We start from the raw sequence: 115,343 nt of genomic DNA, 5'->3' as shown, positions 1-115,343 counted from the left end.
TATCTATCATCGCCCCGACCAAAAAGAATGGGGTTTCAGCGGTGGCGTCACCGAGGATGGGCATTACCTAATTATCAGCGTGTGGCGAGGAAGCGATCCTAAGAATTTGGTGTTTTATAAGGATTTAACCAATCCAGATGCACCCGTGATTGAACTAATTAGCGAGTTTGAAGCTAGCTATAGTTTTATCGACAATGATGGCTCAATTTTCTGGTTTCGTACTGACTTAGATGCGCCTCGCGGTCGGGCGATCGCGATTGACATCAGCAATCTCTCCTCGTCTCCGGGAAGTAAGGAGGGATGGCAAGAAATCATCCCTCAGGCAGAAGAAGTCCTCGAAGGCGTGGGTCTACTCAATAATCAGTTTGTGGCTGAATATCTCAAAGACGCCCGAACACAGATTAAAATCTTTGATCTGAACGGCTCCTTTGTGCGGGAAGTTGAGTTACCGGGAATTGGTTCGGCTGGAGGTTTTGGTGGTAAGCGCTACGATACGGAAACCTTCTACAGCTTCACCAGTTTTACGACACCTGCCACTATTTACCGCTACGACATGGTCAGTGGGGAAAGTACAATTTTCCGTCAGCCGAAAGTTGATTTCAACCCTGCCGATTACAAGACAAAGCAGATATTCTATCGCAGCAAAGATGGCACCCACCTGCCCATGTTTATCACCTACAAAAAAGGGCTGCAACTAGATGGGAGTAACCCCACTTATCTCTATGGCTACGGCGGTTTTAACGTCTCTCTGACGCCTAGCTTCTCAGTTGGCAGTCTGGTGTGGATGGAGATGGGTGGTGTCTATGCCGTCCCTAATTTGCGCGGCGGCGGCGAGTACGGTGAGGAGTGGCACCAGGCAGGAACGAAGCTGAATAAGCAAAATGTCTTTGATGATTTCATTGCGGCGGCGGAGTGGCTGATTGCCAACGGCTACACAACGCCAGCCAAACTTGCGATCGGCGGCGGCAGTAATGGGGGATTGTTGGTAGGTGCGTGTATGACTCAGCGCCCGGATTTATTCGGTGCGGCGCTACCCGCGGTAGGAGTGATGGATATGCTGCGCTTCCATAAGTTCACAATTGGCTGGGCTTGGACTTCCGATTATGGTTCTCCAGAAAACCCGGAGGAGTTCAAAGCGCTTTATGCCTATTCGCCCCTGCACAACCTCAAACCTGGGACATCTTATCCAGCCACGATGATTACAACAGCGGATCATGACGATCGGGTGGTGCCTGCCCACAGTTTCAAGTTTGCTGCCGCTTTGCAAGCAGCTCATGCGGGTGTTGCACCTGTATTAATTAGAATTGAGACTAAAGCGGGACATGGGGCTGGGAAGCCAACGACTAAAATTATTGAGGAAGTTGCGGATCGGTGGGCTTTCCTGGTGCGGGAAACAAAGGTATCGCTTTAGTAGTATCGTACTCAGCAATTAGCAACAGGTAGGGTGACATTACCCGCCCTACCATTTGTCCGCCGTACCACTTGTCCGCCCTACCACTGGAACTTAATTCTTGAAAGTGTAATTTCTCAAGATTAAATATGGAACTTATAATCTCATTACTTGTTCCTCTTGTACCGATTATAGTTGTATTTATCTTGGTTCTTCGTAGTGGCTCTAATCAGCAGCAGCGAATGAAGCAAATGACTGATGAAGGCTTTAATTTACAAAATAGAATTATTCAGAATACAGAGGAGATGGTTGCTTTACAGAAAGAGACAAATCGTTTATTGAATCTGCTCATTTCTGGAAAAGATGAGGTTTAGTTCCCATCTCCATCTCTACTAAAGCTATGGAGTGCGATCGCTCTACTTGAATCGATTGCTATCTCACTCAATATCTGTCCGGCTTAAAAAGCAAATTTCAGGGTAAGAATTCAGGTGTTTAAAAGCCAGCCACAGAGACACTTTCAGGCTTGCCTTCATCGTATGTAAAGAACTTAATTTGCAATAATGCACAAAAAAACAGGCTTTTCCGGATTCTTATTGAGAAAATAAATTTGCAGCTAATCGGCGGAAATGCTTATGAATCAACAGTTTTAGCAATTATGGTATGACCTGAATCCTTACATTTCAGGAGCAATCCCTATCAAACATTTCCAAAAAATATTAAGTTCCATGAATCTAAAATCAGCCCAGCGTTATCAGCAATCGGCGGTCATCCCCTATCGCATCAAAAACGGAAAAATCGAAGTTTTGTTGATCACTTCCTCAACAGGCAAACGCTGGGTGATTCCTAAAGGAATGATTGAGCCGTTTATGACTCCGCAAGCTTCGGCAGCCAAGGAAGCCTGGGAAGAGGCGGGGATCGTCGGTCAGGTGTTGCCGACTTTGGTGGGTACATACGAGTATCAAAAATGGGGGGGCACCTGTCGGGTTGAGGTATTTTTGATGCAGGTACAAACGGTATTGGAAGTTTGGCCCGAAGCTAGCGTTAGAAAGCGACAGTGGGTAAGTATAAAACAAGCGGTTAAGCGCGTTGAAGAAGCCGAACTGAAACACATTTTCGTCACTTTCCCTGATACCTTATTAACTCTACAGCCGCCTCTCGAATAGCTTAAACAGTTGACGGGAGTGGGGGTGGAGGCATTTTTCAGGAATCTTTGACAATCGCTGCTTCTGCTAAAACTGAGTAGAGAGGAGAGCGATCTCTCCTCCCCTCGCTCAATATTCCGTAGCTAGACGAGAAGTAAGCGAAGTATGCCAGAGCGAAAACAACCCAATGGTTGCCGTAAAATGCTGCGGCGCACTTTTTTATTTTTAGTAGGTTTGGCACTTGCTCAAGTTTTAACCGAATTCTTCTCAATTGGGCAAAACCGCTCCAATTTTGCCAATCTTGTTCGCCAATTATGGGAGAAAGCAATCGCTTTATGGGAGTCTCAAAACGGAGTCGCTGAAAAACCTCTACCCAGTAGTACGCCAACACCAATCAGCAGCGTTTCTCCTCAGCCTTTACCCACGCCAACTCCAAAAACCAGCGCCACGCCTAAACCATCTCAACCGTCTTCCAAAACCAAAGTCAATCCCTCTGTTGCCAAAGGAAAACCTGTACAAGTTACCCAAAAAACAGTGGCTGGGGTGTCTTTCTATCAAACCACAATTGACCTCTCAGACCCCGAAACTTTTATCACTCTGGGATTAGCAAATAATGCAACTTATGCCAACGGGCCAACGGTGAGCAACGGCGATGAACCTTTTGCCAAGCTGGTAGCGCGTCAGAAGGCTGCTGTGGTAGCCAATGGCACTTTTTTTGATAAAAGTAACCAGAAGTGGGTAATGGGTAACATGGTGGCTGCTGGGAGATTTCTGAAATACAGCCGCTGGGAAAATTATGGTACTACCTTGGGGATTAAAGCAGGTAATCAGTTAGAAATGATTACCGCACGAACAGAAGGACAGCCAAATTGGGATCAACACTGGTTTTCAATTACTTGCGGGCCAAGACTGATTAAACAAGGAAAAATTTCCATCTCGCCGCAATCAGAAGGCTTCGCAGATCCTCATGTTCTCGGTGTAGGATATCGGACTGCGATTGGGTTTCCAGCGAATCGAAAACAGTTATTTTTAATTTCTTTTCTTGCTAGTCTATCTTTACAACAAGAAGCCAACATTATGAAAGCGATTGGCTGTATTGAAGCAATGAATTTGGATGGTGGAGCTTCAGAAGCTTTAGCCCATAATGGAAGAATTTTACTTCCCGCAGGACGGAACCTGACGAATGTAATTGTTGTTTATGACACTAATTATCCTGCTCCTTCAGCTTTGAAAACATCTTGGCAACGCTTTCAAGCAGGCGATCGCCCCTCAATTCCTTTATAAGCTTCCTCCCTACATTCATCTCTTGAACAGCGTTAAGTATTCGCTGAGAGAAAAGAGATGCTTTCAGCAAGCGGATCGTTAACGCTCATCCCCTGTTTATTTGCCCAATACTCACTTAAAAAGTGAATTTGTCTCAAGCCAACGATTAAATTCAAACCTGGTACAAACATCCACCAGACAACCAGTGGTTCTTTCATCTCCGCTTGGCTGTAGAGTTCGTTTACAGTTTTATACAGTCTAAACTGCACAATGTAAATCCAGGCAATTCCCAGCAAGGAAAACCAACCAAACCAGCCAGGGACATCAGGATCGAATATACGCAACAGTTGGGGAACTGCTACCCCTAAGACAAAAGGTGCTAAGCACAAGGTTCCTGACCAACCATAACCTTTATAGCGACGTAATTCTTCTTGAATTATCCACTTATACCAGCCGTAATACAGCATCAGGGTGGCAATCGACAAAAGAATCACTTGCCAGAGGGGGCGGGATTTTCCTAGAGGCTTGCTGGACATATTGACGGCTGAGCTACTAAAGTTTTGCTTGATTAATTTACATTTATTAATATACAGCAAACACCTCGTTAACGCCGCCTCGAATCTCACCCGTTTGTTCCACCTATCTGCAATCCATAGAGAGCCTTTTTGGTTTGCTCTAACCTGTTGCTACTTTTTACTAGCAGTTTATTATCTAATTGGCGCTTGTTATCAGCTTTTATTAAAGCATCCATCGCTTCGTAATATAAATCGTTATCGTAAGCAATCAATATCATATCGGCTCCGGCATTCAGCGCCTTGACGGTAGCATTTCTCAAACCATCTTTACTGTTATAAACTGCATACATACAAAAATCGTCAGTGATTAAAACCCCATCCTGTTGCCAATTATTTCTAATAATACTAATTACTTTCTGAGAAAAGGAGGCTGGATGTTCAGTATCTACCGCCATTAATTTAGCGTGACCCAACATTGTAAACGCCTGAGAATTACTCATTAATGTCCGGAAAGGTACCCAGTCATCCTGCGCTAATTCATCCACGGAAGTATGCAATTCTGCACTTTCGAGATGGGTGTCGGTATCTACTCTTCCTAATCCCGGAAAATGCTTGATAGTACATCTAACCCCATTTGCTTCTAACGTCTGACAATATAACAAAGCAAATTTTTTAACGACTTCTTTATCAGATGAAATAGCTCGCTTATAAATCTTAGAAAATTTATCGTTTGGATTAATTAGTCCCTTGTTTAAATCCACCACGGGGGCAAAATTTAGATTAATTCCAATGCTAGATAGCTCACTTGCCTGAGTTTTGGCATACTTGAGGACTTTATCTTTTGCTTGTTCTATATTTGCCGACTCAGAAATAACTTTTGATAATTGAGGTAATCGGGTTAGAGGGGGAGATAAGCGAGATACTACACCCCCTTCTTGATCGGTCGCTATCCACAAAGGAGATAAACCTTGAGTGCGGCGAATATCCTGCAAAGCACTAATTTCTTGCTTTATCTCTTGTTTAGTTTTATTTTTAGTATTTCTGGTTGTGAGAAATATACCGCCTATCGCTTTTTTAGAAACTAGTTTCTTGACTTCATTCAAGTCTCGGTAGCCAATAATAAAGTGCTGACCCAGCTTTTCTATTTGGGATGGTTTGGCGTGGAATACACTTTGTTTCAGTAAGTTAAATCTTATTTCAACTGTTAAAGCCGTAAAAAGACTTAGGCAAGCAATCACTAGGATTATTTTATTCAGGAATTTTTTTTTAAGCTTCGAGGGAGTAAAGGCTTTGATTTCAGTAAAAATTAAAGCTAAATTGATTGCGGTTAAACATAAAAAGAAATAAAATTTTATGCTTGGGAGGAAAGGCGCTCTTAAATTAAAGGCAACGAATAAAAGGGCGATCGCTAAAAATAATTTAAGTATTTTCAGTAAAATAACCATTTGAATAAAATAGCAAAATCAGACATCTCACGATTATTTATCTTGATTGCGCGATCGCATAATCAGTTCCCGAATCGCTTGGGCGGTGGCGGGTGCGAGTAAAACGCCGTTGCGATAGTGACCTGTGGCGAGGAGAACATTGCTATAACCGGGCAGAAGACCGATAACAGGGGCGGGGCGTCCTTCGGGGCGGGGACGCAACCCCGACCAAGTTTTAAGGATTGTGGCTTGGGCTAAGCTGGGGCAAAAAGCGATCGCTTGCACCATAACTGCATCCAGATGGGCGGCATCTGCCACTATCTCATCCCCATTATTGGGAAACTCCACCGTCGCACCAACCCAGTATTCTGTGTCCGTTACGGGCACAATGTGGACATCATTGCCTGTAATTGTCGGCTGGAAATCTGCACGCCCCATTGGCTGCGCTAGGCGCAAGTGCAACGCTTGTCCCAATACCGGGCGAATATCAATCGGTTGTTTTAAAGACGCTGTGAGTGGGGTGGAACCTAGCCCTGCTGCCACAATTAACCAATCAACATCAACTTGCCCTGCGGTTGTTTGAATGTGGCGAATGTCCGCATTTGTTGCTTCCTCTTCTAAGACGGTGACGCCAAATTTAAAGGTAACGCCGTTGCGTTGAGCAGCATCAACCAGCGCTAAAGTCAGAGCAACCGGGTCGAGTTGCCGATCTTGGGGAGAATAAATCGCGCCGATGATCTCATGACTCAACTGAGGACAGCGAGACTGGACTTGGGGGGCGTCCCAAATTTCCAGGTGCCAGCCTTGAGTTTGGCGAATTTCTACCAGTTTTTCCCAACGAGATAAATCTTCACCGGCAAAGCAGAGCATCAGAATTCCCTGCCGGTTGAAGGGGATCTGACGCTCTAAAAGCGCTTCTAGCTCTGGAATCAGGGTTTCATAGCGCTGGATACTAGCCTGCCGCATTTTCCAGGCATTGCCCTTGATTTTGTGACTGATCGCGCCCATCAAGACGCCCAATGCAGCGCCAGTGGCGGCTTGTGCGGGTGGTTGCTTGTCCAAGACTGTGATTGTTAGCCCTGGAATTAGACTGAGTTCATAAGCGATCGCAGCCCCAACAACGCCGCATCCAATAATCACAACCTGACTCATTTGAGAGCGCATCAGAAAGAGCGCATGAGAAATGGGTAATTGGTAATGGGGTAATCGGTAATGATGATTAGCCCTGAATTCTGAGTCAGTAGCAACAAACTAATGACAACTGACCCAGGACTAATGACTTTTTCCCAATTACCCCTTAATTGGCTATGCCTTCGGAATTAAGTTCAAGAAGGCGTCGAACTCTTGCAATGCAGAGCGGAAATTTGTCACCGCTTGCTGATAATCTGCCTCTTTCGCAGCCTGATCAATTCTGACCAGATCGCTGAACAAATCTTTTCCTGCTTGACGCGCCGCCTGTTGGTCCTTGGGAACCAAGCTATCCGCCACACGGTTCATATTCCGTCGCAAATCTCCCAGTGGCCCGTGAATAAATGTACCCACATCTACCCACCGCCGTTGTTGGATTAGGGTTTGCAATGTGTTAAGGCGATCGCGCTGTTCTTGAATTCCCGGAAGCGATTGCTGAATCTGCTCAATCTGAGTCGCCGTGTAGCTAGGAGCCGATTTCGTTGCCGCAGTCCCACTACCGCAACTAACCAGAAATGTGGCTACCATTGCCAAAATCAAACCCAAAATAGACCGATAACGTGCCATCATGCTATTTTTTGAAACCATGAATCAAATTTCCCCTGTTATTTTAGAGAAAAATCGGGAAAACGCGAGAGGAGAAGAGAAAAAGAGATGATATCCACCCATTACTTAATTGCCTGACGACGCAAAAACCCTTGAATCGCATCGCTGACCTTGTCCGACCAATGGTCTTGAGGATAATGCCCGACTTCTTCCATCTTCATGATTTCTGCCTTCTGGATGGAACTCCCTAGCTGTTGCGCTTGAGTGAAGGGAAGCCAGGGGTCTTTCATCCCCCAGGCAATTAAAGTTGGCTGCGTCCAGTTTTGAAAACCGGATTCTATTTCTGCCATCGACTGCTGAAGCTGGAGATTCCGTACTGTGTACAGGAGACTTCGCCCCGCATCCGAACTTTTGAGGTAGGGACGGCGGTAAACATCTAAGTCCTTATCTGGGATGACGTAACGGCTACCACCTTCTAAAGTTCTGTCCACCAAGAGCGGGTCTTGCGTCATCATATCGCCGACAAAAGGCAGACCTAGTTGTTGAATTTTCCAAGGCAGCTTGGCAGTCGTTGACACAGGTGTATTGAGGATAACCAACCGCTCGATTTTGTCTGGATGACGCAGGGCGTACTGGAGTCCCACAGAACCCAAAAATCCCTGAACGACCAGATAGAATCGCTCGATTTCCAGGTGTTGGATGAATTCTGCTAGCGCGTTAATGAAGGTATCGGGTGTATACGCAAAGTCTCGCCGGTCGGGTTTCGCCGAGAAGCCAAAACCAATCCAGTCAGGCGCGATCGCTCTATACCCTTTCTCTGCTAATCCGGGCATTACCCCGCTCCAGCTATAACTCTGCGACGGCAACCCGTGCAGCAGCAGAACTGGCAGGTTATCACTTCTACCAATCGGATTCTCTTCCCGGTAAAACCATTCCAAGGAACCGATCTTGATTAATTGCTCATTGGTTGACACTATCTTTGCCTGCACATCTCCCGGTTGCTTGAGCTTACCGCAAAAGCGGGAATCTCCGGCAAAGCAAGTCAAGTTTCAATTTTAGTATTCTGGTTAAAATTGCATCTAAAATTCTGCTGTTGAAATATTAGAAGTTCAATGATTTCATGATGATTTAGCAGTTTTTTCTGGTATATTATTAGTAATTTAAATTTATTTTATAATGATTCTTTACAATGAAAATATAACCGAAATTTTTAAAAATGCACATATTTCCATTATTTAAATATACCTTAAAAAATGGCACTTGTATAGTATCCAGAATTACCATTCTTATCGCGTCAATGAATAAACTTAAAGAAGGATGCTCTACCAAGTTGCGAAATAGAGAACATCCTGTTATATTTAAACGCCAAAACAACTGAAAAAGCGTAAGTTTAGGGGAACCCAAGCGAAGTGAATGCAGCTGAACAGGCCATAAACATAGAAGTCGCTACTAAGATTGCTGCTGTTGTCAATCTCTACAAATCTGAGTTTCCTGATGCAAAAGCAGATTTAAAACCTTGGGCAAACGACCCGGATACTAGAGAGTTAGTCGATCCGGATTCAATTGATATCGGCTTCCATTTTCCTGGCAGAAGTCGCTTATTTCAAAGCCGCAGCATTTTGGTACAGATTCGCTTTCACGAAGACCCCGTGACCGGGATTCGCCGCGCCATCGGTGTCGAATTGGCAGGTTTTGACCATAAAGGCAAACAGTGGCTACTCTCGACCGTAGAGGAGTGGCAGTTTGTCGGCGAATCCCAGCCAGTGGCTGAAGTGGGGGAAAAGCTGAAGCACTTTTGTCGGCAAATATTTGAACTATTCAACAGCGAAGAAATCGCTTAAGTCGAATGGGTAATCCCTAGTGAATTACTCGATGACTTGGGTTGTCTGAGCAATAATTACCGGCTTGCCTTCAAATTCGGCTGTCATTTTCTTCTTGACATTTAAATCGTTCGTTAAGTTGTACTCTTTCTCGAAATCAGCCAGGACGAATTTACGAACTTGCCCTGTCACCGTAACATTCTTACCTTCAGCGATCGCAACTGCGGCAGGAACTGCATTCAAAACCAACACTTTTTCGCCACTGAATATTTTGTCGTCTTCTAACTGAAACGCTTTGGGACCAACAATTTCTTCAACTTCGCCACTGACCGTCACCGTCTGACCGATCAGTTGATCCGTGTTTTGAGAAACTTTTTCAACGGCTGTGGTAGGTTCAGGGGCAGCCGCTTCTTTCTCGACAGCTACACAAGCGGGAAGAAGCATGGCAAGCAGCACTAATGCGATCGCGCCGCCACTGTTCCAAAATCCTTCGGAAAATCTCTTAGTTCTATCGGCAACCCGATTATTCGTAAATCTATTGTTCATTGCCCGAATCTCCTAAATCTACTTCGCAGCTAGTCGCTACAGCAGTAGATAACCCCCCGATCAAACCTTGATAAAGTTTTTTCTCGCCCTTTTTAAATGACCGCCCCAAGGCAGCAATTGCAAAACCAAGTCGCCGCTTAAAAGATGGCGACTTGTCGCAACAGGACAGCGACAGCTAACTATTATTTTAAAAACGAAAACTACTGCCTAGCGTCTACCTGGGGAAGGAAAGCTTTGGCGAGAGTATCCCAATGCTGCACCTCTACTTTTAGGATGTTGCCTTGTTTGGGCGATCGCTTTCAGTTTTCTACCAAATGTTTTGGTGAGTTCTTATTCCGTAACGCATCCTGTAGAACAAAAACTCGCTGGGTAAGTAGATTGATAAGTAGAAGAACGTTTGCCAAAGATGGTGTAACGGTTATCGCGGATTTGTTCGTAAGTGCGATCGCCCATCCACTTCACCCCCGGTAAAGCTCGATATGCATCCACAAATACGCTGCCCATTGGCAATAATCGCCCAATTTCTTCTGCCGCATCACTTCCCTGCCAACGTTTCTCAGGCGTATCGGCATTAATCAAAATCATTCCCATTTCACAATCTTGGGAGGTAATTCCAAAGTGTTTGAGAGCTTCTGGATCTTGCATCGGGATGTACTGAAACATCTGTCCCCGATCTAAATTTTCCAGCAGTTGCACGAGAGAGACGCAGAGATTACAGTTGCCGTCGTAAATTACATGGTAATTCATTGATTTAACAGATTTTTTTATAATTGATTTTAAACATATTTTTGGAAGCTAGACTCAGGCTTTAAAGTCTATTTAATTTTAATGACTCAATATCTAAATAGGGAAGATACACCCTTTGATACCCACTAATTAGAGGACCTTGACTCCGACGCAACGAGCCAAGTGTGGATGACTAACATGATAACCTAATCAACCTGTTTGCTAATTCTCCCAAAGGGCAGACCTGTTCTTGAAACTAACCCACAAGTAGCCACAAGCTCTAAAGTTTCCAAGGAGAAGCCGAAAAAAACACGTAGCAGCACCTAGCAATCCGCACACGCAACAACGCAAAAAAGAAGTGAGTTTGACATCTTGCACTATTCTCAATTAGCCTCAAAACCTACTAAGAAATCGATTTTTGGGTGGATTTTCTAGGGGAGTTATCGTAATTTGGTGCAAAATCTAAAGGATTTTACCGCGCGATCGCCTGCATGGTGTATTCAGCGATCGTTCCGACCGCCTGAAGACAAGCAATGTCTTGGCGGTGTATATGGCTACAGTCCTTGGAGCGGAACTCAGTAAGAATATTCAATTGCACGAATATTTAGGCAGTGATTAGGCGGGATGAAACCCAAAATTATTGTCTGTGGCTTAGGTCTGACTGGGTATAAAATATTTTGCTTGCTAAGACAGCAGGGAGCCAGCGTGATTGGCATCCATGCCGAATCGATTCCGGGTGAAGATTATGATGTCGTAATTGGAGAATTACGGGCAGCTTCTACCCTAAAAGCAGCGGGGATTCAGGAAGCCCAAACGTTAGTGCTGGCTGGGGAAGACGAGGCGCTGAACTTAGCGATTCTCACCCAGGCACGAGTTCTCAATCCTCGGATTCGGATTATCAATCGGTTGTTTAATACGAGCTTGGGCGATCGCCTCAACCAGACGCTTGCCGATCACGTCACCATGAGCGTTGCTGCCCTAGCAGCACCCGTATTTGCCTTTGCCGCCTTGGGAAGTCGAGCGATCGGACAGTTGCGGCTGTTTAACCAAACTTGGCCGATCCACGAAGAATATATCCATGAAATGCATCCTTGGATCGGTTGCCAGTTAAGTGATATGTGGGAAGACCGTTCTCGGATGCTGATTTACTATTTGCCGGTGGACGGTCAGATAGATCTCATTTCTGCCGTCGTGTATGGGAAAAAGTTGCAAATAGGCGATCGCTTAATTGTTGGCACCCAACCCAGCGTCCGCACCTCCCGCAAACCCGTACTTCCGAAACTATTTAAAGTCCTGACCAACTTCCAACAGTTTCCGCAATACGGTCAACCGATAGCAGTTGTTACCCTAGTCCTCCTGATCACTATTTTTATTGCCACCCTGACTTATGTGTGTGTCGATGCAAAGATTTCTGTCGTTGACTCCCTTTATTTTTCGGTTGGCATGATTACGGGTGCCGGTGGTAATGAGAAAGTCGCAGAACACGCACCCAACAGCATTAAAATCTTTACCGCAATGATGATGCTCGTCGGTGCCGGTGTAATTGGGATTTGCTATGCTCTCCTCAACGATTTTGTTTTAGGCACCCGATTCAAACAATTTTGGGACGCTGCACGGGTTCCAGCGCGAAATCACTACATTGTGTGCGGACTTGGTGGTATCGGAGTTCAAATCGTCAACCAACTCCATACCCACGGACATGAGGTAGTTGTCATCGAACGCGACGCTAACAATCGCTTTCTCAACACCGTCCGCGCTTTGAAAGTGCCAATCATTCAAGGAGATGCCAGTTTATCTGCCACCCTAAAAGCTGCCAATGTGGAAAAAGCAGATGCCCTCTTAGCTGTCACCAGCGACGATATGGCGAATTTAGAGATTGCCCTCAGTGCCAAAGGGACTGCACCAAAGTTAGCCGTCGTAGTGCGAAATCAAGACCCCCACTTTGCGTCCCAAGCGCAAAAGGTATTTGAATTTGATGCCGTGCTGAGTCCGACTGAATTAGCCGCACCTTCCTTCGCAGCAGCAGCTTTAGGAGGACGAATTTTAGGCAATGGGATAACCGGCGACAGTCTCTGGATCGCCTTAGCCACCATGATTACACCAGGGCATCCATTTTGTGGCAAGCGCGTTCAAGAATCGGCAATGGACGCCGACTTTGTACCTTTGTATATCGAAACCCATTGCCAAACAATCCATGGCTGGGATGTTTTGGAAACTTACCTCAGTGCTGGCGATATTTTGTATTTGACGATGCCAGCAAATCGCCTAGAGCAATTGTGGCGCGTGACGCCTTCTCCACTTCTAGCCAATTGATGAGTCTGTACTGGCTAGAAGCATTTAGTCAATTATGTTTTAACGCTTTGTAGGTTAGCTGTGAACCTACTCCTCAACTTAACCTTGACAGACCCTCCGGATCGTGGATTGATTAAAACCTCCTATTTTTGCGTAGGGGCTTTTTGATTGCCATGCCCCTACAGAACGTGAATGAATATAAGTTATTTAATCTACGTTCCTTTTTTAACGCAGCAGCACTCGACTCCGAGGTCCAATGGGTTGCTCAGATGTCGTCAACTCGGCGCATTCTGCCGTCTGTTCGTTGACAGAAGATGAGACATTTGTTGAGTTGCTGTCTGACTTGGGCGTACAACTGGTTGCAGCTGCCGTGGAATCTAAGACCACATGATTGACTACAGTAGAGTCATTGCGGCTGAAGAGTGAGGGTGGCACATTTGTCCCGGATGGGGATGGGGTTCCTCCACTCGCTGGACTACTTGCTGGACTACCGCCACTGCTGATGGGTGCTGGGGCGGGTGCTGGCGCTGGCGTTGGTGTTGAGGAAGATGTAGGTGCGGGTGCGGGTGTTGGTGCTGGCGCTGGCGCTGGTGCTGGCGCTGGCGCTGGTGTTGGACTAACCAAGACGGCATCCGCAGGCACTTTTACCTGTAATTTCACCGGCATACCACCGGCAGGGATAGTAAAACTAGGAAGGGGTTTTGGTACAGTAGGGGGCAAGTTGTTGCCGAAATTGTATTCAGATCCAAAATCAAATACCGTGGGACTGGTGCCTCCATTGGCATCACTATATCTAGGCCCTTGACCCCTAATTTCAAATACACCTTGATACTGTTGCCCGGTTTTTGGATCGGTGACAACGCCTTCCCAGAAGCCTCTGGCGACAAATTCATCCTGAATTGTTCCAAATAAGGTGGTTCCTTCTTGGCCAGTTTGCTTTTTGGGTTGAAGGTTACCGCTAGTCAGAACCGGAGAGGTAATGGTTCCATTCGTAGAGACAACGGGAATACCGCGAAAGTCTACATAATGAGTGCCATCCGCTTTGGTTCCCACATAGCCAGGGTTGGGTGCAGTGTAGACGAGGACGCCGTTGCGGAAATATTGCCCTGCGGCATTAGTATCAACTCTCGTCGTGCTTTGGTTGAAATTTGGGTTGGCAGGGGGAAGGGTAAAGGTACCCGTGACTGTGCCAGTACTGTTAATGGTTACTTGGGCAAAAGCACCATTTGCTCCCAAGCCAACGATCGTAGCGGTTAAACTACTGCTAATCAGTAAGCTCAAGCTCAGCTGAGTTTTTGAAGATAGCGATCGCATAAATATTCTTTCCCATCAGTGTGAACCAAAAAATAGAGCGATCGCATCAATGGTAAAGCAAAGCTTCCGCCAGTTTGTGCCTCACTCAATCACATATACTGGCGAAATTTGCCGAAACCGCAACGGGTTAATTCATTTATCAGAGCTTTTTCGCTCTTATACCAATTCTCTATGAAGTTGTACTTAATAAAGCGGAGATGATGTAATCCCATCCACAAATAGAAGCAAGCACTGCTGCTTTTCGGGAACCCTTGAACAGGTTTTAACTTTCGTCTTAATTCATCTCAAGTTGTGCAATGTTTCCAAGCTAATTTGTACTTGATGTGTTCTCACAAGCATTCGATAGGATGAAGCTATCGCTCAGAGTAAAGCTGTTTTTTGGCAGGAATCGGTATGAGACGATACAGTTTTTCTTCAGTCATATTGATAAAAATGTTGCTACTTTAGCAGCTAGCATGGCTCAACAATAACCTTTGATTAAGGTGCAGGGCAGTAATAAGTAATATATTAAAGACCATAAATTGAGGAATTTAAGTAATGAAATGGTCTAATCTAAGCCAGATAGCATTCTGCACGTTGACAGGGGTGGTAGCACTTCAACCAATTGAGCCATCCGCGCAAGCTATAGTGATCAATGACACCGCTGGAGCGGAGACGGCTCGGATGCTAGGTGCACCGTTTACATCGGTCACTGAGATTTTCATCGGCGGCGGTCTTTGTAGCGGCGCACTGATGGCGGAATTTTATGTAATCACTGCACAGCATTGCATTTTTGGTGAAGAGGCGGGTAATGTGGCGGTTCGGTTCCGCGATAGCAACCCACTAAACACTTTAATCGAAGAGATTTCAGTCACTAACATTTTTGAAATCGATGCGACCAACGACCTGTTGGATGGTACAGATGTTGCGATACTAGAACTTTCCTCTGCCTCTCCGGAGTTCATCACCCCGTTGCGGTTTCTTGATGATGTCAGCAGTTTAGTTGGCTCGATGGCGACTACAGTGGGTTTTGGGTTGAACGGTGTGGGGAGTGTCGGGCATCAATTTACAAGAGATGGCTTACGCTGGGGAGCGGAGAATGTGATCGATCTGTTTAATGGTGCTGCACTTAATGACGCGGCAGACGAAGTTGGGTTTTCTAGCTTTTATGCCAGAGATGACAATGCTGCTAGTCAAGATGGAATTATCATTCCGGATACTTCTAACATCTTCTCCACAGATTTTGACAATGGAACAGCTGAGAATAATACTATGGTCGCCTTCGGCAGTAGCGCTTTGCCCCTAACAAACGAAGGAACTACAGCCCCCGGTGACAGTGGCAGTCCGCTTTTGGTGAACTTCAATGATGAATGGCTGATTGCCGGAGTCCTCTCTGGTGGAACGACTTTAACCAGCGAATATGGCGACATCTCTTGGTGGACGGGAACTCAAGAGCATCGTCCATTTATCGAACAGCTGGGCGGTGAATTCGCTAGTGTCCCGGAACCTTCGTCAGGGTTGGCATTAATAACACTAGGTGCGCTCGGCGCTACTATGGGTTGGACTCGCAAAAGGCAGGACAACAGCTAAAAGATGCGCTATCAGTAGCCTAGATATCCGGTAGGCAGGGTTCAAACCAGGATTAGACTTTCCGTAAGTTGCCAAAGGCTCAACCCTCATGAATCCCGGGTTTGAGCCTCTTGATATCTGAAAAAAGTGTTACCTTGCTCTGAGTTGAAGTTTTGAGGGTGATGGATGCTTGTCGCCTAACCGCACTTTCGCGGCAACAATTACCAATTCCCTAAAAATTTGGGTTTTTCTGGTATGTATTAATGTACGCTAAACGAACATTTAGCGTACATTTATGTACCTCCACGTACCGGAATGTACATGAGTGTCTCCCTAGAAAAAGTCCCTGATTCTCCAATAGTTCTCTCAACTGAGGATGGAAAGCTGCTTGCTATGTGGGTTCACGGCTTATCCCCCCACACAAGGCGCTATTATTTGCGGGACGCGATGCTGTTTCTTGAATGCTTGAATGTACGAGTACATCTTTGGCGAATGTCACCTTGGCAGATGTACAACAATTCGCCACCAAGTTAGCTAATAGTCGGTTAGCCCAGTCTTTTCAGGCGAAGATGCTCTCTGCTATCAAATCTCTATTCTCGTTTGCCTATAAGCTGGGAATAACGGCTGTCAATGTGGGAGCTGCACTCAAATCCCCTTCACCCAAGAACGCCCTGGGGGAACGAATTCTGCCGGAGGTGGAAGTGCAGCAGCTTATGGTTTCAGCAACGAACGAACGCGATCGCTTTTCTTTCGGTGATTCTACGGCTTGGAACGGGCTAACGACCCAATCATCCGGCAATAATTTGAATTTAATTCAAATGGAAAATGCAGCTTTCACAAGTCTTTGAATTTGAAATGGCCTGAGAATGTTATCCCAATTTTCCCACCCCCCAATCGTCCTGCGCTTAATCCTATCGGTTTTCCCTAAAACCGGAAAGTTGCTCTCATCGTTCCCACGACTAACGTGTCATTTGCCGCATTGTGGTCGGGGTTGAAAACCACCAATACCCCTGGAGTCAGGAAAATATTATCCGTCAATCTGGCTCGATAAAACAGTTCTAGGTGCAAAGCCGTGTCGCGACGCCCTCCCGGCGTTCCACTCAAATTGGTCAAAAAGTTGGGAAGATTGAAGCCATCTGGCAAGGTACTCGAAGTAATTTTCGGCGGCTGTCCCAACAAGATTCCCCCCAAATTTCCCCGCCGTAATAAGTCAGGAAACGCAGAGAATAACATCCAATTCGTAGTTTCAACAGAACCCGAAAGATTCACCGGATCTGAAGAAGTCCAACCGCCCCAAGTTCCCAAAGTCAATCTAGGATTGACTCGCCAAGCCAAAGTCGCTCCCACGGCGTGAGTATTAAAAGCAAAAGAAGTCGATGGCGAAATAATCGGTGCCAGGGGCGAGATTAATTGATTGTCCCCGGTGCCGATACCCAGCAAACCATCGGGGGAGTGTGAATAAATATAGTGCAACCCGATATCTAGATTATTCGTAGGTGCAATTGTTAACTGCACACCGGCACTGGTTCTGCCACCAAAAAGTCCCCCTTGGCTGCTATTACTGGTAAAGCTAGGAAGTTCAGCACTGTAGACGGCTTGTAAACTCAGGCGCTTGTTAATTTGCCAGTCAAATCCAATGCCGCCCGTGCCGTTGCCAATTGACAGAATGGGGTTGCGCTGACCTAATAAGGAAATCGAACCATCTCCCGACCCTTCCAGAGGATTGATACCGCGAAATGTATTGGCAGGGTTAACACCAGCCGGGCCAACAATAATGCCGAAGTTATCCGTAACGGGAAACCGATAAGAAAGGTCGCTCAAAACCAGGTCGTTGTTGGTTTCTAACTCAGTCGATAACCGACCCATATTCGTGAAAACATAGGGTGCAGAAGAGGCGAGATTTCCACCCTGAAGACCCGTCAGCAGTAAATCCTGCCCTGTAAATGAGGTTGCCAGAGACAGTTGAATGTTACCTGCCAGAGTCAACTGAGCCTGACCAGAACGTTCCGGCACCCCATCTCTGGGGAACAAATCCACATCTACTTGATTGCTTCCCTGCAAGCCAATAATTGCTTGCCCGAATAGTTGAGTATTGGTAGAAAATTGATGATTTTCGAGCTGTGCTGTGCGACTTTCTAAGTTATCAACTCGACTTTTAAATTCTGCTAGTTCGGGGGCATAATCTTGTTGAAGCCGTTGCAGGGTTGCTAAATCATCTTTAGGAATGCCTTGGGTTTGCGTGAAAATTGCTTCCAGAGCAGCATTGAGGGCGGCGGCAAATTCGTAGCGACTGAGGGCACGGTTGCCGCGAAAGCTGCCATCCGGGTAGCCGGAGATGACTCCATATCGTTCTGTCAGGTTTTTTAGGGCTTGGTAACTCCAATCGGCGGGAGTAACATCTGTCAGTTGATCGACTGAGGTTAATTGACTCATCGGATCGTCTGATTCATCGCCGTCAACGAGATTTTCTAAGCCCGGATCGTTCGGCTGAGTTACTGTGGGTATCTCTTGGGAGGCATTCGGAGAACTCATTTGTGCCACCAAACCTCTCTCCCGACTTCTCTCCTGCAAGGCGAGGGGAGTCATATTCCCCGTTCCCTTACCCCCATCATTCCCCCCGCTTGCGGCTACTGTGTACGATTTTTGGTTAAGTGGCAAAACGTTGATCGAGTCCCCTAAATCCCCGCGCATCCGCGCCGCTACGCTAGTAAAAAGGGGGACTTTGACTGAATTCTCCCCCTTTTTAAGGGAGGTTAGGTTCTCCAAGCGACTGGTTTGAGAAGTCAAGCGATTGGAGGTTGAGAATTCTGGCTGCGTGACTTCAACCGTGACGGAATGCTTTAAAACGGGTTGAGGCTCAGTTGATTCGAGCGATCGCGATCGCTCGGATGGCTGAGGCATTACGGCTGAGGATGGCAAGGTTGAGTTTTTCCCAGCAGTCAACAGTCCCACAACTACCAGGCTGAAGTCGCTCATGAGATTCTAGTCATTCTGGATACATAGCCGTTACCTTTGACAGCCAAAATTACTAACTTCAGGAAATCAAGTTAAAAAAAACGGCACCCCAGTGAGGAATGCCGTTGCCATATCAGTTTTTCGCGTCACAAGTTACGCATTGAGGCGCTATCCTTCCTACGCGGTGTGCTTTTAACCTCCTTGTTCAAGAGGCGTTGGGGAAATCAAAAAGACCTTAATGCGCTTCCATCCAGGCAATACACTGCTGCATCTGCTGGCGCATCGTCTCATTGTCAGCATGGTATCGGCGTCCATGACCGGGTAGCACCCACTCGAAGGAGTAATTCGCCAGCTTTCGCATTGATTTGAGCAATTCAGGCCAAGAGTACCAACAGGCATTGCGGAAGGCATACAGGTGGTTTAGACTCTGCGACCAAGCGAGATGATCTCCTGTGAAAAGAAATTTATTTTTGTACAGTAAAACTGTGTGACCTTTTGTATGACCGGGCACTGGGATAATTAACAAATCTGGCTCCAACTGTACTGGTTCTAAGCCAGTTAGCTGAATTTCCACATTGCGAGTACCCGAAGAAATTTCGTCGGTGTGGAGAATTCGCTGACATCCAAAATGCTCGGCATACTTTTGATGATCCACTACATCATCTCGGTGTGTCAGATACATATAGCGAATCTCTCCCATTTCCTCTAGTCGCTTTACCAGAGGAGGCGTATAGCGGGGAGAATCAACTAACACATTGCCTTCCGGTCGCACAATTAAATAGCTGGCAGCGCCATAGGAATTTTCTGCATGATAGCCACAATGATAGATATTTTCAGCGACTAAAATTGGAAAACTGTGCTGAGCATCTTTAACGTCTTTTGGCTTTTCTACAGTTCCAATCGAAGCCGTAGGACAAGACAAAAGAGCCTGCATTGCTCTTAATCTTTCAGCCTCATTCTCTGGCTGATGATAAACTGCTGACTGCTCATCGGTGCGATAAAATACCTCTGGAGTCATCCAACGACAAGTATCGCAATCAATACAAGTCGTATCGACGTAAAAATCGCCACTAACATTTTCGGGGTGGCGCTGAGTTAAATGAGCCATAATTCAACCTGATGATATCGCGATATAGTTTATTTAATTTTTTTGTAGAGACGCCGATTTATAGCGCCTCCCTAATTTCTATGTTACACAAACAATCCAATATCTAAAGATGATTGTTTTGAGCGAATCACCAAAACAAGTAAATTCCTCGGCTAGCGCCAAAGAAAATAAATTATTAACTCAGACGGCTCAACTTTTGGGGTACAAAGTTTACTATATTCCACCAAATTTTGAACAATGCTGTACTGCTGAAAATGCCCTATACCATATTCCTCAATACGCTAGAGAGACTGCCGGTATCTGGATAGGATATATTCCTGAGCTTGAACGCTACGAGGCTATCTATAATGCAGCTTTGACTAAGGGGATAAAACTGCTTAATACACTATTGCAACATCAAACGGCAATGGAATTCGATTTGTTTTATCCTCGCTTGCAGGACTTAACCACTGAAGGTATTGTAATCAAATCGATTGATGAATGCGTTGAAGCTGGCAAAATATTGGGATTTCCTGTATTTATAAAAGGGGCAGTCCAGTCTAGAAAGATACAGGGTTGGAAGTCATGCGTAGCAAACACTCAGGAGGAGTTAGTCAAGCTTAAAAAATGGTTATTAACACTCAAATATGGAGCGAGAGGCAGAGTCATTGTCAGAAAATTAGTGAACTTTCGGCACCAGCGCCTAGCGCCAAACGGATTCCCGATGGGAAGGGAGTTTAGAGTTTTTATTTACGATAGGCAAGTCTTAAAATATGGATATTATTGGGATAGGCAAGATGATTTAAGCAAGTTAGCGCCCCAGGAAGAAAAAGAAGTATTAAACTTGGCAGTGCTAGCATCTAAACGCTTAGGTGTGCCTTATGTAGCCATCGATATTGGTCAATTAGACAGTGGAGAATGGATAGTGATAGAAACAGGAGATGCCCAATTTGCAGGGATTAGTCACATCCCTGTGCTTGAGCTTTTATACCAGTTAAAAAATGTAACCTTAGGCGGATGACAGACATTTAAACTATCACCTTTATTGGGTTATGCCGCTTACCAAGGGATAGGTTGGCGATCGCGGAAAAAACCACTCGTGGGGCCATCATCAGGAAGGGTCGCCAGCCACACAATCGTATCAACCCCTTGCTCCACAGACCTGGTAGCATTTGAACCACCCATATCAGTTCTTACCCAGCCAGGACACACAGAATTCACTAAAATATTGGTGCCTTCCAACTCATTGGCAAAAATCCGTGTCAGGGCATTTAATCCGGTTTTAGACATTCGATAAGCGGGAAATCCCGTGTTCATGTCGGATAACTGTCCTGCTCCCGATGATACATTCACAACGCGCCCATAGTGATGCTCTTTCATCAGCGGAATTAACGCTTAGCAAAGGAGTAATGGGCCGTGTAAATTTGTCTCCATCGTTTCGTGGATGGTACTCAGCTTAGTGTTGAAGATACTACCCTCTGGATCTCCTAAAGGATCTCTCGCAATCCCAGCATTGTTCACCAGAATATCTAATCGCCCAAATTGATTGCCGATGAACTGAGCAAGATGCTCAATACTCTCTGCACTGGTAACATCAAGCGGATGAAAAACTACATCTAAGCCTTCAGCTTGCAATTTCTCAACGGCTGCTTTTCCCTTTGCTTCATCACGACTGGTCAGAATAACTTGGATATCTCTCTTTGCTAGTTGTCGGCAAGTTTCAAACCCCAGTCCCCGATTGGCACCCGTAACAATTGCGACTTTCTTCATCAAATTTCCTATGCTCCCACTGATTCCTCTGTTTCTACCCTAGACTTTTTTGCTTTGATTGAGGCAAGTATTAGCCCCTCCGGGCTAAAGACGATTGTTGCCAAGTTTGATGAACTACTACAGCAGGTGTTGAGAATTTTGGATTCAGTGTTATCTGTTATGTAGAGGGTATTGTTCCTAAACCCGTCCCTATATTAAATCCCAACAAATTCAACCAATCCTGTACAGACTGGGGGCGATACTTTGGATTCAGCACTATTCCCCGCATAATTGCCTGATTGTTAGATCGCTTCTATAGCGTTTTTCATTTGGGTGGAATATATCGCAGTTCTGACATTACCGCCACCAAGGTTAGGGACATGGCAATGCCATGTCCCTACGGATGTATCACACCCAACCTTGAATATATGCGATATAGCACTTCTAAATAATTCGTGAAGGTGAGATACTTAACTTCTTAGAGAAGTCGGGTATCTGAAGGGGTGGCTCACAACACAAATAGGATTGCTATACCTTCTTCGTAGCATAAAATTTTCCTCGCCACTCAGCACACTCAGCATTAAAGGGAAAGTTACGCCTAAACCCTGTTCGCTGTAATTGAGCAGGAAATGTTGTACCGCCTTCAACAGTGGCAATAACTTCTGCCTCAGTTGCACCACGCTCAATTAATCTTGCTTGAACATGAAGATGTAGCTTAACGCTCACCTTTGTTAATTCCTGGAGATTCTATAAATTAAACTGTCCTTTTTTAAAAAGATAACTGCCAAATCTTGATAGTCTTGTCATCACTGCCACTAACTAAAGTTTGTCCATCCGGGCTAAAAGCGACGGAATAAACTCCCCATGAATGCCCCGTTAGAGTACAAATTTTCTCTCTGGTATCAAGATTCCACAGTTCGATGATTCCGTCTTCTTTACCATCTTCTAGGCTTTCAGAATCAATACCACCACTGGCTAAAATCTTCCCGTCTGGGCTAAAAGCTAAGCAATTTGACGAGTTAGGGTTCTGTGTAAAAGTATAGATTTTTTCGCCAGTTTTGATATTCCACAGCATAATGTTTGGGGGATTAAAAGTCGCAAAAGTTTCTCCATCTGGGCTGGGGGCGATGGAAAAAATGCAATCCATACCCTGTTTCCAACTCATTGCCCAGATTTCCTCACCAGTGGTTAAATTCCACGCTACGGCGTTTAAGAATACAGCATCATCCCCACTACCACTGATGAGAGTATGTCCATCTGGACTGAAGATAAGAGAAAAACCGTAATATACTTCTACTTGCCACTTCAGAGTGCGGATTTCCTTCCCAGTTCTAATATCCCAAAGTTTGATAGTTGTGTCTTCACTCGCAGTTGCTAGAGTCTTCCCATCGGGGCTGAGAGCGACGGAAGTAATGGAGCCTGAATGACCAGTGAGGGTATAAATTTCTTCTCTAGTGCTGAGGTTCCATAACTTAATAGTTGTGTCGCGACTACCACTTGCTAGAATCTTCCCATCAGGGCTGATAGCAACGGAAGTAATGGAGCCTGAATGCCCCGCGAGGGTGTAGAGTTCCCTCCCAGTGCTGAGGTTCCATAGCTTGATGGTTTCGTCACTACTGCCACTAGCTAAAGTCTGTCCATCCGGGGTAATGGCAACGGAAATAACGGAGTTAGAATGTCCGGTGAGGGTGTGTATACATTGCCAAGTGGGAGTGTGAGACATAAATAGGACTTGGGATAGGGGGGAGAATGCGATCGCATTCCCCTCCATCTAACAACAAAAAAAGCCTGCATAGGCAGGCTTCGTTCGCGTAGCCGCACCCTTCGAGGGTGCAGGCATAATTAATTAAATTAAACTTTAGCCAACTCAGGAGCCGGACGCTTACTATTACGAATCCCTTCAATTGCTTCAGCGTAATCCTTCGCCTTAAACACAGCAGAACCAGCAACAATTGCATTAGCGCCAGCTTCCAAAACCTGCCAAGTATTGTTACCTTTCAAACCCCCATCCACTTCAATCCAGGGATCTAAACCGCGTTCATCGCACATTTGACGCAACTTCCGGATTTTCGGCACCATCTCTGGGATAAAACTTTGACCGCCGAAACCAGGGTTAACGCTCATAATCAGTACCAGATCGCAAATCTCCAGCACATACTCAATCAAATCCAAGGGAGTAGAAGGATTGAGAACGACACCCGCCTTTTTACCCAGTTCCTTGATTTGCCCTAGAGTCCGGTGCAGATGCGGTGAAGCGTTGTGTTCCGCATGAACGTAAATATGATCTGCCCCCGCCTTCGCAAAATCTGCTACATACTTTTCTGGTTCCACAATCATCAAGTGGACATCCAGGGGCTTTTGGGTAACCGGGCGAATCGCTTCTACAATCAGCGGACCAATGGTGATATTCGGGACAAAGCGACCATCCATCACATCAATGTGAATCCAATCGGCACCGGCGGCATCCACCGCCCGAATTTCCTCTCCCAATCGACTGAAGTCAGCTGATAGGATTGATGGAGCGATAACAATCGGCTTCTGGGATGGCGTTTGGGTCATGGTTATTTATACTCTCTTGCGTCCTCGTCTGGTATTCAGTTTAACAAAAGACGCGGCAAGCCTTAAAAAAGTATGAAGCAAGTAGATGGACATCCATAAACTGCAATATTCACCTAGTCCTTAACTCCTTTTTATCCTAAGAAAGGGGGCTATTTCCCCGCCCTTTGTAGGGAAAGGGTTGGGAGAGAGGATGTAGGGTTTAAATTTGACTGAACTTTCTCCCCAACGATGAAGTGTGAATTCACCTTTCAACCTTCAAAACTTCAATCTACAACCTTCAAAACTTCAGTGGAGAAGCTTGCGTGGCTCACCAGCAGATTTTCAAAAAACTGACATGGCTTGTTTGGGGGCTGGGAATTACCGCCTTAACAGCTCCTTCCTCTCTGGCGAAAGACCCCTCATCACTGGGAGAAGCTGGCATTGATGCCCAAAGGCTACACGCGCCTCCTTATAACTTATTGGGTCGTAAGATTGCGATTGGTCAGGTAGAGATTGGAAGACCAGGACAATTTGGTTTGGATAAAGCCGTTTCCCGGAATCGAATCTTCGCCTTAATGCGAGTCTTTTATCGAAATGCTCCAGCCAAAGCGGATAGCAATGTCGATGGGCACGCAGCAATGGTAGCAAGCGTGATGATTAGCTCGGATAAAGGTTTTCCGGGAGTGGCACCAGAGGCACGACTTTATGCTTCTGCGGTTGGCGCACCGCAAAAAACAGGTCAACCGGAAGAGTGCTTATCCACGCAGTATGTAGCAATGCAAAATGGGGACGATGTTCGGGCAATTAACTTTAGTTTTGGAGAGTCTCTGGAGCGAGATTCTCGACCAAACCCGATTTTGGATGGTAATGCTCTGCTAACACAGTGTATTGACTGGTCTGCCCGCGTCCACGACTCGCTTTATGTGGTGGCGGGGAATCAAGGGACTGGCGGGATTCCGATTCCCACCGATAACTATAATGGCGTCAATGTTGCTTATACAACGCGCCGCGAGGGAATTTTTACGAAAGTAGATTTTGCCAACTTGAGCGCTGCACCCATCGGGATTGCGAAGCGTCTGCTTGACCGAGAAATTAATGTTGGCCCGCGTCGCTCGATTAATTTGGTGGCACCCGGTAGCCATATCGAGGTATTAGATATTAAGGGTAAGGAAAGTCGAGTGACGGGGACGAGTTTTGCGGCTCCCCATGTCACCGCATCTGTGGCGTTGTTACAAGAATATAGCGATCGCCAGCTGCGAACACAACAGCCCAACTGGACTCTAGACGCCCGACGTCATGAAGTCATGAAAGCCGTCCTGCTGAACTCCGCCGAAAAAATCAAAGACAGTGGTGATGGACTGCGCCAAGCCATGAGTCGCACAATTTTGACCAAAGATAACCGCGACTGGTTAGCCTCCGATGCTTACAAAGACCAAAAAATCCCACTAGACTTCCAAATGGGTACCGGACAGATGAACACTTTTCGGGCTTACCAGCAATTTAGTCCCGGTCAGTGGAACTCTGAAAAGCCGGTGCCGTTGGTCGGTTGGGATTACCGCACGGTGAAGGAGTCTGCATTTCAGGATTATGTGTTGAATCAACCATTGCAGCAAGGGAGTTTTGCCTCCATTACGCTTGCCTGGGACAGGCGGGTGGAGTTGCAAGATCTAAATAACAACAAGCAGTTTGATGTCGGGGAAAGTTTTAGCGATCGCGGCTTAAACAATCTCGATATCTACCTGATGCGAGCCGAAGATAATGATATCAGCAAGAGTATCTGGTCTTCTCAAAGCGATGTTGATAGTGTAGAACACATTTTTCATGAAATTCCTGCCACAGGTCGCTACAAAATCCGCGTCCAATATCGTCAGAAATTCAATGAAAATACTCAAGCCTATGCTTTAGCTTGGTGGACGGTACCCGCGAAAGAGCTACTCAAACGGAACAATTAAACAGAGAATCGCGATTTGAGATTGCAGAATATACGGGTGCGTTTAACAAAATATCGCACCTTGTATAGACACACTCCTTAAACCTTCACCGATCCGGTTCAGTTGCCAAAACCGTAACCACTGGAACGTCCCTGGCTGTTAGCCGTCATTCTAGAAAAGGAATGTTCCGGCAATATAAACAGCTATATGAAGCGACCAACGTTCAGTCTAATGGTAGCGATCGCATCAATCAGTTTCCTCCTACTCGGTTTCTTGGGATGCTCGATGGTCAAAAATCCGCAGGCTGCAATCGGTGAAACCAGGCAGCCTGAGACATCTCCTACCATCAGTCAGCGCCAGAAAAAAACCGTAGATTCGAGACTGGTTGCAGCGAACACAAAATTTGGGTTCAAACTATTCAAGGAAATTTTAAAAGAGGACAGCGGCAAGAATATTTTTGTTTCACCTTCTAGTGTAGCGATCGCGCTCTCGATGACCTACAACGGTGCTAGCGGCGATACTCAACAAGCAATGACAAAAACGCTGGAATTGCAAGGATTAAGTCTACAGGAAGTCAATCAAGCCAATGACGCCTTAAAAACGCTCTTAGAAAATCCAGATCCCCAAGTGCAACTGACCATTGCTAACTCTCTTTGGGCAAAGAAGGGCGTCTCATTTAACCCGGAATTTCTTCAAAAAAACCGCCAATTTTACCAGGCAAAAATCGCAGGATTAGACTTTACAAACCCCAGCGCTCCATCTGACATCAATAACTGGGTTAAACAAAATACCGGCGGCAAAATTAAGTCGATTATCAACGAAATTCCATCCGATCAAGTGCTATTTTTAATCAACGCTCTTTACTTCAAAGGGACTTGGACAAAGAAATTTGACCAGAAGCAAACAACAACTGAACCGTTCTATCTTGCCGATGGAACTCAGAAACAACATCCCATGATGTCTCAAAGGGATAAATATAAATACTATGAAAACGACCAGTTTCAAGCCGTTAGCTTACCCTACGGAAAAGGAAAACTTAGTTTGTATATTTTCCTGCCGAAAGAAAATTTTAAACTAACAAATTTTTACCAGCAGCTAAATACTGAAAACTGGGAGCAATGGATGACCCAGTTCAAAAAGAAACCGGGATTTATCCAGATGCCTCGTTTCAAAATGGACTACGACATAGAACTCAACGACGCTCTCACCGCACTGGGCATGGAAGTAGCTTTCGACTCAAAGGCTAATTTTACTCAGATGAGTTCTATCCCACTCCAGCTCAATCAAGTCAAGCACAAAACCTTTGTGGAAGTAAACGAAGCAGGAACCGAAGCAGCCGCAGTCACTGCCGTCGGAGTAGTGACAACATCTGCACCGATGGCAGAGGAACCCTTCGAGATGATTGTTAACCGCCCGTTTTTCGCTTGCATTCGAGATAATCAAACTGGAACCGTTCTATTTATGGGGTCTATTGTGGAACCAAAATGAAAGACATTGACCCGTTTGAAAATCAAGACATCCAGAGGAACGAGTTGGAAACCCCACTTTACCAGCTGTTTATCTACTTGATTCCTGTGGTTGGTTTTTTCCCCGCCCTCTGGACACTGTATCGAGGTAATAGCAACCGGCAACAACAAACCGTAAGCAGACTTTCAGTGACGCTGGCTCTCGGTTGGCTCGTGGCATACGGTTTATTAGGGGCTGGAGTTGCACAAGCTTCGGAAACTTTAACCCTGCGTTTGTTATTTATCAATGGTCTGCTGACATCAGGTTATTTTTTGGTCAGCTTATGGTTGATGGTGCGTCTGTGGCAACGGAAATCTGTACGTCTTCCGGGTGTTAGCCAGCTGGCAGAGGGAGTCGTTCGCAAACACTTGTCCTAAAGAGTGTTTTATTGCTTAGCCTCAGTTTGGGATGAGGCACAGAGGTTGTAGGCGCAAAGTATTTTTTCAAGCAAAGCAACCGAAGTTACGAGTCCAAGCCATTTGTATCCGGATGCTTTGCTTGAACAAAAGTAAGGAATGGGGAGGTCTCATTAAGATTCGACCGATGCACTTGATAGCTGGCTCTGCCTCCTGGTTCTGCCTCTAGCCTACGCATCTCTACCCAAATGAGGTTAAACTCTTGCCAGTGTTTGCCTGTTTTTGCACAAAATCGGTAGAAAAACTGCTATGAGTGTTCTAGTGCAATCTCTCTTAAGGACGGATTTTGTTAGAGATAAACGTCCCAGCTCCAGATTGCCAGATTCCACGCCCCTACCTTGAACACAAATTCGTGCTATCTTTTTTGCGTGTGTGAGGAAGCCAGTGTCAGCCCGAAAAATTCCTGAAAAACGCCCGTGGGGGCAAACATCCAATCAACCCATCAAGAAAAGACCTGTTAAAAAACGAAACCAGGTAAACTGGCTTTGGCTTGGGTTGGGCTTGACTGGGGTGGCAATGCTGTCAGCAACTGCGGGAGCTTTGTTAGCCGTGTCTTTTTCCAGTACGCCCTTGCTGCAAAGCCAGCTAAGTCCTGAAGAAGCAGCGGTGTTTGATGGCGATCGCATCTCCCGTACCAGTATGCGGTTGCCAGAACTGACCCGCCCCGTCAATATCTTAGTTATGGGAATCAAGGTTATCTCCTCCGACCTGGATAACCCTCCTGCTGAAACAAAAAATCTGGGATACCACGCGCTGGTGAACTCCTTCGAGGGTCTATCAGATACCATGCTTTTGCTGCGGTTTGACCCGGAGGCGCAAAAAATCGCAGCTTTATCCATCCCACGAGATACCCGCACCTTTGTGGAGGGAGTCGGCGTTACCAAGATTAATGCCGCGAATCTTGAGGGGGGGCCAGCCCTTAGTGCTAAGACAACCAGCGACCTTCTCAGCGGAGTCGGAATCGATCGCTACATCCGAATTAACGTTCAGGGGGTAGAGAAGCTGGTGGACGCCTTGGGTGGCGTTACCGTCTATGTCCCCAGGGATATGAAATATCGAGATGAGAGCCAGCACCTGTACATCAACCTGAAAGCAGGAAAACAACATCTCAATGGCAATCAAGTGCTGCAATTGCTGCGCTTCCGCTATGACAAGTATGGCGATATTGGGCGGATTCAGCGGCAGCAAATGGTCATGCGGGCACTGATGGAACAAGCACTGAATCCAACCACTTTGGCGAGAATGCCGAAGATTCTCTCGGTTATCCAATCGCATATTGACACCAACTTAACGGTTGAGGAGTTGTTAGCCCTAGTTGGTTATGGCGTCAAGACAGACCGTTCCCAAGTGCAAATGCTCATGGTACCGGGTGACTTTAGTGGCAACGGGAATCATGAGGTGAGTTATTGGGTGCCAAATCGCCGCCGCATCCGGACAATGATGGCACAGCATTTTGACCAGGGAATGGACGGTGGCGAAGCAAGCGACCCAGCCTATATCCGGGTAGCGATTCAAGATAGTACGGGCGATCGCAAGGCTGTGCAATCCTTAATCAACACGCTCAATAATGCTGGCTACCGAAATGTCTACGTTGACGACCCGTGGCCCGAACCGTTGCGGGTAACGCACGTAGTGGCTCAACAGGGAGATGGAAATAGTGCCAAAGCTATCTACCGTTCGTTGGGATTTGGGGAAGTGCGGATTGAAAGCACTGGCCACCTGGTCTCGGATGTGACGATTCAGCTAGGTCAAGATTGGCTGAAGAGGAGTACGAATCAAGACTCATTTTAAATGGGTAATTGGTCATGAGAGTTTTAAGTTTTGAGTTGAAGAGAGTTCTTCAACTCAAAACTTAAAACCTTTTCTTAGCGACCAATTACCAAACAGGTGATTGTTCTAGTGTGGGTGACTACTTGGAAGCGCTGGGGGGCGGCTTAAAATGTCTGTTGACTTCCTCAGATTGATTCCAACAGCTCCACAGCTTGTACCTGATACCGCAGCTCAACAGATGACCTTGCAATTGTTCAAGTCTTTTGTCCCGCAGGCAGATCGGGTGTATCTCAGAGTTACAGATGACGTGGAATTTGTTGACCCAGGTAGCAACTTGGAACAAATCTTCTGTCCTGTCTGTTTATCCTACCTGGAAACTCGGTGGTGGCAACAAGCTATGGACACCGCATACTGCACAAGATTTAACGAGCTGATGGTTATCGTGCCTTGTTGCGGTGCTGTCTGTTCGCTAAATGACCTGCGGTATGAGTGTCCCGCTGGTTTCGCTCGTTTTATTCTAGAAGCACGCCAACCCAACACAGAGCTTGATAATAGCCAGATTCACTTGCTAGAGCAAATGCTGGGATGTCCATTGCGAAAAATATGGGCGCACTACTAAGGCGCACTATCTATTAAGTTGATAAAGGTGCAGCACTGAAGCATAGATGCCACAATTCCAGCACTTCTAAGGATTTTCAGCTAAAACTTGATTGTCCGAGTACAGCTGCAATATCCACTCCTGCAAAATTGGGTTAACTAACTCAGGCGCTTCATCCTGAGGACAATGCCCCACACCTTCGATGGGAATAAACTTCTCAATTTTCGGGTAATTGGCAAACTCTCGCCCCAGCTCGATGGGTTCCCAAGGATCTTCCGTTCCCCAGAGGATGATTGTCGGGCAGGGCAGCAGAGGCAGCAGGTCTTCCGGCAGTGGCCCTTGAGAATAGCGTGTAAAGGCGACAAAAACGTCCACAGCACCCTCATCAAAGGCGGGTGCCATGAGCATATCCACCAGTTCATCAGTCACCGCTTCTGGGTGCTTGTAGGCTTGCAGGAGAACCTTCCGTACTACCTTTGGCTTGGCAAGTTGGCTAAAGAAGAATTTGCCAATCCACTTGACTGCCAGCAGTCGTTGAACAATAGGTGCCCCAAAGCTGCGATACCAAGGCAATTGGGCGCGTTTGCGGTCGTGCAGCAGCCGCAGAGAACAGTTAATTAGGGCAGTTCCCAAGATAATATCTGGATGATCGACTGCTGCTTGCATTGCCACAATACAGCCGATGGAATTTCCGACTAAAAAAACGGGGCTTCCCACCACCTCGCGGCAAAAATCAGCGAGTTGCTGTCCCCAAGTTTCAAAGGTGTAGGAAATCTTGCCCCCTGGAGTGGGTTTTGCGGAACCACCAAAGCCAATTAAGTCAATGGCATAGACGCGGCAATGTTGAGCCAGCACCGGGATGTTTTTGCGCCAGTGCCCCCAAGATGCCCCAAATCCATGTACCAGCACCACCGCTGGCCCTTGAGTTCCTTGAGTCTGGTAGCAGATGGGAAAACCTTGCCAAGTCCAAGTTTTCGTGACGATATGGGCAGCGGTAGGTGCGGTTGGAGTGGTGGAGGAGGATGGAGTCATGGGATAGATAGCGATCACATCTCTTTGATTTCTATCCCGTCGCACCTTGAGTGCGCTCTCAACGCCACGGGTAGACTTAGCTTTTCTAATTTTACAATTCTTCAACTCTAGAAAACACGGATTCCAGTAATTTTGAGCCACTGAATCGAAAATCCCGTAAAAACTCTGATGCCAAGTGTAGATAAGCCTGGTACACAGGTGAAGAATCTAAAAGCTAGCGGAAAGTGGCACGGAGAATTCGTATTTTCAATTTCCAATTTCAAAACCTTAGCTTTTCACCTGTGCGTAGCACTCAAAGCGAGGAGTGTGTCAGTATCTAGATTGGTGAGTCCCTAATGAAATTTAGTTGGTGATGACTACGGTGCAAACTTCTACTTCTGTTGCTTCGGTTGTACCATTCCTTAGCTCTGATTTAGCTTCTACCTACGATGCCACGCGGGTGGGGATTTTGCCGATTCCTTACGAGGCGACAACGTATCGAAATGGCTGCGAAAAAGGGCCAGATGCGATTCTAGAAGCCTCTGGGCAGGTGGAATATTATGATGAAGAGCTAGATTGGGAAACTGGCAAAGACATTGGAATTTATACGGCTGAATCGATTGCAGATACCCGCAACGGTCGTTCAGTTTCATCTGAGGAAATGCTGCAAGTTACCCGCGAAACGGTATCCCAGATGATAGCTGACGGCAAGTTTGTCATTGGTCTGGGTGGCGAACACAGCATTACGACTGGTCTTGTGGAGGCATACCGAGAAGCCTCCCCCAATGAACCCTTTACGGTCGTGCAAATAGATGCTCATGGCGATTTGCGCTATGAGTACGAAGGCTCGATTCACAACCATGCTTGCGTGATGCGGCGGATTGTGGAGATGGGATTGCCAGCCGTCCAAATCGGTATCCGCGCCATTTGCAAAGAAGAAGCCGATCTGATCAAAGAGAAAAATCTGACGGTGTTTCGGGCCAGAGAAATTGCGACACAACCGGATTGGATGGAAAGAGCGATCGCTAGTATCCCTACCAAACGAGTTTTCCTCACCATTGACCGCGACGGGATTGACCCCACCTTAATACCTTGTGTCGGCACCCCAGAACCCGGTGGATTAAATTGGTACTCCCTACTCTCTTTTTTGCGGCAAGTGTTTCAAAATCACGAGGTGATTGGTTGTGATGTCATGGAATTGGCACCAATTGTAGATTCCGTGGTATCCGAATTTACCGCTGCCAAATTAGTCTATAAACTAATCGGTTATCAGGCGTTCTCCCAAAGCAAATAGACGCCCAAATTACCTTGTCCCTTACTCCTGTAGCCTCATCAAACTTTGTTGTAATTACCCAAGGATAAGTAAATGAGTGTAATGGAAAAGACCGGCACTCCTATTGGTAGTTATGCCCCAGATTTTGAATTACCGGGAAGCGATAATCAAGTCCACCACTTGGCTCGGTATTTAGAAAAGTATCGAGCGGTGGGCGTTGTTTTCATGTGCAATCATTGCCCATACGTGCAGTCCTATCTGGGTAGGCTAATTCAGATTCAAACCGAGTTCCAAAGCCAGGGATTTACCCTAATTGGCATCAACGCCAATGATGCTGTCCAGTCGCCTGAAGACAGCTTCGAGAAGATGCAAACTTTGGTAGCAACTCACGGTCTAAATTTTCCTTATCTGCGAGATACCACTCAGGATGTGGCTCGTTGCTTCGGGGGACAGACAACGCCGGAGGTTTTCTTATTAGATAATTCTGGAATACTCCGCTACAGCGGACGGATTGATGATAATTCCCAAGATCCAGCAGCGGTGAAGGTGCATTATTTACGGGATGCGATCGCTTCTTTGCTGCAAGGAAAAACGGCGATTCCGACCGCCTCAACCAAGGCAGTCGGCAGCCCGATCGGGTGGCGTCATTAACCCCTAGTCTCAAGCCTCCCCATACTTTAGTCACTAAATTTGGGGATAATATCACAAAACTTACTCCTCTACTGTTATCTTATGGTGGAGGTATTTTGAGTGAGACAATAGTCTGGGCATGGGGATAACTTATCGGCGGGTTTTACTAAAGCTGAGCGGTGAAGCTTTAATGGGCAACCTGGGCTATGGAATCGATCCAATTGTGGTTCAGGAAATCGCTCAGGAAGTCGCAGAGGTCGTGGCAAGTGGCATTCAGATAGCAATTGTCGTCGGTGGCGGCAATATCTTTCGCGGTGTCAAGGCAGCTTCGGCGGGCATGGATCGGGCGACAGCCGACTACATCGGGATGATTGCAACGGTGATGAATGCGATGACCTTGCAAGACTCCTTGGAGCAAATCGGAGTACCGACACGAGTGCAAACAGCGATCGCAATGCAGGAAGTGGCAGAGCCTTATATCCGGCGTCGCGCCATTCGCCACTTGGAAAAAGGACGGGTCGTGATTTTTGGGGCTGGATCGGGAAACCCCTTCTTCACCACTGATACGACTGCTGCCTTGCGAGCGGCGGAAATTGATGCGAATGTAATTTTTAAAGCAACCAAAGTAGACGGGATCTATGATTCAGACCCCCATCTCAACCCAGGCGCACGTCGCTATCAAAGCTTGACCTACGGGCACGTCCTCACTCACGATCTGCGGGTGATGGATAGTACCGCGATCGCCCTGTGCAAAGAAAACAACATCCCCATCGTTGTGTTCGACCTCTCGGTGCGGGGCAATATCCACCGCGCCGTTACGGGAGAAGCTGTGGGAACAATTGTAGGAGGATCTTGTGAAATTAGCTGATGTTGAAAGTCATATGCAAAAGACAATTGAGGCAACTCAACGGTCTTTTAATACAATTCGGACGGGACGGGCGAACGCCTCCCTCCTCGACCGGGTGTCGGTGGAATACTATGGTGCCCCCACCCCTCTGAAGTCTCTGGCAAGTATCAATACACCAGATTCTAGTACGATTACCATTCAGCCGTTTGATCGCGGCAGCATGAATCTGATCGAAAAAGCGATTTCTTTATCAGATGTCGGTTTAACTCCGAGCAATGATGGCTCAGTCATTCGCTTGAATATTCCCCCCCTAACCACCGAGCGTCGTAAAGAACTGGCGAAAATCGCTGCCAAGTATGCTGAAGAAGGTAGAGTTTCTGTTCGCAATATCCGCCGCGACGCCGTAGACTCAATTCGCAAGCAAGAAAAAAATAGTGAAGTCTCTGAGGATGAAGCGCGAGACTTGCAGGAAAAAGTTCAAAAGCTAACTGACAAGTACATTGCCAAGGTTGATGAGCTGTTAGCCGAGAAAGAGAAAGATATCACGACCGTTTAAAGTCATTAGTCACTCGTCATGGGTCGTTCGTCAACAGCGATCGCGCTTCAGCTAAGGACTCAGGACGAAGGGCTAAAAACTGAGACTAGGCAGGTTGGAGCGCTTGTGCCTCGAAGGCAGGGCGAACCAGGAACGCCACGTGCATAGGATAGCCCTGGGAGTAGATTGCATCGATGTACCGCAGGGCTGTTTCTCGATTTTTGCAGGTGCGTAGAACTTTCTCGTTGCCGTTGGCGTATTGGATGCGTAATTCCCAGAACATCGCTTTTCCCCTTATGAAAATAGTAGAAGCACCAAATAGTCGGTCAGCGACTTTATAAAGCTTTCATGAACTTATCTTATAAGCTTTATGTAAACTTTGCACTCAGTAAAATTGAGGAATTGAATAAATATTGCGATCGCGCCTCTAGCTGTCTGGAAGAAAAAGCTGAACAACTACGTACTGGAAAACACGGTTTGTCTTCTAGAATTCAAGAGAAAATCTAAATAAAGGCGAATAATATTTATCTTATAAAATCCTGAAGCACTGAATTTGTATACGTTTTACTGAAATAAGCATAATTACGCAAATACCCATCTGGTAGGGAAAACAATTAAGCTTAATTCCCAGTGAGTGTCAAGGGTGAGAATGTAGATTCTTCACTTGACAAGCTTAAATTGTAAGTGTCTCCAGGAGCAAAAATTAACACAATGTTTGACTGCATTATTGTCGGTGCTGGCCCAGCAGGTGGAACCGCAGCCTATCATCTAGCTAAGGGAGGACGTTCGGTTTTAGTCTTAGAAAAAGACACAATGCCGCGTTACAAACCCTGTGGGGGTGGAGTATCACCGGCGGTACAAGAGTGGTTTGATTTTGATTTTTCTCCAGCGATTTCCTTAAAACTAAAATCACTCCGTTATACCTGGAAAATGGGCGATCCAGTAGAAGTAGAGCTGGAAACAGGACAACCGATTTGGATGGTACGGCGAGACGTTTTCGACAACTTCCTGATGCAGCAGGCGCAGCAAAAAGGCGCAGAACTACGAGACAACACGGAAGTAACAGGGATTGAGTTTAAGAGCGATCGCTGGCAAGTCAACACCGCTAATGGACCCGTGGAAGGTCGCTATCTGATTGCCGCAGACGGAGCCAAAGGGCCAATGGCTAAGTGGCTGGGTTTTAAAGAGCGCAAACGGCGTCTGGCTGGAGCCTTAGAAGCAGAAGTACCCGCCCAAAATGCCAACCAGCAAAAGATTCATTTTGAATTTGGGATGGTCAAAAATGGCTATATTTGGAACTTTCCTAAAGCCGACGGGTATTCTATCGGCGTTGGCACGTTCATCGGCGGTGAACCCCAAGACTTTAAGAAAATTGTGGCTGAGTACGCCAAATCTTTCGGCGTAGAGGTTAATCAGAGCCAGCAACATGGTCATCCCCTTTGTTTGTGGGATGGCAATCAAACCCTGCATACACAAAATGCAGTTTTAGCCGGAGAAGCCGCCTGTGTTGTCGATCCATTTACGGCTGAAGGAATTCGTCCCTCAATGTTTAGCGGCTTGAAAGCAGCCCAAGCGATTGACAAATCCCTCTTTGGGGATGGCAATGCGCTGGAAGGATATACCAGCGCGATCGCCGAAGAATGGGGATCGGATATGCAGTGGGCGCAACGCTTAGCAGGAGTGTTCTACAGAGTTCCTGGGATTGCTTATCGAGTCGGTGTTAAGCGCCCTAGTGCCACTGAGCGCATGGGCAAGATTCTGTGCGGAGAAAGCCGTTACTCTGAAGTGGCAGAGAGCGCTATCAAACGCCTCAGCAAGAGCATGATACCGGGAATGGGTGGATAAAACGATTAGAGCATTTAGTTAGTAAAGGTTGACTTTTTTTGGGTGGGCTTTGCCCACCCAGATAAGATTTGGGAGGCATTGCCCACTCCACAAAATCAAATTTTTGAGCGGGTAACGCCCTTTTAAATCGTCAGTGATGAAATTTGCTCATGTGTTATATTGGGGCTTTCATCCAGAAACTTGCTAGGTTATGTCTTCTAGGACTGTAAAGTTATCCAGGTTCGGGCTGATGATTGTAGTAGCGGGATGCTTAAGCTTCCTGACACTAAGTTGTCAAAAATCAGAGGCTGACGCTAAAAAGTATGTTGACTCAGGAAATGCTTTAGCTCAGCAAGGCAAATTAAACGAAGCGATCGCTGATTACAACAAAGCCGTTGAGATTAATCCCAAGGATGCAGAAAGTTACAATAAATTAGGAACTATTCTGGTCAATCAAAAGAAATTCTCTGAAGCAAGTGATGCTTTTCAAAAGGCAATTGCAAGTAATCCTAAAAATATCGAACTATATCATAAATTAGGATTTGTTCAGGTTCAAGAAAAGAAACTGGAAGAAGCATCTGCCACTTTTAAAAAGGCAATTGAAATTGACCCGAAAAATGCCAAATCCTATAATGACTTAGGATTTATTCAGGTCAATCAAAACAAATTACCTGAAGCCGCTGCAAACTTCAAAAAATCAATTGAAATTGACCCGAAAAATGCAAGGTCATACAATGATTTGGGAGTTGCTTTAGGTGCCCAAGGTGAAAGTAAATTACCCGAAGCAACCGAGGCTTTCAAGAAAGCAATTGAAATCGACCCAAAAAGTGCAGATTCACACTATTTCTTAGGGGTTGCCTTGGTCAAACAAGGAAAGTTAAATGAGGGAGTCGCAGCTCTCAAAAAGACAACCGAAATTGCTCCGAAAGCAGCACCTGCTTACTTTGGTCTAGGGGTAGCTCTAAATCAACAAGGTAAGAAGTCTGAGTCAATCGCAGCCATGAAAAAAGCCAGAGACTTGTTTAAAGAGGCAGGTCAAACTCAGCAAGCTGAGCAAATTGACCAGGGATTGAAGGCTTTAGAAAAACAGTAACCAGTTTTGGCACTCCCATTCCTTGAAAAGAGGATAGAATTTTAAATTCAAGGAGTAGGGGCACGATTTTTGATTCAAGCAGTAGGGGTACGGCATTGCCGTACCCCTACAATAGTGTATGGATAAGTTTTTCTGGAAGTTCTGTAACTAGGCACCTAGCCGCAGGGAGATACTGAATACGGTTTAGTTAGAGGAAAAACTAACAAACAATTATTTTTAACTGAAGTGTATTCGGGAGGCACTCCCAAAGCTGGATTAGGATGTTGGCAACAGGCGCTTACCATCCTCAATTTTGATGACGGTGAATACCCAATCGGCTTAAAGTCGCCTTCCACACTGCATCTCTTGGAGCAACAAGCATGGTAGAACTGGGACAAGCACTCTTATTATTTCGACCTATTGTTTCGACATGACGATTTACTTTTATAAAGCTGACGATCCCTACGGATGTTTTTCCAACTTTTCTCCTCATGGAATTTATCTATTGGGTCAAGATTGGATGACGGTGGAGCATTATTATCAAGCACAAAAATTTGTTGGCACCGAGGATGAAGTGTTAATCCCAGCGATCGCTAGCGCGAAAACGCCAATGGAAGCCGCGACACTGGGACGCGATCGCACTCGCCACATCCGTCCGGACTGGGAACAAGTAAAAACCCAAATTATGCGCGAAGCTGTGCTAACCAAGTTTCTGACTCACCTAGAAATTCAATCCATTTTGCTTTCTACCGGCGATCGTCCAATCGTGGAGAATTCTCCCACCGATTATTACTGGGGTTGCGGTGTAGAAAAAACTGGACAAAATCATTTGGGAAAAATTCTGATGAGTGTCCGTCAAGAAATCCGACAACGGTTAGGAAAAATGTAGTGTTACTCCTTTCTAAATTTACAGATTTGGCTAACCTCAATTAGTAATTTTTTAAAACAAAATATTTTTTGGGTTTTACTAACATGACTTCAACGGGCTGTCAATACCTTGAAGTTATTTTTTTAAATAAAATGAAAGTTAATATTAAGTTTAGAAGTTTTATAAAATCAATAGTTTTACGAATACCCAGCATGACTTTTCAGTTACAAAATAGAACTATAGAAAAACATTCATGCCTGAATTTATAGACTTGGTGGATAAAAGGAATGAGCTTAAGTGATAATACGCAAACAATGCCGCAAGAAATAGACCAAGCAAGCTTATTACACGGAATCACGAATCGGATTCGACGATCGCTGGAATTGCCTGAAATTTTGTCATCAACAGTCACTGAAATTCGCTCATTGCTTGCAACCGACCGCGTGATGATTTATCGGTTTCATGCTGATGGCAGTGGAGAAGTGATTGCTGAAGCAATTGATAACAATCGCCTCCCATCCTTAATCGGGCTAAATTTTCCGGCTGATGACATTCCTCCCCACGCCCGTGAGATGTTTCTGAAGGCTCGTCAGCGCTCAATTGTCGATGTTTACCAAGGCTTAATTGGTCTGAGTTCCTTGGATTGCGCCGAGACGGGTGCTGCTTTGAACGTGGAAGATGTTCGCTATCGCCCAGTCGATTCCTGCCATATTGAATATCTCACGGCAATGGGAGTCAAATCTTCCCTAGTGGTGCCGATTCTGTATCATGATGCTCGCACGCAGGAGACACAGCCGGAACTATGGGGTTTATTAGTCTCTCATCATGCTGAATCGCGTTCGGTTTCGGAACAAGAACTGCAAATCGTGCAGTTAGTAGCGGATCAAGTTTCAATTGCGATCGCTCAATCCACCTTGCTGGAACTCGCCTGCGCCCAAGCAACGCGGGAAGCTCGGATTAACCGAGTCGCCACCCTGCTCCATGCGCTGCCTACGATTCAGCTTTCTGAAGCCCTTGCGGAAACGGTTGCCGCCTTTCAAGGTTCTGGTGGCAGAATTTACATCGCAGCTGAAAACCTACGTCAGGCAAGCCTATTTGTCTGCGGCGATCAACCCATGCTAGGAGCCATCGGCAAAGATCGTCCCCTTGAAGAGCATCCCGTTTGGCAAGAATATGTAAAGTTACAAGATCCTGCCTGCAATCCCATCAAGGCAGTGACGGATCTCTATAAACAACCTCATCTGCGAGTCATCGCGCCAGCATTCCGCACGACTCAGATTCGTGGCATCCTGATTGTGCCCCTTCAGTATCGACAACAGGGTCTGGGATACTTGTGCATTTTCCGCAATGAAATTGACACGGAAACTTTGTGGGCTGGAAATTTTGACTCGGATCAGCGACAACTGCAACCCCGTAACTCCTTTGAGGCATGGAGGGAACTGAAACGAGGCCAAGCACAAGCGTGGACACCGGAAGAAATTGAACTCGCTCAAGCCTTGGGTCATCACTTCTCAATGGCGATTGAGCAGTATCTACTGTACTTGCAAGTGCAGTCTCTAAATACCAACCTCGAACATCAAATTCAAGAGCGAACCGCTCAGCTGCAACAGTCCTTAGATTTTGCAAAAGTCCTCAAGGAAGTCACAGACCAAATTCGCAGCACTCTGGATTTAGAGAAGATCCTCCAAAGCATTGTGCAAGAAGTCAGGAAACTGCTAAGCACAGACCGAGTGGTAATTTACCAGTTCACCAGAAGTTTGCAAGGGGAGGTGGTTGTAGAAGCGGTGACAGGCAGTTGGAACTCAATTCTGGGAGAGATATATGAAGATAAATGCTTTCCTCAGGAGTACGCCTCTGCTTACCAGCAGGGAAGGGTTCGAGCAATTGATAACGTAGCTGAATCAGATTTGCATCCCTGTCATATAGAGTTTTTACTAAAAATTCAGGTTCAAGCCAACTTAGTTGTCCCAATTAAAATGGGAGAACAGCTATGGGGGCTACTCGTTGCCCATGAGTGCCAAGCTCCTAGGGAATGGAAGACTGCTGAAATTGATTTGCTGCAACAGCTGGCAAATGAAGCCGCGATCGCAATTCAACAAGCCGAACTCTACCAAAAAAGTCGCACTGCTGCTGTCACCGCCACCGCCCAAACTCGTCGCATCGAGCAAGCAGCGGAACAACAAAAAGCACTATTTAGAGTAGTTACTAAAATTCGAGACTCTCTGAACCTCGACACCATCCTCAAAGCAACCGTGACTGAAGTTCGGCAACTGCTTAACACCGATCGAGTCGGCATTTTTCGGTTCGATCCGGAGTCGAACTGGGAAGCTGGAGAGTTTGTCTCTGAGGATGTTCGAGATGGTTTTGTCTCGGCTTTAACCCTGAAAATCTGCGATCGCTGCTTTGGAGAACAATACGCTCAGCAGTATCATCAAGGTCGGATTCAGGTGGTTGCTGACATTTACGATGCAGGCTTAACAGATTGTCACCTCCAACTTCTCTCCCTATTTCAAATTCGAGCTAACTTAGTGGTGCCACTGCTCAAAGGAGACGTTCTTTGGGGATTGCTTTGTATTCATCAATGCTCCCAAACGCGACACTGGGAAGCCCCGTCTATTGATTTTGCTACCCAGGTTGCCGCTCAACTCGGCGTCGCGCTACAGCAAGCCGAATTACTCACTCAAACCCAACACCAAGCAGAACAACTCGCTTTTGCCCTCCAAGAATTACAGCAAACCCAAACCCAACTGATTCAGACAGAAAAAATGTCGAGTTTGGGACAACTAGTGGCAGGCGTGGCTCACGAAGTCAACAATCCGGTTAATTTTATTTACGGTAATCTCATTCACGTTGGCGACTACGTAAAAGATTTGCTCGATCTGTTACATCTCTACCAGGAGCGTTATCCCCAGATCGATCCGGAGGTTGCTAAGCAGGCAGAAGCAATCGATTTGGAATTCATTGCTGAAGACTTGCCCAAAATGCTGTCGTCGATGAAGGTGGGGGCTGACAGAATCCGTCAACTGGTACTGTCTCTGCGGAATTTCTCTCGCCTTGACCAAGCCGAGATGAAACGGGTGGATATCCATGAGGGTTTAGACAGCACGCTGTTAATCTTGCAACATCGACTCAAAGGGAAGGGCAAGGCTCCCAGTATTGAAGTTGTCAAGGCTTATGGCGATCTGCCCTTAGTTGAGTGCTATGCCGGTCAGCTCAATCAAGTGTTTATGAATGTCCTTAGCAATGCGATTGACGCGCTGGAGCAGCAAAACGACTGGGATCAAACTTCCTTCCTGATGGCAACTGGAGAAGCTGCTGGTTCTGTGCAGCACACCAGTGGGACAGATGCCGTCCTCACCCAATCGGAAGTTAATACTTCACCCAGTCAGATTACTATCCGCACCTTTTTGAAAGAGGAAGCAAAAAGAATAAAAGATGAAAAAATTAACGATGAAAAAGACACGATAAAGCAGGAAACAGATTCTTCCATTCAGCCTTTTATCGATCATCCTGCTCATGTGGTAATTCAAATTATTGACAATGGCCCTGGTATGCCAGAGGCGGTGCAGGCGCAAATCTTCAATCCTTTTTTCACAACCAAGCCGGTTGGTAAAGGCACTGGTTTAGGACTGTCAATTAGCTATCAAATTGTGGTGGAAAAACATGGCGGCGTCTTTAAGTGTTCTTGTCAACCAGAGAAGGGTACTGAGTTTTGGATTGAAATTCCCGTTCACCCACAAAGTTGAAAGAAGCAAAAGTTGAAACAAGCAATTGATGCTAGGGCAAAAAGCGAACAAGAGCAATCAAGCGATCGCTCTTGTGTCAAGCACTAGACTCCGCTGAAGACAGCATCAACTAGAACTTGCGATCGCTAGAAAAAGTTTTCCGGGCAAATTTTCTAGAGAGCGAGCGCTGCCATTTTAGTACCTGCTTGCTGACTGGGAACTGGTGCAGCAGCACATAGAAGCAGGGAATAATAAACAAGGTTAGCAGCGTTGCCAGAGATAGACCGGAAAACACCACAACGCCTAGCGGTTGCAGAAATTCTGAGCCTTCCCCGATTCCTAGCGCCAACGGAAACAAGCCGAGAACCGTGGTGATGGTGGTCATCATAATCGCTCTCAGGCGCATGGGAGCCGCTTTTAAAATCGCCGCTTGTCGGTCGATGCCTTCCTGTTCGTGAATCTGGTTAGCCAACTCCACCATGATGATGGCGTTGTTCACCACAATCCCCACCAGCAGCACCGCACCGACTAGCACCGTAGCACCGATAGGGGTTTGGGTGATATAAAGCCCCAGAATGCCCCCCGCTAAAGCCAGCGGCACCGTGAGCATAATGACCAAGGGGTCAATCAAGGAGTTGTATTGCACCGCCATAACCACGAAAACCAAGAAAGCAGCTAAACCTCCTAAAATTGTCAAGGAGTTTTGCAACTGCTGATTCGTTTCCGCTGTCGAACTGGGAATCACGCTCACGCCTTCGGGTAATCGCAAATTCCCTAGTACCTCATCTACCTCTGTCAGGGCGTCGCTGAGGTTAGCTCCTTCACTCAGACTACCCGCAATGATAAAAACCTGTCGTTGGTTAATCCGCTGAACTTCACCGGGGGCTTGACCTTCGGAAATTGTAGCGACATCACCCAACCGAACTAAGCTGTTGCTATTGACAAATAAGGGTATTTGTGCAAGTTGCGAAGCGCGTTGCACGGATTGCTCATTGAATTGGACGCGGACATCAACTAAGCGATCGCCTCTTTGCAACTGAGTTGGGACTGACCCCTCGATTGCTGTCTGAATCGTTTGCCCAATGTCTTGCGTCGTCAAACCCAACTCTTCTGCACGCTCCCAATCTGGTCGAATCTGCACTTCTGGTTGTCGAGAGTCAGCATCAGGTCGGAAAGTTGCACTTTTTACCTGCTCATCCAAGGCTTGCAGCGCTTGCCGCCCCGCTTGTTGCAACCGCTGCTCATCGTTTCCCTGGAGGATGATATCCACATCCGCCCCCCGCACTGGCGAGTTACTGAGGATAATCCCCCGTACCTGACCGGGATTCAGTCGCAGACGAATCCCCGCCAAATTAAGCTTGTTAAACTCCTGATTGACTTTTTCGACAAACTTCTCGACATCGGTACCTGATTTGAGAGTAATTGAGCTGGAAGCTCGTAGGGGATTGGCATTGGTGTTGCTGCCGAACAGAGAACCTCCGGCTGTACTAAATACATAGTCGCTTTCTGGCTGTTTAACCAAAATTTCGTCCACCAGTTTCATCACTTTTTGGTTAGTTTCCACGCTAGTTCCGGGAGGAAACTGGGCAAACAAATTGGCTTGCCCCGTATTAATCCGAGGCAAAATTTCTTGGGGAATTTGACCGACCATCCACAAACTACTGCCGCCGAAAAGCAGAATAATAGCGGCGATTACTAATAACCGATAACGCACGACTCCAGTCAGAAAGCGAGTATAGCTGCCAGTCGCTGCCTCAAATCGGCGGTTAAATTCCCGCAAAGGCCAAAACTGACCCACTCCACTCGACCACTGGATTGCCAACAACCGAGAACTGAGTGCTGGCACCACTGTCAGCGCCACCAATAGAGAGGCAGCTACAGAAAAACTAATGGTAAGAATTAATTCATTAAATAGCAGGGAGAAAAAGCCACCAATCAGCAAAAACGGCAGCACAGACACCAAGTTAGTAGTGGTAGAGGCAATTAGCGCCGATTCCACCTCGCGACCGCTACGTTCTGCTTGATCGATTACTTGCTGGCTATTCATCCGGGCTTTGCTATCCTGACCCGGAGTCATGCCAGCACCTTCGGCAATTGTCTCCATCATTACGATAGAGTTGTCTACGACAATCCCCACACCCAGAGCCAAACCACCTAAGCTGAAAATGTTGATGGAGAGTCCAAATAGCTGCATTAAGATAATCGCCGCAATGGTCGCGAGGGGAATGGCGATGATAATAATTAAAGTTTGACGGGCGCTACCGAGAAATAGCATCACCGCCACCGCTGCCAACCCTGCACCGAGCAATCCGGAACTGGTCACGTTGGAGATCGAGTTGCTGATAAATTTCGACTCATCCAGCGTTGCCAGCAGTTTCATGTCTTCGGGAATTACCCCAGCTTGCCGCAGTTCTTCGATCCGTTTTTTAACTCCATCCACAACCTCGATAGTATTGGCATCTGGCTGCTTTTGGATGCTGAGTTTTACCGCTGGTTGCCCATTCAGATAGACAAATACCCGCTGGTCTTCTGTCCCATCAATGACTTCGGCAAAATCTCTTAGATAAACGCGAGATTGTGGTAAAAGCGCGGGGCTTTGTCCTCCTACTGCGCTGGCGGTTGGGGAACCAACTTCAAAGGAGAGATTGCTAATTTCTTGGGCATTCTGAAAGCGTCCAACAGTACGGGTAAGCGGTTCGGAGTCAGCGCCTTGCAAGCGACCGCCAGAGACATCCTGGTTGCGATCGCCTAAAGCATTTAACACGTCTACCAAACTCACCCCTAGCGCCTGTAAGCGATTCAGGTCAATTTGCACCCGGACTTGTTCTTCCACCCCACCTGCAACATCGACAGCAGCGACACCATTGACGACACCGAGTTCGCGGGATAATTCTTCATCGGCAAGGACTCGCAACTCCGCATCCCCCAGCGAAGCAGATTGTAGCGCCACTTCGTAAACGGGCAGCTGGGAGGGGTCAACTTTAAATAAGCGGGCATCTTCGATGGTACTGGGGAGTCTACTGCGACCCCGGTTAAAGGCAGCCGTGGCATCGTTTAGTGCCTGGTCAATGTTCCCTCCCGGTTCAAAATACAAGTCTAAACTTACCTGCCCTTCGCGGGTTTGGGAGTAAACTTGTACCACTCCTTGTGTGGCGCTTAATGCTTCTTCTAGCGGTTTGGTGACTTCATCAACTGCCACTTCTGGGGAGATTCCAGGGGCGTCTACCCGCACGCCAATCCGGGGATAGGTGATAGACGGCAACAAATCAACTTGGAGTCGGGAGAGAAAGAAGACTCCAAGCACCAACGTAGCGATGGTGAGCATGAGTGTGCCGATGTGACGGCGGATAGCGATCGCGCTTAGGCTAAATCCAGACATAATTATTTTGAATTTTGAGTTCTGAATTTTGAGTGAATTCGGAATTTTGAGTGAATGCGTGAGTTTTGAATTAAGAAGTCAAAACTCAAAACTCTAAGGCTTTGGAGTTTCTGATAAAACACTTAAGCTTACAAGTTCGCCATCCTTGAGCGGCTTACCAGCGCGGCTGACAAATCGCTCTCCCGGCTTTAATCCCGACAGAATTTCTACTTTTCCATTTACGCGATCGCCTACTGTCACCGATCGAGCTTGCACTTTTGGTTGTTGCCCTTCACGAGTCACAACAAACACCGTCGCCTTGCTAGGTTTTGCATTTTCTTTGGAGTTGGAAGCGCTCTCTCCCTCGCTTCTTGCCTGTCCCCCTTGTGCCTGCCCCCCCTGTGCCTGTCTCCCTCTCCCTCCTGCTTCTTGCAGCGCCGTCTGCGGCACCACGACCCGTGGGGACGTATTTGAGGCAAAGCTGACCCGTGCCAACAGCCCACTGCCGATCTCACCATTAGGGTTGGCAATCGTGACTTCTACCGGCACTTGACGAGCCGCTACATTCGCAGCCGGAGAAATGCGAGCCACTTGTCCAAGAAACTCCCTGTTCTTGAAGGCGTCTAATTGCACCCGCACCGATTGTCCAGCCCGGATATTTGACAATTCCAATTCTGAAACTGGCACCACCACTGTGACGCGGCTGAAATCTCCAATTTTCAAGATTTCACTCCCTGGGTTTGCTAAATCGCCCGGTTCTAACCCTTTAGAAACGACAACCCCGCTAATGGGGGAAGTTAATACTGAATAGGATTGCCGTTCGCGATTTTGAGCCAGTACAGATTGTTGCGCCTTGACTCTGCCTTGAGCCGCTACAACTGCTTGCTGTTCTGTCGTCACCTGTGCCTGAGCAGAGAGCAAAGCTTGTTGAGCCGTTTGAGCTTCGGTTTGAGCTAATTCTGCTTGTTGCTGAGCGATCGCACCCTGTCTCGCCAAGCCTGCCAGTCGAGCCGCATCCCGCTGTGTTTGCTGCAATGCAACTTTTGCCTGTTCCACCTGTGTCCGTGCATTAGCTACCTGAGTTCGGGCGCGGGCAACTTCCGCTTGAAGCGTTGCGAGTTCTGCTTGCGCCTGATTCACGCTAGTCAATAAGGTGGTGTCATCTAACTGGGCAACAATTTGACCCTGCGCGACCCGATCTCCCACATCTGCTTTAAGAGATAGCAGCCGTCCTTCCACTTGGGGTTGCACCGAGACTTCTCTGAGTGGGCGAGTGGTGCCGATGAATTTTACATCTTCTTGGAGCGATTCGCTGCGAGCGATCGCCACATCCACTGGCGTAGGTTTTCCTTGCCCCCCTTGTTGCCCTCTGGGAGATTGAGCCTCCGCTTCTGCTTTCGGCAGAATGCCACAACTGGTCAATCCAGGTATCCCTAAAACAGCAAATATCAATATAAATAGGGGAATTTTTTGATTTTGCCGTTGCCTTGTTAATTTTTGACTCGGTTGCTGCCGAGAGGCTGGAGCAGCAGATATATCAGGAGACATACGCTTAAGTTGCACTTGGGTGTTTCACTCAGGAGACGGTTCGGACTTGCATTCGGCGGGGCAGTCCAGCGGTGAGATGCACGGGCAACAGGTTAGCTCTGTGCCTGCCTGTCTATTTAGACTGCTGATAGTTTACAAACGTTCACTTTACAAATCATAAAGTGCAAAGACCTTTCTATAGGTCAGTCTTAAGGGCGGATCTTGAGAATCTGCTTTCTGGTGTTGGGCGAGCGATCGCCCTGAGCCGCATTCCAGCTGCTATGCTTTTTTTTAAACCCTTGACAAAATCTCGAATCCTTGCATTACAAATTCTTGCGGGTTAAAAAACTATATCTGTCAGTCGTTCTGGCAGTGGCTGGGAGTGTAGTAATTAGGGTATCTGAGAACGTGCCCGTACAGGCTCGTCCCGCTCCTGTATTTACTCCCCATTTAGAGACTATTCAAAGCAGCATCCCGCCTGGGTTGATCATGCGCTTGCCGTCCCAAATTCTACTCAGTGGTTTCGCCGATGTAGATCCTTCCGAGTTGGTTGTCCGTGTCTTCCCGTCAGAAACCCCATTAATTTATACTGTTAGCCTTTTTACCTGCTACAGTAACCCTCAACCGTGCTTAGTCGGCAGTTTTTCGGTTGAGAGAAAGGCCTCGCCCAATGCAATAAGAGAATTAGAAAAACATAAAACAGCAGGCGATCCCATCACCTTAAGGAAAGATATTAGAGGATATCTATTAGAAGGGCAGAAACAAAAGCCATCCTATGAGTTTTCCTCAGTAATGTGGCAGCAGGATAACTTTATTTATCGCATTAGTTTTCCCACGATAGAACGGTCAAATATCCTACTGATGGCGAATTTAATGGCTAACGATGTGCCGCTTTTCCGCAGGTTTTCTCGTCCACTTCCCTGATGCTAATTCCCAGTTGCGTTCAGACAGAGTAGGGTCTGAACGCAACTTGTTGGCATGATTCGAGGAATCTACAATCCGCTGAGCGTCTCTAGCAGCTTCTCCACTTCAGCATTATGGTCGAGGAAGGAGAACAAATGTTTATAGCGCAGAATTCCCTGTTTATCCAGTACGAATTGGGCTGGCAGAGGCGCACCCAAAGCTTGACCCGTACAGTAAGCTCGAAACGTCCGACAACTGGGGTCGCTGAGCAAGGGAATCTTTAAACCCAGGTCTTTGACAACCGTTTTACTCTGCGGTTGGTCGGTACTGGTAATCATCAACACCTCGACGCCCAAGCTGGTAAAGCGCTCGTAGTTTTCATTCAGCGCTTTGATGTGAGGAAAGCAGAACGGACAATACTGCTTTTCGGTGAAGATGCGGGTGAAGGCAAGGATTACAGGTTGCTTTCCCCTGTAATCCGATAACTTAACTTTCCCTCCGTTAGTAATATCCGGCAGTTCAAATGCTGGAGTCGTTTCTCCCAGGTTTAAACGGCTGGTTGCCGGTATCGGCAAGAAATTTTCAAAGAAGCGTTGATTTAACAGTCCGCTAAAGTCAGTAGATGTCAGCATCGGTATATCATTTTGGTCTTATTGCTGTAATTGTAATAGTTCTTTACTTTTTTGCGAACCGGGGCGAATCGTGGACGAGAAAGCGATCGCATCCTTCATCCCCAACAAAAATCGCATCCCTGAGTGACTAACTTAAGCTCTTGGCGTATCCCCGTTATCAACTGAGAGTTTTTCCAACTACTAAACTAACTTTGATGTTGTATCTGCTTGCGCCTTCCGGAAAATTTGTAGCGATGGAACTTAAGTGAAGGAAACAATCATAAAAAAATAAACCCCGATACATCTAACAAGAAAAATCTCATTAGATGTATCGGGATTTTGATTTATTCACGACTAAATCAGTCCTAAAACTGACTCGCCACCAGCAATTTTTTAGACGGCAGAAAAGAAGACCTTTGACTTGACGGGGTCGGGAACCATTGTCTTGTCACCCGGTTGCCAACCAGCGGGGCAAACTTCATCGGGGTTAGTCTGGACGTACTGGATTGCTTGCAGCGTCCGCAGAGTCTCATCGACGTTGCGACCAAAAGCGAGGTTGTTAATCGTAGCGTGCTGAATCACGCCTTCTTTATCGATGATGAACAGCCCCCGGAGTGCAATGCCTGCCTCTGGATCGAGGACATTGAAAGCAGCACTAATCTCTTTCTTAATATCAGAAACGAGGGGATAGTTTAGGTCGCCGACGCCGCCGGATTTGCGGTCTGTTTGAATCCATGCCAAGTGGGAAAATTCACTGTCAACAGAGACCCCAAGGATTTCAGTGTTGAGATCCTGAAATTTTGAATAAGCGTCACTAAAAGCTGTAATCTCTGTTGGACAAACGAATGTAAAGTCAAGGGGATAGAAGAACAAGACTACATACTTGTCACGATAGTCAGACAGTTTGACCGTCTTGAATTCCTGATCGACCACAGCGGTTGCGGTAAAGTCTGGGGCGGTTTGTCCAACCCGAAGACAGCCTTCTGTGTGGTGGGTCATGAATAGATTCTCCTTAAATGGAATAGATTTTGCATTGACTCGTGCTGAGTCAAGGGTAATCTAGTTGAGGTCTACCCTAGACGCAACGACGGCTTATTTACGAACTGTAACAACTATATCATACTCATAACGAGTTTGAGTAGGAATGAAGAATTTGGATACGCGCGAGTGGCTACTCACCAACGGGTTAGGAAGTTTTGCTAGTGGAACGGTTTGTGATGCTCGGACTCGGACTTATCACGGTTGGTTAATTGCCGCCCTCGAGCCGCCGAGTCAGCGAACTTTATTACTGTCTCACCTGGATGCCAGTTTGGATGTAGGAGGACGGATATTTGCACTGGGGACGAATTTCTGGATAGACGGAAAAATTGACCCTTTGGGCTACCAGCTACTGCGTTCTTTTGATATTGACCCGTTTCCCCGTTGGGTTTGGGGTGAGGATAACTGGCAGCTAAGCAGGCAGATGGTGATGCCCTATGGCCTAGTAGAAAGCGGGTCAGAGATGGTAGGGAGCGGGAAAGAAACTGAGCCATCAGCCACTCCCCACTTTTGTAACCGGATTTTGATCCAGTACCGCTATGAAGGCTCTGAGTTGGCTACGCTGAGGTTACGCCCGGTGATTGGCGATCGCGACTTTCACCACCAGCAATCCGCAGCCTCAGGATTGTCCTTCTCGCAATTAGTTGGTCAAAAGCAAATTTGCTTGCAGGGGATGCGTCCTGACTGGACTGGGACTCCCTGGCAATTGCGCTGGAGTAAGGGTCGCTATCAACCAGACACCGTTTGGTATTGGCATTATTACTATCCAGAAGAGAACCGGCGGGGATTGGGCGACAAGGAAGACCTCTTCAGCCCTGGATACCTGACAGTGCCCCTACAACCGGGAGACTCCCTCACTCTAGAAGCGAAAGTGGGATTGTGTAACTCCAAACAACCACACCTCAGTTCCCTAGACTTTGAGCAAGCAGTGCAGGTAGAGCAACAGCGACTGAAAGCGGTTCAGAGTTCCGTGTTGCGGCTTCATAGCAACGAACCATCAACCAGTGACAATGGTATTTTGCAGCACCTGTTGCGAGCAGGCGATCAATTTATTGTCTACCGCGCTTCTATTGCTGGCCCGACTGTGATTGCTGGCTACCCCTGGTTTAATGACTGGGGACGCGATACGCTAATTGCTCTACCAGGACTGGCTTTAGCGACTGGGCGCTATGAGTTGGCGAAGGGACTGCTGGAAACTTTTGGGCGCTATTGTCGGAATGGTTTGATTCCCAATGCGTTTCCAGATACTGGAGCTGAGCCATTTTACAACAGTATTGATGCCGCGCTGTGGTGGGTTGAAACTTTGGGTCTTTACCTGGAAGCAACGCAGGATTGGGATTTTCTGGTTCAGCAATATCCTGTGGTGCGGCAGATTTACAAAAGCTTTATGGCTGGTACCCTCTACAATGTCCGGATTGATGCCACCGATGGCCTAGTCACCTGGGATGCTCCAGGAGTGGCGCTTACCTGGATGGATGCGGTGGTTGATGGTCAGCCAGTAACGCCTCGTCGGGGTAAACCTATAGAAATTAATGCTCTCTGGTACTCTGCTTTATGTTGGGCGAGCCGGTGGGCAGAATTGTTAGTCAGGGAAGGGGGAGCAAATTCACAGAAGCGGATTAACCAGCGAGAACGCTATATTCAGCAGGCGCAACAGGTGAAGAGATCGCTGCAAAAGTTCTGGAATCCGACTCGGGGATATTTCTACGATACGATCGCACCGGATGACGTGCGAGACCCCACAATTCGTCCGAATGCAGTTTTGGCTCTCTCACTTTCTCATTGCGGGTTTCCTGCCGAGCAAGGGCAGTCTGTCCTCAAGGTAGCAAGCGATCGCTTACTAACACCCTACGGTCTCCGCAGTCTCGATCCCGCCGATCCCAACTATGTGGGGACGTATGCTGGGAATCCTCAATATCGCGATCGCGCCTACCACCAAGGCACGGTTTGGAGCTGGCTGATTGGCCCCTTTATTCGAGCTAGGAGGCGCTTCTACGCTTCAGAACCCGTCCCTTTTGATTGGCAGCCGATGATTGAACACTTGCAGTCCTCAGCCTGCCTAGGTTCGGTCTCGGAAATTTTTGATGGCGATCCGCCTCATGCCGTTCAAGGAGCGATCGCTCAAGCTTGGTCTATTGCCGAACTCATCCGACACTATTCCGATTAATGACCAGCGAGGAATGAGTACAATCACCAGACTACTCATTCTTCAGACTTCAGACCTGGCTTTTTATAACTTTATAAAATGGCTCTGGCGGGATTTGAACCTGCGACCTTGGGCTTATGAGTCCCCTGCTCTAACCACTGAGCTACAGAGCCAAGTTTTCTTAAACAACCTTATCATCCTAGCATACCAGCAAGATTATTGCTACCCTGGCTTAAAAAAGAGAAAAGACAAAAGAAATATATTTTCTTTTGCCTTTTCCTTTGCTTTTGCCTCTTTCTTAGCGTCGGGGTAGCAAAGCTATCGGGTTGATAGCTCCTTTTCCAGCCGAATGCAACTCAAAGTGAAGGTGAGGCCCCGTGCTGCGTCCGGTGCTGCCCATCTCAGAAATCTGCTGACCTTGCTCAACTGCTTCGCCTTCTCGAACCAGAAGCCGGTTGTTGTGGGCATAGCGAGTTAGGGTGCCATCAGCGTGTTTAATGTCCACCAGATTTCCATAACCACCAGAATTCCAGCGTGCATACACCACGACACCAGGAGCTGCCGCCACTACAGGCGTGCCGACCGGAGCCGCGATATCAATCCCCTTGTGCATCCGTCCCCAGCGCCGACCATAACCTGAGGTCAAAACGCCCTTTGAGGGCCAGATGTAGCCATTAAATTGACCTGGGCTATCCGGCAGGTAGGGATTTGGACCAGGGAGGGGTGGTAAATCTGGAGCAACTTGTTGCCCGAAGGGGGGGCGGAGTGTCGGGTTATAAGTGTCCGCTGCGGAGGGCGCTGCCGCCACCAGTGACTGCTGGGTTCTAGCCCGTGGTGCAGCAGGTGGGGGCACCTTGATTTCAATTGCAGCCTGCGATCGCTGTTGTTGCCGTTGCCGCTTTTGCATTTCTGCTTGTACGGCTTCGTTATAACGATTTGGGCTGAATTCTGGATTGATCGGAGTCGAGTATTCAGAACGTTGCAACGGTTTGTTGACGACAGGTGCAACCGGCACGAATGCAGGAGTCACTGGCACCGAGATGTTAGCAACCGGAACGTTCTGTGAGTCAGCGGTATCTCCGTTTTGCTGGGTACGATACTGCTGCCGGAGTTTGATGATGTCTTCCCGTAGTTTCTCAATCTGGGTGCTGTACTCGGAGTTTTGCTTCAAGCCAGCAGACTGAGTTTGTGTCCTCTCGGCAACGGGTGTGCTAGTGGGTAACGGATTATCCGCTAACATCACTGGTTTGACGGTAGGGACATTCGCATTCCTTTGCACTCGTACCTGTGTTGCTGCGACGGGTACGGGAACAGTAGTTGGCAAAGTAGGAACGGAGAGATTTGGCACAGCAACATTAGACTTGGATTGTCTAAGTGCAGCGTTAAGACCAGGGATTACAGTTACAGTCTGTTTTTTCGGGATCTTCAGTGGTTGATTAACGCGAATCATGTTCGGGTTATTCAACTGATTTATCCGGAGCAGCTCCGATCTAGAAACGCCGTGGATGCGAGCGATCGCATCTAGCGTATCTCCCGGCTTGACCTGGTACACATCTGCCGTTGCCCCGTTGGTTTCAACGACAGCAATCGGTGTGGGGGCCACTGTCTGGATTGGTAGCCCTTGATTGGTCGCTTGGTTGGTCGCTAAGGTCGGTACTGAGATTGGTGCGCTTTCATTCACCTCTACCGGCTGCGAGGATGCTTTTAGCGCTTCCCGTAGCTGTGCGGACGGGAGGTGGTTAATCACCCGATTCGGGGCATTTTCCCCTGGCATCTGCACCGCGATATTTCGTGGCTGTGCCGACGGCAGTTGATTAATTACCTGATTCGGAGCATTTTCCCCTGGCATCTGCACCGCGATATTTCGTGGCTGTGCCGACGGTAGTTGGTTAATTACCTGATTGGGGGCATTTTCCTCTGGCGTCTGCACCACAACCGGAATTTGTACCCTAGGAGCAGCTATTTCTACCTCAGCAGCTTCAGGGTTATCAATTTGGGCTGGTTCAGTAACTTTTAATCGCCCAGTAGATACTTGTGTAGACTCCTCAGACCGCAACTCCGCCAGACTATTCTGCAAGCGGCCCCGCTGCTCCTTTAAGCGGCTCATGGCAGCGTCTTGTCTTGCTTTTAATAGCTCATTTACGTTGCCGGGAATCGCGACTGATTGACCCACCGGCAGTCCATCTGATGTTGCCGCTCCAGATGATTGCTGTACCTGGATGCGGGGAACACCATAAGACTCAGATAGCTTTTCGACGGTATCGCCTGGTTTAACTTCGTGAACAATTCCGTTCACTGAAGGAATTTTCACCACTTGTCCAGCTGGAAGAACTGAGCTGGATTTGATGTTGTTGGAAGTGGCGATCGCGGCAGGTTCTACCTGATAGTTTTTCGACAATTGCCAAATCGTCTGCCCCTGCTGCACCTTATGTTCGATGACGCGCGGTGCTGGTTTCGATTCTGCTTTTGCTTCCGGCTCTACCTGCAAAGAAACGACGGCAGGTGTGAATTCCGGCTCTACTAACTTTGGAGAAACGGCGACTGATTTGGATTCCGGCTTTATTGCTGGCGATGGGGCGACTGAAGAAGCTGTTTCTGGCTCCACCTTTGAGGCAGGGGCGGCAACAGCAATATCTGTTTCCGCAGGAGCGTTATTAACACTTGGCTCTGTGGCAACCGGATCGGCTGCCTTTGCTTCATCACCTTGTTGCGGCAGCAATAGGCTGGAGGTGCCCATTGAGATTGCCAATCCAATCATGGCGGCAGAGGTGCGAGCCCGACGGTTAACCTCTGGAGAAATGGGCTTCAATAAACCTGACTCTCCCCCGGAAAGCTTTCCTGCGGACAGATTCGCTTTCGCATCTTTGTCTGCTGCACAGGAAGGAACTGATTTAATCTTGTGCGTGAATGGGCGTTTCAAACACGACCTCCTACTTATGACGAGCGCTTAACTGTCCCTGAATGATTCTTTTTTACCAGTCAATGGGACAAATCACATCAAAAGGTGATTGGGATCACTGCCGGTAATCATACCTAGGCAAGATTACCCTGCTTTTTTGATTTAGACAAGTTTACATGACTGGGAAAATTTTCGATCATGCACGGCCTAACTATTTGACCCACCCTGTTGAAGACTTCATCATTGCGTTAATCAGGAGCCTTTTGTCAAGAGCTGGCAAGCTAAGGGTGTATTCCTTCTTAAGGCGTGCATATTGGAACATACTTGCTTGACTTGCGTTACTCCGGAAGACTGAGAAAACAACTTTTTCGTTGTTGGCATCCTGCTGCTGATTGATTACAAAATGAGACTCTAAGCTGATTTTGCCTGCAACAACAACCGTAAAATTATGGAGAAAACTCTGACAAATTAAATAGAGCATACCGACGCAAATTTAGCAAAAATCTTCCTAAAGATTGATCCGAGATGGTTTTAGAGACTCAGCACTGATAAATTTAGGATAAAAAAATCTATCAATCAACTTCCTATTGCCGCTCTATTGTTCATAGAAATTTCTTATCTAAGCCGAACTCATTCGGTATTCTAGATAGCGAAAGGACGAAAAATAAACTTTCTCTAGAAAGGAAAAAAAAGTCATTCGTCACCCAGCGTTAAGTAAGAAATCATGGGGAATAGTTTAGCCAGAAAGGGTCACGAACAGTTGCCGGTCAACACGTTGCAGATTCCTAGACGAAAGGTTAACCCGATGTTTTAACCTTTAACTCAATTCGCGGACACCTGACTAAAGACGGCTCGCTCTCGATGAGCAAAGGATCTCTTTGCTTACTTCAGCCGGACAACCTACTTCAGCCGGACAAAATCCCTAGTTGGCGGCGGGCTTCAAATAACCCGACTGCGGCACTAACCGAAAGGTTCAGGCTCCGAACGTGGGGCTGTGACATCGGAATATAGACAGTATTGGCACAGAGGGCGAGAACTTCTGGGGGGAGTCCAGTTGTTTCGCTGCCAAACAATAGCCAGTCATCCTCCTGGAACTCGAACTGAAGGTAGTTACGGCTTCCCGAAACACTAAAGCCAATCCATCGTCCCCCTCGCTGCTGATGGAACTCCTGAAAATCCTCTAAACCAATGTGGTAGTGGAGATTGACGTAGGGCCAGTAATCCAGACCAGCACGTTTCAGAGAGCGATCGCTAATTTCAAAACCCAATGGCCCGACTAAATGCAATTCCGTCCCCGTGGCAGCACAGGTACGGGCAATATTGCCGGTGTTTGGCGGAATTTGCGGCTTGTAGAGAACAACAAACGGCATGAGACTTCCTAATTACTCTCGCTGTAACACTAAAATCCACTCTGGAAACTCAAATTATACCCAAAGAGAGAGGAACCTATACATATTTGTTATATGACTCCTCTAGATCGGATTGATTAAATATTCTAATTTCCGAATGATTCTTTTTCGCCAAAAAATTAACCCATAAAAAAGCAAAAAAAGAACTCAAGGGCTAGCCAGGGAGAGAGGAGAAAAGATGAAGCCTTGAGGATAAATTTCTGCCCCTAGGCTTCATTCTCGATCCTTCAAATGCTCTAGGCAACTAAGCTCTGGCACAATTTGTCTTCCAGTTCCCGCTCTTGGTCTGCCACCGCTTGAATGGCATCAATCATCACGCTGGGAGTGTCAAAACCTTGGTTTTGGAGATTTAACCACCGCTGAGCAGAATTCCCCTCTCGGAGAATTTTTTTCAGGGGTGACAAGAAACAACGAAAGCCCATCTGTTTAGAAATATCCCAAACTTCGCCGGTTATTTCTTCAATCCAATCTCGCGCCAGAATTGGTCTGCCGTCTTGCCAATGTCTCAGAGTTGCATCCAAACTTTGACGGGCGGCAGCGTCTTCGTTGGCGTCGGTTAGGGTAACTAAATCTTCTGAAGACAATTGACTCATTTCCAACGGATCGAGGCTGGGGTCATTAATCAGCTGCAAAAGTCGGGCTTCTAGCAAGGCTGTAACCGCCAGCAAGGCAACTGGATCGATGATAAGGTCACAAATTCTCAGTTCTAGGCGGTTGAGGTCGTAGGGGCGCTGGTTGCCATTCGGTCGCACGGATGACCAAAGGTGGCGGACATTTTGCATTGTCCCGGCGGCTAATTGGGCTTCTGTCCACTGGATAAAGTGGGCGTGACTTTCAAATAAGGGAACGCGGGCTGGGGTTTTTGGAAACAATCCCCAGCGAGTCGAGTGATAGCCAGTGGCTTTACCATCCAAAAACGGGGAAGAAGCACTGAGGGCAAGGTATAAGGGTGCTTCTAGGCGGACAAGGCGAATCGCCCGCATTAGGGTTTCAGGATCGCTGATGCCGATGTTGATGTGAACGCTGGCGGTGACAACTTTGGTGCCGTAAGTGTTCTCAATGTAGTCGTGGTAAGGATTGCTGGGGTCAGATCGCCAGAAGCGATCGCTTCCTCCTAAAGACAGCGTACTCCCCGGAATCAGGGTGTAATTTCCCAAGCGTTTTAGATACTCTCGGAGTTCCCGTCTAGGGCGTAGCAAGGCACACAATAATCGGTCGTAACAATAAAAGGGTTCTGTGATATATTCCACGTTGCGGCTATCCGGCTCCCGCATGAACCCGTCTAGGTCTGCCACAATCCGATCGGATAAACCCACAATGTCACCATTGGGGGTGCCGGTATACATTTCAATTTCAAAGCCTTTTGATAGCAAGGGGTTTTTCCTCAGATGAGTGAGTACGAAGTACGGACACGGGATACCGCTACCGTTAAAAAGTGTATCGAGGAAGACGAAATGGCTCCTCTGCCCTTAGTCTGGCATCAAAGTTGGTACTGATGATAGACAGTAGTGGCGGCTCGATGTAGCAAGGAGTGCCGATAAACGAGGGAGTCAAGATCGTCAGCATAACCCCCGCCAATCACGCAGGCGACTGGGTAGCCAAGTGCCACACAAGTACTCAAAACTTGCATCTCCCGACGGAAGATTCCGGTGTCAGTGAGGGCGAGTTTGCCCAAGCGATCGCCAGCATGAGGATCGACGCCAGCATCGTATAAAACGAGATCCGGCTTGACTTGTGAGAGCAAATCTGGGAGATATTTTGCCAAGGTTTGCAGATAGGCGTCATCTTCCATCCCAATCGGGAGAGGAACATCTAAGTCACTTTGTTGTTTGGTTCCGGGAAAGTTAACTTCGCAGTGCATTGAGAAGGTGAAGACGCTACTATCTTCTTGGAAAATCACGGCGGTACCGTCTCCTTGATGGACATCTAAATCCACGATCAAGATTTGGCGCACCAATCCCAGATGTTGAAGCACACGGGCAGCAATGGCTAAATCGTTGAAAATACAGAAACCCGAACCATAACTGGGAAAGGCGTGATGAGTGCCACCCGCAGTATTGCAAGCTAAACCGTGAGTGAGTGCCAGTTTAGCAGTAAGAATCGTCCCGCCCACTGCCACGCAGGTACGATTTGCCAGGGCGGGACTCCAGGGTAATCCGATTCGTCGCTGAGCTTTGGCGTCGAGGGTGCCTTCACGGTATGCTCGGACATATTCTGGGGTGTGAACCAGTTCTATCCACTCTGGCGGAGGAGGTTCGGGCGGATGAATTTGCTCTGGATGCGCTACGCGATCGCCTAAGAGCATTTCGTAGAGTTTGCTGAATTTGGGCATGGGGAAGCGATGCCCTGCGGGGAGAGGTGCGACATAATCCGGGTGGTAAATAATTGGCAAGTCCATATTTAAGTAAGATTTTGAACTGCCAAGCGGCAAAGGAAGAGAGGATTAACGATGCGATTTTCCTCAGGCGCTACGCGATCGCAAAATTTTCCAGGCAAACCCACTAACCAGGCACCCTAAACCAATACTGAACAAGATGACAATGAGCAAATTCGCCAAGGGGATGACTGCGGATAGTTGGTTATTGTCGATTTGGTTGGGGTAAGGCTGGGTAAAATCTTTTACCAGCGCCGAGGAAGCTGAGGCGGCAACGGAGGCGGTTCCAACTCCCAAACTGGCAGCGGCAATAATATTTTCCAGGTTGCGATCGCGCTTAGCTTGTTCAATCTCAACAATGCCTCGAATCGTATTAATCACATCTTCTAGCACTCTCAATGCTGGACTAAAGCTGGCGCGATCTTGTTGAATTTGAATTTCGTATTGCTTGACTATTTGATTAAATTGTGCCAGAAATTGCAGGTCGTTTTCTCCATATTTGCTAGCTTCTTGAAGCAGGTAATTTAAATTTTCTTGGTATTGTTTCTGATATGTCTCAATCGCGTGTAACTGAATTTCTAGATGGTTCAAATCTGAAGCATATTGGGACAATATTCTTATATTCACCTCTAAAATTCTCTGTAATTCTTTTAACGGTAGCTGCTTGAGCATTTCACCCGCTTGAAAAATATAGCCAAAATTCTCTTGCAATTGTTGTTTAAGTTTCTGGGCTTCACAATAAGACCAAAGAATTTTATTGCGGTAGTAAAATAACCGCATCCAAACCTCAGAATATTTAGCAGCTTCAGTTTCGGCGGCTACATCGGGATAAAAGATAACCAAAACATGGTGATTCTCTTCCATGTCCCAACGCTGGGGAGATAGCCACACTTCAAAAACGGTTGCCCCTAAAAATTTTCCTTTGCTTGGCTTTTGCTGTTTCCATCTCCCAAACTTCAAAGTTTCGTAAGCTTCTTGGGCGAGACATTCTAAAGGGGTTTCACAGTTTCGAGGCAAAATCCCAGACACGATCCAGGTTTTTCCAAGATTGCCTTGTTTATCAGCAGCAAGATGTTTGAGGGTAGGAAAGCACTTAAAAGATTGCAGATAGTCTCGATCGTTAATATGGCAATTAAACAAAAGCCCATAACTATCGCTAAATCGCACGGGATAATAAAAGCCTTTGACTGGATATCCTTCAGTGCGAGCTTGAAAAGTATAATAAGCTTCAGTTTCCCCCGCTAGGCGCAATAATTCTAAATATTCTGGCTCGTTATAATTTGAATCGTCAGCAGCGACAAGAATTCTTTGCAATTCTAACGGGAAGTTATCCCAAAACGTGAGCTGGTTTTGGTTGATTTGCTCTGCATCGTCTCCCAAGCCGTTTCTCAGGTGGTAAACAAATAGATCCAGGTTAGGAAGAAATAACAGGTTCATCGGAAGAGTAAACATATTGCTACCATACCTGGCGATTTAAATCACAGCTATGCCAACCCTACTTTAGAAGCAAGGAAGTAGAAGTTGCGAGAACTTTTAAACAAAGCCCGCTGGCGCGGACTGAGAACCAATATAAAGTGTATGACGAAACCTGCTCAAGGTAGATTTAGAAGCGATCGCAAAATCTGGCGTAGCATCTCTTCCCCACCCAAAATTCATCCGATTTTAGACTTGAAGATAAGGCAAGCGAGCGATCGCTGTAGATACGCCGTATACAACACTTCGACATCTTTGTGTCACAGCAACTCCCGGCAAGGGAGGAAGTTTAAACTGGATGGAGAGAAGAGAAATCAGCAAGCGATGGGGAGGGAAGAGAGAAAATGCAACACAAAATCGTCTGGGAACAGGGCAGCAATAATCCTGACAATACCAACAACTTCGCAACCATCCGCGAATGGTGGGCAAGTCTCATCGACAATAAAATCACGTGGCGACAGCGAATCATTCCCCAGACGGGCGATGCTACCGAACTCGATTGGGAACCCCAACGCTTTGACGAAGTATTTGAGATTCAAATCCCTGAGATTCGCGGTATCACTCTCTACTGGCGCAAAATCAACGAAGATCGAGAACGCAGCACTACGCCTACCAAACTCGAACTCGATACCCTTCGCCAGCAACTTTATATCTATCCCCAATCTCAAAAAGAACTGGTTATTCGGGTAGGGATACCAGAAACCATCTATCAAAAGATTGAATTTAAATCTCCCCAATTGCAATTTGCTGCTAAGGAAGGTGAAAACCACATCCTGACTCTGCGAGATACTCAGCAACAGTTGGAAGTGAAAGCCATTCTCAGCCCAGAAAATTTGAGACAGTTGATCGATCAGTTGAAGCAACAATTGTCGTAACTACGCTGTATCTTTTTTCTATAGGTCGCGCCAGCATATGAGATAAATCGTTTCTCTACAATTGTCTCGCTGCTATGTGTAGCCGCGATAGGGGCAACTCTGGAGGTTGCCCCTATCGTCAGTCTCATAACATATACAAATAGATTTGAGATAAAACTATCAACATGAAGCAATGGATTGTCCCGATTGCCTTTATTCTTAGCGGATTTCTGGTGGGGATAATTTTTGATAAATTTTTTCTTCCCAGACTCAAAAGAATAGCTGTTAAAACTCGGTTGCCAGGGAATGAAATCGTTTTTCATTCCCTGCGTGGCATCCCCAAAATTTGGTTTATTGTTGCTGGCTTTTACGGAGCCATTTTTACCCTTCAACTAAATCAGGTTATTCCTGACCGGATTTCTGGCATTTTTCAGAATATTCTGACTGTTATTTTCCTCTATTCTGTCACCTTAGTTTTAGCCAGACTGACGGCGAGTTTTGTTACGATATTTGGCCAAAGAACACCCGGAGTTTCAGCTTCATTACTATCTAACCTAGCCAAAATTGTCGTTCTGGTTTTGGGAATCTTGATGATCTTGCAAACGCTAGGGATTTCCATTACACCTATTTTGGCAACCTTGGGAATTGGCGGTTTGGCCGTTGCTTTGGCATTTCAGGATACCCTATCTAACTTATTTTCAGGATTATATTTGATTATTTCTGGACAAGTCAGAACTGGCGACTATGTAAAACTAGAGACGGGACAAGAAGGTTACGTTACCGATATCACTTGGCGGAATACGGTGATTAGAGAACTGCCAAATAATCTAGTCGTTGTGCCTAATACAAAACTGGCTTCTGCCATTTTTACGAATTACCATTTACCAGTGAAAGAAATAACTTTACCAATTCAAGTAGGTGTTAGTTACGATAGCGACTTGGAACACGTTGAAGAAATAACGGTTGAAGTTGCTAAGGAAGTAATGCAAGAATTAGCAGCCGATATTTCTGATTTTGAGCCTTTTATCTTATATCAAAACTTTGGAGAATTTAGTATTAATTTTACAGTGTTTCTTAGAGTTAATGAATTTCTAAACCAACGAATTGCCAAGCATAAATTTATCAAAAAATTACACCGACGCTATCAACAAGAAGAAATTACTATCCCTTTTCCAAGTAGAGAAGTTTATGTAAACCAGAAGGGAAATAATATTGCTAATGACTAATATAAACGTCGAAAAAATAGAAGCCGCAGCTATTCAATTTGGATAGCTGCGGCTTTCTTTAGTCGTCAGACTAACGATTACCGACGATTACCGACCCTGACGACCCGGACTGCCAGGCGCTGCGCCTGCTCCTTCGTCGTTACTGGGCTGGTTCCGATTGGAATTGCCCGGATCGCAACCTTCTGACCCATTACCGACCCCTTGGTTGCAATTCTGACGCTGATTCGTGCGTTCGTTCCCCTCTACCTCACGGTTATCGCCAGGGACGTTTTCTGGCTTGGGAGTATCAACTTCGCGCACTGTGGGGGGTTTCGCACCTTCTCCCGCCACGTATGGCGAGGCGATGTTCTGAGCCTTCCCAGTGCTGACTAAGGCTTGGTAGAGGAAAGCACACACCTCTGCACGGGTGGCAACTTGATTGGGTTTGAGTGACTGGACATTGGGATAGTTCACCACCAGACCCCGTTCTGTCGCCGCCGCAACCAAACTGCGGACGTCGCTAGGGATGCTAGCGGCATCGCTGTAAACTTGCAGTAGCGTCTGGGTGGTGGTACTGGCAGAAGAGTAGTTCATTCCCTTTGCCAATGCCACTAAGATATCCAGACGAGAAAGCTTTTGGGTGGGGTTGAATGCATTGCTGGAAACAGCGCCTAAAAAGCCCATTTCATAGGCTTCTTGGATAGCACTGTACGCCCAGTAATCAGAGGAGACATCGCGGAAGGCGATCGCATTCCGCACTTTATTCATCTCAAACGCTTTCCGCAGCATCGCCGCAAACTGGGCGCGAGTCACCGGCTGATCCGGTCGGAATCGGCCATCGGGGAAGCCTTCGATAATTTCTAACTCCGCCAGTTGGGCGATAAAATCTTTTGCCCAGTATCCCTGCGGAACATCGGGAAAACTCGTCTGGATGTTTCGAGTGACTCCCACGTTTGCATATCTTGCCAGCAGCTGGCTGACTTCGTAGGTCGCGTTCTCGGCTTCTACCCCAATCACCTGCACCAACTGACCGGGAGCTGATGTCAATAAGGCAGCCATTCCTGAACTGTAAACGCTCATCGTCTCACCCGCCAGCATTGATTCACCGCTAGTAAATGAGCTGGAATAAACGCTAGTCGCCGCCGAAGTCGAAATCTCGCTCGATTGGAACTGGCTGACGTTAATTTGCTCGACGCTGCTCAGGAATGTTACCCGTTCCTGAGAGTCGATTTGGGTGTAGTAGTTGTAGGCGGTGGTACCGCTGTCGATGTTGCCATCCATGTCGGCATCAATGCCGTACACAGTCCGCACTACACGGGTTTCAGACGGATTTTCTGACAAAATTAGGTTAACGGCGGCGTTTTCAGACAAGCATTCAAACTCGCTGTACCCAATCAAGCGATTTTGGTCGTATAGACGCACGACCACGCGATCGCCCGGATTCACACCTTTGACAAACTTCGCTTTTTGCTTGATTTTGTATCTGAAGTCGCCAAGATACTGCTCTTGGGAATAGCTGTTGCCTTGTTTCGACTTCACCGATACGCGAGTAATCACCTCTGTGAGGCTGCCTGCGGGTTGCAGAACGGCAAGACTAAAGTTGCCTGCGGATTCGGTCATTGCCACCGTAGACCGCTGTTCTGTGCGGACGGTACTCCTTTGCTCGGTGGTTTCCGTGCGACGGGTTGTTGTCTGTTGCCCAGTGGTGGTACTTTCCGACCGGAGTCGAGCCGTCAAGGTTTGGGTCGCTGTTTCATCCCACTTCACTAGCGAACCCGATTCGTTGGTGCGATAAACCCAAAATCCTTGTTCTTTGGCGCTAGCGACCAGCACCAGCCAGCCGGGAACTATTGCCTGAGTGCAGGAAGTACCCGCTTCTGCCAACTCCAGACAACCATCTGACCAATTTTGCTTCGCCACCTGAAGGATGCTTAAGTCAGAAGTTTGCACTCCTGTCCGTTGAGCCGCATCCTTTAAAACAGCTTCAGCAACCGATGTTGGCAGCTGAGTGGTATCGTCTTCTGCTTGGCTGAGCAGATTTCGACCCGATAAGGGCAGATTGCCAGTTGTTTGTCCAACTTGCGCGATCGCAGGGGCAACCGTTGTCATACTTAAACCGGCAGCCGCAAACACCAGGCTGCCTAAAAATACCAAGGAACTTCGCTTCATTAATCTCTTCTCACACCTAATCAAAACGTGTAGCGTGACTTTTCAAGTCGGTTAGATGTTCCCTGGTTTATCTCTTTTTAATGATAGAGACTATTACGATAGAAAAATAGTTAAGGAATCTTAATAATTATCGTGACGACTCAGCAGCTAAAAACAGGAAGCACTTTTGAAAAACTCAACTGGACTTGGCGCGGCTACCGGATTCAGTACACAGTCATGGGCACGGGTCGCCCTCTGGTGCTGATTCACGGCTTTGGCGCTTCCATTGGACACTGGCGCAAGAATATGCCAGTCCTCGCCGCTGAGGGCTACCGAGTATTTGCCCTAGATTTACTCGGATTCGGCGGTTCGGACAAGCCAGCCCTCGATTACAATCTCCAGTTGTGGGAAGAATTGCTCAAGGATTTCTGGAAAACTCATATTCAGGAACCAACCGTCTTTGTCGGCAACTCGATTGGGGCATTACTCAGCTTGATGGTAGTGGTGAATTCTCCAGAAATTTCCGCCGGTGGCGTGCTGATTAACTGTGCCGGGGGCTTGAATCATCGCCCCGATGAGCTGAATTTCCCTCTGCGGCTGGTGATGGGAGCCTTCACCAAGCTGGTCAGTTCCAAAGTCGCTGGCCCGTTCCTATTTAACCGCATCCGTCAGAAAGATCGTCTCCGTCGCACACTCAGACAGGTCTACGTGAACCCTGAAGCCATCACGGATGAACTGGTGGATATGCTTTACGATCCTTCCTGCGACACCGGCGCTCAGCAGGTTTTTGCCTCAATTCTCACGGCACCCCCTGGCCCTAGCCCAGCTGAGTTGTTGCCAAAAATACAACACCCGCTGCTGGTACTTTGGGGAGAAGATGACCCCTGGACGCCAATTAAGGGTGCGACGATTTATAAAGAGCTAAGTGAGAATGGGCAACCCGTGAAAGTTGTTGGCATTCCCAAAACGGGTCACTGTCCCCATGATGAACGTCCGGACGTGGTGAATCCTTTGATTTTGGATTGGTTGGCTCAGCTGAGCAGTCAATAAAACTTATACCAATTCACTATTTTTATGTCACATTTGCGATCCCCCCAACCCCCCTTAAAAAGGGGGGCAATAGACGTATTTGTGGCAGACCTAAAGTGAAATGGTAATTAGTCAGTAAAACTTCCGGTTCAACTGTCGTTGCGCCGACTTGTGCATTTGAGGTTCTGCATTTGAGGTTCTGAGTTTGAGGGGACGCGATCGCACTCGCTTCGAGATCGCGTCCCCTTATGTTTGATCTCGCCTGATTCACCTAACGTTACATCCAACCTCTTCGCTCCTTTCTTGCCTTCCTTAAAAAAAAGGAAATTAGGATTACTCCATTCACAGCCGATCCCGTTCGCGGAAATCAATCTCGGAGTGGACAGACTCGTGGGACGCAAACGGTTTAAATGGATAAGGTACGGCTTGCTGTGATGAGGAGCATCCAACTCATCACGACTATATATAGAGAAGATGCGGTAGGAACGATTAATGATATATCGCAAAGAACCAGAGGGGCTAATAGCGATCGCGCAGCTTGCCCATGCGTGGGTATCGGGTCAATTGGCGCAAGCTTGGGGAAATGAATATTTTGGGAAGTTGGAACCTAGAGAAGAGGTTTGCTTAGGTGCCGAGCAACATGATATTGGCTGGCTGTCCTGGGAAAGGACGCCCACCTTCAACCCAAAAACAGGTTTGCCGCACAGTTTCACGGAATTACCGAGAAAAACCCATATAGATATTTGGTCAAAAGCCGGACAATTCGCGATCGCCCAAGGAAGATATCCAGCGCTGTTGGCTTCGCTGCATGGCACGCGCCTCTATGAGCATTACGACTCTAGCAACGACTCCCCAGAAGATATCCAGCTTGTGCAGGACTTCCTGGGGCGTGAACAGGCTTTCCAGAAGGAATTAATTGACTCCCTCCGCAACGATCCGAACTACGCACCCTACAGCACACCAGAAGCGATCGCCCGAAATCGGCAGTTAGTGGGAATCTGGGATTGCTTATCCCTAATCCTGTGCATGAAGCTGAGTAAAGAGCGTTCTGTGGATAAGGTTCCCACGGCTGACGGCGAAATTACCCTGAAGCTGACGCCACTAGCAGGCGATCCAACCCAGGTTGCGATGAGTCCTTGGCCTTTTTCCGAGAATGCGGTGACGCTGGTTTGCGAAGGACGCTATCTATCAGAAACCTTCCCAGATGAGGAAACGATGCGGAACGCGATCGCGAAAGCCCCTTGGGTGACGATTAAAACTCACCTGCATCCCGTGTAAGCATCGACTGGATCATTTAATTAATCGGTATTGATTAAAGCAACATCCTGGGATTTGTGATTAATGATAAAAGACTCGGTAGGGACGAAGCATTCGCCCCTACAGCCTTTCTAGGGAGATAAAAATCGCCCACTCTTTTATCAAAGAACAGGCGATTTTCTCGTTGGTTTTTGATTGAAATTATCTTTTAGGCAATAAATCCCCAACGATTAACTCATCTCAATTGCCCTTTTCCAAAAAGCATAAGTATCAGGCCCAATTTTTTGACTTTCTTCTGAGTAGATATTATCTAAACACTTGAAAAAAGCTTGAGCGTAATTTTCCAACCCTAGAGTTGTCAAACATTTTAAAATTCGGGCAATCCGAAGGTAATTATGATTCAGAGGCTCAATCCAAGTCCGTTTTCTATCTTGATAATGGTCAGATTTTGTTATTAAAATATTGTTGATATTTCCTTCATTGCATTTAAATCCATAAAACCTGAGCATTATTTTAAATGACTTTTGCAGACGTGTTTTGAGTAGAGGGTCTGTCCGAAAAGCTTGAACAATTTCATCATTGAGAACTAGTGCATTAGGGTTGTAGCCACTTTTGTCTTTCAGGGGAAAAAGCCACTGAATGTAGTCATGAATCCGCTCAAGTTTATCGTAGTTCCATAACCAGATATCATCGATCATCCGTCCTTCGGAATCGGGATGTTGACTAAGATAGAAAGCCACAAGAGCCGGGGAGGCTTTAGCAACCAATTCCTTGTCAGATGATTTTGCCATAAGTGTTCCTCTGCAATTAATCAAATGTTAACAATCTGGGAAAACAGCTATTTACGCTCATTGTAAGGCTAGAAAGGCGATAAAAAGCTCGATTAGCAATTCTGTTACAAACGACCCTTTTAGATCCGAGGAGATAAATAGAGTATTGAGCGTTTCCCGTGATAGAACTATCTCGCCTTCCTCACAAAAGCTACAGTCACCTAGTAGCGCTAACAACAGTTATTAACAGTTGTATTCGTTAAAATAACCGTTTGAACTGACATCCGTGCCTGACTACTCAAACCGAGGTGCAAGCGATGAGTCAATATACGCTCAATTTAATCGACGACAGGCAGAATCGCGGTTACACCAAGCTGGGTTGGCGCTGGGTTGGCTGGATAGCGATCGCACCTTTTCCTTTGGGGGTTTGTTTGACCCGAAGCCGATGAGATTTTGCACTCTCAGGCTGATTAACGAAGATAGAGTCTTACCCGGTTCTGGTTTCGGTGCCCACAGCCATCATGACATGGAAATCCTCACCTACGTCCTAGAAGGCGCTATAGAGCATCAAGACAGCTTGGGAAATGGGGCAGTATTGATTCAGGAGAAGTACAGATGATGAGTGCAGGCGCTGGCATCACCCACTGCGAATTTAATTCCTCCGAAATTATCCCGTCCACTTTCTGCAAATTTGGGTAATTCCCGATCCAGAAGCCTAATCGCCAAGGTACAAACAGCGTAATTTTCCCTTAGAAGAGAAGCGCGTCCCTCTTAATTTTTCTTATTTTTCAACCGAACGCGATCGCGATTCTATAAGCATCAGTAGAGAGGGTTAACCTCCCCGATCTCAATATTTGTCTGATATCTGAATAATGAAAACGGCAAATCCCGATTCGCTTCTGGTTAAAATCACCTTACTGGTCACGAGTACCTTAACGGTGATGTCAGGCGCGACGATTGCGCCTTCACTTCCCGCGATGCGGGCTTACTTCTCTGGCGTCGAAAATGTGGAATATTGGGTCAAACTTGTCTTGACCGTTCCGGCATTATTTATTGTGATTGGCGCTCCCATTTCCGGGCTGATTGTAGATCGTTTGGGTCGCAAATCTTTACTGGTCGCTTCGACAATCCTCTACGGTTTTGCCGGGAGTTCTGGCTTTTTGTTGAATTCCATCGGGCACATCCTGATGGGTCGCGCTTTTCTGGGTCTGGCAGTAGCGGGGGTAATGACCAGCGCGACCACCCTGATTGCTGACTACTACATCGGTCAGGCACGCGCTAGCTTCATGGGTTTGCAAGCAGCATTTATGGCTTTTGGCGGCGTCTTATTTTTGTCAGGCGGCGGCTTTCTTGCTGACCTGAATTGGCGTCTGCCCTTTTTGATTTATCTTTCCGCCTTCATCATCCTTCCCTTTATCGTCGTTTTGCTCTATGAGCCAAGGCGCACTAATGTTGAGATAGACACAGTGCAAGAAAGCGGTGGCTTCGCCTCGGACTCCGTCCTACCCATCACTCGCCCACCCTTTCCCATCAAATTACTGACGCTGATTTACGGAGTGGCACTATTAATGCAGGTAATCTTCTACCTGATTCCCGTCCAGTTGCCGTTTTATCTCCAAACCCTAACCAAGGCTAGCGCGACGCAAAGTGGACTCGCGATCGCCTTTGCTACACTTTTTAGTGCCTTTGCATCCATGCTCTACGGACGCATCAAGGCACGCTTGCACTTCGTCAGCATCCTCGCCCTAGCCTTCGCACTCATCGGTATCGGCTATAGCATCATCGGCTTAGGGAAGAGCTACGAGCAGGTCTTAATCGGTCTAGCGGTGGCTGGTCTTGGGTTAGGCTTCCTGATGCCAAATCTGACCGTGTGGCTGTCTGCCGAGTCACCAGAGGCACTGCGCGGGCGTCTTCTAGGCGGACTCACCACCTTCTTATTCTTGGGTCAGTTTTTGTCTCCGATTGTTAGCCAACCAGTGAGTCAGCAGGTGGGTCTTGGCAGCACCTACAGGCTGGCAGGTGGGTTACTCCTGCTACTGGCGCTGATTTTTCAGGGGATGCGGCGGCAAATCGCCGTCTTGACTGCCAATCCCGCGCAACCTTAAAAGGGAATCGTGTAAGGGCGGAGTCTCCCCACCCATCCCAGGATTTTCGTTAATTCAATTAATCTAAAAAAGGTAGGAAACGATGACACAACCCATTCGCATTCTCCTCCAGACAACCATCCCGACAACAGAAGATGACTGGAGTATTTGGCGCTTCTCGTTGTTACGCGACTATCTCGCATCCCTGACAGATGAAGCGGGGAATCCCCTGTTTGAAGTAACAGAACGCGATCGCGTGTCAGATGCAGACGGCAACGACCCGATTTTAAGCACCCTCGACCGCTCAGATTTTGACCAACTATGGTTATTTGCATTAGATACGGGCGAAGGTTTGACGGAGAAAGATTGTGCGGGAATTAATGCATTTCGCCAACGCGGTGGAGGTATTCTCACCACCCGCGATCATCAAGATATGGGCTGCTCAATGTGTGGTCTGGGTGACATCGGTGCAATCCACTTTTTCAATACTAAAAATCCCGACCCCGACGAATCTCGCTGGTGTATTGACGACCCCTACACAACCTATATTTCCTGGCCTAACTATCATTCTGGGCGCAACGGCGACTATCAAAAAATAACGCCCACAGAACCCATTCACGAACTTCTACGCAATCCCAATTCACCTTCTGGATTGGTTGAATATTTTCCAACTCATCCCCACGAGGGCGCAATCGGAGTTCCCGCAGGCGCAAAGAATGCTCGGGTTATTGCAATGGGTAAAAGCTTAATTACAGGTCGTCCCTTTAATCTAGCTGTTGTTATCGAAAGTGAAAAAGACGCTGACGGCAACACCCTAGGGCGGGCAGTTGCTGCATCGAGTTTTCACCATTTTGTCGATTACAACTGGGATATCGAAAAAGGTTGCCCCAGCTTTGTGGATGAGCTTCCCGGCGATGGTATGAACCAAGAGCCACGCGCCCTAGAAAATATCAAAACTTATGTGCGTAATGTTGCTTTGTGGCTTGCGCCGTAATGCGTGTGTTGAAAGTGACACGATATTTTCTGCTCAATTAATTTCTGCTCAATTAAAGTAACAGGCTTTAGGTGTAACTTGCTCTTCAATGCCGAGGGGTGGGGAAAATTTTATGCGATGAAGAAGGTAGAGCTTATTAGAGTTAAGGAAAACGAAGAAGACGGCCTGGTTATCACTGGAATTGTCAAGTTATTTTACAGATAATATTTAGGAATTTTAATGATTTGTGAAGCCAAGATACCCGACTTCTTCGAGAAGCCGGGTATTTAAACTGCTGGCATCTCATCACTCAAAAAAGATTACTAGAGTTCAAGGGCGATTCAACAAAAAAGGCACCCATTTTGGATGGAGCGCCTTTTTAAATAGGATTACGCATTGACAAGAAACTTTGTTTTATGAACTCAGCACAAGCCTTTGTGTGGGATGTTCAAGAACGGCCGCGGGTCAGGTGCTTATTGCTTATTGCAAAAGCAAATTCTCCCACAAGGTCTCCAATGTCTTGTAGCCCCATCTAAGTGTCATAAATCCGCAGATGAATGCTAGTGACACACAGCCTGTAATCGCTCTAGTTAAAGGTAGTGGATACCCAAAAAAATAGGTTGTGCCCCAATAAATTGCAGCAATCACCAGTCCGATTGCTGCCCCAGCACTAAAACGCTTAATCAACGTGCTAGTACTTTCTAGTTTTGATTCAAATGGCTTGAGTTCCGGTGGTAATGGCTCCATAAAAAACAAAAGTTTTGGCTGTTGGGCAATACTCAGGTTAATACTTTCCAATTTACTCGAATTGAGAGAGTAAACGCTTCCCCCTTGTGGTGGCAACTTCGGTTTCTGTCTTAACAGGAAGCAGAAAAGGTATAAGCCCTACTATTGCCGATGCATACGCGGATACATTGATACAGTGCGTAAGTCCTATTAAACATATAACAATCCTCAATGATTCGTGAACCCGTGTAGAGATGCGATTAATCACATCTCTACACGGGCAAATTATTCGCGCACAACTCAACCAGGGCTGCTATCTAACACCCACGGGCTTTAGTGCCTGCGACCACCCAGCCACTTAGCAGCCATGATGCCAAATACAGCAGCAACTACTGGATTGCTCAGAAACTTCATGATGGCTGGTTTATCCGCTAATACATCTTGAAAGATGTCAGGATGAGTGTGATAGGTAAAGGTAGCCAGTTTGCTAACATCATCCGCACTCATGCGGTTGGGGTGATGACTAGAGAGACTTAATTGTTGCTCTAACTGGCGGTCGTTGAGTCCTCTTTCCTTTAACCGCTTGAAGAACTCCCGCGCTACATCATCCCGTTCATTGGGTTGAATTTGCGCGATCGCTTTTTGCAATTCTGGCTCCATCTGGCTGACAGGAATGCTGTCTGGATGTAGCGACCGACCAAACAGTTGACGGCGTTCGTCTCTGGAAGACCGTTGAGCAAAATCATCAAAATTTTGATAGTCGCTGCTAGGATCGCTTGGAGCGTCCTGCATCATTTCGGAGTCACCACCAGCCAAATCATTCATGATTTGACGCTTATATTGTTCGCTGCTGGTCATTTTCTTATCTCCTGATTCAAAAGCTAAAAGAAAAAATCGTAAATTCTGGCTAGAGAAGGGATTTGCCCTATCTCTACAAATGCACCTTTTGAAGTAGTCGAAGCTAGAGGTGCTGCCCCAGCTTTCACCGATTTCCCCTTGATTTCCCCTTAGTTAAACTAAGCGCCTTGGTACTGAATTTGTTTTGACTGCTCGTCATATTTGGCTGTCAAAATCAGTTTTTTATCTGGCGCATACATCAAAATGGTTAAGTCTTGATTGGGGAAATTCTTGTGGAATCCTTGCGCTAAAGAGCTGGCTAAACTTTTGACTTCATTCGGGCGGACTTGCGGCGTAATCACAACTCCCAATTTGTTATTATCACGCACGTAGGCATCCTTAACCATTCCTTTCGCTGTCTGGACTACCCAATTCCCGAATTCCTGACCGGCTGCCGTGCTACCGCGTTCCAACTGTTGATAAGCGACAATACTGTTAGCACCGCTACTCGCACCAGGTAGTGCTTTCGGTTGAGTTGCTTGGCTGGTTCCACTGCAAGCTGTAGCTGTGGAAAGGAACAGAACCAAAACTAAAGCTGTAAAGATTTTACGAAATTGCTGAAGAAAATTCACCTCAGTCTCCTATTAAACTCGTCTTTTTTCGACAGAATCAGAGTGCTATCTGTCCGTGATATTGCTTGGATTAAAAAAGGGAGAAGGTCTAGATGAGTCTCTTCAGTCACTAGACCTCCAAAGTCAAGTATTAGGCGTTATCAACCAAATCTTTTGCTTTGTCTTTCACATCTTCTTTGGTGTGGCTTACTTGGGCTTCAGCTTGCTTGGCTTTTCCTTCAGCTTTATCTTCTGGATCGCCAGTTATGTTGCCGAGCGCTTCTTGAGCTTTGCCTTCGATATTTTTGCCAGTTGCTTTGGCTCTATCTTCAACGCTCATTTTTTTCTCCTATTTTTTAAACAGTTTTTCGTTAGAAGAGGCAATAAGTTTGCTTTTTGGCGCACTCTTCTTGGGCTGCTATGTATTCAATGTATCTATTTTTTTTTACATAGCCTTCTCTCCCCAGATAGAAAAAGTGGGGATCGCTATTATTACTGTTTACGTATACTGAAAGAAGGAGTGGTTTCTACTACTCAAGGTAGATGAGATTTGAATAAGATTATTAAGTTTTACAGGAAAATATTGTATTGCTTAAAAGATAATCATCCCATTTCATAAATTGCCTGCAACAGCTCCCCTGAATCTTCGCTATGGAAGCCTTGCTGCGCCAGAAAAAAGCGGATTTCCAGAATGGCAAAGGTCGCTCTAACTCAGTAAACAGGTATAAGTAAATTAGCCCAAAGTGCTAATAGAGGGTGGTTGCGAAAAAACCTTGATAGTACAATTTTATCTGCAAGCAATCTTGAAGCTAATAAACTAATCAGCGATCGCCCTACACTTGTGTTAAAAAAATAAAAATTATAAATATTTATTAAGATTGGGTGTCTTTTGTGACGACTGCGCGTGTTTGTAACAAGTCAGAATTTATTTCTGGCGATCGCCTAGAAGAGTGCAAATGGCTAGGATGAGAGAGGAAAGATATGTGGTAATGGGCCGATCAAGCTCCAGGCACGAAAAACAATTTTCTTAAAGCTTCTTAAAACTGTATGACGCAATTTTGTCTGCAAGCTCCCTTTCAACCGACGGGCGATCAGCCGAATGCGATCGCGCAACTCACGAAAGGCGTACAAAAAGGAGATCGCTTTCAAACCCTACTGGGAGCGACGGGGACGGGCAAGACATTCTCAGTAGCAGCCGTTATTGAGAATATTGGTAGACCCACGCTGGTGCTGGCGCACAATAAAACGCTCGCTGCTCAATTATGTAACGAATTGCGGGAGTTCTTTCCCCCAAACGCGGTAGAGTATTTCGTCAGTTACTACGACTACTATCAGCCAGAAGCGTATATTCCTGTCACCGACACTTATATCGAGAAAAGTGCCGCAATTAACGACGAAATTGATATGTTGCGACACTCAGCCACGCGATCGCTTTTTGAGCGGCGCGATGTCATTGTCGTGGCTTCCATTAGCTGTATTTATGGTTTGGGAATTCCCTCGGAATATCTCAAAGCCGCGATTCCCTTAAAGATGGGGCGAGAAGTCAATCAACGCGAGTTGCTGCGAGATTTAGCTTCTGTGCAGTATAGCCGCAACGATGTAGAAATGGGGCGAGGAAAGTTCCGAGTTCGGGGCGATGTTCTGGAAATTGGCCCAGCTTACGAAGATCGGATTATTCGCGTAGAATTTTTTGGAGATGAAATTGACGCCATTCGCTATGTTGACCCCGTAACTGGCGAGATTCTTCAGAGTATGGACGCTGTAAACGTGTACCCAGCGCGTCACTTTGTCACCCCAGAAGATCGCCTAGAAGCAGCTTGCAACGACATTGAACAGGAACTAAAAGATCGGCTAGAAGAATTAGAAAAAGCCGGGAAATTACTAGAGGCGCAACGACTCGATCAGCGCACTCGCTACGATTTGGAAATGTTGCGGGAAGTCGGATATTGCAACGGCGTCGAGAACTATTCTCGACATTTAGCCGGACGGCGTGCGGGAGAACCGCCAGAGTCATTGATTGATTATTTTCCCAAAGATTGGCTGTTGGTGGTGGATGAATCTCACGTCAGCGTCCCGCAAATCCGGGGGATGTACAATGGCGACCAAGCACGAAAAAAGGTGCTGATTGAGCATGGTTTTCGCCTCCCCAGTGCAGCTGATAACCGTCCTCTGAAGTCAGAGGAGTTCTGGGAAAAGGTGAATCAGTGTATTTTTGTTTCTGCAACTCCCGGTAACTGGGAGATAGAACAGTCAGATGGTCATGTAATTGAGCAGGTGATCCGTCCGACTGGCGTGATCGATCCAGAAATTTTTGTGCGTCCCACGGAGGGGCAAATTGACGACCTGTTGGGTGAGATTAAAGACAGGATCGACAAGCGAGAACGGGTGCTAGTTACCACGTTAACGAAGCGCATGGCGGAGGATTTGACTGAGTATCTACAAGAACGAGGAATCCGAGTCCGCTATCTACACTCAGAGATTAACTCGATTGAGCGAATTGAAATCTTGCAAGAGTTGCGCGAGGGCAATTTCGATGTGCTAATCGGCGTCAACCTGCTGCGGGAAGGGTTGGATTTGCCGGAAGTGTCTCTGGTGGCGATTTTAGATGCAGATAAAGAGGGTTTCTTACGCGCAGAGCGATCGCTTATTCAAACAATTGGTCGCGCCGCTCGTCACATCCGGGGACAAGCCATCCTCTATGCTGATAATCTCACCGATAGCATGATCAAAGCAATTGACGAAACCGACCGGCGGCGGGGGATTCAGATGGCATATAACAAGATGCACAACATTACACCCCAGCCGATTATCAAAAAAGTCACTAACTCAATTCTGGCTTTTCTAGATGTGTCGCGGCGGCTGAATACCCAACAGTTGGAAGAAGTTTACGAACAGGCGGATGAGCTTTCCTTAGAGCAAATTCCAGAATTGATTACTCAACTGGAAGCGCAGATGAAAGAAGCCGCAAAAAATTTGCAGTTTGAAGAAGCTGCAAAATACCGCGATCGCATCAAGCATCTGCGAGATAAATTACTCGGTCATTAAAAACGCGATCGCACCGCTACGCTAACCAGATTCAAAATTTCAATCGCGATCGCACTTCGACTGGAAAAACCGGGTTAAGGAGCGATCGCATTCGAGTTGGATGCGATTAACTGCTAGAACATTGCTACACAGATGCAAATTCTCGGTACAATTAGCTCCATCCCCCCAGTTCAGCATATCCCGGAAGGGCGCTAGACAAGGCATACAAAGGATTTCTGGAAAATTTAGCCCGCGCCATTCATGGTCATCCAAGCTAATCACTTCATCCCGAAACCATTCTCTGAAGGAAACTAAACTTTATCCTAAATATATACCTTTTGATTGTGGCGAATAGTACTAGCGATACCCGTACAATGTTTGCGATCGCCATCTGGAACTTCAGCTGCCATAAGTGCCGTTGAACTTTATAAGAGGCGACTCTTACTGTGTCATGCCTATATCACAACCCCAGTTTTCAGGGTGCCACGAGAAAAACATAGCGTCCCTGGCGGCTCGTGGAGCGTTAATCTAGTTTTGAATCTTTATAAATGTCGATATCTCGCAGGCATCTTTCCACAGCCGAGTCATAAACCCGCGTCATCCGCGGCTGACGACGAGCTTCCAGATTACGCAGTGCTGAAACCAGAGATATTAAATTTGCATCTACATCTTCGATTTTGTTGGCAAAGGGCGGCGCTTCTCGATCCGATTAGCAATTCGCGCAGTCCTTATTATGCTCGTGGGGTTGCGATTTCAACCAGTCATTCTGGGCATACTAAGAGCGTACATAGAAGAGCATCATTAAGCCTAGGAATGTAACATAATGCTTAGTTACGAGCCCGTCTCTAAAAAAACTGCTCTAACACCCATGTCTGTTGATTTTACTGTAGTCATTCCGACTTATAACGGTGAAGACCGCTTACCTGAGGTACTAGAGCGACTGCGATCGCAAACTCATACCGAGCAAATTGTCTGGGAAGTTCTCGTTATTGATAATAACAGCTCAGACAACACCGCTAAAATTGTTCGAGAATACAAAGCAAACTGGCCTTTAGCCTATCCTTTAAGATATTGTCTTGAACCCCATCAAGGACTTGCCTTTGCCCGTCAACGTGGAGTCCAAGAAGCCAGAGGGAAATTGATTGGATTTCTGGATGACGACAATTTACCAACATCTAACTGGGTTTGGGCAGCATACACCTTTGGGCAAAAGCATCCCAAAGTTGGCGGTTATGGTAGCCGCATTTATGGCGACTTGCAAGGGACTCCTCCCAAAAATTTTGAGAAAATTGCCTGTCTGCTAGCGATCTCTGACAGAGGAGGAAATGCTCTACACTACGAACCCCACAAAAAGCTTTTACCACCTGGAGCTGGATTAGTGGTACGTCGCCAAGTCTGGTTGGAAAATGTACCAAAAAATCTTATTCTTCACGGGCGAGTTGGCGACAATATGCTTGCAGGAGAAGATTTGGAAGCGCTATTACATATTCAACAAGCTGGTTGGGAAATTTGGTACAACCCTGAAATGTGTATTTACCATCGAATTCCCCACTGGCGCTTAGAGAAAGACTATTTAATCAAATTATGTCGCGGCATTGGTTTGAGCCGCCACCGGACTCGGATGCTCAGTATCAAACCTTGGCAGCGACCCGGCGCTTTTTTTATGTATATGGTTAACGATTTACGTAAAATATTAATTCATCTAATCAAGTACAAATTTTCGTTAAAAGATGATATTGTAGCTGCTTGTCAAATGGAGCTTTTTATTAATAGCCTCCTTAGCCCTTTTTATCTTTGGAAAACCAGGCTACAAACTTATGGCATAAAAAAGGATTAATTTCTGCATAGAGAATTTAATCCTTTTTTCCTTGTAACTATTCTCAATATAAAAGTTTTACTTCCTCTTCACATTGGGAGGATTCGTCTGGCTTAGACTGGTCTTTAGCTGGATCAATCGTGAAAACTCTATGGAAGGAATCAGCCTAAAAGCGTAGGCTTTTCGTCCAATCAGTGCTGCTGGTACATCCAAAGGCATTCTTGTTGGCGATTCAAAAAAACTCTAGGAACTTTCCCTAACTTTAATCCCCACACCGTATGAACAATATCAAGACAGCAATTCCCTTTGTGGATCTTCAACTCCAACACCAGCCTCTTCAAACACAGATAGAAGAGGCTGTGCGGGGTACGATTCAACGGGGAGATTTTATATTAGGTCAGGCTGTGGCTGACTTTGAGGCGGCATTTGCCAGTGCCTGTGGTGTGGGTTATGCCGTTGGAGTCGCTTCGGGAACAGATGCGCTAGCGCTCGGATTAGAAGCCTGTGGCATTGGTGCCGGGGATGAAGTCATTTTACCCACCAATACCTTCATCGCCACTCTGATCGGCGTTATCCACGCTGGTGCCACACCGATTTTAGTTGATTGCGACCCTCAAACTGCGCTAATTGACTTTAAAGCCGCCGAAAAGGCAATCACACCTAAAACCAAAGCGATTGTTCCGGTGCATTTGTATGGGCAAATGGTTTCGCCCCGCCAACTTTTGGACTTTGCCAGCGCCCACAACCTGATTGTATTTGAAGACGCCGCTCAGGCTCACCTGGCAGAGCGAGAAGGTTATCGTGCCGGTTCTATTGGCAAAGCAGCAGCTTTTAGCTTCTATCCCAGTAAAAATTTAGGGGCATTAGGGGATGGAGGCATGGTCATCACCAATGATGAAGCAGTAGCGCAGAAAATGCGATCGCTCCGCAATTACGGATGTTCGCGCAAATATTATCACACCGAACCAGGCACCAATAGCCGACTCGATACCCTGCAAGCGGCTGTCCTCAATATCAAACTCCCGCATCTGACCAACTGGAATCAGGCACGTAACCAAGCAGCCCAGCAGTATGATGCCTTACTCAAGCCACTGGCAAACGCCGGAATTTTCCCCATCCAAAACCAGACCGGGGACGGTCATATTTATCACCTTTATGTTGTCCGCGTCACCGAATCTTGTCCTCTCGACCGGCAGACGATTCAAGACAAACTAGCGGCTGTTGGCATTCAAACCGGCATCCACTACCCCATTCCCTGTCATCTTCAACCCGCTTTCGCGAACCTCGGCTATCAAGCTGGAGACTTCCCCCAAGCCGAAGGCCTAGCAATGGAAATTTTATCCTTACCGATGTATCCAGGCTTAAGCGATACGCAAGTCCATCAGGTCATTGATACCTTGCAAACCTTGTGTGGTAGAGCCTGATAAATTTTCAACGCAAAGAAGACTAAGAATAATAATTCTAACTTTGCGTACCTTTGCACCATTAGCATTAAGAAAGTTTAGAAAATTAAGGTCAAACTATGCAATTTGAGCGAAAGATTCCGATTGCCATTGAGCGCTACTTGCTAGAAGGAACCATCGTTGCTCTACTGATGATTCTGTACGCTCCACTTTTATGGCACTGGTACGATGGCTGGCTGAACAAAAATATTAGTATTGAGCATGAATACTACAGTCACGGTTTAATTGGGTTGCCTTTTGCCGCCTATATCAGCTGGTCAAATCGACAGCACTGGCGTGAGTTACCAGATAAAAGTCATCCAGTAGGCGCAGCCTTGCTAGGGTTGGGCGGAGTATTTTATCTCAGCGGCATTACTGACCTGATAAATTTATCCTTTCCCGCTGTATTAGCTGGACTTTGTCTGTGGCTGAAAGGAGTTCCTGGCTTCAAACTTCAAGGCTTCCCCTTGTTGCTCATATTTTTGGCAACGCCGACCCAAATCCCTTACTTACTGGCTCCTTATACATTGCCCCTTCAGCGATTCATTGCTGGAACAGCGGGTTTCATCCTGACTCAGTTCGGAATGAATGTCACTGTCAACCAGATTTACTTGTTTGTGGGTGGACGAATTGTAGAAGTTGCGCCTTTCTGCGCTGGGCTGAAGATGTTATTCACCAGTCTCTATGTAACTTTGATGTTGCTTTACTGGACGGGTGCTTGGGCATCTCGCACGAAGACGATTTTGTTAGTCGTCGGTGCAGTAGCCATCAGCGTCAGTGGTAATATCGTCCGCAATACCCTACTGACTTTCTTTCATGGCACTGGTCAAGAAAAAGCTTTTGATTGGCTGCACGAAGGCTGGGGCGGCGATGTTTATTCTGCCTGTATGTTGGGGCTAATTGTGCTTCTACTCAATGTAATTGATAAATATATTTCAGATGAGCCTCAGAAGGATGAAGCATGAAACTGCCCAAGATATTGCAGCGCTTTCAATTCTCTAAAGTCGTCCTACTCGGTTTTCTCGTCGTGCTGATGGCAATTGGCGCAGTTCCTAGTTACTTGACAGGACGCTGGTCTTGGGCAAATCCGCCACGAGTGACCAACCTCAAACAGCTCAAAAATATACGGCAGGCTGGTCTAGCGCTTCCTGGCTGGCAAACTCAACAACAGCAGACCGTAATGATTGGTGGTCATAAATGGTCGATTCAGGAACTCCAGCAGGATGAAAAAACCCAGATAACTCTACTGCTTTTGCCTCAGGAAGATCGTAAGGCTCAACCAGAGGTTGAGTGGATGGATATTAATGGATTTAAAGAGTGGAAGACAGATCAAGAGCGGCGGTTGCAGTTTAAGGTGGAAACTCCTTTGCAAACGGGAACCCAACAAACCTCAGAAACTGGAACTTCTGCTATACGTCCGACATCTTCCGATGTTGAAGCTCGTTTATTTCGCGGTTGGACTCGGCAGCAGACCTTCGCCGTGCTTCAGTGGTACGCTTGGCCTGGAGGAGGAAATCCGGCTCCCAGTGGCTGGTTCTGGGCGGATCAAATGGCTCAATTTCACCGTCGCCGCTTGCCTTGGGTTGCTGTTAGCATCTTGATACCGATGGAGCCTTTGGCTGAGGTTGACACAGCTGTGCCGCTGGCTAAATCTCTTGGTCAAACGGTTCAAGCTGCTTTGATGAAAGAGTTATGAGCTAGGAGTGGGAGGAGAAATTTGCTTGACTGGCTTGGACTTGAATAGTGACTTTGCTGATAACTACACCCTGTGCAACTTTTCGAGAACTGTCACCCTGGATGCAACCCGGTAGAGTGTAAAAGCTAAACGGCTTTTCAACAGGTAGAAGTTTATCGCATTTTGATACAAGACTGTTAGAGGGAAACCTAAAGCCCCAAAAGGGTTTCAGGATTTACAATCGTGCCAGTCTAAAATATCACGGGATGAATTTATAGGAAGGAACTTCAAGATGCGATCGCTTCGTTGAGAAGGCAAAGAAAGCTGCACAGTGAGTTATAACTGATAAATTTGATGATCGGTTCCCTAGGGTCTTAGTGAATATACTTATGTCTCGCACTTCTGAAGGTCGGTTGCACCGCTTCACCGCCTTCTTTCTCTTCACTCTCCACACGACTATCTACACGCTGCCGAGTACCGTCCTACTCTGGATGCTACACTCAGGGACTTTTGCGGGTAGAGGGATGAGCCAAACTTTACCCACATTACCCGACTCGGTAGTGCCTCCCCTCCCGCCTCCACCTCCTCCGCCTAACACCAACGAAAGCATACAATCGCCGGTGGTGGTTCCACCCGCTCCTATCGATCCCACCAGCCCGCCGCCACCACTGGGTTATCCGCCCCTTCAGCCGTTTGAGGGAAATCAGCAGACTCAGTTTAATAATCGCTACCTGTTAGGCACGGGAGATACGATTTCGGCACTGGTTGAGCGTTTTCCAGACTTGAGTTTTCAAAGCATCATTGACGCGGAAGGAAACATTGTGGCACCCCTGTTAGGAAAAATTCCTGTAGTGGGTCTGACTCTGGAAGAAGCTCAGGAAAAAATTCGCTTGGGACTAAATCGCTTTGTCATCGATCCCCGTGTCACCGTAAGTCTGGCAGGTCAGCGTCCAGCCCAAGTTACTATCAGCGGCGAAGTCGTAAGACCTGGTTTTTACACCCTGGCTCCTGGCGCTCAACTTTCTGCGGCACTGCTGGTCGCTGGCGGAAGTACCAATCTTGGAGATCTGCGATCGGTTTTGGTGCGTCGCGCCCGGATTGATGGTTCGACCATTGAGCAAAGGGTTGATTTGTTTACACCCCTGCTCAATGGACAGTCACTTCCCAATTTACGCTTACAAGATGGCGATGCAGTGGTCATCCCGAAGCTAGAAGTTGCCACAGATCAAACCTACGATCGATTGCTAGTTTCTCGCTCTACTGTGTCTCAGCCGCAGATCAATATCCGAGTTTTGAGCTACGCTGGTGGGGGAATTGGTAGTATTAACTTGCCCAACGGTAGTACATTTGTTGATGCTTTAAGCGCTATCGGTGCCAGTCCAGATAATTCTAATCTGCGGAATATTGCCCTGATTCGATTCGATCCCGAACGCGGCAAAGCGGTTACTCAGAAAATAGACGGGAAAGCAGCGCTACTCGGAAATATTGCTCAAAATGTCCCCCTGATGAATAACGATGTCATCGTGGTAGGTCGTAACTTGGTTGGCAAAATCACTTATGCGCTGAGTACTTTTACTCAACCTTTCCGGGATATTTTGGGATTTTTACTATTTTTTGACCAGCTAAGAGAAAGTGCTACCGACCTGTTTTCTCCAACTAACGATAGTGACAATAGGGACAATAACTAACACTAAAGAAGCCGGTAATAAATTCCAGCCCACGACAAAAATATGTGAGAAAGGGATGTTAGAAAATTCCAAAACAAAGCAACAAAATCAGAAAAATATTTAGTGTGAAATTTTAATTTTTACTCTTTATTTCCTCTCTAGACCCTACCCTAGTCCCGAAAACGACCATGACCCCTCCCATTGTTAAGCGTTATCTGATCGCCCTCGATCAACATAAATGGATTGGATTAGCTGGTTTTACTATCATTGTTGGTGCGTCAGCTGTTGTAGGTATACAACCAGCACCAGCTCCCGTTTTCAAAGCCACAGGCGTGCTGGCTTATAACGGACCGATTGCACCATTTTCGACAACGACGCAAGCAATTCAAAAGCAGGGTCAAGAACTGAATGAGGGTACGCTACTAGCAGAGAATGTGATCGAAGCAGCTGCAACGCGGGTGAAAGCAGACAAGGAAAAAATTGCCAAAAATGCGAAAGTAAGGTTGCCGGAGGAAGACGGGCCGAAGGTTATTCAAGTTTCTTACACCGATAGCGATCCAAAGCGAACGGGTGCCACCTTGGAAGCGCTGATGCAGGCAATGGTAGAACAAAGTCGTTTGATTAACAGCTCCCGGCTCCGAGCGATTATTGACTCCATCAGTGCCCGGTTATCTCCTGCTGAGACGCAGCTTCAAGAAGCTCAACAGAAACTGGAGCAGTATATCCGCATGGAGGGACCCGCACTGGTTGCCGCTCAGGATGGGAGGACACTGGGTGCAATTTCTGGCAGCCAAGAGCAGCAACGTCAGATTCAGATGACTTTGGGGGGAATTGACACCCAAATTCGCAGTTTACAAAACAAGTTGGGTTTGACGGCGGCTGAAGCTTACACATCTTCTGCCTTGAGTGCCGACCCGATTATTAACAACTTGCGATCGCAAATTCATCAAACTGAAACCCAGCTGGAAATTCTCCGGCGGGATTTGCGGGCGGAGCATCCTCAAATCATTCAGCTGAACAAACAGCTAACAGCTTACAACGCACTGCTATCGTCACGAGCATCGGAGGTGATGGGTGGAGGCGGTTTTGCAGCGCCCTTGCCCCCCAGCCAAATTCGCAGAGACAGCAGCCTCGACCCCACGCGGCAAGGCATGGCAAACACGCTGGTAGCTTTACAAACCCAGCGCGAAACCCTGCAACAGCAACTACAGGCTAGTCGCAGCGCCGAGCAGCAACTCCGTGCTGAATATGTAAAAATCCCCAATAAACAGCTGGATCAAGCACGACTACAACAGCAAGTTCAGCTCAAACAAGGTCTATACGATAAGATGCAGGCGGCATTAGTAGATGCCAAGGCAGCAGAAGCCGAGACGGTTAGCAGTCTTACCATTGCCCAACCACCACAAGTTGCCGCTAGCGAACAGAAGAGTCAAAGCTTACCGATAACGGTAGCAGTAGGAGCTTTGGTCGGAGTATTAGTTGGCGGCGGATTGATTTTCCTGTTAGCGATGCTGGATGGCACGTTCTATACGGTCGAGGAAGTGCGGGCGGCACTCCGACAACGGGATGTGCTGGTGCTGGGTGAAGTGCCTTTCGTGGTCCTCCGAGATCCGCAACTGGGCGAGACGCCGATTTTGCTCCAGCACGATTCTGTTTATCACGACTATTACGAGCGCTTCCGTAGCAATCTCCGCCGAGCCAGCGATCAACCCTTGAAAGTGGTGTTATTGACCAGCACGATTAGCCAGGAGGGTAAAACAGTCAATGCTTATAACCTCGGAATCGCATCGGCTTTTGCTGGCAAGCGCACTCTGGTGATAGAAACCGATTTGCGATCGCCTTCTGAGTCTAAGTTCCTGAGAGTCTCTCCCGATCCGGGTACTAGCCTTGAACCCCTACGGTACTACACTCAGTTAAGTGAGTGTATCCGTTTAGTCCCAGACATTGAGAACCTATATGTGGTGCCTAGCCCCGGCCCTGTGCGGAATGCTGCTGCTATTCTAGAATCCAGCGAACTCAGGCGGCTAATCGAAGACGCGCGAGGTCGTTTTGACTTAGTAATTCTCGATACCCCTGCTTTAAGCCGATGCAACGATGCCCTCCTATTGGAACCCTACGCCGATGGTATTGTTCTGGTAGCTCGACCGGGTTTCACCCAGGAGAGTATTTTGGTAGAGGCAATCGATCAATTGACCGAAGCCGAACTACCACTCGTGGGAGCGCTCATCAATGCGGTAGACACACCTGTTTACACTCCTAGCGTTAACAATGAAGACATCGAAGCTGAGATAGAAGAAGAAGAATTAGAACCTTCTCATTCTCGGTCAGAACAAGTGCCAAATGAGTACATTAAGCGCTAGTTCCCTTAAATCCGGTTCCGATATCCATCCCAAATGGAAACCACTAATGACGAATGGCTAACCGCTCGTTGTAGAAAGGTAATGAGCAGTTAGCCATTTGTAAAAAAACCAAGCTGTAAAGCGTCTAAAAAAACCAGTTTAGATTCTTGGTTGGCTCAGAGGAGAAGTGACGACTTTTCCTAATTTTCATCCTAATTTTCAAAATCTGTCAGTTCTGCCAGCAACCGCTTGCTAAAAAGTTTGTTGTTCTGGATTGTTGTCCGGATCGGAAGAAAACAAGCCCAACAGCGGTGCTAAGATTGCTCCGAAAACAAAGCCCCCAGCGTGTGCCCAATAGGCAACTCCACCTTGCTCCATACCAATATTCGCAGGCGCATTCAGACTGGCAACGCCATAAAAAGCTTGCTGAACAAACCAAAAACCCAGGAAGAAAAGAGCGGGAACGCGAATCGTGGTAAAGAAGATACCCAGAGGAATTAATGTTAGCACTTGTGTTTTAGGGAATCTGAGAATGTAGGCTCCTAAGACCCCCGCGATCGCGCCACTTGCCCCCAAGGAAGGAATGCCAGAGTTCATTGAAAAATACCACTGAGTTAAAGCCGCTAGAATCCCACAAGTCAGGTAAAAAATTAAGTACTTGACGTGACCCAGCTTGTCTTCAACGTTGTTGCCAAAAATCCAGAGGAACAGCATATTACCGGCAAGGTGTAAAAACCCACCGTGTAAAAATTGTGATGTCACCAGTGTCAGCCACTCCGGTACCGGCTGATTCACGGGGATGCCACTAAAGCTAGCCGATAACTCTCTAGGAACCACAGCCGCAAGCTGAAAAAAACCTTCCAGCTGTTGTGGAGCCAAAGTCAACTCATATATAAAAGCCAGAATATTTGCCGCAATCAGTCCATAAGTAACATACGGAGTGATGCGTGTAGGGTTGTCATCACGTAAAGGAACCACAGGCGTCTTTCCTAACTATCCAAGCAAAAGCTGGAAACAACATAACTTAATTTCTTCCTAGCTGTCTTTTCACCTCAGGACAGAGATCCAGTCTGAGACGCTCTCCGCGAGAAGGTAGAGGAATGAATAATCCCTAAAACATTAAACCCCTCTACTACATTAGAGGGGTTTAATCAGGGTGCCTGCGAGAATTATTGCCAGATTACCAGCCCTGTACAGCCTTTTCCATAACATAGGAAGCAACGTCCTCAATTTGCTTTTTATTCAGACGTCCTTTGAACGCTGGCATGGCATTTTTACCATTCGTTACCTGGTTTACAATGGCATCCATCGAGTACATCCCATACTTATCGAGGGCATCCTTCTTCAATGTTTTGTTAGCCATAATCACGTTACCGCCGCCCACGTGGCAAGCAGCGCAGTTAGCACTGAAAATTTTAGCACCACTGACTGTATCAGCTGCATTAGCTGGGCGAGTCAAGGCAACTGTCAACACCGCAATCGTCAACAGTAAAACCGATAACAGTTTCCTCAACTTCATTCTCCTCTTCTTAACAGGTACAGCCATAAAAAAAAGCCTTGCAGAACTATTCTAAGCTTCTTCAAGGCTTTTTCTATCACCACAGAGGAGAAGAAATCTTAAACCTCAAGGGTGATTATGATTGAATCGCCACTATCCAGGAACGGTTCTATTAACCCTCGACGGTAATTTTACCAACCATGCCAGCGCCTCTGTGAGGTTGACAATAGTACGTATAGGTGCCTGGTGGTGTGTCAGAGGGGAAAGTCGTCTCGTAAGATTCTCCTGGAGAGTTTAGCAACTTGGTGTGAGACAGTTCTTTAGCTAGCGCTTTATCTCCGCTTGGCACTCCCTTATCATCAAAAACAGCATTATGAGGCGCTAGTTTATTGTTGACAAATTTTACTGTGTCACCCGGCTTGATTGTGAGTTTAGCCGGTTCAAACTTCAACATCCCGGCATCTGTGCCCATTTTAATCGTGTAGGTTTCTGCTGATGCAGGAGAAGCTGACAACACAAAGCTAGAGACTACTAGCAGAATTGTGCAAATTAGTAAACCTAAGCTTCGTGGAATTGCCATTCTCAATCTCATCGTTTCCTCCCAAAATTGTCAATTAATTTTGTTTAGTAATATTTTAGCTTTAACGCTTACATTCTGTAGAAGATTAAAACATTTTTGCTGTCTATCAATCGGAGGCATTGGCAGATGCATCCTGAATCGGCACGAGGTTCAAAAATCATTTGTACCCCATCCCGGTGCTACCTGTGCAGCTCTGAGAACAAAGGCTGCTATCGTTTCCACCTCCTGTTGCGGCATCCAACTTTCCGGTACTTGACGACACCAAAAGCTTTCTTCGCTCCCGTCGTAGGTCATTGGTTGCCGAAGGAAAGCCACGATGCTGTTGATGGTATTGCGGGGTGGAGTGGCACCAGTCAAGTCCTTCAGAGACAAGGATACGGCTGGGTTCGGCAGGGTCGCACCGCCGACATGACAATTTAAACAGTGTTGTTCAAATAACTGCTTGCCTGCCGAGAAATCTTCCACAGAGAACTGGCGAGTCTGACCTTGTTCATCTAAGTCTAGAGAAATGGGTTCGGTAACTCGCAGGTACTGCCGAACGTATGAGGTTGCGGCTTGAGCCGGTAAACTGACCATCCAGACGCCCAAGCAGATACCAAAAATCAAAAATAAACGGCGAAGTGAGAAGAATTGACGCAGCATAACCGTATTACAGATTGACAAAATGCCAAAATTATGAGTTATGAATTCGTTCAAAATTCATAACTCATAATTTTACTTAACGCACGGCTTTACCGCCTCCCCACTGGTCACCGAGGATTTTCGGCTGTAGGAGGATATGACCGCCGATCTCAAACATGTCATCATCTGTGAGATTTCTCATCACCGTATAAATATCGGAACTCTCTTTGCTGGGGTGGACTTCAGAGATTGCAGTTTCCCCATCGTAGGTCGTGGGATGACGCATATAATCCACCAGAGCGGCAATGTTGTCGCGCGGCGGGTTAGCCCCAGCCAAATCGTCCGGGCCTAGACCGACGTTGAAATCTGTCTTGGTGACGCCCCCAGCATGGCACGAAGCACAGGCATAGTTAAATAGGCGTTTGCCTTCGGCGACTTGTTTTAGGCTTAATGTCACCTGCTGCCCTTGATCGTTTAATTTTACGGTGCGAAGTTCGTCAGTCAGTTCAAATGCCATTACCTGACTGACAAGCAATCCGAAGGTGAAAATTACAGTGGCTAAAGCCAGACTTATGTATCGCTTAAGCATGGTTCTCCTTAAGAAATTTGGTGCGAGTTTCTAATCCACAACACAGCTGGACTCAATCTTAATCAGCCGACTCCTAAGTTGCAGGCTTTTCAACCAATCATCTGGACAAAAAGAAGCAAGCCGATTGCCAGAAAGGAAAATCGACTGTTGGGACTCAGGATAGTTGGTCGGGATTAATTTTACCCTCCGTCCGTGCCCGATCCCTGCTTTTGAGACAGAATCTTAGAAATGATGGCCTTGGCATCCTCCAGAGCCAGACGGCTCTGTTGGGTTTTATAGGCGATTCCCAATTGTTCGCACAGCTTGAAAACCTCCTCTACTGGGAGGTTATAGTCTGCTGCGATTTCGGCAATGGACAGGTCTGCAAAACCCATGATGATTGAGAGAGATTGAACCGCTCTAATATCAATATCATCCCACTCTTGCGGTCGCTTTCCCTTCCCTGTCTAGTTGCTTGGGATCAATCTGGAAACTGGGCGCTCGGAGTCGAGCGTTTCCGATAGGGGAACGGGGGGCGGTGCCGGGGGGAGAAATTGGTGTAGGCGAATAAGCTGGGCTAGGGTTTTCTTTAACTGAGTGCGAGGCACGATGGCATCTACAAAACCGTGCTGGAGCAAATACTCAGAAGTTTGAAAATCATCGGGGAGTTTTTCTCGCAAGGTTTGTTCGATCACGCGACGCCCTGCAAAGCCAATTGTGGCTTTTGGCTCTGCGAGAATGATGTCTCCCAACATGGCAAAAGAAGCTGTGACGCCGCCCGTTGTGGGGTGAGTGAGAACGGGGATGTACAGGAGTCTGGCATCTTGATGACGCTCCAATGCCCCGGAGATTTTTGCCATTTGCATCAGACTTAACATTCCCTCCTGCATCCTGGCACCGCCGGAGGCACAGACAACCACGACTGGCTTTCTTTCCCAGGTAGCTCGTTCAATCAGGCGGGTAATTTTTTCTCCGACGACAGAACCCATGCTACCGCCCATGAAGCGGAAGTCCATGACACCGAGGGCGACAGGCAAGCTTTCCAATTGCCCCATTCCTGTCTGTACGGCGTCCACCAAGCCAGTTTTGTCTTGAGTTTCTCGCAAGCGATCGCAATATTGTTTGCGATCGCGGAACTTCAGCGGATCGGTGGGAAACACCTGCTCATCTAACGGCATCCAGGTATTGGCATCGATCATCTGACGGATGCGTTCATCGCTGAACACCCGGTTGTGATGGTTGCACTCTAGGCAAACCATATCGTTTGAGCGGAGGTCTTTGGTATAGGCAAGGACACTACACGCCTCGCACTTTGTCCACAGCCCATCCGCAATCTCACGCTCTTGCCGCTGTTGACTAATTGGCTCTGATTTTCGTCGATTTGCAAACCAATCAAATAGAGACATGAAAACGGTTAATTCCTCTTATTAAAATGATTTTCCGGCGCTTTAAGCTTGCTCTTCCTGAATCGGACTCAATAATAGCAGAGCGGCCCACCGATCCTGCGATCGCACCTGTAAGGCAGTAGGACTCCCCGCACCGAAATAAGGTGCCACACCGAGGTCAAGAATCCGACTAGGAATTTGATGAGCCGCTAGCATCTGCTGCATTAATTCAGCTTCCCAGCGAGCGCAATTTGTTTTTAGAGTAATCCAAGACACTGGAATATCTTACAATACGGCAGTATTGCGGTAAATCAGGCAGTGGGGAATGGGTTAACTGAGGGGGAAAAAGAGTTGCAGGTAAGCAGACCAAATCGCATCTCCCCAAAAAGTGGCTAAGAGCGCTCCCAGTGCCAGAAAGGGACCAAAGGGCATGGGACGGTTCCGGTTAAGCAAAGCCAGCGCGATCGCTCCCCCACCGACAAAGGCTCCCAGGACACAAGCCAAAAACCCAGCCAGTAGCAAATTCTTCCAGCCCAACCAGGCTCCCATCATTGCCGCCAGTTTAGCATCTCCTCCACCCATTGCCGCTCGCCCAAAAGCGATCGCTCCCGCAAAGGCAATGATGTCAAATAACCAAATTCCGACTACACCACCCACAATGCCTGACATCAAATGATTTGCACTTTCCGCCCAACTTGCTGCTGGCAGAAAACCTGCGATCGCCTGAAACACTAAACCCAAAATTAATCCGGTTTGAGTGAGTGGATTCGGCAATGTCATTGTGTCTAAATCAATCAGCGATAGTGTTAACAGCCAGCTAAAAAAAGCCCAATATCCTAGGGTTTGCACTGAGACGCCAAACGTCAAGAAAACTAGCAAAAACAGCATTCCTGTTGTCGCTTCTACCAGTGGATAGCGTATGGAAATCTTGCTTCTACAGTGGCGACAGCGCCCCCGTAACCACAGCCAGCCGACTATTGGGACATTTTCACCTTTACCCAGTCGATGCAGGCATTGAGGGCAACGAGAAGCGGGCCAAAGAATCGATAACCCAGCTGGCAATCGATAAACAACCACATTGAGAAAGCTTCCAATCGAGGCACCCAAGGCGAAGACAATCGCAGCAGCAGGCAACGCCATCAAATCATCCATAGCAGTTAGTCATCAGTCATGGGTCATGAATCATCGGTCATTAGTAGTTGGTTGCTCATGACTAATGACTAAGGGCAATTTAGACTAATAACTAATATATTTCCGACTCAATTTGACTAAAAGGCACAAAACATTCTTGCGGCAACAGAATCGGTTTACCTGCAAAAATCAGCTTGCCCCGATAGGTATACCGATCGATTGCCACGCCTAGAGGGCGCTGTATGCGGTCTGGATGGACTTCCGAGTAAGTCCGATAGATTTGTCGAGCTGCTCTGACGATGCTGGGGTCTAGCAACACGGGGATATCTATCCTTTCCGTCCGATTTTCTAACCGTTGCTGTGAAGCGTAAACCACTCATCTACCCCTGTTATTTGAGCTAGTCTATAATCTACCCGTGCAATTCCTGCAAACTGCAATAGGTATACCAATTTTTGTTGCAGTTGAGGATGAAATTTTCTTAAGACTTTTCTAGTGCTTGGATTAATGCATTGCCCATTGCATTGCACCCTAAAAGATTCATCCCCTCAGACATGATGTCACCCGTGCGATCGCCCTGCTCTAGAACTTGCATCACCGCTTGCTCAATTCTGTCGGCAGCAGCAGGCTGGTCTAAGCCGTAGCGCAGCATCATCGCTGCACTCAGAACCTGCGCCAGCGGATTTGCTTTATCTTGCCCAGCGATATCGGGGGCAGAACCGTGGACGGGTTCAAAGACACCGGGGCCAGATGCACCTAAACTGGCAGAAGGTAACATTCCAATACTGCCGGTAAGCATAGCAGCAGCATCAGACAGGATATCACCAAATAGATTCCCCGTCACAATTGTGTCGAATTGTTTAGGCCAACGAAGAAGTTGCATGGCAGCGGCGTCTACATAGAGGTGAGACAATTCTACGTCTGGATATTCTTTAGAGAGAGCAGTGATGCGATCGCGCCAAAACTGCGATACTTCCAGCACATTGGACTTATCCACCGAACATAGCTTCCCACTGCGTTTTTGCGCTGTCTCAAAGGCTACTCGCCCAATTCGGTCAATTTCTGATTCCGTATAAGCCATTGTATTGACACCGCGCTTCTCGCCCGTTTCCGTAGCAAAAACTCCTCGCGGTTCCCCAAAGTAAATACCGCCAGTCAATTCGCGCACCACCATGATATCGACGCCCTCGACCACTTCCCGTTTTAAGGACGAGGCATCCACTAACTGGGGTAATATTCTTGCAGGACGCAAATTGGCAAATAAACCAAGACCAGCCCTGAGTCCTAGCAAACCCGTTTCCGGGCGTTGATGGCGAGGGAGGTTATCCCACTTATAACCGCCGATAGCGGCGAGTAAAACAGCATCACTATTGCGGCACTTTTCTAGCGTTTCGGCGGGTAGCGGTTCTCTCGTAGCGTCAATCGCCGCACCCCCCAGAAGGGCTTCTTGAAATTCAAACTGAATCTCGAATTGTTTCCCGACAAGTTTCAGCACGTCTACCGCCACTGCCATAATTTCAGGACCAATGCCATCGCCGGGAAGTAGGGTAATACGGTAGTTCTGCTGTGTCATAGGTTGTTCAAAACTCTTGCGAGTTATTAATCATACAGGGGAAATGTACCTGAAAAACATTCAGATTCAGATACAATCTGCCCAGCTAGATCTAAATAGGTAATAGGTGCAAATACAGCAGCAATTCCTCTGATAGCTAGTTTTCCGCCAAAAAAGAAGGCAGTGAGGGCAGCCTATCAGGATGTGTGAGAAGTCAGTTCTGACACCATTCATCTCTAAGGGCGAAGCATTCAGTCAATGCCGCTAACGATAAGAAATTGCCGCCCGAATTCTTCACCTCTCCAAGATGCCAATACTATTTTTTCAGCCTCTTATCAGGTCGATGTCAGATAATTTACGTGTCATTTTCGGAGTTAATGAATGACTCCTTTACTTTACAACTTTCTCCTTTGCAACCACTTTTTATTTTATCAAGTGTTCAAAAGATAAATTCAGAATTAAAGGATAAAATATTCAAGGCTTATTTGCAAGCATTTTTCAAATGATTAAAAAAATGATGTGTTGTTTCTTAATCCTGAATGGTTCAAAAAATATCAAGGAGGTTTAGGAAAAATAATAAATTAAATACCTTGCGGAGAATTATCAAAGATTGCAACTGTGCTATTTGAGGATTGGAAGAACACCGAATCGGAATTCTACTGAACGGCATTGACAGAAATCCAAAAGTGCGATCGCTCTTGTAAGAGCCTTCTATGCTTGAAGGTGCTAGCCGAACCAAATCGTAAAATGTTTTATTCGACTAAAAATTATCATAATTTGGACAAATTTAAGGGATTACGAGGCTAATCGGTTCTGAAATCTTGTTTAAATTTCAGAAACGCTCGTGGCAAATGCTGTAGGTAAAAGCTACGCTAGCACTCAAGCAAGCCATCTTACAGTCAACCCTCAGCAGCTATGGCAAAAGAACTGGCAATTCAAACTTGTGGACTCACCAAGCAATTCGATCGACATATTGCAGTTAATGATATTGATTTACAGGTAAAAGCTGGTGAAGTTTATGGACTAATAGGGCCGAATGGAGCCGGTAAAACAACGTTGCTGCGGATGTTGGCGGCGGCTGAAGAGCCAACGACAGGCGAAATTTATATTAATGGCGATCGCCTGCAACGCGATCACAGCAACCCTACACTGAAGCGGCGACTCGGCTATCTACCTGATGACTTCCCCCTGTATGACGATTTGACAGTCTGGGACTACCTAGACTATTTTGGGCGTCTCTACCGCTTGCGAGAACCACACCGCAGCCAGCGCTTGCGGGAAGTTTTAGAACTGGTGCAGCTAACGGGTAAGCGCAATAGCATGATTGCCACTCTGTCGCGGGGGATGAAACAGCGCCTGAGTCTGGCGCGGACAATTATTCACGAACCGATTTTGCTGCTGTTGGACGAACCCGTTTCCGGATTAGATCCCCTTGCCAGGATGCAGTTTCGGGAAATCATCAAAGTATTGCAGGAAGCCGGGATGACGATTGTCATTTCGTCACACGTCCTCAGCGACTTAGAGGAACTTTGCACCTCAGTCGGCATCATGGAACTCGGCTTTCTCGTAGAAAGTGCGTCACTCAAGGAACTTCGCCGCCGCCTCAGCCGCCAGCAAATTTTCTTGTCTACGTTGGGTAAGCTAGAGTCACTTGTATCAAAGCTGAAAAACCATCCTTTAGTCGAAGAATTGGAGGTGATGACGGGACAAGAGCGAGTGCGCCTTTACTTTGCTGGGGGTCAGGAAGATTGTGCTAAGTTGTTGCGATCGCTCGTTGAATCTGGCATACCTCTGACCGAATTTCATTGCACTCAGGAAGACCTGGAAACCATCTTCCTCAAACTGGGACACCAGCAAGCATCATAAGACAGCACTGAGGATTGAGGACTGAGGACTGAGTTATTAACAATTGCTCATTTTTAACTCAGCACTAATTTTGATTCTGGAGATTTTTTACTCATGAAAATTAATTGGAGTGACCGGCTGGGAGATTGGAATCCTCAGCTGTTACGAGAAATTAAAGGGCGTCTTAAACCCCGAAATGTATTAATTGCAGTAGCGATCGCGCTGATGGGTCAAATGCTACTGCTGATGAGTTTCGCGACTCAACTACCGGTTGATACGGGTATGGGCGATATCTACAGTAGATATTGCCTAGACAATCGCCCTGGTTATGGGCAGAAGTGCCTTGTAGATGCCCTTGGCAATTTTGCCATTAACTGGCAGTTGTGGTGGCTAGATGTGTTCGTCTGGCTGAGTGTTATTGGCTTCATGACCGTCTTGGTGGCTGGCACCTATATGCTAATTAGCGACCTATCGCGAGAAGAAAATCGCGGCACGCTGAATTTCATTCGCCTCAGCCCCCAGTCTACAACCAGTATTTTCAGCGGCAAGCTGCTGGGAGTGCCGATTTTACTTTATCTCCTAGCCGGTCTGGCGATTCCTTTGCATTTGTTGGCAGGTCTGTCGGCTGAAATTCCTTTAGTCCTCATTCTGGGCTTTTATGGTGTCGTGGTTGCCAGCGCCGCTTGCATCTATAGCGCCGCCTTACTTTATGGCTTAGTCGCTGGTGGACTCGGTGGTTTTCAGTCTTGGATTGGCAGTGGCATCGTGCTGATGTTTCTGACCCTCATGACTGGCTTGAGCCTTAACAGCAGCACAATCATCCATAATTCCCCCCTAGATTGGCTGCATCTATTTTCTCCTTCTATTGTGCTGGCATACCTCATTAATGCCAGTTCTCAAGGAAGTGCCTATCAAGCATCATCGGGAATGGCGCAACTGGAAGCCTGGAAATGGTTTTACCTACCTCTAGGTACCAGCGTCTGGAATGTCATCGGCTTTAGCGTGCTGAACTATGCGGTGGGAAGCTTATGGTTTTGGCAAGGGATGAAGCGTTGCTTTCACAACCCCAGTACGACTCTCCTGAGCAAACGGCAGAGTTACGTGCTAACGGCTTGCTTTGAAGTGGCTGTTCTGGGATTTGCCCTAACCTTACCCAAATGGCGCGCAGATAATCCAGAATCTATACCAGGCGGACTGTTTGATAATTTTGGTGGTTTGCTGTTGTTAAATTTGCCGCTGTTCTTGTGTCTGATGGCGGCCTTGTCGCCTCACCGCCAAGTTTTGCAGGATTGGGCGCGTTACCGACGGGAGAAAACCTCATCTCGCGTGAAAAACTTGGTGCAGGATTTGGTTTGGGGGGAAAAAAGCCCTTCAGTGGTAGCAGTGGCACTGAATTTACTGATTGCTTCAACTATTGTGGTACCCTGGATACTCCTTTGGCCTGCGAGTGCGTATAAAGGATCGGCGCTGGCGACCATTCTGCTGAGTGTCAATTTAATCTTGATTTACGCAGGCGTCGCTCAGCTAATGCTGTTCATGAAGACACCGAAGCGATCGCTCTGGGCAGCGAGTACAGTGGCTGGATTGATTATATTGCCGCCGATTGTGTTCGGCTTACTATCAATCTCTCCCGCTAAAATCCCTGGTGTATGGCTGTTTTCCGTCTTCGCTTGGGGTGCTGTAAAAGATGCTGCTGCGACTAGCCTAGGTCTGGCAGTGCTGGGTCAGTGGCTAATGTTCAGCTTGTTGAGTATTCAGACAGCGCGACAGTTACGGCAGGCGGGTGAGTCTGCGTCGAAATCGTTGATGTCCAATCGTCCCTCTTTACCTGCTACCGGCTTGTAGAGATAGCGATCGCTCGAATCGAATTCTCGGACACAAACAAACGAATCTAGAAAAACCCGTTTTCGAGGCAGAAAACGGGTTTCTTCTCAAAACTTGCGATCAAGGAAAACAGAGATGAACCTACTTTGGATGGAGCGATTGGGCGATTGGAACCCTCAGTTTCTGCGCGAACTCAAAGGACAACTGAAAACTCGCAAGTTAGCGATCGCTATCGGTGTCTCTTTGATTGGTCAGTTTTTACTGGTCTTATATTTTTACGAACAACTAAATCTTGATGGAACCTACAGCAGCTTCTGCGTCAGAAACAGTAACTACAACTGTCGTTTGGATGCTGCTGGTCAGATTGTCATCGAGTGGCAGCAATGGTGGCAGACCATATTCAGCGTTTTGAATTGGATTTTGCCTCTCATCTTATTACTTGCTGGGGTGCATATGATTATCAGCGACCTTGGCAAAGAAGAACGTCGAGGCACCCTCAATTTCATTCGATTGAGCCCCCAGTCTAGCCAAAGCATTTTGACGGGAAAAACCCTGGGAGTGCCTATTTTAGTTTATCTGGGTGTAGCCCTAGCACTCCCTTTACATTGCTGGTCTGCGATTAGTGCCGGTGTACCTTTTTACCTTCTGGTGAGCTTTTATTTGCTCTCAGGTGCTAGTTACTGTTTCTTCTATAGCGCTGCCTTACTTTATGGATTTTTGAGCGGATTTCAAGCTGCGTCAGCCAGCTTTTTAACTTTTGTATTTGCTTCGCCTTTGCTAAGCTTAATGAATTCGTCTGCGTATCTGTTTTCGCAGGCAAATTTTGATTGGAGCAATTCAGGTCGATACAGTTGGCAATGGTTTTACATACCGATTGGTAGTAATTTATTGTTAGCTGACGCCTTTACCTTTCTAAATTTTGGTTTGTGGACTTACTGGATTTGGCAAGCCTTAAATCGGCGTTTTTCTAATTCTAACGCTACGCTTCTCAGCAAAAAACAAAGTTACTGGATAGTCGCTTGCTTTGAATTACTACTTCTAGGTTTTTGTCTGCAAAACAACTTAAATCCGGCAAAAATTGCTGAATCTTCATCTTTGTGGGGAGATCTGTCCCTTGTAGAAAGCGTAAACCTGCTGTGGTTTTTGGGTTTAATTGCTGCTTTGTCCCCTCACCGTCAAGCCTTGCAGGATTGGGCGCGTTACCGGCGGGACAGCATTTCTAACCGTAAAGGGTTCTGGAAAAGTAACTTAATACAAGATTTGCTGTGGGGTGAAAAAAGCCCCTCACTGGTGGCAGTAGCAGTAAACTTGGGAATTAAAACCGTAATTTGGGGCGCTTGGATTTTGTCTTGGCCTCAAAACACTCACAAAATTTCAGCGATTCTAGGTTTGATTGTGAGCCTCAACTGGATCTTGATATTGGCGGGTATCGTTCAGACGCTGCTATTTCTGAAAACAGAGAAGCGATCGCTTTGGGCAGGCATAACGGTAATCGCCTTGATTGTATTTCCCCCAATCTTTTTTACCTTGCTGTCGATGCCATTTTATCAAAGCTCTGGTATCTGGCTGCTTACCGCCTTTCCCTGGATAGCTGCAAAAGAAGCCTCCGCAATTCCCGTTTTTCTGACAATCTTAGGACAGTGGAGCGTTACGGCATTGCTAAGCTTACAAGTGACGCGGCAGATGCGATTAGCAGGCGAATCTTCCTCCAAAGCAATCTTTGCTAATCGTCCATCAGCACCCGCCCGCTAGAACACTTCAAAGAGGGAGGAATATCGCGACTGCTTCTCTCCCTCTTCCCTTTTTAACTCAATCTTCAGCCCGACTTTTTGAGCGCCTTTTTCACCAAATCTGGAATTTGGGAAGGGCGCTCTGCTATTGGAATTTTCGCTTGCTTGAAGGCGGCAATTTTTCGATTTTCAGGTGTCTGTTCGGCGGCAAGTTCAGCCTGTGGAGAAGCGTGCATCGCTTCCTGACGCCAAAAACCAAGTGCATTCCCTGGCCCTAGGATTTTTTCTTGGGGAAGTAGGCGACCGACAAAGTATACAATTACTGGCTTATCAAGTGCAGCGACGATGTATTCTGCTGCCGCCTGTTCATCATTGGAACCGATATGGCTCACTAAAACAATTACCTTCGTGTTTTTATCCCCTGCCAAAATTTCCAGCCATTCCACGACAGAAGATCCGACAAACGGCTCACTGCCAATACTGACGGCAATCGACTGACCATAACCAGCTCGTGTCATTTCCCAGGCTACTTCGTAGGTGAGATTGCCGCAGCAGCTGAGCAGTCCCACCGAGCCAGGACTATAAAATTCAGTTTCATGAGTACCTAGTAAAACCTTACCAGGAACAATAATCCCAGAACTGCTGGGGCCGACGATGAGAGTTTGAGTTGCCTCTGCCTTTCTGAGCAGCCGAACCATATCCAGGGGAGGAATCCCGCCTGTAATGAGAATAATTTGTCGGATACCGGCTCCGATCGCTTCTAGTGCAGCATCAAGCGCCGAGTAAGGCGGAACAAAGATAATGCTAATGTCAACCGCTCCGACCGACTCTATCGCCTGCTCTACCAAGTCGAACACCGGAATGCCATCCAGTGTTTGACCTCCGTGACCGGCACTGACCGCAGCTACTACCTTAGTGCCGTAAGCGGTCATTCGGGCAGTGTAGGTTGCCGCAAGTGGTTCTGCGATGCCTTGTATCAGGATTTTACTGTCTGGCGTTAATTTCATGATCCTTTACCAAAGTCTATTTTTTCATGCAACGTTCGTGCGCGAACAGCACATGAGGTCTAATAACATGAGGTCTAATACAAATGCAGGGATCTAACATCTCCCACACCTCTATTCCGGTTGAGAGTAGCGAGTCAACGTCCTGAATGTAACTCTATTGCCAAGCAAAACAGGATGAAGGCTCGATCGCTAAAATCACCTTGCCTCACAGTTTGGTGCTGGAAGCCGATCTACTTTTAGCTGCTGCCTTGGCTAGGGAAATCGCTTGTTCAACGGCGTCATCTAGACTATCGCTCCAGTGTACGGGCATCGCGGCTAGAGGCTCTTGGGTTTTGTCAAGTTCACTACCCGCCAAGCGGACAACAAACTGGGGAAGCTGGCTGAGAAATTCCGGTCTGCGATCGCCGATCCGAGTGCGAGGGTCTTTGGGGCTGGGTGTACCAACCCGTCGAGTCATTCGCTGTGGATGCTCTGGCATTTCACTAACTTTTCGTTGCAAATATTCATCGATAACTGCAACGACTTCCTGACTCGCTGCGGTATTGCCCAAAATATTAACCAGTAATACTTTAATGTTTTTATTTTGGGTGAGACGCTCCAGCGCTTGTTCGAGCTGTTCTCTCCAAGATACGGGTGTCAAATTTCCACTTGCCTCCTCACCCACAATTAGGCAAAGTCTCGGCTTGCCGCCAGCGTTGTAAACCAAATCAACCATTGCCATCGCCAAGCTGGTGCCGTTACAGAGAATCCCAATATTACCATCTCGATTTAGCCAGTTCTGAATGGGTAGAAACTTCCCTGGATCGATTTCTGTAGGAGTTTCCTTAGCAATATCAGATTGAGGCATTTTTGCCGCGAGAGAAGCTAAAGCAGGATGGCGTCTGAGGGCAGCATCATTGACTGTAATTTTGCCATCCAAAGCCATCAGTTCGCCTGTAGGACTTACACCCAGAGGATTGATTTCCACTCCATCCAAATCGTTTTGGACAAACAGATGGTACATCTTTTCGACAACGGTGCTAACTGACTGGATCAAGGCACCTTGGAGTCCCATTTTCAGGGTCAGATGGCGGGCATAAAAAGAGGAAAATTCTTGGTCTACAACGACTTGCTGAAGAAGCTCCATCACCGCTTCCAAGTTCATACCTCCTTGTGAGGAACCCAGTAGCACCGGGCGACGAAGCTCGTAGTCTAGGGTGACAGCTAAATAAAATTCACGAGTGGCATCGTATTTTGCTTCTGCCAGCAAAACTTGGGGATATTCACCCAGAATTGGCAAATTAAAAATCGTTCGTGCTGCCGCGATCGCATCGATCGTATTTTCTGCAAACCGAATTCCACCAGCTCTACCCCGTCCACCAGCACGCACCTGTGATTTTAGAACAACCGGGTAGGGAATTTGCAAACCCTTTAGGTCTCTGGAATGGTCAATTCGCTGAGAAGGCAAAACAGGGATGCCCATTTCCCGAAATAATTCTTTAGCTTGATATTCTAGTAAATCCATGAATGGCAATTTAAAGATGAGGGACGGGTAAGGGGTTATGGTAATTGAGAAAAAGGTGATTCGTCATTAGGCAGTCGCAACAAACCAAAGACGAATGAGGAACAATCGTGACGAGTGACAATTCCCCAATCCCGATTACCCCTGTTTCTGACGACTTTGCCAGTCTTTGGCGACTTTATCAATTCCATAGAAACGCTGCCAGAAAGCATCAACCGCCCTGGTAGGCAGCACCTTGTTCATTAAAAACAGCAGAATATCTCCCCCAGTGGCAGCCACGTAGCGGGGACGAGGGTGACGGTCGGTGAGCGATCGCACAACCACTTTAGCAACCCGTTCAGAAGTCCAAGCTCGACTACTGGTTCGTTCCTCTAGTCCTTCTAGCCGCTCAAAAGCAGCCCGGTAAGGGGTATCTTGTGGAGTTGATATCGCTTGCTCAACTCGTTGCGCTGCTACCGCGAAAAACTCCGTACTGACTGGCCCTGGTTCAATCACACTGACCTTGATATTGAATGGAGCCAATTCCATGCGGAGCGCATCGCTAATTCCTTCTAAAGCAAATTTAGAGGAACTATACAATCCCCCAAAGGGAAACGCGAGCCGTCCGCCGAGGGAACTAATATTAATGATTCGTCCACCTCCTTGGTCGCGCATTCCTGGAATTAAAGCTTGAATTAAGGCAAGCGGACCGAGTAAATTGACCTGAAACTGCTGCTGCACTGCCTCAAATGGAATCAACTCTACGGGTCCCATCTGTCCATATCCAGCATTATTGACCAAGGCATCCACGCGCCCAAAATGGTCAATTGTTTTAGTTGCCAAAGCTTTAGCCTGCTCAACTTGAGAGATATCGGTGGGAACAACCAGCACATCAGCACCGGCTTTGCGGCAGAAAGTTGCTACTTCCTCCAATTTTTCCTGGTTTCGAGCTGCTAAGACGAGCCTGATTCCCAGCGACTGAGTGGCTAAAAGTTTCGCCAGAGCAGCGCCAATCCCAGTAGAAGCGCCTGTAATCAGGATGACTTGTTCAGATAGCAGTGGAGTATCGGTCTTCATAAGTTGAGTTCAGTCAGCTAACACCTTAGCCGCGTGCCCGTACAGTTGTTAATGGTAAGCCCTAGTATTGCAAGCAATAGCCAATTCGCTGTAGCTAGGACTAAGTTTCAGATTTTTTAATTATTGCAAGCACTACTGATGCGATTCCTCTACTTGAAAGTAGAAAATTGAACAAGCTTTTTAGCTGTCCTGCTTCAAAATGGAAGAAAGTGAAACGGAGGGTGTTGCTGAATGGAAACAGTAGCCCGCGAAAGCGAATTACAGGTACTGGGGCGAATTTTACAGAATCGCCTTTACTCGGCATTACCGGAAAAGATTCCCTTTCAAGTTCGGTGTGCCTTACCGCAGGAAGCGTTGATTATTTTGACGCAGCACCCAGCGGATTTTCTGCCTGACTCACAACAAACGTTTAGAACGTTAGAGCAAACTCTCAAAAGTCTGCAACCGGAATTTGCCCACCAAGTACAGATATATCTAAGAGTCGTGGGGCAAAAGCAACCCTATGCTTTCCATGCCTTTAGTGTCGATCTGCCGGTTGCGTCAACGTCAACGACTGCGCTGGCTGATGAGCCGGTTGTTGTCGAGGAGACCATCCCAAATTCCACAGAAGTCAAAAATCCGCCCAAAAAATTGAGGCGCGAGAAGACAATTCCGGAAAATCTCCCCAGCGATACACCAGCAGCGACAGATGACAGGGTTGGGGTGGTCGATCCAGCAGAAATCGACCAACCATCAACGATTGATGAATCTTCCTCCCTCCCTGCCGATGAACTCACTTTAGAGTCGGATGAGCCGTCGGAGGAGGTTAAAAGTGAGGCACCACCCACTTCGCTGGTTGGGAAGCTAAAGCGCTTACCACTGCCGGTACTGTTGGCAAGCACAGGGGTGGGTTTATTAACGTTTCTGTTCACGCTCTACGCTTTGACACGTCCCTGCGTTATCGGAACCTGTACGCCGCTACTCACGGCACAAGCGTTGACCCAGGAGGCATCTGCAACCCTTCAGCGACCCAAAACCGGGCAAGAAATCCTAGAAGCAAGGCAGAAACAACAAGAGGCAATCCGCCTTTTGAAGCTGATTCCATTCTGGTCTGGTTCTTATTCTGAAGCTCAGAAGCAATTGACCGACAATTCGCAGCAAGCCGAATTGCTCGATCAGCTGGTAATGGCTTTGAGTAAAGGTTCGGCGGCGGCTAGGCAGAGCCAAAATCCTCCCCATTCAGCGACAGAATGGTTAGAGATTCAGAAGCTATGGCGAGAAGCGATCGCGCTTTTGGAACCTGTGCCGAAAAATAGCACGGTCTACCAACTGGCTCAGCAGAAAATTAAGGACTATCGAACAAATCTAGCCGCCACCAATGGGCGAGTAAATGCCGAGCGTCAGGCGCTAAAAAACCTCGACGCTGCAAAAGAAGGGCTTCAGGTAGCAGAAGCCCGTGAAGGGGTAGCGAATTCGATCGCCACTTGGCGGCTGGCTGAAACGAACTGGGAGATGGCAATCAACCGGCTCAAGGCGATTCCGGTCGGTACGACTGCCCGTCCGGAGGCGCAGCAACTACTGGCGACTAATCTGCCCAAATTGTCAGCAGCACGCGATCGCAAAAACAAAGAACAAATGGCCGCTAACGCCTACAATTTTGCTCAAAACATCGCCCGCAGTGCCAAAAATTATGAACAGCTCAACCAATGGACATTAGCGGTGATGAACTGGCGCAATGCAATTGTTAACCTTCAAAAAATTCCTAGAGGCACCTTTTTCTACAACCAAGGCGATGCTCTGATAAGTTCTTATAAAGCCGAACTTAGGCAAGCAGAAATACAACTAGGGTATGCCAGCCTTTTGCAAAAAGCGAGTACCGACCTTGTTACAACCTGCGCTGGGACGCCGAAAGTCTGCGAATATACTGTCACCAGTCAGTTAATCAGAGTTCAGTTGACACCTGCTTATATGCAGATGGTGACGCAAACCGTAAACGCCGCACAATTGAGGGGAGATTCTAATGCTCAAGCTGGGATAGCGACTCATTTGCGAACGCTAGGAGATGCACTGGAAGCGATTAGCGATAATGCCCGCATTCCTCTTGAACTCTACACTCCAGATGGGTCGTTGGTTAACAAATATCCCAAGGTTAGCTAGGAGTAAAAACTTTTATTAGGGTCGGTTCTGTTTTTTGTCTCAACCCAACGAATGCTAACGTCGGGTTAGTTCTTGCTGTTGACTTATCCAGGTGAATTGGGATTACATTTTGCATCTGTCATCCGAATACGCCACAGATGCAAGGTCGTAATCAGACTGTTGCCAAATTTAAGTCAAACTAACCAGTAATTCTTTTTAAGAGAACCCATTCTTAATTTTTAGGAATTCTTGAGTTGGGCTTCGGTTGTAAAAAACTGGCGGCAAAGCCCTTGGGTGACTAACAAAGTTGTCACTAAGTTGGTAAAAGCGAGCATAAACATAATTAAGATTTGGTAGGAGGCAGCATTCAGCGGGTCAACACCACTCAATAGCTGACCTGTAATAATTCCTGGTAATGTCACAACTCCAACAACCATCATTTGGTTGAGAGTGGGAATCAAACCGGCGCGGATGGAATCTTTGCGGTACTGTGCAACCGCCTGTTGTGGCGTTGCACCTAAGCTCAGATGGGTTTCAATTTCGGTGCGGCTAGCGTTGACGGTGCTGCTCAAGCGTTCACCTGCGATCGCTGCTCCATTCATCGCATTTCCTAGTACAATTCCCGCTAAAGGAATCAGGTATTGGGGTTCATACCAAATTGGCGGCTGAAGGATCAACAACGTGGTGTAACTCAATGTCAGGGCGCTACTAACCAAAATCGACCCCCACACCACGGGCAATACTTGGGGAATTTTCTTGCCGATGCGATTGCGAGCAACAATTGCAGCAATGCTCAGCATCACCATCAACAGTGCCAAAACTGCCCAAGGATTTTTCCAGGCAAAGACGAAGGCTAATACATATCCAACGCCCAACAGCTGGATAATAGTGCGACCAGTCGCGATCGCCAATTGCCCTTCTAATCCAAGTTGTTGAATCCTGGATAAACCAATGGCAACTGCCATCATCCCCAACGCCAAGATAAGGTCTGTAAAGTTCAGTGCGATTAAAGAATCCACAAGTCAAAATGATGTCTCGATTTCTTCCTAATTCTGGCAGGGTTGAGGAAGTTTTGATTGCTGAGGGAAGAGGACTGAAGACTGAGGACTGAGAACTGAGAACTGAGGACTGAGTGAAAACAGGAATGCTCCGCTTGTCCTCTGTGCCCCTGCCTCTTTCTCCTGTTATCGTCGCTCCATGTGCCGACTTTTGCGAAACAATTTGATAAGTTCGGCATTCTGAATCAAAAAGGATGGTGAGGCGTGGATTCCCTTTCTGAACAAAATTTGGTTCTATGTAGATAAAAATTTGTGGTGTCAACGAGTGAATAATATTCCCCCCCTAGACCTGTCGCGGCAGTACAAAATTATCAGTGAAGAAGTAAATGCAGCCGTTCTAGGCATCTTGGCTTCTGGTCGTTATATTGGTGGCCCTTTGGTTGCAGGCTTTGAGCAACAGTTTGCAGCTTACGTGGGCGTTTCAGAGTGTGTGGGGTGTAATTCTGGTACAGATGCCCTGTATCTAGCTCTCAGGGCTTTACAGATTGGGCCAGGGGATGAGGTAATTACGACGCCTTTCACCTTTATTGCCACTGCTGAGGTAATTAGCGTGGTGGGGGCGACGCCGGTTTTTGTCGATATTGATGCTCATACGTTGAATTTCGATATCAACCAGCTGCAAAAGGCGATTACCCCTAAAACTCGCGCCATTATGCCGGTTCACCTGTTTGGGCAGCCGGTGGATATGACGGCAGTGCTGGAGGTAGCACAGGCTCATAATCTAGCGGTGATTGAAGACTGTGCCCAAGCCACAGGCGCTGAGTGGGCAGGATCTAGAGTCGGCAGCATCGGGCATATTGGCTGCTTTAGTTTCTTTCCTACTAAGAATCTGGGTGCCTGTGGGGATGGCGGTGCCCTGACGACGAACGATCCGGCGATCGCGTCTACTGTGCGAATGCTGCGGGAGCATGGAATGCGCGATCGCTACCATCATGAAGCAACTGGCATTAATAGCCGCTTGGATGCTCTACAAGCCGCCATTCTGGAAATCAAACTGCGTTATCTGGATACGTGGAATGACCTGCGTCGCTCGGTTGCACAGCATTACCACCGACTGTTAGAGCCGGTGCCTGGGGTGGTGAAGCCGCAAGAAACGCCAGGAGGTCGCTGTGTCTGGAATCAATACACGATTCGCCTCACCCAATCCAGGAACGGCAGCTATCGGGATGAGGTTCGCAATCAGCTACAGCAGCAAGGCGTTAGTTCGATGGTTTACTATCCCCTGCCTTTACACCTACAGCCGGTTTACAAGAATTTAGGCTACAAATCTGGGGACTTCCCTGTGGTGGAGCAAGTCTGTCACGAGGTTTTGTCCTTGCCCATGTTCCCAGAACTTTCTCTAGAGGAACAGGAGCAAGTGGTTTATAGCTTGAAAGACTGCTTGGGATAAGTTTTGAGTTTTGAGTTTTGAGTTTTGAGGGCGGATCGATTAACCTCCGATTTCTGGCGTAGGGACATGGTACTGCCATGTCCCTACAGAATGTGAATCAGTGCAAGTTGTTTAATCCACGTTCCTTAGCCGAGATTCACTCAAAACTCATCACTCATCACTCTGACCGCTTAGGGATTACGCATGAATACTTCGCGGCTGACAGTGGATAGCGCTTCCACCAAGCTACGAACAGCTGCCACCATCGCGACTTCACTGTTGAGTTGATTGATGGCGGAACCGACACCGACACCCGCAGCACCCGCAGCGATCGCCATCGGTGCGGTAACGCTGGAAATCCCGGAAGCACAAAGGACTGGGACGGAAACAGCGCGGGAAATTTCGTAAGCTGCTGCTAAGGTAGGAGCCGCTTTTTCAATCAGTCCCAGCGTACCGGCGTGAGTTGGGGTTGAGGAAGTGCCACCTTCGGTTTGGATAATATCGGCACCAGCTTTTACTAACGTTTCTGCGAGTTGAACTTGCCGATCTAGCTCCAGAATATGGGGCACAGTGACAGACAAGGTAATATTTGGCAGCAGCGATCGCGTCGCCTGGGTCAGCGCTAATACTTCCTCTGCTTCAAACCGCCGTCCCTGCGCGTAAAAACTATCAAAGTTGCCGATTTCAATCAAATCCGCTCCAGCTTCCACTGCGATCGCAAACAGTTCTGGCTCTACTGCCGACACGCAAATTGGCAGATTTGTCAACTGACGAGCCAACCGCACCAAATTGGGTTCTGCGGCAATATCGACGAAAGTAGCACCGCCTAGGTCGGCTGCCTTAACGGTGGCGGCGACTCGCTCCGGATCGAAGTTATTCAATCCGGTAATAATTTTTAAAGCACGACCTTGGTCAAAGACTCGCTGTAGTGTAGTATTCATGGTCATAAGCCCGATTCGGCTCGCAAATTTTGCATCTTAATTGTACAGACCGAATCATCCGGTCTCTACATTCAGAACGATCTACCTGGGAATATTACTGCGGAAGGTTGTGCATCCCCGCTGATTGCCATACCATCAGGAAATAAAAATTACGCTCTGCTTTTTATCACAACTGGGATCTAGACTAGGAGCATAGCGCAGATCCTGCCCCCCTCCTGCCCTCCTCCTGCCAGTGACGGTCATGAATTTCCCACCCACAAATCTGTCAACTTTTCACTCAGATGTTTTACAGCAAACTGAACTAGGGCAGCTGTGTGGTAGCGAGCGATTGTTTCGCGATCGCTATGAGATCCTGCGAATGTTGGGTAGAGGTGGCTTTGGGATTACCTTTTTAGCCAGAGATGCCAACTTGCCAGGCGATCCTTTGTGCGTGATTAAGCAGCTGTGCCCAAAGTTTACCGATCCGATTGGACTGCAAATAGCCCGGAAACGCTTCGAGCAAGAAGCAAGAATCCTCAGTAAGTTGGGTAGTCATTCTCAAATTCCCATGCTGCTGGATTACTTTGTAAATGAGGGAGAATTTTATTTAGTTCAGGAATATATTCGAGGGTACACCCTCGCACGCCTGGTGCGGCGCGGAGGTTCCTTATCGGAAGAGAATGTTAAATATTTTCTCCGTCAAATTCTGCCATTGTTGCAGTACATCCACGGCAATAATGTGATTCACCGCGATATTAAGCCCCAGAACATCATCCGTTGCCAGGACGATGGAAGGCTGGTATTGATTGACTTTGGTGCTGTCAAAGAGGAGATGGTTCCTTTAAGCGATACGGGAGGTCAGAAGCACACTACCCAGTTTATCGGCACGGTTGGATTTGCACCGCCGGAACAATTTTCACTACGTCCTGTGTATGCCAGCGATATTTATTCGTTAGGCGTGACGTGTCTTTACTTGTTGAGTGGGAAAGCACCGTTAGAATTTGATAGCGATCGCTCTACGGGTGAGATTCAGTGGCAAGATGCGGTATCCGTCAGTAAAGACTTTGCCAAAATTCTCAATAGAATGCTGAAAATCTCTTTACGCGAACGTTACCAATCTGCGGCAGCGATTATGCAGGCCTTTGGCTGGGAATCGCCTCAAGACAATTTAGCCCAGTTTATGACGACTCAGCGTCCTTCAGAGAAAGGTTTAGATAAGAAGAAACCAGAAGCAAATTCACCAAATTATATTCCTCCTACCACCAGAACAGCGATCGCCCTTCGAGATTGGAAAGCTAGGTGGCAAGCAAAGCAACAAGATCATAAAAAAAGACCCCGTCATACCATCGTCAGCAGTTCTGGTAACTCAGGACTTTAGAAATTGATATAGCAATCCTATTTGAGTTGTGAGCCAGCTGTTGAGATACCCGATTTCCTAGAGAAGTCGGGTATCTCATCTTCTCGAATCGTTTAGGATGGCTATATGACCTTAGTCTATTATTAATTCATAAAATCTAAAAGACTGTTTTGGATTTCTCAAACTTACAGTCGGAAACATTTAGATTAATCAAGCGTCTAATTGAGTAAAAAGCTTGAAAGCGAGCTGATATCAATTCCCCTGTTTAAACGTTACACTTAATCTTCTTAGTATCTCCCTTTTTCTACCGTAACAACACTCCCGTCTCAGGGAGTGAGATACCTGATTTGTATCAGAAAAGTAAAATGTTATGACAATTTAATTTAAATAGAATAATTAACTCTACAAAAGGCAATGAAGTTGTGACAGTTATTGAAAATGGCACTCAATTAAAAAGCTTTATCTCCAAAAAAACTTAGAAATCATGTGACGAATGAACAAAGTGGCATCTCAATTGATAAGACTTCCTAGTTAGAAAGCTCAAAATAAGTTTTATAAGTTATTTTCCCGTCAAGAAATGATTGGTAAGGGTGTTGCTATGAGTAAAAAAAAGAGAATAAATACCCAGCCGCCTTAGCAAGTTAATCCGCTAGGCAGTAAAAGCAAACAAGTAGGATTTGCACTGGCTCCGTCAAAAATAAGGCATTAAAAAGGCAGGAACTTAGAATAAATAACAGGAGGGGACAATGAAACCTTATCAAATTTTAATAATATGCGCGATCGCCATAGGAGCGATCGCAGGTTCCACTTTAGCAACGATTAGCTACCGCAACAGCCAAGCACCACAACCCAGGACTGAAGTTCCATCCCCTCCAGCGACAACGGAGACACTAGAACCGACAATACCTCCAAGGGAAAATCCAACAACACCCCCACCTGTGGCAGTATCACCTCTACCGGATACGCCGCCGACTTCAAAACCAACGGGGACTCAACCGATTCCGCCAGACAAAAGTTCGTTTTTTCAGTTTCATGTGCGTCTTTTAGATGCCATTCGCAGGCGGGATGCTAATTTTATTCGCACGCTTGTCACCTCAGAAACTGAATGGAACTATGGGGGGACGCTGAATTTAGACAGCTACAAGATTGATGACAAAAATTCTAAATTTTGGGCATACATGGATAAGGCTATTAGTTTAGGTTGTGCTACCGATAATCAGGCAAAGGTAGCGAACAAAGAACCGGGATCTGATGTTTGGGTGTGTCCAGATGTCGCAAAAGCGCTAGAGTCGATTCGTCCAGATAAACCGAATGTTGGACAACTGGCAATTTTAGGACAAAACGTCAACGTCCGTGCAGAACCTAAGGCAGGTAGCAAAATTGTGGGGGTGGTGTCTTACGATTTTGTAGCGTTTGATGGGAATACCTTTAACAGCCTACCCGAGCAGATGCAGAAAGAGGTGAAGGAAAAGGTTATCGATGGTTGGACGCCAGTGAAACTCGGGAATGGTAAAAAAGGTTGGGTTCTCAACCGCTATGCGTACGATTCAGAAACCGATTACCGCGTCAGTTTTGTGCGGACTCGCGGACAATGGCGGCTACGTTACTTCTTGCCAGGAAATGGGAATTAAGCGATCGCAATTTCTGAAATAAAAAGGTTAATCCACAGTCAAAGTCTTCGTCAAATTTCTGGGGCGATCGACATCTAATCCCCGGTGAACAGCCGTGTAATAGGCTAAGAGTTGCAGCGGAATAACTGTCAGGATGGGAGAAAGTAATTCGTCCACCTCCGGGACAGTCAACATCCGATCAAATAAGCCAGTAATTTCTGAATTGTTTGTGGATGTCACCCCAATGAGCTGAACCCCCCTTGCTTTTGCTTTTTGGGCATTAGCAAGGATTTTTTCATAAACAACTCCGGGCATTGCGATCGCTACTACAGTTACAGAAGAATCTAGCATCGCAATTGGGCCATGCAAAAACTCTCCAGCGTGATAACCTGTTGCGTGCATATAGCTGGTTTCTTTGAGTTTCAGTGCTGCTTCCAGAGTAATGGGAAAATTAATCCCGCGCCCTAAAATAATGCAGTTTTGGGTATGGGTAAAATCTTTGGCTAGCGGCTCGATGACGTGCTTTTGGCTTTGTAAAATTAAATCAATTTGATCGGGGATTCGGTGCAATTGCGTGAGGATTTGATGCAGGCGATCGCTCGATAGAGTTTGACGGCAGTATGCTACATCAAGCGCCCAACAGTAAAACGCTATCAACTGAGCGACAAAGGTTTTGGTGGCAGCGATCGCTACTTCACTTCCTGCCAAAGTATGAATTGTACGATCTACCAGCTTTTCTAAGGAACTTCCCGCCTGATTGGTAATTCCTAAAAATCGAGTTTCACCAGAACAATGCTGTTTTTCTATTTCTAAGGCAGCGAGAGTATCTGCGGTTTCTCCAGATTGGGTAACGCCAACAATGAGAGTATTCGGAGTTGCAGGCGATGGTGCATCCCGAAATTCTGAGGCATAGTGTACGCTTGTTGGCACTTTAGCCACTTGCTCTAATAGATATTTACCTACCAAGCTGGCATGAAGACTACTGCCACAAGCAAGAATTTTAATCTGGTCTATACCATCGTAAAAGTTGGATGATAAACCTAAGTTTAGAGGTTGTTGAGTGAATCCAAGCCGTGGCTGTTGATCGTTGAAACGAATTTCTGAGAAAGCCTCTAAACAAGTTCGGACAACTTCTGATTGCTCATGGATTTCCTTGAGCATGAAGTGGGAAAATATCTTTTCTTCAGGAGAATTCACGCTGCACTAGGAATGTTGATTTTATTGGCTGCTGCCTCTAGGAGGAAGATCCTCCTAGAGGCAGCATTCCCGGACTTCGCTAGGGAAAAAGGATAAAAAACTTACCCTGGAAAAGAAATTGCTCCCTCTTCCAGGTTCGGGTGCCCTACTACGAACAGTTTAGCGATGGGGAAATAACTTCGGCTCCGTCGCCGAATTGGTCGTTGCCTGGTTAGAGGTAGGTGGTGCAGCCGATGAAGTTGAGCGCAACTCTTGATAGAAACCAAGAACTTTTTCTGTATAAGGGCCAGTTTCGTTACTGTTATAGCGGGTCGGATCGCCTGTCATCCACCAGGAAGCAGCCCGTTGTACGGCTACCGCTTCATTGTTGCCACTCGCCTGAAACTCGTCCCGCAGCACGTCACGCATGACACACACCAGAATGCTTCGTGCAGTTACGGGGCTGCCTTCAAATTGCGCCGGTGTGAGTTCCCGATTGATACATTGTTGTGACCAGGGGGCAATGTTGTCTGGTTTAACTTGCCACTCGCTGTAGAGTCCATCATCAGAAGTGCCAGTTTGCGGTGCTGCCCGCCGTAACGCTTCCACCAGTGCCCCTACATGGATATCAGAAATTTTTGCTGAATTAGTAGCCGCCGCCGCTGTGACAGGGGGTTTTGCGGGTGGCTGGTTTGAGGTGGGTGAAGGCGTTGGAGTTGGAGTTGGTTTAGCCGCTGGCTGAGTAGCCGGTTTGGGTTGGGTTGAGGCAGGCGGTACTGCGGATGAATTTGAGCGTGACTGCTGGTAGAAACTAGAAACTCTTTGGATGTAGGCGGCGATGTCTTTACTGTTATAGCGGGTGGGATCGCCTGTCATCCACCAAGCAGCCGCCCGTTGTACCGCTACGGATTCATTGTTACCTGCCGCTTGATACTGTTGGCGAAGAATATTGCCCATGATGCACTCTACAACTTTCCGTGCGGTGGCGGGATTTGCTTCAAATTCCGCTGTGCTTAGGGAACGTCCAGTGCATTGTTTTGACCAGCGGGGAATGTTGTTTAGTTTGATTTGCCAGTCGCTGTAGAGTCCATCGTCCTGTTTTCCGGTTTGGGGTGCTGCCTTCCTGAGCGCTTCTGCGAATGCCGCTACTTTCGCATCTGTTATCTGTGCTTGAGCGGGCAGTGCTGACAGCCCAATGCTGAGGATTGCTCCCCACAGTAACCACTGTAATCGCATGGCTTTCGTCCTACGAACTTAAAACTCTTTTTTATCCTAAGTGGTAATTCAATGATGCGCGATCGCTCTTAGCACTGAGAATGCGATCGCGGCACTTGTTTTAAAAGGAGAGGATATCTTGGGATAATCGGTGGTCGAAAAATCCTCAAACACCATGAGCAAACGACGCAAAATTTCTTGGAAGCGATCGCTAAATGCCATTGCCATTAGTCTGTTGCTGTTGTCCCTGGTACTCTATGGGGTCTTTTATGGTATTTCGTGTCTAAGTCGTCCACCCCGCACCGACGTTCAGCAACCGCTATTTCAAGGTATCGTTTATCGGCGCATTCCCCGCTCAACACCGCGCCCCCTGACGATCCACGTTGTCACTATCGACCTAAAAGCGCCAGGAATTGGGGTGTTAGTGACGCCTGGTAAGCCTACTCAAGGAAAAGAAACCGTAGCCCAAACAACCAGTGATTTTTTGCGGGAATTTAACTTGCAGTTGGCAATCAATGGCAGCTTTTTTTACCCATTCCAAGAGCAATGGCTGTTATATTATCCCCACAGTGACGACCCCGTAAGCGTTTTAGGACAAGCAATTTCCAACGGCATGACTTACTCTGCCTTTGAGCGAGGCTGGCCTGTTTTGTGTTTTTCTCAGGATAATCGTGCCCAAATTAGCAAGGCGAGTTGTCCTGCGGATACGGCTCAAGCTTTGGCAGGTGGCGAAATAATCATCGAACGCGGCAACTTAGTGGCGATGAAAGATAACCGCGATCAAAAAAAGTTATTTCCGCGCACAGTGGTTGCGACTGATGAACGCGGCGAGAAATTGTGGCTAATTCTGGTTGATGGTCGCCAGCGTTTTTACAGTGAGGGCGTCAGTATAATTGAGTTGCAAAATATTATTGCCGAGTTGGGTGTTTATCGGGCGCTGAACTTGGATGGCGGCGGTTCGACAACGCTGGTGGTAGAGAGTCGTCAGGGAAAGCGTCGCGATGCGTTAGACGTATCGCTCAACTCACCGATTCATACTCGCATTCCCATGCGACAGCGCCCAGTGGCGAACCATCTGGGCTTTTATGCGCGACCGAATAAAAATTAAAAATAAAATTGTTTATTTCTAATTTTTAATTTTGCATTTTTAATTGACCTGCACAATCATCCCTTCACGGGCGAGGAAGGAACCCGGCGAGACTTCTTGAACTTCTGTCTCAATTTGATCGAGAAAGTCATCGCTGTGGTTCGGTTCGTGGTGAAAAATTGCCAACCGCTTGACATTTGCTGCCTGCGCCACTTTCACCCCTTCCTGCCAAGTCGAGTGTCCCCAGCCGACTTTGGGAGATTTGGGGTTGTTATACTCCTCGTCGGTGTACATGGCATCGTAAATCAGGACATCGGCTTCACGGGCTAAGTGCAGCACATTTTCATCTGGGCGATCCGGCAAATGTTCCGTATCCGTACAGTAGAACACTGTGTGTCCTTGCCATGTTACCCGATATCCCATCGCGCCGTTGGGATGGTTTAGAGGGCCGGTTTCAATGGTGATATCATCCACCTGAAAGGTATCGCCACAAATTAGCTCGTAAAACTTCAAGTCAGCTTCCATGCCTTGCAGTGGCACTGGAGAATTTGAGTGCATTACGCGATCGCAGAAATGCTGTTTCATGGAGTCTGCATCTGGCGGCACTGCCCCATAAATGTGGAAGCAATTACCCTCCATAAACGCTGGCTTAAAAAATGGCACTCCTTGAATATGATCCCAGTGGTAGTGAGTAAAAAACATATAAGCTTCTACTGACTGCTGCTGGTTTACCAAATCTTTAGATAGCAGGCGCAATCCAGTGCCGCCATCAAAGATCAGGCGTTTCCCGCCGATTTGCATCTCTATACAAGAGGTATTACCACCGTAGCGAACGGTATCTTTTCCAGGGGAGGGGATACTGCCTCGCACACCCCAAAACTGAAGCAAAAACTCGGAAGAAGGGCTGGTTTCCATTTCACTCTCAAGGCTTTAAAGTACCGCACTGACCCTGATGGCGTAGCAAATGGTCGCAAAGCACCAAAGCCACCATTGCCTCTACCATAGGCACCGCTCTGGGCAAAACGCAAGGGTCGTGACGCCCCTTAGCGGCTAGTATAGTCTCTTCACCCTCACGGGTCACGGTGCGCTGTTCTTTGCGAATGGTAGCTGTTGGTTTAAACGCCACCCGAAGAATAATATTTTCTCCGTTGGAGATGCCCCCCTGAATCCCGCCGGAACGGTTTGTTTTGGTGCGAATTTCGCCGGTTTCGTCTATCGAGAATTCGTCATTATGCTCGCTGCCCGATAGCAAAGTACCGGCGAAACCAGAGCCAATTTCAAATCCTTTACTTGCTGGTAGAGACATGACACCTTTTGCCAGGTCTGCTTCTAGCTTATCAAATACTGGCGAACCTAGCCCTTTGGGTAGATGACGGGCAACACATTCTACAACTCCGCCGATAGAGTCGCCTTCTCGCCCTACCTGCTCAATTTTTTCGATCATCCGCTCTGCACATTCTGCATCGGGACAGCGGACAATATTACTTTCTACTTGTTCTAAGGTGACAGTGTTGGGATCGACAACGCCTTCTAAGTCTTTGATGCGTTTGACATAGGCGATGATTTCAACTCCGGCAACTTGATGAAGGATTTTTTTAGCGATCGCGCCAGCAGCTACTCGTCCAATTGTCTCCCTCGCTGAGGATCTGCCGCCACCCTGCCAGTTGCGAATGCCATATTTAGCATCGTAAGTCGCATCAGCATGAGAAGGGCGATATTTCTGCGCCATCTCATCATAATCTTGGGGGCGAGTGTCCTTGTTTCGCACCAAAATTGCGATTGGCGTTCCCAAGGTTTTGCCTTCAAATACGCCGGAAAGAATTTCGCAGGAGTCAGCTTCTTTACGTGGTGTGACGATTTTACTTTGTCCCGGACGCCGCCGATCGAGTTCTACCTGAATTTCTTCGGCAGAAATTTCCAATTGCGGTGGACACCCATCGATAATCACCCCGACACCGCCGCCGTGGGATTCGCCAAACGTAGTGATGCGAAATAGATGCCCGAAGGTATTGCCCATAATGCTTAAGGAGGATGCATAGCGATTTGTATCTTAACAGCGATCGCGATTGAGATGGGGAGCGATCGCGCTTCTCGCTGCAACTGTTTTTATTTAAACGAACCGCCAAGGACGCAAAGGGCGCAGAGATAAGAGGCGAGAGAGCTTATATTTTTTAATTCCTCTATCTACCTCTGAGCAGCCACACGAACTCCAGCACGCTTGCTCACCTTACCAAGCAAAGTTCGCTTTCTTGCATCCTTTCGTTCTCTATTTCCTCAAACAAAAAACGCCCCCCTTGCGGAGAGCGTTTCTATTTAGCTAGAGTTTCTAACGATTAGCCATTGATGCTAGGAGCAACCAGAGCCACTGGGGTGGACTCACCAGCTGCCAAGTCGAGGGGGAAGTTGTGAGCGTTGCGCTCGTGCATCACTTCCATACCCAGGTTGGCGCGGTTGATCACGTCTGCCCAAGTGTTGATGACCCGGCCTTGGCTGTCAATCACTGACTGGTTGAAGTTGAAACCATTCAGGTTGAATGCCATCGTGCTGATTCCTAATGAGGTGAACCAGATACCGATGACCGGCCATGCACCTAACAAGAAGTGCAAGGAACGGCTGTTGTTGAAGGAAGCGTATTGGAAGATTAACCGACCGAAGTAGCCGTGGGCTGCCACGATGTTGTAGGTTTCTTCTTCTTGTCCGAATTTGTAACCGTAGTTCTGAGATTCGGTTTCGGTGGTTTCACGCACTAAGGAGGAAGTCACCAGTGAACCGTGCATGGCGGAGAACAAGGCACCCCCGAAGACACCGGCTACACCGAGTTGGTGGAAGGGGTGCATCAGGATGTTGTGCTCGGCTTGGAACACAATCATGAAGTTAAAGGTTCCAGAAATCCCTA

At 47.2% G+C, this 115,343-nt stretch carries 99 protein-coding genes, 1 tRNA gene and 3 pseudogenes (1 of these 103 running past the window's edge); 49 read left to right on the top strand and 54 right to left on the bottom strand.

The annotated features are described in order from the left end of the window. The 4 genes from H6H02_RS11265 to H6H02_RS11250 form a co-directional block, all read left to right on the top strand. A protein-coding gene (locus tag H6H02_RS11265; protein WP_190817589.1) for a prolyl oligopeptidase family serine peptidase crosses the window boundary here: on the top strand, positions 1-1,411 show its 3' portion. 674 nt of this gene lie to the left of the window's left edge; 1,411 of the gene's 2,085 nt are visible here — the last part of the coding sequence; its start codon lies off the left edge, out of view; its stop codon occupies positions 1,409-1,411. A gap of 128 nt (positions 1,412-1,539) precedes the next feature. Then, a complete protein-coding gene (locus tag H6H02_RS11260; RefSeq protein ID WP_190817587.1) occupies positions 1,540-1,764 on the top strand; it encodes a hypothetical protein in 225 nt (74 codons plus the stop codon). Positions 1,765-2,115: 351 nt separating this feature from the next. Then, entirely contained in the window at positions 2,116-2,553 is a 438-nt protein-coding gene (locus H6H02_RS11255; RefSeq protein WP_190817585.1) for an NUDIX hydrolase, read from the top strand. Between the two features lie 144 nt (positions 2,554-2,697). Beyond that, positions 2,698-3,816, top strand: coding sequence for a phosphodiester glycosidase family protein (locus H6H02_RS11250; protein ID WP_190817583.1), 1,119 nt, complete (start codon positions 2,698-2,700; stop codon positions 3,814-3,816). A 32-nt stretch (positions 3,817-3,848) separates the two neighbouring features. Here H6H02_RS11250 and H6H02_RS11245 read toward each other — a convergent pair whose 3' ends face one another. The 5 genes from H6H02_RS11245 to H6H02_RS11225 all read right to left on the bottom strand — a co-directional run bounded on the left by H6H02_RS11245 (position 3,849) and on the right by H6H02_RS11225 (position 8,442). Then, entirely contained in the window at positions 3,849-4,331 is a 483-nt protein-coding gene (locus H6H02_RS11245) for a hypothetical protein (protein ID WP_190817581.1), read from the bottom strand. Positions 4,332-4,417: 86 nt separating this feature from the next. Beyond that, the gene (locus tag H6H02_RS11240; RefSeq protein ID WP_190817579.1) at positions 4,418-5,755 is read right to left on the bottom strand and encodes a glycoside hydrolase family 3 protein; all 1,338 of its coding nucleotides are present in this window, start codon (positions 5,753-5,755) and stop codon (positions 4,418-4,420) included. A gap of 33 nt (positions 5,756-5,788) precedes the next feature. Further along, the gene (locus H6H02_RS11235) at positions 5,789-6,886 is read right to left on the bottom strand and encodes an FAD-dependent oxidoreductase (RefSeq protein WP_190817577.1); all 1,098 of its coding nucleotides are present in this window, start codon (positions 6,884-6,886) and stop codon (positions 5,789-5,791) included. A 153-nt stretch (positions 6,887-7,039) separates the two neighbouring features. Next, complete coding sequence (gene psbQ, locus H6H02_RS11230) at positions 7,040-7,510, bottom strand: photosystem II protein PsbQ (RefSeq protein ID WP_242040667.1); 471 nt, start codon at positions 7,508-7,510, stop codon at positions 7,040-7,042. Between the two features lie 80 nt (positions 7,511-7,590). Beyond that, positions 7,591-8,442 carry an alpha/beta fold hydrolase gene (locus H6H02_RS11225; protein WP_190817685.1) on the bottom strand — a complete coding sequence of 284 codons (852 nt, stop codon included), beginning with the start codon at positions 8,440-8,442 and terminating at the stop codon, positions 7,591-7,593. A gap of 435 nt (positions 8,443-8,877) precedes the next feature. Between H6H02_RS11225 and H6H02_RS11220 the strand changes: the two genes are divergently transcribed. Beyond that, positions 8,878-9,309 (top strand): hypothetical protein, encoded by a 432-nt coding sequence (locus H6H02_RS11220; protein WP_190817575.1) that lies wholly within the window; start codon positions 8,878-8,880, stop codon positions 9,307-9,309. 24 nt (positions 9,310-9,333) lie between these two features. Here the strand turns inward: H6H02_RS11220 and H6H02_RS11215 are convergent, their stop codons facing one another. From H6H02_RS11215 to H6H02_RS27620, 3 genes are all read right to left on the bottom strand, one after another. Then, complete coding sequence (locus H6H02_RS11215; protein WP_190817573.1) at positions 9,334-9,834, bottom strand: hypothetical protein; 501 nt, start codon at positions 9,832-9,834, stop codon at positions 9,334-9,336. Positions 9,835-10,164: 330 nt separating this feature from the next. Next, positions 10,165-10,581: a DCC1-like thiol-disulfide oxidoreductase family protein gene (locus H6H02_RS11210; RefSeq protein ID WP_190817571.1), complete on the bottom strand. Its 417-nt coding sequence runs from the start codon at positions 10,579-10,581 to the stop codon at positions 10,165-10,167. Positions 10,582-11,032: 451 nt separating this feature from the next. Continuing rightward, positions 11,033-11,158 (bottom strand): hypothetical protein, encoded by a 126-nt coding sequence (locus H6H02_RS27620; RefSeq protein ID WP_277922547.1) that lies wholly within the window; start codon positions 11,156-11,158, stop codon positions 11,033-11,035. A 26-nt stretch (positions 11,159-11,184) separates the two neighbouring features. Here H6H02_RS27620 and H6H02_RS11205 point away from each other — a divergent pair, with 26 nt between their 5' ends. Continuing rightward, on the top strand, positions 11,185-12,873 hold the full coding sequence (locus H6H02_RS11205) for an NAD-binding protein (protein ID WP_190817569.1): 1,689 nt from the start codon (positions 11,185-11,187) through the stop codon (positions 12,871-12,873). 204 nt (positions 12,874-13,077) lie between these two features. Here the strand turns inward: H6H02_RS11205 and H6H02_RS11200 are convergent, their stop codons facing one another. After that, positions 13,078-14,166: a hypothetical protein gene (locus H6H02_RS11200; protein ID WP_199329112.1), complete on the bottom strand. Its 1,089-nt coding sequence runs from the start codon at positions 14,164-14,166 to the stop codon at positions 13,078-13,080. Positions 14,167-14,703: 537 nt separating this feature from the next. On the opposite strand from H6H02_RS11200, the gene H6H02_RS11195 reads away from it, so the two are divergent. Together H6H02_RS11195 and H6H02_RS11190 are read left to right on the top strand one after the other, a co-directional pair. Further along, complete coding sequence (locus H6H02_RS11195) at positions 14,704-15,735, top strand: trypsin-like serine protease (RefSeq protein ID WP_190817567.1); 1,032 nt, start codon at positions 14,704-14,706, stop codon at positions 15,733-15,735. Positions 15,736-16,175: 440 nt separating this feature from the next. Beyond that, positions 16,176-16,562, top strand: coding sequence for a site-specific integrase (locus H6H02_RS11190; protein ID WP_190817565.1), 387 nt, complete (start codon positions 16,176-16,178; stop codon positions 16,560-16,562). A gap of 76 nt (positions 16,563-16,638) precedes the next feature. Here H6H02_RS11190 and H6H02_RS11185 read toward each other — a convergent pair whose 3' ends face one another. Together H6H02_RS11185 and H6H02_RS11180 are read right to left on the bottom strand one after the other, a co-directional pair. Further along, positions 16,639-18,690 (bottom strand): iron uptake porin, encoded by a 2,052-nt coding sequence (locus H6H02_RS11185; RefSeq protein ID WP_190817563.1) that lies wholly within the window; start codon positions 18,688-18,690, stop codon positions 16,639-16,641. Between the two features lie 214 nt (positions 18,691-18,904). Continuing rightward, positions 18,905-19,777 (bottom strand): MBL fold metallo-hydrolase, encoded by an 873-nt coding sequence (locus H6H02_RS11180; RefSeq protein WP_190817561.1) that lies wholly within the window; start codon positions 19,775-19,777, stop codon positions 18,905-18,907. A gap of 109 nt (positions 19,778-19,886) precedes the next feature. On the opposite strand from H6H02_RS11180, the gene H6H02_RS11175 reads away from it, so the two are divergent. Then, positions 19,887-20,777, top strand: a complete 891-nt coding sequence (locus tag H6H02_RS11175) for an ATP-grasp domain-containing protein (protein WP_190817559.1) — start codon at positions 19,887-19,889, stop codon at positions 20,775-20,777. 38 nt (positions 20,778-20,815) lie between these two features. On the opposite strand, the pseudogene H6H02_RS11170 reads toward H6H02_RS11175, so the two are convergent. The 4 genes and pseudogenes from H6H02_RS11170 to rpe all read right to left on the bottom strand — a co-directional run bounded on the left by H6H02_RS11170 (position 20,816) and on the right by rpe (position 24,064). Continuing rightward, a pseudogene (locus H6H02_RS11170) lies at positions 20,816-21,526 on the bottom strand (SDR family oxidoreductase). A gap of 507 nt (positions 21,527-22,033) precedes the next feature. Then, on the bottom strand, positions 22,034-22,231 hold the full coding sequence (locus H6H02_RS11165; RefSeq protein WP_242040666.1) for a hypothetical protein: 198 nt from the start codon (positions 22,229-22,231) through the stop codon (positions 22,034-22,036). Positions 22,232-22,274: 43 nt separating this feature from the next. Then, entirely contained in the window at positions 22,275-23,228 is a 954-nt protein-coding gene (locus H6H02_RS11160) for a WD40 repeat domain-containing protein (protein ID WP_190817558.1), read from the bottom strand. Positions 23,229-23,356: 128 nt separating this feature from the next. Continuing rightward, entirely contained in the window at positions 23,357-24,064 is a 708-nt protein-coding gene (rpe, locus tag H6H02_RS11155; RefSeq protein WP_190817555.1) for a ribulose-phosphate 3-epimerase, read from the bottom strand. 302 nt (positions 24,065-24,366) lie between these two features. Between rpe and H6H02_RS11150 the strand changes: the two genes are divergently transcribed. The 5 genes from H6H02_RS11150 (at position 24,367) to H6H02_RS11130 (ending at position 30,285) form a co-directional block, all read left to right on the top strand. Further along, positions 24,367-25,995 (top strand): S8 family serine peptidase, encoded by a 1,629-nt coding sequence (locus H6H02_RS11150; protein ID WP_347342603.1) that lies wholly within the window; start codon positions 24,367-24,369, stop codon positions 25,993-25,995. A gap of 186 nt (positions 25,996-26,181) precedes the next feature. Further along, positions 26,182-27,462, top strand: a complete 1,281-nt coding sequence (locus tag H6H02_RS11145; RefSeq protein ID WP_190817553.1) for a serpin family protein — start codon at positions 26,182-26,184, stop codon at positions 27,460-27,462. Continuing rightward, positions 27,459-27,857: a hypothetical protein gene (locus H6H02_RS11140; RefSeq protein ID WP_190817551.1), complete on the top strand. Its 399-nt coding sequence runs from the start codon at positions 27,459-27,461 to the stop codon at positions 27,855-27,857. Before H6H02_RS11145 ends, H6H02_RS11140 begins: the two co-directional genes overlap by 4 nt. Before the next feature lie 423 nt (positions 27,858-28,280). Then, on the top strand, positions 28,281-29,687 hold the full coding sequence (locus tag H6H02_RS11135; RefSeq protein WP_190817549.1) for an LCP family protein: 1,407 nt from the start codon (positions 28,281-28,283) through the stop codon (positions 29,685-29,687). A gap of 148 nt (positions 29,688-29,835) precedes the next feature. Then, complete coding sequence (locus H6H02_RS11130; protein ID WP_190817547.1) at positions 29,836-30,285, top strand: hypothetical protein; 450 nt, start codon at positions 29,836-29,838, stop codon at positions 30,283-30,285. Between the two features lie 66 nt (positions 30,286-30,351). On the opposite strand, the gene H6H02_RS11125 is transcribed toward H6H02_RS11130, so the two are convergent. Further along, complete coding sequence (locus tag H6H02_RS11125; RefSeq protein WP_190817679.1) at positions 30,352-31,296, bottom strand: alpha/beta fold hydrolase; 945 nt, start codon at positions 31,294-31,296, stop codon at positions 30,352-30,354. 352 nt (positions 31,297-31,648) lie between these two features. On the opposite strand from H6H02_RS11125, the gene speB reads away from it, so the two are divergent. The 11 genes from speB to H6H02_RS11075 all read left to right on the top strand — a co-directional run bounded on the left by speB (position 31,649) and on the right by H6H02_RS11075 (position 42,070). Then, the gene (speB, locus tag H6H02_RS11120; protein WP_190817545.1) at positions 31,649-32,569 is read left to right on the top strand and encodes an agmatinase; all 921 of its coding nucleotides are present in this window, start codon (positions 31,649-31,651) and stop codon (positions 32,567-32,569) included. Positions 32,570-32,641: 72 nt separating this feature from the next. Then, on the top strand, positions 32,642-33,199 hold the full coding sequence (locus H6H02_RS11115) for a thioredoxin family protein (protein WP_190817536.1): 558 nt from the start codon (positions 32,642-32,644) through the stop codon (positions 33,197-33,199). 118 nt (positions 33,200-33,317) lie between these two features. Beyond that, positions 33,318-34,046, top strand: a complete 729-nt coding sequence (pyrH, locus tag H6H02_RS11110; RefSeq protein WP_190817534.1) for a UMP kinase — start codon at positions 33,318-33,320, stop codon at positions 34,044-34,046. Continuing rightward, complete coding sequence (frr, locus tag H6H02_RS11105) at positions 34,033-34,581, top strand: ribosome recycling factor (RefSeq protein ID WP_190817532.1); 549 nt, start codon at positions 34,033-34,035, stop codon at positions 34,579-34,581. The genes pyrH and frr overlap by 14 nt, the downstream gene beginning before the upstream one ends. 18 nt (positions 34,582-34,599) lie before the next feature. After that, entirely contained in the window at positions 34,600-34,728 is a 129-nt protein-coding gene (locus H6H02_RS27615; protein ID WP_277922546.1) for a hypothetical protein, read from the top strand. 180 nt (positions 34,729-34,908) lie between these two features. Then, a complete protein-coding gene (locus H6H02_RS11100; RefSeq protein WP_190817530.1) occupies positions 34,909-35,067 on the top strand; it encodes a hypothetical protein in 159 nt (52 codons plus the stop codon). 204 nt (positions 35,068-35,271) lie between these two features. Next, positions 35,272-36,405: a geranylgeranyl reductase family protein gene (locus tag H6H02_RS11095; protein WP_190817528.1), complete on the top strand. Its 1,134-nt coding sequence runs from the start codon at positions 35,272-35,274 to the stop codon at positions 36,403-36,405. 229 nt (positions 36,406-36,634) lie between these two features. Then, positions 36,635-37,477: a tetratricopeptide repeat protein gene (locus H6H02_RS11090; RefSeq protein ID WP_190817526.1), complete on the top strand. Its 843-nt coding sequence runs from the start codon at positions 36,635-36,637 to the stop codon at positions 37,475-37,477. Positions 37,478-37,702: 225 nt separating this feature from the next. Next, on the top strand, positions 37,703-37,843 hold the full coding sequence (locus H6H02_RS11085; RefSeq protein WP_190817524.1) for a hypothetical protein: 141 nt from the start codon (positions 37,703-37,705) through the stop codon (positions 37,841-37,843). Positions 37,844-37,886: 43 nt separating this feature from the next. Further along, the gene (locus H6H02_RS11080; RefSeq protein WP_190817522.1) at positions 37,887-38,345 is read left to right on the top strand and encodes an NADAR domain-containing protein; all 459 of its coding nucleotides are present in this window, start codon (positions 37,887-37,889) and stop codon (positions 38,343-38,345) included. Positions 38,346-38,611: 266 nt separating this feature from the next. Continuing rightward, entirely contained in the window at positions 38,612-42,070 is a 3,459-nt protein-coding gene (locus H6H02_RS11075) for a GAF domain-containing protein (protein ID WP_190817520.1), read from the top strand. Between the two features lie 109 nt (positions 42,071-42,179). Here the strand turns inward: H6H02_RS11075 and H6H02_RS11070 are convergent, their stop codons facing one another. Together H6H02_RS11070 and H6H02_RS11065 are read right to left on the bottom strand one after the other, a co-directional pair. Then, positions 42,180-45,428: an efflux RND transporter permease subunit gene (locus H6H02_RS11070; protein ID WP_190817518.1), complete on the bottom strand. Its 3,249-nt coding sequence runs from the start codon at positions 45,426-45,428 to the stop codon at positions 42,180-42,182. A 93-nt stretch (positions 45,429-45,521) separates the two neighbouring features. Further along, positions 45,522-46,955, bottom strand: a complete 1,434-nt coding sequence (locus tag H6H02_RS11065; protein WP_190817516.1) for an efflux RND transporter periplasmic adaptor subunit — start codon at positions 46,953-46,955, stop codon at positions 45,522-45,524. A gap of 312 nt (positions 46,956-47,267) precedes the next feature. On the opposite strand from H6H02_RS11065, the gene H6H02_RS11060 reads away from it, so the two are divergent. Continuing rightward, entirely contained in the window at positions 47,268-47,858 is a 591-nt protein-coding gene (locus H6H02_RS11060) for a hypothetical protein (RefSeq protein ID WP_190817514.1), read from the top strand. A gap of 68 nt (positions 47,859-47,926) precedes the next feature. On the opposite strand, the gene H6H02_RS11055 is transcribed toward H6H02_RS11060, so the two are convergent. Together H6H02_RS11055 and H6H02_RS11050 are read right to left on the bottom strand one after the other, a co-directional pair. Beyond that, positions 47,927-48,469, bottom strand: a complete 543-nt coding sequence (locus H6H02_RS11055) for a peroxiredoxin (protein ID WP_190817512.1) — start codon at positions 48,467-48,469, stop codon at positions 47,927-47,929. Positions 48,470-48,841: 372 nt separating this feature from the next. Continuing rightward, positions 48,842-49,447 carry a peroxiredoxin gene (locus H6H02_RS11050; protein WP_190817510.1) on the bottom strand — a complete coding sequence of 202 codons (606 nt, stop codon included), beginning with the start codon at positions 49,445-49,447 and terminating at the stop codon, positions 48,842-48,844. Positions 49,448-49,592: 145 nt separating this feature from the next. Here H6H02_RS11050 and H6H02_RS11045 point away from each other — a divergent pair, with 145 nt between their 5' ends. Beyond that, on the top strand, positions 49,593-51,653 hold the full coding sequence (locus H6H02_RS11045; protein WP_190817508.1) for an amylo-alpha-1,6-glucosidase: 2,061 nt from the start codon (positions 49,593-49,595) through the stop codon (positions 51,651-51,653). A gap of 79 nt (positions 51,654-51,732) precedes the next feature. On the opposite strand, the gene H6H02_RS11040 is transcribed toward H6H02_RS11045, so the two are convergent. The 6 genes from H6H02_RS11040 to H6H02_RS11015 all read right to left on the bottom strand — a co-directional run bounded on the left by H6H02_RS11040 (position 51,733) and on the right by H6H02_RS11015 (position 59,766). After that, a tRNA-Met gene (locus tag H6H02_RS11040) sits at positions 51,733-51,805 on the bottom strand. A gap of 125 nt (positions 51,806-51,930) precedes the next feature. Then, complete coding sequence (locus tag H6H02_RS11035; RefSeq protein ID WP_190817506.1) at positions 51,931-54,552, bottom strand: peptidoglycan DD-metalloendopeptidase family protein; 2,622 nt, start codon at positions 54,550-54,552, stop codon at positions 51,931-51,933. Positions 54,553-55,436: 884 nt separating this feature from the next. Beyond that, positions 55,437-55,901 carry a tRNA (cytidine(34)-2'-O)-methyltransferase gene (locus tag H6H02_RS11030; RefSeq protein ID WP_190817504.1) on the bottom strand — a complete coding sequence of 155 codons (465 nt, stop codon included), beginning with the start codon at positions 55,899-55,901 and terminating at the stop codon, positions 55,437-55,439. 275 nt (positions 55,902-56,176) lie between these two features. Next, complete coding sequence (gshA, locus tag H6H02_RS11025; RefSeq protein WP_190817502.1) at positions 56,177-57,313, bottom strand: glutamate--cysteine ligase; 1,137 nt, start codon at positions 57,311-57,313, stop codon at positions 56,177-56,179. A 107-nt stretch (positions 57,314-57,420) separates the two neighbouring features. Continuing rightward, positions 57,421-58,338 carry a histone deacetylase gene (locus H6H02_RS11020; protein WP_190817500.1) on the bottom strand — a complete coding sequence of 306 codons (918 nt, stop codon included), beginning with the start codon at positions 58,336-58,338 and terminating at the stop codon, positions 57,421-57,423. Between the two features lie 63 nt (positions 58,339-58,401). After that, entirely contained in the window at positions 58,402-59,766 is a 1,365-nt protein-coding gene (locus H6H02_RS11015; protein ID WP_190817498.1) for a hypothetical protein, read from the bottom strand. Positions 59,767-60,131: 365 nt separating this feature from the next. On the opposite strand from H6H02_RS11015, the gene H6H02_RS11010 reads away from it, so the two are divergent. Both H6H02_RS11010 and H6H02_RS11005 read left to right on the top strand, forming a co-directional pair. After that, positions 60,132-60,662 carry a hypothetical protein gene (locus tag H6H02_RS11010; RefSeq protein ID WP_190435928.1) on the top strand — a complete coding sequence of 177 codons (531 nt, stop codon included), beginning with the start codon at positions 60,132-60,134 and terminating at the stop codon, positions 60,660-60,662. A gap of 164 nt (positions 60,663-60,826) precedes the next feature. After that, complete coding sequence (locus H6H02_RS11005; protein WP_190817495.1) at positions 60,827-61,867, top strand: mechanosensitive ion channel family protein; 1,041 nt, start codon at positions 60,827-60,829, stop codon at positions 61,865-61,867. Positions 61,868-61,954: 87 nt separating this feature from the next. On the opposite strand, the gene H6H02_RS27115 is transcribed toward H6H02_RS11005, so the two are convergent. After that, positions 61,955-64,015 (bottom strand): S-layer homology domain-containing protein, encoded by a 2,061-nt coding sequence (locus H6H02_RS27115; protein WP_190817493.1) that lies wholly within the window; start codon positions 64,013-64,015, stop codon positions 61,955-61,957. 132 nt (positions 64,016-64,147) lie between these two features. On the opposite strand from H6H02_RS27115, the gene H6H02_RS10995 reads away from it, so the two are divergent. Both H6H02_RS10995 and H6H02_RS10990 read left to right on the top strand, forming a co-directional pair. Continuing rightward, entirely contained in the window at positions 64,148-65,044 is an 897-nt protein-coding gene (locus tag H6H02_RS10995; RefSeq protein ID WP_190817491.1) for an alpha/beta fold hydrolase, read from the top strand. A gap of 471 nt (positions 65,045-65,515) precedes the next feature. Then, positions 65,516-66,301 (top strand): DUF3891 family protein, encoded by a 786-nt coding sequence (locus H6H02_RS10990; RefSeq protein ID WP_190817488.1) that lies wholly within the window; start codon positions 65,516-65,518, stop codon positions 66,299-66,301. A gap of 209 nt (positions 66,302-66,510) precedes the next feature. On the opposite strand, the gene H6H02_RS10985 is transcribed toward H6H02_RS10990, so the two are convergent. Further along, the gene (locus H6H02_RS10985; RefSeq protein WP_190817486.1) at positions 66,511-67,071 is read right to left on the bottom strand and encodes an opioid growth factor receptor-related protein; all 561 of its coding nucleotides are present in this window, start codon (positions 67,069-67,071) and stop codon (positions 66,511-66,513) included. 296 nt (positions 67,072-67,367) lie between these two features. Here H6H02_RS10985 and H6H02_RS27880 point away from each other — a divergent pair. The 3 genes and pseudogenes from H6H02_RS27880 to H6H02_RS10970 all read left to right on the top strand — a co-directional run. After that, positions 67,368-67,766: pseudogene (locus H6H02_RS27880) on the top strand (pirin family protein); the annotation flags it as partial. A 156-nt stretch (positions 67,767-67,922) separates the two neighbouring features. After that, entirely contained in the window at positions 67,923-69,155 is a 1,233-nt protein-coding gene (locus H6H02_RS10975) for an MFS transporter (RefSeq protein ID WP_190817484.1), read from the top strand. An 82-nt stretch (positions 69,156-69,237) separates the two neighbouring features. Beyond that, a complete protein-coding gene (locus H6H02_RS10970; protein ID WP_190817482.1) occupies positions 69,238-70,128 on the top strand; it encodes a hypothetical protein in 891 nt (296 codons plus the stop codon). A 459-nt stretch (positions 70,129-70,587) separates the two neighbouring features. Here the strand turns inward: H6H02_RS10970 and H6H02_RS10965 are convergent, their stop codons facing one another. The 4 genes from H6H02_RS10965 to H6H02_RS10950 all read right to left on the bottom strand — a co-directional run bounded on the left by H6H02_RS10965 (position 70,588) and on the right by H6H02_RS10950 (position 72,621). Then, the gene (locus H6H02_RS10965) at positions 70,588-70,950 is read right to left on the bottom strand and encodes a hypothetical protein (protein WP_199329111.1); all 363 of its coding nucleotides are present in this window, start codon (positions 70,948-70,950) and stop codon (positions 70,588-70,590) included. 216 nt (positions 70,951-71,166) lie between these two features. Continuing rightward, on the bottom strand, positions 71,167-71,691 hold the full coding sequence (locus H6H02_RS10960; protein WP_190817480.1) for a hypothetical protein: 525 nt from the start codon (positions 71,689-71,691) through the stop codon (positions 71,167-71,169). 158 nt (positions 71,692-71,849) lie between these two features. Then, positions 71,850-72,302, bottom strand: a complete 453-nt coding sequence (locus H6H02_RS10955; protein WP_190817478.1) for a hypothetical protein — start codon at positions 72,300-72,302, stop codon at positions 71,850-71,852. A 130-nt stretch (positions 72,303-72,432) separates the two neighbouring features. Continuing rightward, the gene (locus H6H02_RS10950; protein WP_190414269.1) at positions 72,433-72,621 is read right to left on the bottom strand and encodes a CsbD family protein; all 189 of its coding nucleotides are present in this window, start codon (positions 72,619-72,621) and stop codon (positions 72,433-72,435) included. A 707-nt stretch (positions 72,622-73,328) separates the two neighbouring features. Here H6H02_RS10950 and uvrB point away from each other — a divergent pair. Beyond that, entirely contained in the window at positions 73,329-75,326 is a 1,998-nt protein-coding gene (uvrB, locus tag H6H02_RS10945) for an excinuclease ABC subunit UvrB (RefSeq protein ID WP_190817476.1), read from the top strand. Between the two features lie 39 nt (positions 75,327-75,365). On the opposite strand, the gene H6H02_RS10940 is transcribed toward uvrB, so the two are convergent. Next, complete coding sequence (locus tag H6H02_RS10940; protein ID WP_190817474.1) at positions 75,366-75,530, bottom strand: hypothetical protein; 165 nt, start codon at positions 75,528-75,530, stop codon at positions 75,366-75,368. A 643-nt stretch (positions 75,531-76,173) separates the two neighbouring features. Between H6H02_RS10940 and hpsE the strand changes: the two genes are divergently transcribed. From hpsE to H6H02_RS10910, 6 genes are all read left to right on the top strand, one after another. Then, entirely contained in the window at positions 76,174-77,142 is a 969-nt protein-coding gene (gene hpsE / locus H6H02_RS10935) for a hormogonium polysaccharide biosynthesis glycosyltransferase HpsE (RefSeq protein ID WP_190817472.1), read from the top strand. A 257-nt stretch (positions 77,143-77,399) separates the two neighbouring features. Continuing rightward, positions 77,400-78,545, top strand: a complete 1,146-nt coding sequence (locus H6H02_RS10930; RefSeq protein ID WP_190817470.1) for a DegT/DnrJ/EryC1/StrS family aminotransferase — start codon at positions 77,400-77,402, stop codon at positions 78,543-78,545. A 98-nt stretch (positions 78,546-78,643) separates the two neighbouring features. Further along, positions 78,644-79,528 carry a cyanoexosortase B gene (gene crtB, locus H6H02_RS10925; protein ID WP_190817468.1) on the top strand — a complete coding sequence of 295 codons (885 nt, stop codon included), beginning with the start codon at positions 78,644-78,646 and terminating at the stop codon, positions 79,526-79,528. Then, on the top strand, positions 79,525-80,259 hold the full coding sequence (locus H6H02_RS10920) for a cyanoexosortase B system-associated protein (RefSeq protein WP_190817466.1): 735 nt from the start codon (positions 79,525-79,527) through the stop codon (positions 80,257-80,259). Before crtB ends, H6H02_RS10920 begins: the two co-directional genes overlap by 4 nt. Positions 80,260-80,627: 368 nt before the next feature. After that, on the top strand, positions 80,628-81,926 hold the full coding sequence (locus H6H02_RS10915; protein WP_242040665.1) for a polysaccharide biosynthesis/export family protein: 1,299 nt from the start codon (positions 80,628-80,630) through the stop codon (positions 81,924-81,926). A 167-nt stretch (positions 81,927-82,093) separates the two neighbouring features. Continuing rightward, positions 82,094-84,265, top strand: a complete 2,172-nt coding sequence (locus H6H02_RS10910) for a tyrosine-protein kinase domain-containing protein (protein WP_190817464.1) — start codon at positions 82,094-82,096, stop codon at positions 84,263-84,265. Between the two features lie 231 nt (positions 84,266-84,496). On the opposite strand, the gene H6H02_RS10905 is transcribed toward H6H02_RS10910, so the two are convergent. The 11 genes from H6H02_RS10905 to leuB all read right to left on the bottom strand — a co-directional run bounded on the left by H6H02_RS10905 (position 84,497) and on the right by leuB (position 91,598). Then, positions 84,497-85,222 (bottom strand): rhomboid family intramembrane serine protease, encoded by a 726-nt coding sequence (locus H6H02_RS10905; RefSeq protein WP_190817462.1) that lies wholly within the window; start codon positions 85,220-85,222, stop codon positions 84,497-84,499. Between the two features lie 202 nt (positions 85,223-85,424). Then, positions 85,425-85,757 (bottom strand): cytochrome c6 PetJ, encoded by a 333-nt coding sequence (petJ, locus tag H6H02_RS10900; protein ID WP_190817673.1) that lies wholly within the window; start codon positions 85,755-85,757, stop codon positions 85,425-85,427. A 157-nt stretch (positions 85,758-85,914) separates the two neighbouring features. Continuing rightward, entirely contained in the window at positions 85,915-86,334 is a 420-nt protein-coding gene (gene petE, locus H6H02_RS10895; protein WP_190817460.1) for a plastocyanin, read from the bottom strand. Positions 86,335-86,472: 138 nt separating this feature from the next. Continuing rightward, positions 86,473-86,964 (bottom strand): photosystem II cytochrome PsbV2, encoded by a 492-nt coding sequence (gene psbV2, locus H6H02_RS10890; protein ID WP_190817458.1) that lies wholly within the window; start codon positions 86,962-86,964, stop codon positions 86,473-86,475. A gap of 76 nt (positions 86,965-87,040) precedes the next feature. Then, positions 87,041-87,532: a photosystem II cytochrome c-550 gene (psbV, locus tag H6H02_RS10885; RefSeq protein WP_190817457.1), complete on the bottom strand. Its 492-nt coding sequence runs from the start codon at positions 87,530-87,532 to the stop codon at positions 87,041-87,043. Positions 87,533-87,711: 179 nt separating this feature from the next. Continuing rightward, the gene (locus H6H02_RS10880) at positions 87,712-87,906 is read right to left on the bottom strand and encodes a translation initiation factor IF-2 N-terminal domain-containing protein (protein ID WP_190414291.1); all 195 of its coding nucleotides are present in this window, start codon (positions 87,904-87,906) and stop codon (positions 87,712-87,714) included. Positions 87,907-87,978: 72 nt separating this feature from the next. After that, complete coding sequence (gene accD / locus H6H02_RS10875; protein WP_190817455.1) at positions 87,979-88,917, bottom strand: acetyl-CoA carboxylase, carboxyltransferase subunit beta; 939 nt, start codon at positions 88,915-88,917, stop codon at positions 87,979-87,981. A gap of 42 nt (positions 88,918-88,959) precedes the next feature. Further along, positions 88,960-89,172 (bottom strand): hypothetical protein, encoded by a 213-nt coding sequence (locus H6H02_RS10870; RefSeq protein ID WP_190414294.1) that lies wholly within the window; start codon positions 89,170-89,172, stop codon positions 88,960-88,962. Between the two features lie 54 nt (positions 89,173-89,226). Continuing rightward, positions 89,227-90,048: an A24 family peptidase gene (locus H6H02_RS10865; protein ID WP_190817454.1), complete on the bottom strand. Its 822-nt coding sequence runs from the start codon at positions 90,046-90,048 to the stop codon at positions 89,227-89,229. Between the two features lie 91 nt (positions 90,049-90,139). After that, positions 90,140-90,403, bottom strand: a complete 264-nt coding sequence (locus H6H02_RS10860; RefSeq protein ID WP_190817452.1) for a hypothetical protein — start codon at positions 90,401-90,403, stop codon at positions 90,140-90,142. A gap of 103 nt (positions 90,404-90,506) precedes the next feature. Further along, positions 90,507-91,598 (bottom strand): 3-isopropylmalate dehydrogenase, encoded by a 1,092-nt coding sequence (gene leuB, locus H6H02_RS10855; RefSeq protein ID WP_190817450.1) that lies wholly within the window; start codon positions 91,596-91,598, stop codon positions 90,507-90,509. Positions 91,599-92,492: 894 nt separating this feature from the next. On the opposite strand from leuB, the gene H6H02_RS10850 reads away from it, so the two are divergent. The 3 genes from H6H02_RS10850 (at position 92,493) to H6H02_RS10840 (ending at position 96,998) form a co-directional block, all read left to right on the top strand. Next, positions 92,493-93,443: an ABC transporter ATP-binding protein gene (locus H6H02_RS10850; RefSeq protein ID WP_190817447.1), complete on the top strand. Its 951-nt coding sequence runs from the start codon at positions 92,493-92,495 to the stop codon at positions 93,441-93,443. Positions 93,444-93,536: 93 nt separating this feature from the next. After that, positions 93,537-95,267, top strand: coding sequence for an ABC transporter permease (locus H6H02_RS10845; protein ID WP_190817445.1), 1,731 nt, complete (start codon positions 93,537-93,539; stop codon positions 95,265-95,267). A 114-nt stretch (positions 95,268-95,381) separates the two neighbouring features. Then, positions 95,382-96,998 carry a hypothetical protein gene (locus H6H02_RS10840; RefSeq protein WP_190817443.1) on the top strand — a complete coding sequence of 539 codons (1,617 nt, stop codon included), beginning with the start codon at positions 95,382-95,384 and terminating at the stop codon, positions 96,996-96,998. Between the two features lie 64 nt (positions 96,999-97,062). Here the strand turns inward: H6H02_RS10840 and H6H02_RS10835 are convergent, their stop codons facing one another. The 3 genes from H6H02_RS10835 to H6H02_RS10825 form a co-directional block, all read right to left on the bottom strand. Then, a complete protein-coding gene (locus tag H6H02_RS10835; RefSeq protein WP_190817441.1) occupies positions 97,063-97,983 on the bottom strand; it encodes a CoA-binding protein in 921 nt (306 codons plus the stop codon). 205 nt (positions 97,984-98,188) lie between these two features. Continuing rightward, on the bottom strand, positions 98,189-99,487 hold the full coding sequence (locus H6H02_RS10830; RefSeq protein WP_190817439.1) for an ATP-grasp domain-containing protein: 1,299 nt from the start codon (positions 99,485-99,487) through the stop codon (positions 98,189-98,191). A gap of 135 nt (positions 99,488-99,622) precedes the next feature. Beyond that, a complete protein-coding gene (locus tag H6H02_RS10825) occupies positions 99,623-100,540 on the bottom strand; it encodes an SDR family oxidoreductase (protein WP_190817432.1) in 918 nt (305 codons plus the stop codon). 231 nt (positions 100,541-100,771) lie between these two features. Here H6H02_RS10825 and H6H02_RS10820 point away from each other — a divergent pair, with 231 nt between their 5' ends. Then, the gene (locus tag H6H02_RS10820; RefSeq protein WP_190817428.1) at positions 100,772-102,676 is read left to right on the top strand and encodes a hypothetical protein; all 1,905 of its coding nucleotides are present in this window, start codon (positions 100,772-100,774) and stop codon (positions 102,674-102,676) included. 218 nt (positions 102,677-102,894) lie between these two features. On the opposite strand, the gene fetB is transcribed toward H6H02_RS10820, so the two are convergent. Continuing rightward, positions 102,895-103,674, bottom strand: a complete 780-nt coding sequence (gene fetB, locus H6H02_RS10815; RefSeq protein ID WP_190817425.1) for an iron export ABC transporter permease subunit FetB — start codon at positions 103,672-103,674, stop codon at positions 102,895-102,897. Between the two features lie 304 nt (positions 103,675-103,978). On the opposite strand from fetB, the gene H6H02_RS10810 reads away from it, so the two are divergent. After that, on the top strand, positions 103,979-105,103 hold the full coding sequence (locus tag H6H02_RS10810) for an aminotransferase class I/II-fold pyridoxal phosphate-dependent enzyme (protein ID WP_190817423.1): 1,125 nt from the start codon (positions 103,979-103,981) through the stop codon (positions 105,101-105,103). A 170-nt stretch (positions 105,104-105,273) separates the two neighbouring features. Here the strand turns inward: H6H02_RS10810 and H6H02_RS10805 are convergent, their stop codons facing one another. Beyond that, positions 105,274-106,029: a DUF561 domain-containing protein gene (locus tag H6H02_RS10805; protein ID WP_190817421.1), complete on the bottom strand. Its 756-nt coding sequence runs from the start codon at positions 106,027-106,029 to the stop codon at positions 105,274-105,276. Positions 106,030-106,264: 235 nt separating this feature from the next. Here H6H02_RS10805 and H6H02_RS10800 point away from each other — a divergent pair, with 235 nt between their 5' ends. Together H6H02_RS10800 and H6H02_RS10795 are read left to right on the top strand one after the other, a co-directional pair. Next, on the top strand, positions 106,265-107,380 hold the full coding sequence (locus H6H02_RS10800) for a serine/threonine-protein kinase (RefSeq protein WP_190817419.1): 1,116 nt from the start codon (positions 106,265-106,267) through the stop codon (positions 107,378-107,380). A 725-nt stretch (positions 107,381-108,105) separates the two neighbouring features. After that, positions 108,106-108,990: an SH3 domain-containing protein gene (locus H6H02_RS10795; protein ID WP_190817418.1), complete on the top strand. Its 885-nt coding sequence runs from the start codon at positions 108,106-108,108 to the stop codon at positions 108,988-108,990. Between the two features lie 27 nt (positions 108,991-109,017). Here the strand turns inward: H6H02_RS10795 and H6H02_RS10790 are convergent, their stop codons facing one another. Both H6H02_RS10790 and H6H02_RS26630 read right to left on the bottom strand, forming a co-directional pair. Then, the gene (locus H6H02_RS10790) at positions 109,018-110,166 is read right to left on the bottom strand and encodes an isomerizing glutamine--fructose-6-phosphate transaminase (RefSeq protein WP_347342602.1); all 1,149 of its coding nucleotides are present in this window, start codon (positions 110,164-110,166) and stop codon (positions 109,018-109,020) included. Positions 110,167-110,325: 159 nt separating this feature from the next. Further along, a complete protein-coding gene (locus H6H02_RS26630; protein ID WP_199329109.1) occupies positions 110,326-111,381 on the bottom strand; it encodes a hypothetical protein in 1,056 nt (351 codons plus the stop codon). A 154-nt stretch (positions 111,382-111,535) separates the two neighbouring features. Here H6H02_RS26630 and H6H02_RS10780 point away from each other — a divergent pair, with 154 nt between their 5' ends. Continuing rightward, positions 111,536-112,468 (top strand): phosphodiester glycosidase family protein, encoded by a 933-nt coding sequence (locus H6H02_RS10780; protein WP_190817417.1) that lies wholly within the window; start codon positions 111,536-111,538, stop codon positions 112,466-112,468. Positions 112,469-112,507: 39 nt separating this feature from the next. Here the strand turns inward: H6H02_RS10780 and H6H02_RS10775 are convergent, their stop codons facing one another. The 3 genes and pseudogenes from H6H02_RS10775 to H6H02_RS10765 all read right to left on the bottom strand — a co-directional run. Continuing rightward, positions 112,508-113,362, bottom strand: coding sequence for an MBL fold metallo-hydrolase (locus tag H6H02_RS10775; RefSeq protein WP_190817416.1), 855 nt, complete (start codon positions 113,360-113,362; stop codon positions 112,508-112,510). A 7-nt stretch (positions 113,363-113,369) separates the two neighbouring features. Continuing rightward, a complete protein-coding gene (aroC, locus tag H6H02_RS10770) occupies positions 113,370-114,464 on the bottom strand; it encodes a chorismate synthase (RefSeq protein ID WP_190817415.1) in 1,095 nt (364 codons plus the stop codon). Between the two features lie 316 nt (positions 114,465-114,780). Further along, a pseudogene (locus tag H6H02_RS10765) lies at positions 114,781-115,343 on the bottom strand (photosystem II q(b) protein); the annotation flags it as partial.

The sequence above is a fragment of the Coleofasciculus sp. FACHB-1120 genome, assembly GCF_014698845.1.
GTDB lineage: Bacteria > Cyanobacteriota > Cyanobacteriia > Cyanobacteriales > FACHB-T130 > FACHB-T130.
The sequence above is the reverse complement of the archived record's forward strand: the minus strand, read 5'-3'. Positions and strand labels throughout refer to the sequence as shown.

Excerpts from the sequence above, each read along its gene's own strand:
- H6H02_RS11260 (WP_190817587.1), top strand. The coding sequence starts at position 1,540 with ATGGAACTTATAATCTCATTACTTGTTCCTCTTGTACCGATTATAGTT.
- H6H02_RS11255 (WP_190817585.1), top strand. The coding sequence starts at position 2,116 with ATGAATCTAAAATCAGCCCAGCGTTATCAGCAATCGGCGGTCATCCCC.
- H6H02_RS11250 (WP_190817583.1), top strand. The coding sequence starts at position 2,698 with ATGCCAGAGCGAAAACAACCCAATGGTTGCCGTAAAATGCTGCGGCGC.
- H6H02_RS11245 (WP_190817581.1), bottom strand. The coding sequence starts at position 4,331 with ATGTCCAGCAAGCCTCTAGGAAAATCCCGCCCCCTCTGGCAAGTGATT.
- H6H02_RS11240 (WP_190817579.1), bottom strand. The coding sequence starts at position 5,755 with ATGGTTATTTTACTGAAAATACTTAAATTATTTTTAGCGATCGCCCTT.
- H6H02_RS11235 (WP_190817577.1), bottom strand. The coding sequence starts at position 6,886 with ATGAGTCAGGTTGTGATTATTGGATGCGGCGTTGTTGGGGCTGCGATC.
- psbQ (WP_242040667.1), bottom strand. The coding sequence starts at position 7,510 with ATGGTTTCAAAAAATAGCATGATGGCACGTTATCGGTCTATTTTGGGT.
- H6H02_RS11215 (WP_190817573.1), bottom strand. The coding sequence starts at position 9,834 with ATGAACAATAGATTTACGAATAATCGGGTTGCCGATAGAACTAAGAGA.
- H6H02_RS11210 (WP_190817571.1), bottom strand. The coding sequence starts at position 10,581 with ATGAATTACCATGTAATTTACGACGGCAACTGTAATCTCTGCGTCTCT.
- H6H02_RS11205 (WP_190817569.1), top strand. The coding sequence starts at position 11,185 with ATGAAACCCAAAATTATTGTCTGTGGCTTAGGTCTGACTGGGTATAAA.
- H6H02_RS11200 (WP_199329112.1), bottom strand. The coding sequence starts at position 14,166 with ATGCGATCGCTATCTTCAAAAACTCAGCTGAGCTTGAGCTTACTGATT.
- H6H02_RS11195 (WP_190817567.1), top strand. The coding sequence starts at position 14,704 with ATGAAATGGTCTAATCTAAGCCAGATAGCATTCTGCACGTTGACAGGG.
- H6H02_RS11190 (WP_190817565.1), top strand. The coding sequence starts at position 16,176 with ATGCTTGAATGTACGAGTACATCTTTGGCGAATGTCACCTTGGCAGAT.
- H6H02_RS11185 (WP_190817563.1), bottom strand. The coding sequence starts at position 18,690 with ATGAGCGACTTCAGCCTGGTAGTTGTGGGACTGTTGACTGCTGGGAAA.
- H6H02_RS11180 (WP_190817561.1), bottom strand. The coding sequence starts at position 19,777 with ATGGCTCATTTAACTCAGCGCCACCCCGAAAATGTTAGTGGCGATTTT.
- H6H02_RS11175 (WP_190817559.1), top strand. The coding sequence starts at position 19,887 with ATGATTGTTTTGAGCGAATCACCAAAACAAGTAAATTCCTCGGCTAGC.
- H6H02_RS11160 (WP_190817558.1), bottom strand. The coding sequence starts at position 23,228 with ATGTCTCACACTCCCACTTGGCAATGTATACACACCCTCACCGGACAT.
- rpe (WP_190817555.1), bottom strand. The coding sequence starts at position 24,064 with ATGACCCAAACGCCATCCCAGAAGCCGATTGTTATCGCTCCATCAATC.
- H6H02_RS11145 (WP_190817553.1), top strand. The coding sequence starts at position 26,182 with ATGAAGCGACCAACGTTCAGTCTAATGGTAGCGATCGCATCAATCAGT.
- H6H02_RS11140 (WP_190817551.1), top strand. The coding sequence starts at position 27,459 with ATGAAAGACATTGACCCGTTTGAAAATCAAGACATCCAGAGGAACGAG.
- H6H02_RS11130 (WP_190817547.1), top strand. The coding sequence starts at position 29,836 with ATGTCTGTTGACTTCCTCAGATTGATTCCAACAGCTCCACAGCTTGTA.
- H6H02_RS11125 (WP_190817679.1), bottom strand. The coding sequence starts at position 31,296 with ATGACTCCATCCTCCTCCACCACTCCAACCGCACCTACCGCTGCCCAT.
- speB (WP_190817545.1), top strand. The coding sequence starts at position 31,649 with ATGACTACGGTGCAAACTTCTACTTCTGTTGCTTCGGTTGTACCATTC.
- H6H02_RS11115 (WP_190817536.1), top strand. The coding sequence starts at position 32,642 with ATGAGTGTAATGGAAAAGACCGGCACTCCTATTGGTAGTTATGCCCCA.
- pyrH (WP_190817534.1), top strand. The coding sequence starts at position 33,318 with ATGGGGATAACTTATCGGCGGGTTTTACTAAAGCTGAGCGGTGAAGCT.
- H6H02_RS27615 (WP_277922546.1), top strand. The coding sequence starts at position 34,600 with ATGGGTCGTTCGTCAACAGCGATCGCGCTTCAGCTAAGGACTCAGGAC.
- H6H02_RS11100 (WP_190817530.1), top strand. The coding sequence starts at position 34,909 with ATGAACTTATCTTATAAGCTTTATGTAAACTTTGCACTCAGTAAAATT.
- H6H02_RS11095 (WP_190817528.1), top strand. The coding sequence starts at position 35,272 with ATGTTTGACTGCATTATTGTCGGTGCTGGCCCAGCAGGTGGAACCGCA.
- H6H02_RS11090 (WP_190817526.1), top strand. The coding sequence starts at position 36,635 with ATGATTGTAGTAGCGGGATGCTTAAGCTTCCTGACACTAAGTTGTCAA.
- H6H02_RS11080 (WP_190817522.1), top strand. The coding sequence starts at position 37,887 with ATGACGATTTACTTTTATAAAGCTGACGATCCCTACGGATGTTTTTCC.
- H6H02_RS11075 (WP_190817520.1), top strand. The coding sequence starts at position 38,612 with ATGAGCTTAAGTGATAATACGCAAACAATGCCGCAAGAAATAGACCAA.
- H6H02_RS11070 (WP_190817518.1), bottom strand. The coding sequence starts at position 45,428 with ATGTCTGGATTTAGCCTAAGCGCGATCGCTATCCGCCGTCACATCGGC.
- H6H02_RS11065 (WP_190817516.1), bottom strand. The coding sequence starts at position 46,955 with ATGTCTCCTGATATATCTGCTGCTCCAGCCTCTCGGCAGCAACCGAGT.
- H6H02_RS11055 (WP_190817512.1), bottom strand. The coding sequence starts at position 48,469 with ATGCTGACATCTACTGACTTTAGCGGACTGTTAAATCAACGCTTCTTT.
- H6H02_RS11050 (WP_190817510.1), bottom strand. The coding sequence starts at position 49,447 with ATGACCCACCACACAGAAGGCTGTCTTCGGGTTGGACAAACCGCCCCA.
- H6H02_RS11045 (WP_190817508.1), top strand. The coding sequence starts at position 49,593 with ATGAAGAATTTGGATACGCGCGAGTGGCTACTCACCAACGGGTTAGGA.
- H6H02_RS11030 (WP_190817504.1), bottom strand. The coding sequence starts at position 55,901 with ATGCCGTTTGTTGTTCTCTACAAGCCGCAAATTCCGCCAAACACCGGC.
- H6H02_RS11020 (WP_190817500.1), bottom strand. The coding sequence starts at position 58,338 with ATGGACTTGCCAATTATTTACCACCCGGATTATGTCGCACCTCTCCCC.
- H6H02_RS11015 (WP_190817498.1), bottom strand. The coding sequence starts at position 59,766 with ATGTTTACTCTTCCGATGAACCTGTTATTTCTTCCTAACCTGGATCTA.
- H6H02_RS11010 (WP_190435928.1), top strand. The coding sequence starts at position 60,132 with ATGCAACACAAAATCGTCTGGGAACAGGGCAGCAATAATCCTGACAAT.
- H6H02_RS11005 (WP_190817495.1), top strand. The coding sequence starts at position 60,827 with ATGAAGCAATGGATTGTCCCGATTGCCTTTATTCTTAGCGGATTTCTG.
- H6H02_RS27115 (WP_190817493.1), bottom strand. The coding sequence starts at position 64,015 with ATGAAGCGAAGTTCCTTGGTATTTTTAGGCAGCCTGGTGTTTGCGGCT.
- H6H02_RS10990 (WP_190817488.1), top strand. The coding sequence starts at position 65,516 with ATGATATATCGCAAAGAACCAGAGGGGCTAATAGCGATCGCGCAGCTT.
- H6H02_RS10985 (WP_190817486.1), bottom strand. The coding sequence starts at position 67,071 with ATGGCAAAATCATCTGACAAGGAATTGGTTGCTAAAGCCTCCCCGGCT.
- H6H02_RS10975 (WP_190817484.1), top strand. The coding sequence starts at position 67,923 with ATGAAAACGGCAAATCCCGATTCGCTTCTGGTTAAAATCACCTTACTG.
- H6H02_RS10970 (WP_190817482.1), top strand. The coding sequence starts at position 69,238 with ATGACACAACCCATTCGCATTCTCCTCCAGACAACCATCCCGACAACA.
- H6H02_RS10960 (WP_190817480.1), bottom strand. The coding sequence starts at position 71,691 with ATGACCAGCAGCGAACAATATAAGCGTCAAATCATGAATGATTTGGCT.
- H6H02_RS10950 (WP_190414269.1), bottom strand. The coding sequence starts at position 72,621 with ATGAGCGTTGAAGATAGAGCCAAAGCAACTGGCAAAAATATCGAAGGC.
- uvrB (WP_190817476.1), top strand. The coding sequence starts at position 73,329 with ATGACGCAATTTTGTCTGCAAGCTCCCTTTCAACCGACGGGCGATCAG.
- H6H02_RS10940 (WP_190817474.1), bottom strand. The coding sequence starts at position 75,530 with ATGCCTTGTCTAGCGCCCTTCCGGGATATGCTGAACTGGGGGGATGGA.
- hpsE (WP_190817472.1), top strand. The coding sequence starts at position 76,174 with ATGTCTGTTGATTTTACTGTAGTCATTCCGACTTATAACGGTGAAGAC.
- H6H02_RS10930 (WP_190817470.1), top strand. The coding sequence starts at position 77,400 with ATGAACAATATCAAGACAGCAATTCCCTTTGTGGATCTTCAACTCCAA.
- crtB (WP_190817468.1), top strand. The coding sequence starts at position 78,644 with ATGCAATTTGAGCGAAAGATTCCGATTGCCATTGAGCGCTACTTGCTA.
- H6H02_RS10920 (WP_190817466.1), top strand. The coding sequence starts at position 79,525 with ATGAAACTGCCCAAGATATTGCAGCGCTTTCAATTCTCTAAAGTCGTC.
- H6H02_RS10915 (WP_242040665.1), top strand. The coding sequence starts at position 80,628 with ATGTCTCGCACTTCTGAAGGTCGGTTGCACCGCTTCACCGCCTTCTTT.
- H6H02_RS10910 (WP_190817464.1), top strand. The coding sequence starts at position 82,094 with ATGACCCCTCCCATTGTTAAGCGTTATCTGATCGCCCTCGATCAACAT.
- petE (WP_190817460.1), bottom strand. The coding sequence starts at position 86,334 with ATGAGATTGAGAATGGCAATTCCACGAAGCTTAGGTTTACTAATTTGC.
- psbV2 (WP_190817458.1), bottom strand. The coding sequence starts at position 86,964 with ATGCTGCGTCAATTCTTCTCACTTCGCCGTTTATTTTTGATTTTTGGT.
- psbV (WP_190817457.1), bottom strand. The coding sequence starts at position 87,532 with ATGCTTAAGCGATACATAAGTCTGGCTTTAGCCACTGTAATTTTCACC.
- H6H02_RS10880 (WP_190414291.1), bottom strand. The coding sequence starts at position 87,906 with ATGGGTTTTGCAGACCTGTCCATTGCCGAAATCGCAGCAGACTATAAC.
- accD (WP_190817455.1), bottom strand. The coding sequence starts at position 88,917 with ATGTCTCTATTTGATTGGTTTGCAAATCGACGAAAATCAGAGCCAATT.
- H6H02_RS10865 (WP_190817454.1), bottom strand. The coding sequence starts at position 90,048 with ATGGATGATTTGATGGCGTTGCCTGCTGCTGCGATTGTCTTCGCCTTG.
- leuB (WP_190817450.1), bottom strand. The coding sequence starts at position 91,598 with ATGACACAGCAGAACTACCGTATTACCCTACTTCCCGGCGATGGCATT.
- H6H02_RS10850 (WP_190817447.1), top strand. The coding sequence starts at position 92,493 with ATGGCAAAAGAACTGGCAATTCAAACTTGTGGACTCACCAAGCAATTC.
- H6H02_RS10845 (WP_190817445.1), top strand. The coding sequence starts at position 93,537 with ATGAAAATTAATTGGAGTGACCGGCTGGGAGATTGGAATCCTCAGCTG.
- H6H02_RS10840 (WP_190817443.1), top strand. The coding sequence starts at position 95,382 with ATGAACCTACTTTGGATGGAGCGATTGGGCGATTGGAACCCTCAGTTT.
- H6H02_RS10835 (WP_190817441.1), bottom strand. The coding sequence starts at position 97,983 with ATGAAATTAACGCCAGACAGTAAAATCCTGATACAAGGCATCGCAGAA.
- H6H02_RS10830 (WP_190817439.1), bottom strand. The coding sequence starts at position 99,487 with ATGGATTTACTAGAATATCAAGCTAAAGAATTATTTCGGGAAATGGGC.
- H6H02_RS10825 (WP_190817432.1), bottom strand. The coding sequence starts at position 100,540 with ATGAAGACCGATACTCCACTGCTATCTGAACAAGTCATCCTGATTACA.
- H6H02_RS10820 (WP_190817428.1), top strand. The coding sequence starts at position 100,772 with ATGGAAACAGTAGCCCGCGAAAGCGAATTACAGGTACTGGGGCGAATT.
- H6H02_RS10805 (WP_190817421.1), bottom strand. The coding sequence starts at position 106,029 with ATGACCATGAATACTACACTACAGCGAGTCTTTGACCAAGGTCGTGCT.
- H6H02_RS10800 (WP_190817419.1), top strand. The coding sequence starts at position 106,265 with ATGAATTTCCCACCCACAAATCTGTCAACTTTTCACTCAGATGTTTTA.
- H6H02_RS10795 (WP_190817418.1), top strand. The coding sequence starts at position 108,106 with ATGAAACCTTATCAAATTTTAATAATATGCGCGATCGCCATAGGAGCG.
- H6H02_RS26630 (WP_199329109.1), bottom strand. The coding sequence starts at position 111,381 with ATGCGATTACAGTGGTTACTGTGGGGAGCAATCCTCAGCATTGGGCTG.
- H6H02_RS10780 (WP_190817417.1), top strand. The coding sequence starts at position 111,536 with ATGAGCAAACGACGCAAAATTTCTTGGAAGCGATCGCTAAATGCCATT.
- H6H02_RS10775 (WP_190817416.1), bottom strand. The coding sequence starts at position 113,362 with ATGGAAACCAGCCCTTCTTCCGAGTTTTTGCTTCAGTTTTGGGGTGTG.
- aroC (WP_190817415.1), bottom strand. The coding sequence starts at position 114,464 with ATGGGCAATACCTTCGGGCATCTATTTCGCATCACTACGTTTGGCGAA.